Here is a 115,343-nt window from a genome sequence, read left to right on the forward strand (position 1 = left end):
ATAATTCAGCCAGTTTCTTATTCAGGTCTTCGCCACGTAAGCCGGTTTCAATCAGGTTGCCATTACGGTCAACCAAAAATGTAGCCGGGATAGCCGACACGCCATACAAGCGGGCCACACTGTTGCTCTGACCATTCAGATCGCAAACCTGTGGCCATGCCATGCCTTCTTGTTGTACAGCTTTCAGCCATTTGTCGCGGCTGCTATCCAATGATACTGATAGTATCTCCAAACCTTTGTCTTTATACATTTTGTATTGAGTTACCAGGTTAGGTATTTCCTGGCGACAAGGCGAACACCAGCTTGCCCAAAAATCGATCAATACAATTTTACCCTTATAAGCTGATAAGGTTACCGGCTTGCCTGCAACGTTTACCTGGGTAAAGTCTGGCGCGGTACCACCAACCTTTAATCGATAATGTGCATTAATAAACTCCTGGATAGTTTTACCGGCGTCAGTAGCTTGTATTTGAGGACTCATGGCTTTAAATACAGGCTCTGCTTTGGCAACCGAATGTTCATTGGATGCAGCGCCAAACAACGCTATCGGCGCGAAATAAGAGTCGGGATGCGTTTTAGCGAATTCAAAGTTTTTAATTTGATAGTCGGCTACCATTTTGTAATGCTGACGTGCTACCTGGTTGGTGAAAGCGGTATCGCCAACCAATTCTGGCGCGGCTGCAATCTGGGCGTTAGATATTCTATCAATATCCCAGGGCATTGGTCCAACTTCCTTTACATAAGCTGAATACTCGTCATAGGTTTTAGAGCCTGTGATTTTCGCATCGGTTAATGAATCTTTAGAATTGATCTCCATATTTTCATCAGCAAAATTGAAATAAAGCACATCAAGACCGTGCGTTGCCATGTCCTTACCTGCACCTTTATGGTCAAGCGCCATACGACACGAGCTATAAGGGTTCATGTGGCCCGTAAATTTAAAACTACCATTAACTACAATGGCAGAATCGCCGTGGCCTTTATTGTCGGTCATGTAGTCAAAGTAAACCTTGGCGGGTGCGCCAAGGTTACCAATATGACCAGTAATGGTAAAATGCGAAGATTGCGCAGTGGCCACTAATGACGACGCGGTTAATAACAATAAATTTAATATCTTTTTCATTTGTATTTGGTTGATTTTATGTTGTTGATTTATCTGATAACCATGTCGACCGGAGAGCCGGGTATACCATTGATAGTTTTAGTAATGGTGCCGTTTTTACCTACGCTTACGTCTAGGGTATATAAGCTACCATTAGTTCCAGCGGTTAAGGTATTACCATCGGCACTTAGCTTGATCATGGTTACCTTGTTGCCGTTCATATTGGCGTCAAGCGTGCGCAGATCCTGGTTAAGGGGGTTATAACGGTAAATCTTGTCGTTAGATGTGAAATAGAAAATGTCAACTGTTGATTTTTGCCATTTTGTATCATCCGTTACAAATGCCTCGCCTTTAAACTCGCGTTTGCCATAGATGTGAATGGAGCGTTGCGAGTAGTCGTCCATATCGATATAAAAAGACAATTCATAAATTTTGCCATCGGTGCCTTTTATGTAAGCGTAAGATTGCCCCGGTTGGGCCTGCATGAACAGCATGTTGCTTGTGCCAATATGTTTCGCGTCGAAAGCTGAACCGTCGGTTGCAAAATCATTCCCCATATAATTACCACCACCATCAAAAGTGATGAACGATTGTGCCGTTGCATCAAAGCCAAAGAAGTAGCTGGGCGTACGCGTGTAGAATTTAGATAGTGTGTAATCGCCAGATTGGGCGCTTGAAAATTTACCAAAGTCCGGAGCAAACGGCGCCGTTTGCGTTACCGATAAATATAGCTTGCCATTAATCTCGGCGGTAGGGGTACCGTTTGACGCTTCAAAGCTTCCCAAATTGATGGTTGGCGGTGCAATGAAAAACTGATCCTTAAAGTAGTTTTTGCGCAGCATAGTACTGCCGTCAATCACAACCCCAGGGTTAGCCGGGTCCTGGCAAATTACCCAGTAGTTTTCTACCGATCCGGGTTGATACGCCAAAGGTTTGGCAAACAGTTGCGTCGGCGTTACAGGTAGATCTTCTCCGTTTAAAGATTTATACAAATTGGATATAACAGAGTTATCAGGTTTGATAAAAGATAATTTAGTTATCCCGTTATCAACGCTTAATACTGTAGTGCCGGTAGAGAATTGAGTGCCACCCAGGATCTTAAACTGAAAAAAATACTTAATGCCGTTGCGCTTATCCGTAATGGTTAGCTTAGCATCGCGCAGCTGGGGTGCCAGATTATAAACAAATTTGAGCGGGTAACCGGTAAAAGTTTCAGTTCGCGCTTCTTCGGCAACTAAAATATCCCATTGATAACTAAGGTCTGTTAGATAGTTAGCGCCGGCGATGGTTACTTTAGGTGCCAGTGTTAGCGTATCGCCCACCAGGGCGTTGAATGTGGAGTCTGTGAACGCTGTTAATATCGGTTCGCTCGGGGTATGATAGGTATAATTCCCCAGGTCTTTTTTACAAGAAAAAAGAGTACCGGCCAGGAATATCAAAAGAAAATATAGCTTGTTTCTCATTGCCTTGTGTTTAAAAATTAAATCAATATCTGGTTGCCATATTCGTCAATGAAAATGAGTTTATTCACAGACGGGAAATATTTAAGCCAGAACTTTTTATCAGGCGCGCTAGAATTATAAAAATCATAGTCGCCGGTGCTATCGCTGCGTTTTGTCAGCACGTAACCTTTATCAGGATTTTGAGTTATCCAGGTAAAAGGATCTTGCAAAAACTCGTGCACATTCTCGATGTAATATAGGGTCCGCGGGATCTGTAAGTAATAATTAGGATCTACGGAGCCATCCGGAATAACCAGGTCGCGTGTACCCGATGAGATCAGGAACAACTGATGTTTAACGCGACTGTAAGCACCTAATTGACCCCAATAATGCCACCACACAGGTTCTTCTAATCGATTGGAAAAGTTGATCTTTTCGCTGCGTATGGCTAAGGGCAGATTAGTACTAAAATCGCTACCACCACTTACAACCAGAGATAAGCTTACTGACTTATTTTGCAGTGCGGTATCCGTATTTAATAGGATTATCGGTATATGGATAACGCCGGAATCAGCCGGCATATCATAGCTTGCCTTGAGCGGCACGTAATGCAGGTTGGCAACAGCTGTTGAGCTTTTAGGGTCTGCCGCTAATATAAAACTGCGTGCATGACTTACCCGGTCGCCGGATGTGGTGACTTTCACCCAAACCGTATCGCGCAATTGCGATGGATTGTAAGCAAAAGTATAAGTATAAGCTGCAGTGTCTGCTACGCCTAGTCCTATATAAATGTTGTCTTTACCATTTGGCGAACTATAAGTAGTTAAGCCTTCTTTTTTACAGCTGGTTAGCGCAATTGCACTCACCAAAAACAAAATTAAAGTTGATATTTTCATGGCTGCTTTCATTTAATTAGTTCTATAAGTAAGTTCATCCTGCGGTTTCGGGAATACAAAAATCGAGTTAGACGGCGGGATGGTTTGTGTAGAGGATAATACCACCGCATGATTTAACCGTTTGTACATGTAGAATAGCTGGTTTTCGCCATAAAACTCTTTGCGTGCCTCGGTTAATAAAAGTGTTATGAAAGCATCTTTAGAGGGCACAATAGTCAGGGCATTGCCGATGCCACGTTTGGCTCGTATGGTATTGTAATAGTCCAGCGACGCGGTAGGATTAGTTGTGAAACTCGCCTCAGCCGCAATGTAATACAGTTCGCTTAGACGAATGGCAGGCGCAACCAGCGGATGAAGATTAACCTGGGGTGCACCGTTCTCAACGTATTTTTGCAGGACAGCACGGTTAGCACCACCACTTACCGAAGCAGTTGATAAAAACCATTGTTTATAGCGCCAGTCTTCTGCGCCATCACCGCCTATTTCGTAAATGTCGCCTACCTGGTCAACTGTTGCGCTATAGGTGGGGTTAGACACGGTATAAAGATTTTGCAGCATGTTTACTTCGCCTGCATTATCAATATACCAGCAAGCCACTAATTCCGGATAAAAAATACGGTCTCGTTTTTGAACGTCGCTCGCAAAAAAATCATCCTGATTGGTAAAAGGGAACTTTTTGGCGTTGATTACTTCCTGTGCGCTGGTAAGTGCATCGGCATTATCTCCTTTGTATAAATAAACGCGGGCCATTTCGCCACATACCGCATAATAGTTTAGACGATGACGGCGATTCTGACTAAATAAGTCATTCGCAGCCAGCTCAGTACCCGTGCTTGGTAGTGGGGTTAAAGGTGGCGGCGAAGTTGGTGGATAGCCTACTTTATAACTAGCAGACAGGATCGGATCGTTTTTCAACAATACTTTCGCGGCTACTAAATCCGTCAAAGCCAAATCAATGATTTGCTGCACGGTAGAATTTGGTGTGCTTTTGGTACTTACCTGCGTTACATAAGGGATAGCAACCTGGCTGGCACCGGTAACATAGGCCGGTGCAAAATTGCGTAGCAGGTCAAAATGCAGGTAAGCGCGTAATGCCAGGGCCTCGCCCTTAATCAAATCGCGGTTAGCGCCCGAGAATTGTACCTTGGGGTCATCAATTGCAGCCAGCAGGTAATTGCAATTTGCAATGGCCCGGTAACCCGTGTTCCAGGTATCGGTGTTTTTGCTAACTACAGAGGGTAACGTATAATTGAAATTTGCAGTTTGCTGCAAAACCACGTCATTAAACTGATAGTTCTGCGAAAGGATATCGTTCTGAAACGTCAGGTTGCCACCGTAAAGGGAAGTAGATGAGCAAAGTGTGTATATACCGTTGAGCGCCTCTTCAAAGCCTTCTTCGGTAGTGAAAAGCTGGTCTTTGTCCACCTGAGATTGCGGTTTAACATCCAGAAACTTATTGCAGGATGTTAAAGCGATTAAAACGGTTAAGTATATTAATTTCTTCATGTCTGGATTATTTAAAAAGTAGCCTGTAACGAACAAGTTAAACTGCGGGCATACGGGTAATCAATACCGCGCTCTTGCTGTATGGTTGATGTATAAAAGGCATCATTTACCGTAAGTGTGGCGCGCAACATTTGCATGCCGATTTTTTTGGCAAATGACTTTTTAACATCGTAAGAAAGTGTAACTGATGGCAGATCGAGCGTATTTTCTTTCTGTACAAAACGCGATGTAGCATAGGAAGTGCCTAAATCTGCCACGTTCTTAAACAACGCCTGGTCGCCTGGTTTTTGCCAGCGTTCAGTCAAAGCCCGGCTGTCTACGTTAAACCTTGGGTCGGCATTTTCAACGCGATCTATTAAGGTCTGATTAAAGGCCTGTCCACCGAATTTATAATGAAACTGGAAGCTTACTAAAAACTGCTTGTAAGTAATATTACTTCCTATAAAGCCTTCAGCTTTAGGCTCCATATCGCCTATAGGCTGTTCGTCAGCAGCATTCCAGTCGTAAGTCAGCGTTCCGTCGCGTTTAACCAGTAATTCCTTACCGTTTTCCGGATCGATACCTAATGATTTGACGCCCCATATGGTGTATAGCGACTGCCCTTCCTGGTAATGCAGTAAAGGAACTCCCTGCGCGTTATTAGCCGTATTAGACTGATAAGCATTAACAGCATCATTGTAGGCCTTTAGCGAGTTAGAGATCCTAACGATGGTGTTTTTATTATGCGCCAGGTTGCCTATAATGTTGATATTAACATCTTTGGTTTGATAGGCGTTAATGGTTAAATAGAGCTCATATCCTTTGTTGCTCATGTCGCCCAGGTTGGCATCATAAGTTGTAAAACCGGTTGATGGCGCAATGTTGATGTTGTTTACTAAGCCCTTAGTGAGTTTGTAATAATAATGCGGATTGATAACGATACGGTCTTTCAGGAAGCCCAGCTCCATCGAAAAATCGTAGTTGGTTGTTTTTTGCCATTTTAAATCCTCGTTGCCATATGCGTCAACAGTAGCACCAACACCGGTTGAATACCAGTTAGAAGACTGATAGCTATAAGTGGTATTAGCTAATGACGGAGGAAAGTTAACCGAACCTGTTTGGCCAGTGGTAAACGTTAATTTTAACCGAGACAACTCCGGCATTGAATTTTTAATGAAGCTTTCGTAGTGTGCATTCCAGCCTATACCAGTTGCCCAAAACGGAGCGATACGTTGATTAGCACCAAATGAAGAAGAACCATTGGCGCTCAATGTAGCATCAAACAGGTATTTGTTTTTATACGCGTAGTTTGCACTAAAAAAATCTGATAAAGTACGGGTAGTGGCGACATTACCTGAAGGCGAAGAATCCGGTGTATAAGTACGGGCAAAGCCTATGTTGGTAAAGTGATCATTAGAAAACCCACGAGCCTGGAAATACTTATAATCCTCGTTAGAAGTGTAAACCTGCGAGCTTAAAACTGCGTTGATGGAATGATCGCCTATTTGCTTATTGTAGGCCAGTTTAAGGTTTCCATTAAGTGTAAGTACGTTGTCATTAGTATAATCATAGCTGCCGCGATTTTGAATATCGCTGGTTGGGCCATAATAAAAAGTGTTGCTCAATGGCGAAATGAATTTGTCGGCTGTATTCTTTGTATCAATGATGCTGAAAAGTCCGATCAAACGAAGCCCGGGTAAAAGCTTCCAGTCGGCCATTAAATCGTCCTGAAATTCCAGGTAAGATGACCGATCGAAGCTACCCAGCGTCGATTCAAACAGTGGGTTATAAACAGGCTCATTTTGAATCTGATTTGGGCCGCTTTGGTGCGTATCTACCCGCCAGTTAGCAATTTCTCTTAAATAATTTCCGTTAGCATCTCTTATAGGATAATAAGGATTCATGGCTACATAAGTAGAAAAATCGCCATATTCTGAATTGGTTGCCTTGATCTGGCTTATCGTTACCTCGTTTTTGATGAGCAAACTTTTAGTCGGGTTGTAAAAAAAACTCATGCCACCGGTGTAGCGGTCGCGGCCCGAGCCTTTCATTACGCCGGGAGCTGTTTCATAGCGCAAATCAATACCATAACGAAAAGTAGAATCGCCACCTTCTGCATATAAAGAATGCTTCATGCCATAAGCGTTTTGCAGCGGTTGAGATAGCCAATAACTATTAACCCCGCTCACTACGTTACGCAATTTGCTGTAGTATTCCTGATCTAATTGATCTTGTGTTTCTGCGGTGCTGTTAACGGCACTGTATAGTCCGGCCAGCTGTTCATATCTCAACTTATCAGAAGCGTTGAGAACATGGTAACCTGTTAGGTCAGGCGCCTGAACTTTTAGCTCGTAATTGTAAGTTAGCTGTAGTTTGCCCGGTAACGGTGCCTTGGTGGTAATTACTATTACACCATTGGCAGCCTTAGAACCGTATACTGCGGTGGCCGCAGCATCTTTCAGGATATTCACTGAGGAGATTCGGTTCATGTCCAAATCGACCACTTTTTCTAAGGAAACTTCAAATCCATCCAATATAAATACCGGCAGATTATAAGTGCTCGAAAGACTGTTACGATCGATAAATGTGCTGTTATTACTATTATTTACCGACGGTAGGGTTGTCGAGCCACGTACAGTAACTTTTGGTAAAGAGTTTGGGTCAGATCCCAATAAATTGTTATCAGCAATACGGAAAGATGGATCAAAAGTAGCGATACTGGCAATTAAGCTTTGAGGATTAACCCGTCGCAGGTCTTCGCCTTTAATGGTAATGGCCGAGCCTGTATAATTATCTTTTTTGATTACCTGGTAACCGGTGACAACAACATCATTTATGTGGTTGTTTTTGGCAGATAGCGGTACTTCGATAGGTTTGCCGTCTACAACTGTAACTTCCTTGAAGTTATAACCAACATAGCTAAATGTCAAAACATCGCCTTGTTCAACACCAACCTTAAACTCGCCGTTAGCATTGGTTTGCACGTGGATAGGTTTGTTTTTAACACCAATATTTACACCTATCAATGGCTCACGAGTTGCACTGTCTATAACTCTGCCCTCGGCGATGATTGGGACCTTGACGGGAGATATTATTATAGGTGCTACCACAGTTTTGCTTTTTGCGGGGCTAATAACTATGGTTTTGTCTACAATAGTAAAATCAAGATCAAGGTTTTGTAAACATGTACGTACAGCATCTGCCAGTGGTGCATTTTTAATGTCAACATCTTTAACCTGCTTTACATTAATTTTTTCGGTATAAAAGAAAGTATAGCCTGTTTGTTTTTTGATCTCTTTAAACAAGTTTTCAAGTGTGGCCTGGTGCCGGGATATTGTTACGGTTTGCGCAAAAGTTGCGGCGGAGATATTCAAAGCTCCTATCAATAACAAAATGGTAGTCAACTTCATAACTACAAAGAATTTGCGCTTTGCTACCCCAATAAATTGCATAGGGGTGCAAAGAAAATTTAATTTCATATTTTTGAACAGAATTAGGTGACTAAAAAGCAGCACGCTGTGAACGCTCTACTGCTAACCTTTTTACTGCCGGTGGCACGCTAATGCCGCCGGCTTTGTTTTTGAGAAGAGAGATTAGTATATCTTTTTCATATGCTCTTGGGTTTAATCAGTGAATAGCTTATGTTAATTTTTAGTTAGTAGGCGGTGCGTAAGAGACGGTTAAACGTCGTCCTTCAATTTCAAAATGAGCATGGTTTATCTCCATGATGCGGAGTACGTCTGTAAGTTTACTAGAGCGGGCAATTTCCCCGTAAAAACGTTCTTCCGGGAAACTGCCGGCGTAATCAATGTCAACATTGTACCAGCGCGATATTTGTCGCATAATGGTTTTTAAATCATCGCCATCAAAAGCAAACAAACCATTTTTCCAGGCTATTTCTTTATCCAGATCAACTGTTTTTTTGATGATTTGCCCGTTTTGCCCCAAAACAGCCTGTTGGCCCGGAATAATTCTTTCGGCTGCATTGCCTGCTGATACTTCAACTGAGCCTTCAAGCAAAGTTGTTTTTACCGCGGCCTCGTCGGCATAAGCGTTGATGTTAAAGTGGGTGCCCAAAACAGTTACAGTTTGCGAGTTAGATTTAACTTTAAATGGCCGTGTTTTGTCTTTTGATACTTCAAAATATGCTTCGCCGGTTAGCTCAACTACGCGCTCATTGCCCGCGAAAACTACCGGGTAAGAAAGCGAAGAAGCTGCATTAAGGGTTACATGCGTCTCATCCGGCAACACAATTTCGTACTGCCCGCCTCTAGGTGTCGATATAGTATTACTACCTATTGATCCGGACACTGTAGTTGTAGGGTTAACAGTATAAACTAATAACCCTTGTGCATTTTTATGAATGGCGATATTGGCTTGTGTTGCAATTACGCCTTTACTCGCCGTGGTTAAATCAATGCGGGTACCGTTGGCTAATAACAGGGTAGCCCGGTTACCGCCCGGTTGAATGGTGTTTTTAGCTTGTAGCTGAGTTTGTTGTTGATTTGCGTGCCGTGTCCAAAAGAAAACACCGCCGCCAATAAGTAATAATATCGCCGCCGCCGAAAGGCGAACTGCCAACTTGCGGTAACTGAAAATATGTGGTATAGCATGGCTTTCATCAATCTTTGCATCAATGCGACGCTTTAGCCCGGCCTGTAATTCGCGAAATTCTGTTTCGTTCTGATCGCTGATCAGCTCTTCCTGAACCTCAAATAATTTATAAAACGACTCCAATACCTGCATCTCTTCAGCTGTCGCTATTCCTTTACGGTAACGCTTTAATAATTTGGCGAAATAAGGCTTGTCTATTTCCTTCATGTTAAGCTTTTATAAAGGAATGATCCGAAAAAACGAAAAAAGCCCAGTCTGATTTAAATTTTTTTAAGAAAAATGTTAAATAATTATAAAATACACGGGTGTAAGGAGCAGAAAGGTAAAAAAATGGAATTAATTAGCGTCGAAGCAGCAAGAAAAGCAAATTGGCAAGTAATATAGACTCACGAAAGGTGGCCAGCGCGCGGCCCAGATGATTTCTTACGGTTTTGACGGAAAGTTCAAGCTGATCAGCAATCTCCTGGGTACTCAGGCCTTCGTCATAACGCAGACGGAAGATGGTTCTTTGTTGTGCCGGCAGTGTATCTACCAGTTTTGAAAAAGATAAAAGAAACTCGTGGTAAAGTATATTGCTGTCTGCACGCTCATGGAGTGTCTCCAGTTCGTACACTACATCTGAAAGCGATTCATATTTGTTTTCCTTCTCAAAGTGCTTGAAAACGCCGTTGCGCACAGCCACAAACAGATAAGCCGGCAGGTTTTCAATTGCCGATTGTGAGCCTTTTTTCCAAAGCTGTAAAAAAACCTCCTGCGCTATATCCTGTGCGGCATCTACACTGGCCATGCGTTTATATGCCTGATTAACCACCTGCCGCCAATAACGGTTATAAAGCACGTCGAAAGCCTGGCGGCTGCCCTCGGCCAGCTGTGCCAGCAGCACTTTATCTTCCAAACCAGTTATATTTTCTTTAGACATCAATCGTATACCATCGCTCGGGGGCGCTCTCGTTCAATATTCAGATCTCTTCAAATACTTTTCTCTTCTCTTATAACCAGGTTTGGTAACTGACTAAATTAGTAATAAAATTCTGAAAAACTAAATTCGGTAAAGCCAGCGTTCAATGAATGTATACTTTGATTCTGACGACACTTTAACACGGTATTACGTATTAGGAGTAAGTGCGAGTCCGTCGTATATCAATTTTCTTAATTCCGGGTTTGCGGTGGCTTTATCCTGCAGGTATCTGGTAATGATGTTGACCAATGCCGGGTTGGCCATTTCCAGAATCTCCAATGCACAAAGCCAGTCCTGGGGATGTCGGCTTTGTAATTGTTCCCAAACCAAATTTAGTTCGTCTTTTATATCTTTTTTATTTCGATAATTTCTAACCTGCTGATATAGGCTTTGTAATTCCAGAGCACGGTCTGAATAGGTGGGGTGATAGGTTGTGGTTTTGGGTTGATAAGCCAATTCTTCGAAGGCGCTTTTATCCGCAGCGCCACTATAAACCGACACAATGCGTTCGCCAACCGCCATGTCATAAACACCCCATGATGGTTCGAATAAATAATCGCCGTTATCGGCAATCACGGTACAATCTTTAAAAGAGATTAATATATTTTTTTGATCTCGCTGTAATACACAGGTAACCCAGCCTGTTAACAATATGCCGCTTTCGAAATGTAATACCAATAATTTCCCTACAGGAATAGAACGATAAGCCAAAGAGACCTTCTCGTTGATGAGTTTGCCAAAAGGTGAGCTGTATCCTTCGGCGTGATGTTCTTTACCTTGACCTTCCAACTGCCGCCCGTTAAAAGCCAAAGCAACAGGACCGCTCATTTTTAGAAAGCCATCATTAAATGAAGTTAAGGTGCCGCTAACTTCTAAGCCAGAATCATAAACTACCGTACATGTGTTTCCGCTTTCTAAAGCTTTTTGCAAGCCGTAGCCTCCGCCAACCCTAAAAGCCATTTTGTCGGCAAAAGCGTCCAATACCTCAATTAAGTTTTGAAAGGTCGCCGTAACAAATAATTGCTGCTGTGGCTGAGTAATATCATAAGAATAATTTACCGCGTATTGGTTGTACCAAAGTTTTTTTACTGTGGGCTGCATGCAGCTGGCACTCTCGCCAATGGATGATAACAAACCTGCGCCGTAAATCTTCGGATCTTCCAGCGTGCCAATCAGACCATATTCCACCGTCCACCAATGCAACCGGCTCAGTAGGGCCATTTCAGAGGGTTCGCCCATGTTTTGCTGGCAGAAAGCTACTTGTTCCTCGGCAGCCGTTAGTTCGGTTGGGTTCACATCGGGCATTTCTTTTAAAATGGATAACGCTCGTATGGCCTCATACAATTCATAATCCTGCGCCGAGTACATGGCTTTAGCGCCTATCGAACCAAAATAGCTTAAGTACTGATGATAATCAGGATCGGCAATGATAGGTGCATGCCCGGCTGATTCATGGATAATATCAGGCGCAGGGGTATATTCTATATGTTTTAATTGGCGAATATCGGCCGCAATAACTAATACCCGGTAAGCCTGGTATTCCATAAAGGCTGCCGGGGGGATAAAGCCATCCACCGTAACCGCGCCCCAGCCAATTTTTCCGAGCGCATCATTCATTTCCTGTAAACGCGGAATACGTTCTATGGTTAAGCCAGCGGCCTTCAAACCTGGAATATAAGGGTAGTAGGCCACGTCTTTCAAATGGGCATAGTTTTGCCGCATTACATATCGCCATACTGCCTGGTCAACAGGAGTATAGCGGTCATAATGTTGTTCAACAATATATTGCCGCAAATGTGGCGGCAGGGCCGCTACTTGTTTGTTACCAAAATCGTTCATTATAAATTACCACGTAGTTCCTGCTCACGTTCTATTGCTTCAAACAAAGCCTTAAAATTACCCGCGCCAAATGATTTCGCCCCTTTTCGCTGAATGATCTCAAAAAACAGCGTAGGCCGGTCCTCGACAGGTTTAGTGAAGATCTGTAATAAATAACCCTCGTCATCGCGGTCAACCAGGATACCCAGTTTTTCCAGCGGACCCAGATCTTCGTCTATATGCCCAACGCGTGCGGTTAATTCCTGATAATAGGAGGTAGGTACACTTAAAAATTCAACCCCACGGCTTTGCAGATCGGTAACGGTTTTTACAATATCATGAGTTGCTAACGCGAGATGCTGCACACCTTCACCTTCATAAAACTCAAGGTACTCCTCAATCTGGCTTTTCTTTTTGCCTTCGGCAGGTTCATTGATCGGGAATTTCACATAGCCGTTTCCATTGCTCATCACCTTACTCATCAGCGCCGAATATTCGGTCGAAATCATTTTATCATCGAACGTCAGAATATTTTTAAAGCCCATGATATCCTCATAAAAGCTCACCCATTCATTCATTTTATGCCAGCCCACGTTGCCTACGCAATGGTCAATATAAAGCAAGCCTGTGTCAGTAGGTTGGTATGTGGTTTGATGCGCACGGTAGCCCGGCAAGAACAAACCTTTATAATTTTTCCTTTCGATAAAAAGGTGCACGGTTTCGCCATAAAGTTTAATTCCGCTGGTGCGTACTTCGCCAAACTCATCTGTAATAACCTGTGGTTGCTGGTAGGCTTCTGCGCCACGGCTGGTGGTTTGTTCAAAAGCATCAAAAGCATCATCAACCCATAGCGCCAATATTTTAACGCCATCGCCATGTTTTTTGATATGTTCGGCAATTGGATGGTCAGAGTGCAGTGGCGTGGTTAAAACCAGCCTGATCTTGCCCTGCTGCAATACGTACGAGGCGCGATCACGTATTCCGGTTTCTGGTCCCGCATACCCCAGGTCCTGAAAACCGAAAGCGGTTTTATAATAATGAGCCGCCTGCTTGGCATTACCCACGTAAAATTCGACATAGTCCGTGCCGTTTAATGGTAAAAAATCGGCACTTATATTTTGTTTTTCTATTGTTTGTGTTTCCATGGTATTTAGGCTATCCAGCTTTTATAATAGTTTTCATCTTCAATTTTTAATGCATCTTCGGTCAGCATCAGCGGGCGGAAAGGATCTATCATTACCGCCAGTTCATCCGTCGATTCTTTACCGATGGATTTTTCTACCGAACCCGGTGCCGGCCCATGTGGGATACCGCCGGGATGTAAAGTGATCTGGCCCTTCACGACACTTTTACGGCTCATAAAATCGCCATCGACATAATATAATACCTCGTCGCTATCTACATTGCTGTGATTATAAGGAGCCGGAATAGATAGTGGATGGTAGTCGAACTTACGCGGCACAAAAGAGCAAATCACAAAGTTGTGTCCTTCGAAAGTTTGGTGAACCGGTGGCGGTTGATGCAAGCGACCGGTTATTGGCTCGAAATCATGGATGGAAAATGCCCAGGGATAATGAAAACCATCCCAACCCACAAAGTCAAATGGGTGGGTGCCATAAACGTAGGGGTAGATTAAACCCTGCTTTTTAATGAGGATTTGAAAGTCGCCTTTTTCATCGTGCGTCTCCAGATTCTCCGGCCGGCGGATATCACGCTCACAATAAGGCGCGTGTTCCATTAACTGCCCTGAACTATTTAAATAGCGCTTAGGCGGCCTGATAGGACTGAAACTTTCGATAATAAACAAGCGATTGCTCTCATCATTAAATTCCATCTGATAAATGGTACCACGCGGTATCACCAGGTAATCGCCATAGCTAAATTTGAGTTGTCCGTAGCCGGTATGCAAAGTGCCTGAGCCTTCATGCACGAAAATCACTTCGTCTGCCTGGCTGTTCTTGTAAAAATAATCGGTCATTGATCTGCGCGGCGCGGCTAGCGAGATATGCAGATCACTGTTAACCAACACAGGTTTGCGGCTTTTTAGATAATCGTCTTCCGGGGCGATATTAAAGCCAATCAAACTGGTATGTTTCAAATGCTTTTCGCGGGCAATCTTTGGCTCAACAGAATAGGATTCGCCCAGCGCCTTTACCATAGTTGGCGGGTAGGCATGGTAAACCAATGAATATACGCTGGAAAAACCTTCGGTAGAAACTAATTCTTCGGCATATAATGAACCATCAGGCTTACGGAACTGCGTATGCCTTTTGTGCGGGATGCTCCCTAAAGTATGATAGCTTGGCATAATTATATGGGTTTTGATAATTCAAACAAATCTGTTGTGCGGCAATACCAATCGCCGCCTAACCGGGCAACCAGGTCAAAGTTTTGCTGGATAGGTTTACCGGTATCATCTAACAGGTCATCACGGAAATGCATTAGTTGCACCTCGGCAATCACCAGGTTGCCTGCTCCGGGGCCTTTACCTAACGGCATCAATTGATTAACTTTACACTCTAACTGCACGGGCGATTCGGCCACACGCGGCGGTTTAACTATTACTGATAAGAGTTCTGTTAAGCCCGCTTCGTGGAATTCATTCACACCTTTTGGATATTCCGCGCTGGCCTGGTTTACTTTTAATACTATACTATAATCTACAATATTGACTACGCATTCGCGGATTTCATAGAGATTGTCCAATGTGTGCTTGGTGGTATTATCCCTGACACGCCGCGAAGGCGAAAAAACAACCACCGGTGGGTTAGCACTAAATAAATTAAAAAAGCTGAACGGGCTCAAATTAACCTTGCCCGCACGGTCTATCGTCGAGACCAGCGCGATTGGCCGGGGCGCAATGGCATGCTGCAAATAATTATGTACCTGCACAGTATTTAGATCGCTAATGTCAAAGCTTTTCATTTCTTAAGTTTTAAAATTGACCAGTCCGATTTTTCTGCCACTATTGTATTTGTCAATACCCCTAAACCTGTCACTTCCATTTCTACAACATCACCCGGTTGCAACCACTGAACAGGGTATTTAGGATCATGCAATAAACCAGTGCCGTTTAGCTCCAGGAAACAACCGGTACCGACAGTGCCTGAGCCGATTACATCGCCCTGATAAAGATCAACGCCATAGGACGCGCGTTCAATAATTTCTGCGAAGGTCCAATCCATATCAGCCATAGTGCCCCGAGATACATTGATATCATTAACCTTGCAAGTCATCGTCAAATCATAGCTGTTACCTACATGCCCTGCCTTGGGCGAAACCTTGTAAGGTTCCAGCTCATCCGGCGTTACCAGCCAGGGACCAATTGCGGTGGCAAAGTCTTTACCCTTTGCCGGGCCAAGGTTTAGCAGCATTTCTTCCATTTGCAGCGTACGGGCACTCAGATCGTTCATGATCGTGTAACCTTTGATATAGCTATCCGCTTCAGCGGCTTTGATATTACGGCCTTCTTTACCTATAACAACAGCAACCTCCAGCTCAAAGTCAAGCTTTTCAAAATGATCCGGCATGCAATAAATTGGCCCGGGGCCATAGATAGCCTGATGATTGGTGAAATAAAATATTGGGTATTGATCAAATTCGGCAATCATATCAAGGCCGCGATTTCTACGCGCAGCTGCCACGTGCTGACGGAAGGCGTAAGCATCGCGACACGATGCCGGTTTAGGTACAGGTGCCAGCAGAGTGTAGTCGCTGACAGGCGCCCCTGTCGTCAGGTCATAAAGCAAACCGTCCAAAAGCTGCCCTTCATGAGCCTGACCATTATGTTGATAGGTAACCAATTTCATATCCTAAAGTTCAGGCTTTGCAGGACGGAAACCATCAGGATGGTAAATAATACGTTATATGTCCGATGTTTATCAATAAATGTCGATTTTTATCCGAAATATTAACCTTATTTTTGCTTTTACCGAATAAACAACGACATGCTTGACAAACTAGATCAGACCGATATCCGCATTCTGCAAATTTTGCAGGATAACGCCCGCCTAACCAATAAAGAAATTGGCGAAAGGCTATTTAAAAGTGCCAGCACTATCAATGACCGTATCCGCCGGATGCAAGACAAAGGTTATATAAAAAAATACGTAGCGGTATTAGAGCCTAAGATGATTGGGCGCGGATTTACGGCTTTCACGCACGTGCACCTGAAAGATCATAGCAAAGAAATTATTAATCATTTTGAAGAAGAAATTATTAAACTTCCTGAAGTACTGGAGTGCTACCACATGTCTGGCCAGTACGATTTTATTTTAAAGGTAGCTGTGGCCGATCTTGATGCGTATCATCGTTTCCTGATGAATAACCTTTTTGAAAAATTTGCCATCGGCTCTATCGAAAGTACCTTTGTTATGCGCGAAGCCAAAGCTGAAATGCCTGCGCCCATGCCGTCTTGATACGTTTGGTTCGTATGTTTTTCATGGCAATAAATGGATTCAGTAGTCTTCGTTCAATTATGGTTTTGCTATCTGGTGTGCCGGTTCGTTGTTTATAGATGGTTATTTAAGCTGTTCATCAATAGGCAAATAATGATTTTCGGAATACTTGCCTATATAATTACATATTATTTAACGATTGTTTCAAGTCATCGATTAAATATTGAGGATCTTCCAAACCAACATACATTCTAATTAACTGAGCGTTTTTTATGGATTTGGAATAATTTAGCTTCGAAAGCGAGGCTATAGATGGAAGGATCAAGCTCTCATGCCCTCCCCAGGAAACAGCCAAAAGGATATGTTTAAGCTGATCACAAAATTTTTCAATTTTTTCTACAGAACTGTCTTTCAATGAAAAGCTAAAAAGCCCACCGCAGCCTTTCATTTGCTTATGAGCCAAATCGCTTTGATTGAAATTTTTAGAAAACGGCCAAATTACCTTTTCTATTGCACGATGTTCGATTAGCCATTGCGTAATAATTTTGGTGCTCTCGAAGCTACGTTGCAATCTTAAGGGAAGCGTTCGTAATCCTCTTATAAGCAACCAGGCGGACTGGGGGGAAAGAGAAGGCCCAAAATTCATAAATTCATTTTCAAAAATTTGTTTTATCAATACATCGCTTCCTGTTAATACGCCGGCAATCACATCTGAATGGCCGCCAATATATTTGGTGGCCGACTGCGCTACCAGATCAATCCCTAGTTTAACAGGCTGCTGATATATTGGGCTGCAGTAACTATTATCTATTAAGGTAATAATGTTATGTTTTTTGGCTAACGTAGCAATAGCTTCTATATTTTGCAATTCATATACAAAGCTGGTTGGGCTCTCCAATAAAATTAGCCTGGTTTCCTTTCTTATTGCGTTTTCGAAATTTGATAGATCATTGCCAGCAACAAATGTTGTAGTGACGCCAAATTTTGGTAGAAATTTCTTCAAAAAATTATCTGTCCAGTTATATGCGTTTTCAATCGCTACAACATGATCGCCTGATTTAAGTAATGATAACATAGGGATGGTGATGGCAGCAACACCGCTGCTAAATACCAACGCATTTTCTGCTCCATCCAAAGCGGCCAATTTTTTCCTCAATATATTTATTGTCGGGTTTTGCCCTCTTGAATAAACATTGTTTTCAAACTCGTCCGTTAGCGCAGACCGAAGATCGGCTGTGGTTTTAAATGAAAAATTACTCGATTGTATTATAGGCGGGGAGACCGCGTTAAAATAATGATCTCTGTCTTCGCCAAGCTCATTAAGTATATATGAAAGGTCTAGGTCTGTCATAATGGGATAATTGGTTTTTTGGTTTTTTTTGTTGCGAAAAATATAATAAGGCCTATAATAAATGCACAAAGGCAAACAAGTGCGGCCATTGGCTTTTCAATAAAAATAGTAAGGGTAACAAACCAGTAAGCAACAATAAATAAAATTGGTATTGCCGGGTACCACTTAATGGTGTATATCCCGGTGTTATTAAGGTGTTTGGTTTTTTTACGCAAAATAAAAATAGATGCGGCTGCTGTTGACAAACCGATCGTGTCAAAAAACATTACGTAATTTAAAATTTTTTGAAACGAATTGACAAACAATAATATAAATATTACCGTTAAAACAAAAAAGCTCAACCCAAATATCGGCACCTGGGTTTTTTCATTAACAGACTTAAACTTTTGTGGCAATATCCCGTCCTCAGCCATTGCGTAATACACCCGCGGATTAGACATGATATTTACGTTGATAAATGCTATCACCGATACAAACATTAACCATGAAATAATCTTATAACCTACCTCGCCAAAAATTGAACTTGCCAGTGTTGCAGCCGGGGTAGATACAGATCGCATTCCCTCAATTCCCCACGCCCTGAAATAGGCAAAATTAATCAGCAGGTAAAGCGATATTACAATGCCCATACCGGTAAAAATGGCCTTGGGTATATTTCTGTTTGCGTTAATACTATCACCCCCAAAATTGATGGTTTGCTGGTAGCCGCCATAAGTGAAAAACACCGCTATCAGGCTCATTCCAAATGCCTTTAAATTGTTTTTTAATAATGGTGTGGTAATTAATGTTTTTGGCAATGAGGCATGGGGACTGAATATGCTGCAACATAAAACCGTAATTAATGCAATTTTAAAAACGGTAAACACATTTTGTGTTCGTGAACTCATTTTTATGCCAAATAAATTGTTGCCAAATAATATTAGTACTGAACTTATAGATATTAGTTTAATACCGATGGATTGCTGCAAATTAACCGGAAGTAACAAAGGGTTAAGATATTCTGCACCAATAAGTGCTACGGCAGCTACTGATGCAGCGTTGCCGATAACAACTATCCAATTAATCATAAAGGCGAATGCCGGGTGAAAGCAATAAGAAAGCACTTTATAAAAACCGCCGGTAGTTGGATAACGTGCACCAATCTCGGCAAAGGTTAGTGCGCCACACAGACTGATTGCTCCGCCAAAAATCCAGGCGCCAAAATATAAATACGGGTTATTAACGTTAAGCGCTACTTGTGTAGGTGTTTCAAATATACCCATGCCTATAACCAGGCTGACAACGATCATCGATAAATCAAAACGAGTAAGTTTGGGTATAATCGTCATATAATGCTAATAACTCATAGGAGAAACAATTAAATTTATTAATGCAATATAGGTTATGCATTATAAATATTTTAATTTAACTAGTAAAATGATTTATCATGTTATTAAAGGAAATAACCCCATTTCAATTTAAAAACAGTAAATGCACAAATAAGTATTTTTTGTATATTTAGCTGATTATAAACCAATATTCAGCCAACTTATATCCTTGTTAATTGCCCCTGGCAAATTGTATGATTAAAAGAAAAATTTCCATAAAGGATATTGCAAAACTTACCAATACCTCTATTACTACAGTTTCCTTTGTGCTAAATGGTAAGGGACGTATTAGTAAAGAAATATCTGAGAAAATATTAGCGGTAGCTCTTAGCCAGGGGTATGAGCCTAATCGAATGGCTGTTGGCCTGCGCACTGGTGTATCAAAAGTTATCGGATTAATTGTGGAAACAATTGGCGGACCCTTTTTTGGGGCTATGGCGAAAATAATAGAAGAGGTAGCCGAGAAAGCTGGTTATGGTGTGATATACTGCAGTACAAATAATAACGTGCAAAAGGGGCGGGACGCTATTAAAATGCTTAAACAGCAATTGGTTGACGGGTATATAATTACACCTGTTAAAGGTTTAGAAGAGGACATTCAATCGCTCGTTGAAAACGGCAAACCTGTTGTGTTAATAGATGGATATTTTCCGGGCTATGATATTCCGCATGTACTGGTTGACAATTACAATAGTACTTATAAGGCTATTAACTTCCTTATTGGGTTAGGTTACCAGAATATTGGTTTTGTAACAGCCGATTCAGACCTGGCTCAATTGCATGATCGGTTACAGGGATATAAGGATGCCTTAAAGTTTAATGATATAAAAGAAAAGAAAAAACTCGTATACAAATCGCCATTTGATAGTGAGAATACAAAAGCGATAGAGGCGATAAAAAACTTCATTAAAAAAAATGAGGAGATGGACGCGATTTTCTTCTCTACGAATTATCTTGGGATTACCGGTTTGCAAAGTATCAATCAACTTAAGATAGATATCCCTGCTGATTTAGCGATGATAAGCTTTGATGACAACGAAATATTTACGCTTTATCCTCCCGGAATAACTACAGTTAAACAGCCCACGTTTGAAATAGCGAAATCGGCAATAGATGTCTTGCTCGCTCAAATGAGGAACGATAAGTACGATATATCCAAAATAAAGCTGTGTATCCCTGCACAGCTGGTTGAACGGGGTTCGACTACACAAAAAAAGCAGAGCTTAATAACCGCGTGATTTTTTTATAATTACACCATTCTTTTAAGAAACTCAATGTCGTTTGTCGTTATTTTAACGACGTATGGAATTTTCTTTGAGCAAAAAAGCTAATTTTTTGTCTTGAGTCCTCAATTCGTTAAAAAAAATCAATTTTTTACGTTGTTATTTTGGTGATTTAAAGATTTGGCCCATTAAAAAATGACTTTTTCATTTTTAATTTCACAATTTTTTACGATTGAGGTAGAATTATCTTAATTTATCGACGTTAATTGTTCCTGATAATTATAATATTCGTAATTATTTATGCTAAAGTCAATATTTTTAGAAATTTTTTTGATAAAACATTTTACTACCCCTATCTTTGAAACGAGCGATTTATAAATGATCGTGACAAATTGATAAAGCATTTTATCATGAGTTTATCACCGGCAGCTCTGCAGCAGTCATAATTTACAACGGAAGAAAGCACATTCCGAAAAAACATTAGTTCAGCATTCGTAATATTTTGTTCTTGTGATTTATAAAATAAAAATATTTGTTGCTTAATTGATAAAACGTTTTATCAATTAAGTTATTGATAAGCTAATATATACTGCATGGATAGATAAAAAAGGAAAATAAATTACCAAATAATTTCAAACTCAGTAAGGTTGTATTATAGTCAACCTTGCGACTCAACTGATAATGTTCTAATCAATTAGTTATGACAAAAAAATTTTACAAAAAAAAGTGTCTATTCTACCTCAGCGTTATTCCTATTCTACTAATCATATTAACAGGAAAGGTTAATGCTCAAAGCAACACTGGTACAGGTGATGTGGTAACAATTTCAGGTACTGTTAAAGATGATCAAGGTCCGTTGCCTGGCGTATCTGTTTTAATAAAAGGCGATAATGCAGGTGTATCAACTAATCCTGATGGCGCATTCACGATCAAAGCCCCTATAGGTAAATCAATCACTTTTAGTATGATTGGTTATGTAACGCAGATAATTCCGATAACCAAAGCGAATACAGGTTTGGTTATTGTGTTAAAAAATGATAATAAAGTACTTAATGAAGTTACTATCGGCTATCAGCAAGTGAGCAAACGTTCTGTTACTGCTGCTATCACCACACTTGACCCTAAAGTTATTGAAGATGTTCCGGCGCCTACATTTGATGCATTGTTGCAAGGACGGGTTGCTGGTTTAGATGTTCAGAATTTTTCTGGCGAGCCGGGTGTGAGCAGTACTGTTGCCTTAAGGGGTAATACTGCAGTAGCACGTAGCATAAGTAGCGACAATACTACAGCTGCTGGTAAAGCAAGCCTGGCCAGGGCAGTTAGCGGCCCGCTGTATGTGATTGACGGTGTGCCGCAAACTACTGATGATATTGCAGCAGTTAGTTACGGTAGTGGAACCGGCACTGATGTTTTGGCGGGTATCCCTATAAGTGACATAGCAGACATTGCTATATTAAAAGATGCCTCTGCAGCCGCTATATATGGTTCAAGAGGTTCGAGCGGTGTAATTATCATTACAACCAAAAAAGGCGTTGCCGGCAAAACAAAAATCAACTTTTCAACCTATCATGGCGTAACAGAAAAGCCCACGTTAGACAAGGTATTGACCGGTACGGCAGAAACAGATGCCAAGTTAGATTTGATCAGACATTATGGTAATTACAGTAACCTTCAAGATCTGCCTCAAATATTAACCGATTCTTTGAACCCGGCGTTTAATAATGCCAACGATTATAGAAAAGGCATTTACCAAACCGGCTTGATTGATAACTATGATTTTGCGATAAGTGGTGGAAACGATAAGGTTACCTACCGTTATGGGTTAAATTACTACAATGAAGACGGTATAGTAAAGAAATCTGGCCTCAAACGCTATACTTTCAATACCAATATCGGGTTGAATTTGGCCGACAATTTGAAGATCAGCACACAGATCAGATATTACAGGTTAGATCGTCCCCGGTCTGTTAGTGATTTGAGTGGCGGACAAAGCCCATTCACTGGTGGCTATTACGCTTCCAGTCCGTTGCCATCATCCAACCTGTATTTATCACCCGCTATGCAGGACTTTATTTACGGTAACACCAATATAAATACCGATGATAATAGCAGCAACAGTATCTCATTTAGCCCAACCATTGATTGGCAGATATCTAAAAAATGGGCATTTAATACGGTTATATCTTATGAGGCAACCAATAGCCGCCATGATACCTATACACCAGGTATGTTTAGACAAAGTGGTGTAGGATATGCTGCGAGTTTTGCTGACAATCAGTATAACTATTTGATGAGCAATACCCTGCAGTACAATACCAACCTGGGTAAAGATCATCATATCAACTTATTAATGGGTCAAAATATAGAGTATCATCAGTACAGAGCAACAGATGCAGAAGCGGATGGTATACCAAATGACCAGATTAGTGTGGTTCACGTAGTTAATAAAAACCAATCGACGGCTTTTTCTGACTTGCAGGAAAACGGCATAGAAACAGAATTTGTAAGGTTAAATTATGATTATAAAAGCAGGTACTTTTTGTCGGCCGTAGCAAATGAGGACGCTTCTTCTAAATTTGGATCAGGCAACAGAGCGGGGTTTTTTCCATCTGTTTCAGCGGGATGGATCATGAGTGATGAATCATTTTTGAAAGATCAATCATGGCTTTCGATGTTAAAGTTACGCGGAAGCTTTGGTATTACCGGCAGACAGCCTGATGATGGTAATAACTATTTAGCATTTAACAACTATAACGTTGGTGCAGGTTCTTTCCCCGGCAGTAATACACCTTCAACCGGCCAAAATCAATCTTACACTTACAACGGCATCCCTGCAATATCTCCTAACTTTAATGGCGGTATAAGTAACAAAGATCTAACCTGGGAGCATTCAAAAGAAACCAACCTTGGTCTTGACTTGAACGTGTTTGATAACCGCTTTAGCTTTGTGGCCGATGCTTATGTAAAAAATACTGCACAAGGTATTTTCTCTCTTAACGTGCCAATTACCACAGGTTATACAACCATTACTACTAATGCCATAGGTACACAGAGTAAAGGTTTAGAGATGACTTTAATTGCGCATTATTTTAAACCTACACGCGCTTTCCAATGGGAGACAGACTTTAACGTAGCATTCAATAAAACTATCGTTACATCATTACCAAACGGAGGCCGTGACGTTCAAATCAATGGCGGCGCAACAAGTTACATTTTAAGACAAGGGCAGCCAATAAATCAATACTTTTTGTTCCAACAAACCGGAGTTTATAAAACAGATGCTGACGTACCGGTAAATCGTGTGACAGGTTCTGTGTTAAACTTTTACGGTTATCCTTTTAAAGGTGGCGACCCAATATGGAAGGATCAAAATGGCGATGGTGTGTTAGATAACAACGATTACGTTGCATCCGGCAACCCTAACCCTGGCATAGTAGGCGGTATCAATAACAATTTTTCTTATAAAAATTGGAGCTTAACCGTGTTCTGTACCTTCACGCTGGACAGAACAATTTACAACGACTATCTGGTTGGTAAACTGTCTCACCTGATTCCTGAAGATGACGGAAGTTCATATGTATATGATGATATAATGAATAGTGCTTTTCCTGACCTGTCAGGCATTAATTACTGGAAAAATCCAGGTGATAACGCTAAATATCCATCATTAAGTTCGGTTTCTGGTACACGTTATAAATATGCTGCAATTAGTTCGGCCTGGCTGCAAAGCGGTAATTATTTACGGGTTAAAACGGTAACCTTAGGTTATACATTTAAACCTGCATTGGTAAATAAAATAGGTTTGTCAAGGCTCCGCGTTTATGGTATGGTTGATAACCTGCATATATTCCAGGCCAAAGGTGTTCCTGATGCTGAAGCTGTTGATGCGTTTGGAGATTATAATGGTAATGGTTATCCAATACCTAAAAAATTCACACTTGGCTTAGACCTGTCTTTGTAAAACACACATTAATTAAAATTAAAGAAATGACAACATATTTAAAAAAATCCATAATCGGTCTTTCGTTAATAGCAGGGATATGTGGTGCGGTGTCTTGTAAAAAAGTATTAGACTTAGAACCTCACGATTCAACCTTCACCGGTGCATACTTTACCAATGGCGAAGATGCTAACACGGCAATAGCCGGTGCTTATGCTTTACTAAGGTCAACACTGTTAAATAATTATTCATACTTTACCTACGGTGACGCACCTACCGGCGAGTTTGCCATAACAGATGCATTCTATTCGCCCATACCTAGCGGGCAATTTACCGGATTAAACGTTAGCTCGGGATTTTGGAACTGGCAATCCAATTATCAATTTATGCAACAGGTAAATTTGATTATCAATAAAGTACCTCAGATTGATATCAGCAAGTTTACCAACAAGGATGATAAATTACAGATAATAGGCGAAGCTTACTTTTTGAGAGCTTACATGTACTTTTACATGAGCAGGATATGGGGCGACGTTCCACTAAAATTAGCTCCGGATTTGGATCTGAGCACTGCTCAAAATATCCCCAGATCGCCTGCCGCAACTGTACTGGCCCAATCTCTTGCAGATTTACGCATTGCAGAAGCTGATTTAAAATTTGGTTATGCGGATGTAAGCCAGACAGCGGTACGTGCTAATAAGGGTTCTGCATTGGCATTGCAGGCGCATATCAAAGCCTGGATGGGCGACTACGCCGGCTGCGATAGTGCTGCTAACGCCGTTATTACACAGGGCGGTTATTCACTTGTCGACTCGGCCAATTACTCTAAAATATTTATCGGAAAATCAACGGAGGGGATTTTTGAGATCAATATAGATTATTCGCAAAGCGAAGGTTACGAAGCTACACCAGGCTATGGTGGTTATGTTCCAACTTTATCTTACCCATTTCTGGCTAACAAAAGCATATTGGAGTGGCCTTTAAATTCAACTTATTATAATAGGTTGTATGTCGATACAAACGACATAAGAATACGCAAATTCTTCTATCAGCCAACATCAGGTGCCGGGCAAACCATAAAATACAGCAATGTTACTTATGCTGATGGATCAGCGAAAAATGATCCGCGTTTATCGAACAATATCATCATCTTCCGCCTGGCAGATATTATGTTATTGCGTGCAGAAGCACTTAACAAGTTAGGCAGAGATGGTGACGCTTTACCGCTGCTTAACGCTATACGCACCCGGGCTAATACCGCCGCATATCAAGGAACCGGAACAGCACTAGGTACAGCAATTTTAGAAGAACGCTTGCGAGAGTTGTTTTACGAAGGACAATCATATTATGACTTGGTACGCACAAAGCAGCTTACTAACTATAACCAAAATTTCCCGACAACACAATTTTTGAATGGTTCGCCAAAAGGTGGTTGGTTATGGCCGGTTGATCCGGGTATGTTTAAAGACGATTTTACCCTTACACAAACACCTTACTGGCAAGGAAAGCTTTAATCATTTAAAACTAAAAAAATATGAAAACATATAAATTGTTTATACTCTTTGCTCTTGCAATTACAGTGTTTTATTCCTGTAAAAAAGAAGACACTATAGGCGGTAAGTTATTTGATGCTCACGTAAATATGACAACTTACGACTATCTGAAAACCAACCATCTTTTTGATACGCTGGTTATCATGATCGATAAAATGAATTTAAAAGATGAAGTAAATTCAAGCGGAACGTTTTTCGCGATTACTAATTATGACATCCATAATTATGTACTGGCTAAACAAAATCAATTGCAGATACAGAACAATGATGAGAACCTGAAATTTACTTTCGACTCTTTAAATTTCACGACCTTGAAAGATTCTTTAAGGGCTTATATGTTCAAAGGAAAATATACGAGAGATAATTTAAATGCTACCGGAACACTTGCTACAGCAGATGACGGAGAACTAAGGTTAATTCAATTAATACCAACTACGGCCTATACCGGCACTTTATTTCCGACAGAGCCCGAATATATTAATCTGACTAAACTTGTTGCTAACCAGTATTTTACGCTTCCACCGGTATTGGACACAAACACAGTTAAGCAGCTCGATCCTAGTCAGTTTTTGCGTACGGTCTGTCAAACCACGGGTATTTTAACTACTACGGGCGTTTTACATGTGCTGAGTAATGATCACACTTTCACTTATTTCAATAACGTTGATAATTAATTAGAAGCTAATTCTTATAACATGAAAAAACAATATAAAATTTTTATAGCGGCCGCCTTATGTATCGGTGTTATGAGCTGTAAAAAATCTGTACAAGGCTATTTGAGTAGCCAGATAAGATATACGGACAGCCCCATCCAGATTCAAAGTGGGTTTGTGGTGCAAACCAATCCTGTAAACAGCGATGGTTCAAGTGCCCCTGTTACCTATGAATTACTGGACATCAGGAATGCTACAACACACAAACATGCAGATTCTCTGTATATGAATCAGGATCGCTACATCTTTGTTTCTCTGTTTAACGCTAATGTGGATACCACTGTAGCCTTGTTGAACACGCATCGCAAATTAATTAGCGCCCCATGTTTTGATTTTAACAGTCACACCGGTGCGTTTACATTTTATAATACTACAGCTAACGTGCCATTAGGCACTTATGAATTTGATATTAAAGCCACTAATCAAAATGGCTCAAAAATTTATAAGAACATAGGTACCTTCACCATAAGTCAAGGGTTGCCTTATGTACTTCAAACGGGCGGTAGTGCATGGTTCACTGATAATACAACTGACAATGGCGATACCGGTAATCCTGTTGTAGATATTCAGCAGTTATCAACTACAGGTACACAGGCTATTTTAAAACTGGTTGATAAACATGGTGTGGCATTTGATCCGCTTAAAGGTGAGATTATTGCGCGTGGCGATCGGAGTAATTTCGAAACCTATGCTAAATTCCATCCTTTGGTTGCTTCTGATACATCGTTAACCTGTAACTTCGAAGTAACGCCTTTCCCTTTTCAACCTGATCCGACATATGGTTATTTAATATATTACCGTATTCCGAGCCAGTTTGTTAAGTACGATGCTGGTGTTACACCAACTCCTGCCCAAATATATAGCGCAAATCCAAGGTTTGCTTTCCAGCTATTGGCACAAGGCACTTACCTGATAACGGTTCACGTACCGTATGTAACGCGCGTTCCTTGATCCGAATGGGACGATTGTAGCTAAAAACTTGAGAGAAGACGACTTGCAAAAAAAATATTTGCCGGTTTGCCGGATAAACAGTTAAATAGCAGTACCTGCAGCAGTCAGGAGTTTCAATTAAAAAGCCGTAGTTCTGTAAGAACTACGGCTTTTTAATTGATTGTTTTGGTGACTTTTTAGATAACTCATCACTTCTGCTTTCAAGATAATGGTATCATCGTATTGCTGTACTGCTTGCAAGAACAGGCTCACCTTCCCATAAATTAGTGGCTGTGGTATCCATATTGGGGGCCTTTGGGTTTTGGGCGATAGCCAAATCGTAATTGCCAAATTTGCCGTTATTTAAAAAGCCCAATAACCGTAATGTCCCTTTTTGCCCGTTTAGCGTATAACGTTTTTCATACTCGATGGTTTGGGTATTTGCTTTGCCAATTTTGGCATCCCAAACCGATTCATTCGGCATGGTGGTGACCATCGTGAAAGCGAACCGCAAGGTCCATGTAGGCTGACCTAATTGTGATGGAGCTTTGTGTTTCGGTAAGCGGGCTTAAACTGTTTTGGCTACTATAAGGGGCATTAAATCCCGGTTTATATTGGGTAATAATGGTTTGCTGAAGGAAAACTAAAACAGTTTGAGTTTGGTTCAAACTTATGGTTAATTTTTTACTTGAAATGCTGTTAAAGGTGGGTTGTAAAGCAGTTTAGACGCGGTTCAAATCTCATCAACCCATATAAAAATTGAACGAGACTGTCGGATTTTATACAAGCGATTATGTAAGTAATTACTTACGATTTAAAAAAATAAACGGGAATGTGGTTCTAACACATTCCCGTCTGGTGGAGCCGGAGGCTCTATTTTAAAGACTTTTTCCCAGCGAAAAAGTGCGTTTTTAACGTTTAAATGAGGTTTTTTGAACCAGCTCCAAAAGTGATAGCCTCGATGGTAGCCTTTCAGATCAATTCAATTTTACCGGATCTTATAGAACGATTTGTAATGCAATTTACAAATCGTTCTACAGCTTTAAAAGTAAATCCGCAGAAAATTATTCCTATAAATCATTCCGCAGATAATATGGATCAGAACCTTATTTTCAAAGATGAAGACAAGAGTAAATAAGATTTAAGTTCACCGCCAGGTTATAAAAAATATATTAATATAAAAGACTGTGCATCAGACATTGGTAAGAAAAGACTTGGTAACGGATAAACTTAACCAGTTCACCTATTCCAGGAAGCAATATATTCCCCGATGTTTTCTGCAATAACTGTTAAGTCTGTTTTTATGACCGGCACCTGGGGAGCAAATTGAGGAGCATGAATGTTCCGTTGCAAATCCTTGATGTTTGTAATATAGATAGATGCATCATCATCATAAAGCGTTGGGTCCTCCGAGACTATGTAAATATCCTCTGGATTTTCATCAGTCATCGGGTTTGAAATTTTGCAGATTTGTCCTTCCCGTGTAGGTATGATTATTGTTTGATCCATACTCAAATTTAAGCAATTTTAATAAATGGATTTGACGACTATAAGTGACAATTACAAATAATTTAATGGATTTTTTTTTAAAAATATGCTGCTCATTCCTCGGAAAAGCGGTATATTTAAAGGTCACCAACGAAACTCAGCAATGATAACTATAATTAAAAATCTTGAAGATGTAAAGTTATTTACCAGGCAGTTAGTATCGGAGGGGACTAACTTTCACCCGGATGATGACTTTAATAATTATGTCAATTTAGAAACAGGGGAACCAAGCTATACTTTGGAGGAAGCTGAAATCAGAAATCAATTATTGTATCAGTGTTTTAAGGTATGTGAAGATTCAGGAGAGGATATTTACGATTTGGCACAGGAAATATTTTTAATTGAAACAGGCCTGGATAAATTCATCCCGCTGCCGTCTCAGGATTATAACGAAGAATAATCAGGCGTTGCCTTCGATGTCCGGACAATGGCAGATGTTCACTCAAAAGAAACCAGGAGCTATAATATGTCGCGTATCCGCGGCAAAAATACGAAGCCGGAAATCCTGGTCAGAAAATTTCTCTTTTCGAAAGGATTCCGCTACCGGCTGCATGACAAAAAGCTACCCGGCAAGCCGGATATTATCCTCCCTAAATATAAAGCAGTCATATTTATCAATGGCTGCTTCTGGCATGGACACCAGGACTGTAAATATTTTACGGTACCAAAATCCCACACCGAATGGTGGCTGAATAAAATCAGCCGGAATCAGGAAAATGACCTGATAAGCAACAGTCTGTTGTCGGCGAAAAATTACCGGGTGATAACCGTCTGGGAGTGTCAGTTAAAAAAAAATCTGATGGAAGAAACATTACAGAATTTAATTGCTACATTGCATTCAGCCTGAAACCTTATTCTCCTTCCCGGCTATGATTTTTTTTCGTTAATTTTCCAAAAAAACGGAAAGGTCTTTTTATGCTTAAAACGAGCAGAATAAAGGTTTTTTAATGAAAAGGAATATACATGCAGCTCAAAATTGATCGGTTCAGGAATGGAAATGCTTTACGGGTACTTGATTTATTTTCAGGCTGCGGCGGTTTGTCACTGGGTTTTAAAAAGGCAGGCTTCGAAATCATAGGGAATGTCGAGCTTGATCAGGAAGCTGCACGGTCGCACGCACTGAACTTCCACAAAGGCCATAAATTATTTGAACAGTACGCCAAATCACGGAATATTGAGAACACATCGCCCGCTGACCTGTTCCGTGACCTCGAAATAACGGGGCCCATCGATCAGCAGATTGATGTTATTATCGGCGGTCCGCCGTGCCAGGCCTTCACCCGCATAGGCAGGGCCAAACTCAGGGAGATCAATGCTGATGCCGAAGCTTTTCTTAATGATTCCCGCAGCCAGTTGTATAAAAGATACCTGGAATATGTACGCGAGTTGCGGCCGATGGCCATCCTGATGGAGAACGTACCGGATATGCTCAACTATGGCGGAGCCAATATTGCAGAATTTGTCTGCCATGACCTGGAACAATATGGTTATCACTGTAAATATACATTGCTTAATACTGCCTTTTTCGGTCTGCCGCAGATGCGGGAGCGAATGTTCCTGATCGCTGTACACAATACTTTTCAGGGTGAAATTACTTTTCCCGAACCCACCCGGTATATCGAACTGCCTAGGGGGTACAACGGCTCCCGGAACGTAGCCTTGAAACATATTGACCTGAACAATCCGGGGCATTTTGAAAATCTGCAGCTTAATGCGGGCCTGCCTGCGCCGGTAAGTGCACAGGGCGCACTTTCTGACCTGCCGGTGATCACACAGCATCTGACCGGGAAAATGAAAAGGGGAATTAAAAAGCTGAATACCGATAGTGCCTATTCACTGGCTGAACCGGCAAATGAATATCAGCGTTTGATGCGCAACTGGCCCGGCTACACCGCAGGGACAGGTGTTACCGCCAGCGTGACCAGGATATTACCAAGGGACTATCAGATATTCCGGATTATGGAACCGGGGGATCAGTATCCCCAGGCCATTGAAAGGGCTGAAGCACTGCTGGCAGCAAAGCTGCTCGAAATGAATATCACCGCTGAAAGTGACCCTGAAACCTATAAACAGATCAGAAAGAGTATCATACCCCCCTATGATGCCGGAAAGTTTCCAAATAAATGGCGTAAAATGGAAAGTGATCAGCCATCCCGGACACTGATGGCGCATCTGGGAAAGGACTGTTATTCTCATATTCATTATGACAGTGACCAAGCAAGAACGATTACGGTGCGTGAAGCAGCGCGGCTGCAGTCATTTCCTGACGGCTTTGAATTTTCAGGGGCCATGAATGCCGCCTTCCGCCAGATCGGAAATGCAGTACCGCCGCTGATGGCTGAAAAACTTGCCGACAAAATAATAAACCTTATCAGAACCGGAATACCATGTCAGATGCCGAACTACCAGATGATGTAGGCGCAGAAATTGTTGCTCCACAGCCCGCTGCGTTGATCGAAACGTTCCGGGCAATCGGCTACAATCTGCCCAGCGCGATTGCTGATATTGTTGATAACAGTATAGCAGCAGGTGCTGGTAATGTCTGGATCGATTTCAGCTGGGCTGAAGAAAACTCATCGGTTACAATAAGGGATGACGGTCAGGGAATGACAGAAAAACAGCTTATCGAGGCTTTGCGACCTGGTACATCAAATCCCCTTCAAGAGCGCGGACGGAATGATCTGGGGCGTTTCGGACTTGGACTTAAAACCGCCTCATTTTCACAATGCCGCCGTTTAAATGTTATCACCAAATCGCGGCAGGAAGGGATTATTAATTTCCGGGGATGGGATCTTGATTACGTTGAGAAAAATGATGTATGGCGCATTTTCCGATATTGCAATGATGAGGAATTACTTGGAACACTGAACAAACAGACGTCCGGAACGGTTGTTGTCTGGACTATTATAGACCGGATCATATTCAATCAGCATAAACATATTATAACACCAGCAAAATTCTGGGATATTGTAAAGGACGTGGAAGAACATCTGGCGGTTATTTTTCATCGTTTTATCGAAAAAAAGTCATTGGCAATATGGCTTAACAATCGCCAGATAACTGCAATTAATCCGTTCATGCCCGATCATCCGGCTACCCAGATTTTCCCTGATGAAACATTTGAAAATGGTCTGGTGACAATACAGGGATTTGTTTTGCCGCATGCAGGCAAACTGTCTTCGGAAAGATGGTCAGCAAACGGAGGCAGTAAAGGCTGGACAGCACAACAGGGATTTTATGTATATCGTAAAGACCGGATTCTGGTAGCAGGTGACTGGCTTGGTGTATTCAGGAAAGATGAGCACACCCGGCTTGCCAGGATTATGATCGAGATTGATGCAACCCTGGATTTCAGCTGGCAACTTGACATCCGTAAATCCCGGGCCATTCCTCCACGGATGTTTCAGCAGCATCTGAAGCGGTACGGAGCGGAAATCCGTAAACGTGCCACAGAAGTTTTCAGACACAGGGGAAAGCAGCAGAAACAGAAAACTTCCCGCAACGATTTCGAATTTGCCTGGATCGTGTCGGAGGACAATGGCAGGGAAACGTTTACGATTAACCGGCAACATCCCCTGGTAAAAGCGCTTTACGAGCATTCCGGTGAAATAAGGAAAAGTACCGATGATTTGCTTAAACTGCTGGAGATCACGCTTCCGGTTCCGTCACTGATACTGAATGAAACGCTAAAGGGAGAATACTCTTCCGGCAGTATGCCTGCCGTTAAGGAAAGTGAAGTTGTCCGGCTGATGCAGGCGGTTTACCAGAAGCTCCGGGCTAATGGCACGACCCACGACAAAGCATTGGAGGACTTGTACTTTATTGATCCTTTCAGTAATTACCCTCACTTAATTGAACAGATCAGATGATTAAACCTTTACCTATCAGCTTATTGGAAGACGGGCACAGTACAGGGTTATCTGTAAGAACCGGAGGTTTTTACAGCGAAACAGCTTCCGTTTGCCTTAATCTGCACGGTCATCCAGTAAAAGTCAATTTCCCTGTGTCCGGCGCTCTTGCCTTTGATTATGAACTGGAAAGTATTTCTGTCGATCAAATGGCTGTCGACAGCTCAGGTGATGTTGAAGAAGCGACACAGTTCGGAGCAATGGGTCTAGCCATACTGATCATAAATGACCAGACCGGCTGGAAAGTCAAACGATCATGGAAAGGAACAACGTTTGATTTCTGGGTAGGTGAAGAAGATGATACCCTGGTTTTTCAAAAGCGTGCAAGACTTGAAGTCAGCGGTGATTTTAAAGGAACAGATACGGAGATTGCTGCCCGGCTTAAACAAAAGATGGAGCAAACGAAGCCAAGCGATCATTTAAAAATCCCTGCTTATGGTATTGTAGTCGAATTCAGTAACCCCAAATCAATGACCGGCAAAAGATGAAAGAGATTATTCAAAAAGTAAATTCCTGGCATGAGGATGCAATGGATCTTGCCGAAATGGCATTCTTTGCCAAACGGAGAAACGAAATATTCAGTTATCTGAAATACATTCAGCGCGCCTTGAATTACGAAAAGGCTGCTGCAAAACTGTTACGTGAAAATTATACTGCTGAGCCGACGAGATCGGTAATCTATCTGGGGGCAATCCATTTTGCTATCAATTCGGATACCTATGACGAGGCTGCTGAACTGATTGAGGAAGCGTTTGAAGGGAACCCGCCGGAAGAACTTAAAGCGGAGCTGGAAGTACTCCGTAAAGAGCTGATCACCCGCGATGAGATCAAAAAATCGGTGAGTAATCTGACCGTTTCCCATCTGGAGAAAAGAGGAAGTAATGCTGATGAAGAAATGTTTCAGCGCGCCTGGAACGGTGCTTTGGCCTGGGCCGAAGTGATTTACGGAAAAGAAACACTTGATCAGTTACTGAACCGTATTATCCTGCAGGCAACATTGGAAAGCAGAAATCTGATCACTAATCCGAATTATCAGGTATTCGCCAGCCCACAGCCCTTCAAAAAATGGGTAGGCGACAGAAAAGAGCCCTGGACATTCTGGGACGGTTATAAGAATTATCTTTTCAGTGGAGGTATCGCCAGTAATACCATTGCGCAGATTAACCGCGTTACCGACGATATCCTCAACCGCATCGGTGACCCGACCAGAGCAGGACAATGGCAGACGCGGGGCATGGTTGTCGGCGATGTCCAGTCAGGCAAGACAAGCAACTACATAGGACTGATCAATAAAGCGGCCGATGCGGGCTTCCGGATCATTATCGTGATGACAGGCCTTTACGAAAATTTAAGGCAGCAGACACAGATCAGGCTCGACGAAGGCTTTATAGGGGCACACTCTAATATAGAGGAAAACGGAACCGGCAAAATCGGTGTCGGATTGTTTCGCCAGGAAATGCCGGTACACCCCTTGACCAGGACAGGTGAGAACGGTGACATCAGAGCAGCAAACGTTCGGAATAATCCGCTCGACACAAAAGATCATTATGTAATGGCCATCAAAAAGAATCCCGTGGTTCTTAAATATCTGCTTACCTGGTTACACTCAAGGGGCGAGGTGGATGGTGATTATCGCATTATCCGTAATATTCCATTGCTGATTATTGATGATGAGGCAGATTACGCTTCCATCAATGTTGATAAAAGCTATGTTTCAAAAATCAACGCATCGATACGTTCGTTACTTGGCCTGTTTGAACAAAGCGCTTTTATTGGTTATACAGCTACGCCGTTTGCTAATGTCTTCATATCCGATCATAACAAAACCCAAGGTAAGGATGTGGTTATCAATAAAAGAAAATACAGGCTCGGCAAGGATCTGTTTCCCGAGAGTTTTGTAATCCAGATACCACCGCCTGCAAATTACATCGGCTACAATAAGGTTTTTAATGTTAATCCGGCGATGCCGGACGACGAAGGCCTCGATATGATTACTTATATCAAAAAAGAGGATTACCAGCCATATATTCCCGACAAGCATAAGCTGGGCGATAAATTGCCGGAAGACATACCACAGAGCCTGAAAGATGCCGTAGATTATTTTATCATTGTCTGTGCGGTCAGATATGCACGAAATCAGGATAAGAGCCATAGTTCAATGCTGGTGCATGTGTCATGGTATGTGAAATGGATAAACCATATAGCAGAAATTGTTGATTCCTATCTTACCACATCGAAGAATGTGCTGAAATATGATCAGAGCGGCGATTATGAGCTGCATCTTAAATCGGTATGGGAAAACGAGCTGAAGGGCCGTACAGATTTCATCTTATCTAAACTTGAATACGATGATGCCGGTCTGACAGAGCTTGGCTGGGAAGAAATTCAGATTCATCTTGCAGATGCTTCTCAGAGAATTGTGGTAAGAGCTGTTCACGGCAAAAAAGATAAAGAACATGAGGAGCTGACGCAACCGCTCGACTACGATAAACATCCGGAAGGTTTGTTCGTCATAGCTGTCGGCGGAAATAAACTTTCCCGTGGACTTACACTGGAGGGCTTATCCGTCAGTTATTTTTTGCGGGCCACGAGGTTTTACGATACCTTAATGCAGATGGGACGGTGGTTTGGTTACCGGCCAGGGTACGCCGATTTATGTCGTGTTTTTACCACTGAACAATTGGTTGGCTGGTATCATTATATCGGTAACGCCAGTGAGGAACTGAAAGAACAGTTCGATATTATGGATCTTTCAGACCGGACGCCGGATAACTTTGGCCTGAAAGTAAGAACCGCACCCGGCATGCTGATGATTTCATCTGCAGCCAAAATCAGGGGAGCCACGGATTTAAGTCTCAGCCTTTCCGGACAACTGCTGGAAACTTACCGTATCAGTAAAAACAAGGACATTCTTCAGCTTAACCTGAACGCACTGAGCAATTTAATAGCTAAGCTTGGTGCTACCTCCGGTAAGGTAAGGCAGTCGCAGCAATATATCTGGGAGAATGTCAGATACCCGCTGATTGATGAATTTCTTGGCGACTATCAGACCCAGCAGCTGAATATTCAGTCTAACATTGTAAGAGGTTATATTACGAGGCAACAAAAAAGCGGGACGTTGACAAACTGGACGGTGGTTCTGATCAGCAGTTCAGACGCGCTACCGGATGAATATATGGATATAGATGATTTGCCCGTCGGTTATACCAGTCGTCTGGAAGTTGACGAAGACCGGCAGGGTAACAAAATCGATGATGATAAGGTGTATGTCATCAGGAATTCGCATATCATCAGCCCGCCTCACGAATTTCTTGATATGGAACCGACCGATCCCCGTTTTATTGCAGCTAAGGACGAAACGATCCGGACAAGTGAAGCCAAAACCCCGCCTAAAGTACCTTCAGGGAAATTTGTAAGGAAATATCGTGGACATGAAAATGCCCTACTGATTCTGTATTTGTTGAACCCCAAAAAGTTTAAACACGATTCAGCACTCCCCGCCGCCGGATACGCGATCAGCCTGCCTGCAATCACAGGGGATAAAGGATTTCCATACAAAGTCAATAAACAGTTCCTGGCAGACCTTTTTGATTATCCGAAAGAGGCAGAAGAACATTATACACTAAAAACAGAACTGGTGTAAAGAAATGGCACAAACGGATTTTGAATTGCAGAATTATCTCAGTCTGATCGCTCAGGAAGTGAACGATCAGTTGGAAGAAAATGACGGGGCAGGATTCCGGGAAGAGGCATTTACACAACTGGTTGCCGATTATCTTACAGAAGCACAGGAAACAGGTAATTTTCAGATATGTACGAGTATACATCTGAATAAAGCGGGCAAACGTCAGCGTAAAATCAATGGTTATTCGTTATGGGACGATCAGGAAACACTCGACCTGTTTATTACAGACTTCAATGGTGACGGACAAATCCGTATCATCGAAAAAAACAGACTTACAGTTGCATTTAATCTGCTTGGTAATTATCTCAGGTATCTGAATAAAGGTGATTTTTCTCAACTCGAAGATTCTGCCGCAGGAACTGAATTTGTAAGTAACATGCAGGAATTCGCAGGGAATCTTCAAAGAATACGTTTAATTTTTTTGACGGATGGTATAGTCAATCAGCTTACTCCACCCGTGCATTCCGGTCATTCTGCCGAGCCGCTGGTTATTCACGAAGTATGGGATATTCAACGGTTGTATCAGTTATGGGTATCAAGCGGTAAACGGGAACTGACCGAAATTAATATTCCGGATCAGTTTGGTCATAAAATAGAATGTCTGACAGTCGATCAGGTCAATGACCAATACACAGCATACCTGGCAATAATACCGGCTGACCTTCTGGCCGGGCTTTATGATGTTTACGGTACGCGCCTGCTGGAACAGAATGTGCGCGTCTACCTGCAGAATCTCGGCAAAGTGAACCGCGAAATCAGGAAAACCATTCTGAACAATCCGGGCATGTTTATGGCTTACAACAACGGTATTTCGGCCACTGCAACAGAAATCAGTTTCAGCACGGATGAAACGGGAAAAAGGTTTATAACAACCGTAAAGGGATTGCAGATTGTTAACGGCGGACAAACGACGTCTTCCATTTATTATGCCCGGAAAAAAGATCGTGCGGACCTGCGCAGTATACATATTCAGATGAAAATCACCCAGGTTCATAACGAAACCAAAACAGATCAGATTGTAGCTCAGATATCGAAATTTGCAAATAGTCAGAACAAGGTAAGTGAGATCGACCTTACTTCAAACCAGCCCTTCCAGATAGCGCTGGAGGAGCTTTCAAGAACCACATGGACGAGGCCGTTGAAACCCGGCGACAGGCAGACACGTTGGTTTTATGAACGGGTTAAAGGTCAGTATAAAGAGGAATTAAATAAAGAGCATACCAAGCAGCGTATCGCACAATTCAAACTAAAGAATCCTTCCAACCACGTAATCCGGAAAGAAGAACTTGCGAAGTTCCGCAACTGCTGGAAAATGTTGCCTTATTGGGTGGCTCGCGGAAGTCAGAAAAATTACCTGTTTTTTGTTTCGGCAGAAAATGATTCGACACCGGACCGTCAGTATTACAAAAACGTGGTAGCCAATGCTATTCTTTACAGGGAGGCAGAAGATATTTACGGTAAAAAACCAAATTCAATGGGGGATTTAAGATACCTGGCTGTGCCTTACTCAATGGCCTGGTTGAATCATCAGACCGATGGCCGTCTGGATCTGGCGAAAATATGGGAAGATCAGGCAATCTCCCCGGCTTTGAACAAACTTATCGGAAATGTATTACGGAAGGTCAATAATTTTTTACAGCAAAAACCTGATGAATTCGCTTTGATAAGTGAATGGGCAAAGCGGGAAGAGTGCTGGAAAACGCTGTCCTCAATAGGTCCTGAAGAAATGGGTATAGATCTTGGACAAATTGCAGATGATCTGAAAAACGCCGATCTGCCCGGATTGTCAGTAACAGCAGCAACCGGTACGCTCAGCGGCCTTTCCATACATGATTGGGAAAAAATAGCGGCTGAAGGACAGCAAAACCGTCGCTTTGATCTGTTTCAGCTTAACATTATCCGCAATGTGATCCGGCGACTGAAACTTGGACAGCCGTTCACTGAAAGGCTCAATGAGCAGGCAGCCACATTACTGAAAAATTATCAGGACGGAACAGTTGACCTCTGACTCTTTTCCAGAAAAACCTTCCAGCGTATTTCCAGTGCACCAGTTGAGGGCCTGCAACCGGAATTATTAAGGTCAAGGGTTACCCCGTTGAACTTCGAATATTCCGTGTTCATTAACTCGCGGCTGAGTACGACTTTCAGATCGGACGGACATATACCAAGTAAATCAGCATCATACAATGCGTGGAGGTCACGTCTGAGTAACAGTCCGTTTTCGCAATGGTTATCTTCATCACCGCGATAACAGCAGATATGACTCGCCTCCAGTGCAGTGGCAACTGTACAATCCGTCAGCATACATTTTATGCCGTAGTATCCGAACAGATCGCTCCTGAATTTACTTTGATCGGGCCGGTAATATGACCTGCCGGTGCGGAAAGCCCGTTCGTCTTTTTCTGAAGGTTTATAAGGGTCCGTAGTCATATACGGCCTCAGAACAACTCCTGCCGGTGAGCCCAGCTGGCGCAGCAGATCGGGAAATAGTTCCTCCAGGAATGACGGCATCGCACGCTGAATGGAATAATACCGGTTCCGGTTCATATAATACTTATTAAGCAATTGAACACTTGTCTTTTCAGGCAAATTGATAAAGCTGGTACTGTAATCGGCGCGGTATTCGCGAATAGGTGTTATTTCTTCATTCAGCGTTTCAAACTCATGTCCTTTTCTGCATTTGTATTTCGGCGTTTTTGTCTTTCGTGCTGAATGTTCCTTGATCCCGCATACCGGACAGCTGTACCGTTTTTTCTCCAGGCCTTCGGTTACAGCTATATGATCAACAACCGCAAAGCCATGCAGATATTTCTTATCTGCGATAAGTACGTAATCACCCTCTTTCAGTTTGTTATGATTCGGGACAAAATTGTCATAGATGTAATAAGCGTCCGGCTTGTCGTCGTAACCGTCATTTCCGCCGAAACTGCTTTTTTCTCCCTTTGACTTCAGTATCCAGAGATGTTTGGGCATAATTTAAATTGGTGTTTAAAATAAAGTTAAGATAAAATAAATAAATCGCAGAATTATAATAATGACGGCTTGTTGTCTTATTAAACTTTAATATAATTTACATAATCCGACCTCCCATAACATCGGACATTTCCGACCCCTCACCTCCTGATCTTTGCCTTCATAAAAAATACAACAAGATGAGTGCAACAGATAAAAAACAAAAACTCGGCGGCCACACCCAGCTATTCGGAGAGCAATTAGTCACCCTCAAAGACCTCCACGATTTTAAAAACGAGCTGCTTTTAGAAGTCAAAAAATCCCTCAAAGAAAACACCGGGCAGCCTACCAAAAAATGGCTCAAGACCAACGAGGTCTGCAAAATCCTGGGCGTTTCGATCACCACGCTTCTAACACTCCGTATCAATGGCGTTTTACCCTATTCCAAAATAGGCGGCTGCCTGTACTTCGACTACGAGGATATTTTAAAAGTGATGGATGAAAATAAACAGCTTCATGGGAAAACAACTAAAACCCGCAAATTCTACCGGCTTGGGTAAGCAGGTGCCGCCGGATCGCAGCCACGTTCTTATATTTTTTAACCAAGCCGGTTTCGCGGAAACTGACGCGTATCGCTTTTTAAAGCGCTATGAAAACAACGGCTGGACAGGCATAAAAGGCAACCCCATCCGTAACTGGAAAACCAAAGCCAATGAATGGATATGGGAACTGAAGCTGTTAAATCCGCACTTGCGGTTTAAATAGATCACAACGTAACGAAAGAGGATCCGAGGGCACTGAGGAACGTCCACAAGGACGCAAAACGCCGCGACAGCGCGTTTAGCGAGATGTATTTTTGATTACATCAAAAAGAATCTCGCCCTGAAGGGACGATAGGATAAGGGTTTTCCCAAGGCTCCGAAGTCGCCTTTTAATGGACTATAAAAGAAACCAATGGGCAGGAAGCAAGCACCAAATGCGGATGAGAATTTAACTGAGATTATTATGCTTAGGGTTTCCAAAGCCACATTTGACAGGCTGGAAAATATCAGGTCGAACAGCGATTGCCGGACTATTCCGGAAGTTGTAAGAAGAATTATTGATAAAGATAAAATAATCTTTTTTCATAAAGATGCCACCATGGACGCACCCATGGAAATCCTGATCGGCCTACAAAAAGAGCTCCGTGCCATTGGGATTAACATTAACCAAATTACCCGGAATTTTAACAGCATGGCCGGTGAACGGCAGCGCTGGTATCAGATCAAAAGGGCTGCCCAATATTACAACCAGGTGGATACTAAAGTAAGCCTGCTGTTATCACTTATCTCTCAACTGGCAAAAAAATGGTTGCAAAAATAATTACCGGTAAAACGATACGCGGAATCGTCAATTATAACGAAAACAAAGTGAAGCAGGGCCATGCGCAATGCATCGCTGCCGGTAATTATGGTGTTGAAGAAAATGACCTAAGCTTTTATCAAAAGCTTAACCGACTGGAGCATTTACAGGAAAAGAACAGCCGGGTGAAAACCAACGCAGTACATATCTCCCTCAACTTCGACCCGTCCGAAAAATTGACCAAAACACAACTTTCCGAGGTCGGAGCCAGTTACATGGAAAAAATAGGATTTGGTGATCAGCCATACCTTATTTACCAGCACTTAGACGCCGGGCATCCCCATATACATATCGTTACGACCAACGTCCAAACAAACGGTCAGGCGATCAGCCTGCACAATATTGGCCGGGAGCGTTCCGAACCCGCAAGAAAGGAATTGGAGCTGGAATATGGTTTAGTACAAGCCGAGAGCCGTTCACAAAAGCAGCAACAACAAACACTAAAGCCTTTTTCCATAGAAAAACTACAATACGGGCAAACCGAAACCAAACGGGCCATCACTAATATTGTCAATACCATCATAAAACAGTACAATTTTACCTCATTGCCGGAGCTGAACGCTGTGCTCAAACAATACAACGTAATGGCGGATCGTGGTGCCGAAGATACCCGGATGTTTCAAAAGAACGGATTGTTATATAGCGCCACCGACGATCAAGGCAATAAGCTGGGTGTCGCTATTAAGGCCAGCGCCATTTACAATAAACCTACTTTGAAAAACCTGGAACAGCGATTTCAAAAAAACGGGCAAAGTCGCAAGCTATACAGCGAAATGCTCAAAGAACGTATTGACAACGTATTATCTAACCACCCCAGGTTCAGCCGGAACGACCTGGATTATTTACTGAAAAAAGAAAACATCAAATTGCTATACCGTGAGAATAAGGACGGCCTTATCTACGGTATCACTTTTATCGACCAGTTCAGGAAGTCGGTTTTTAACGGCAGTGATTTAGGCAAGAACTATGCTGCCAAAGCCTTGACGGCTCGCATGATGAAAGAAGATCAATACCAGCACGAGGAATTCAAACAAAGGCAGAAACAGGGTGAGGGCCAGCCGGTACAGCAATCAACTAAAACTAATTATAACCGCCCGTTATCTATTGATCGTCACGAACCATTACGGCAAACTAATAACATCTTAAGCGACCTGCTGCAAACCCGCAGGCTGGACGATCATCTACCGGGCCAATTAAAGAAAAAGCGTAAACGCAAAAGGAAACAAGGGCAACAACAAAGAAATTATTGATCTATGCAAACAGGAGAGAACGAACACGGCTTGCGCCGCATCATTGATTTTACAAGGCTGTTAAGCCTGGTGATCATGACCATTCATTTTTATATCACTTGTTATGCCGCTTTTGAGGCCTGGCACTTAACGGTACCCATCGTGATCCGCATCACTGGTAATTTTGCCCGTATGCCCGTATTTCAAAATATGATGGACGCCAAAGCGGCAGCTTTATTTCTATTGGCGGTTTCCCTCATCGGATGCCGGGGGAGAAAAGAAGAAAAGATCAGGTTGAAAACGGCCGTCTCTTATATCTCCATCGGTTTGTTATTATTCTGGGGAAGCCAGCTTTTATTGTTACTGCAAGTAGCTGTTTTAATAAAAGCGATTGTTTATATGGGTATAACGGGATCAGGTTACCTGCTGATTTTAACAGGCGGAACATTAATCTCCCGTTTATTGCGTTTAAAATTCAAACAGGACATTTTTAATAAGAGCAACGAAACATTCCCGCAGGAAGAAAAACTGTTAGAAAACGAATATTCGGTAAACTTGCCGGCACAATACCAGTTAAAAGGCAGGACCCGTAAAAGTTGGATCAATATTATTAATCCATTTAGGGGCTTGACGGTATTGGGCAGCCCTGGTGCCGGTAAATCGTACTTTGTCATCAGGCATATCATTACGCAACATATCCGTAAAGGGTTCAGCATGTTCATTTATGATTTTAAATACCCGGATTTAACAAAGATCGCCTATAATACCTTAATCAATAGTCTAGATGCCTACCCGGTAACACCGCAATTTTATGTCATTAATTTTGATGACCTGTCCCGTTCGCACCGCTGTAACCCTTTGGAGCCCGGCACAATGGAAGATATTTCGGATGCAATGGAGGCGGCACGTACCATCATGATGGGTTTGAACCGCGAATGGATCCGCAAGCAGGGTGATTTTTTTGTGGAATCGCCGATCATGTATGTAACAGCAATAATCTGGTATCTGAAGAAATATAAAGATGGCAAATATTGCACCTTGCCGCATGTCGTAGAACTCATGCAGGTAGAATATGCCAAACTGTTTGCAGTGCTCAAACAGCAACGGGAAATTGATGCGCTCATTAATCCTTTTATATCGGCTTTTGAAAATGATGCCATGGACCAGTTAGAAGGCCAGATCTCAGGTGCGGGTATTGCCATGGCCAAACTTTCCTCGCCACAATTATACTACGTTCTTTCCGGAAATGATTTTACGCTTGACCTGAATAACCCCGAGCAGCCAAAACTGATCAGCCTGGGTAACAATCCTCAAAAACAACAGGTATATGGTGCGGTGCTATCTTTATATATTACCAAAATGATCAAACTGGTCAATAAACCGGGCCGGTTAAAATCCAGTCTGATCTTTGATGAATTTCCGACGATCTATTTCAATGGTATAGATACGCTGATGGCGACAGCACGCTCCAATAAAGTAGCTACCACTTTGGCGGTGCAGGATTACAGCCAGTTAAGGCGGGATTACGGGAAGGAGCAGGCCGATGTGGTGATGAATATATCCGGAAATGTCATCAGCGGGCAGGTATCCGGTGACACGGCTAAAGCCTTATCGGAAAGCTTTGGCAAGATCATGCAGGACAGGCAAAGTACTTCAGTTAACAGCAGCGATACTTCAGTAAGTTATTCCGGTCAGCTGGATGCGGCCATTCCTGTATCGACGATCGCTTCCTTATCATCGGGCGAATTTGTAGGGATTGTAGCTGATGATCCGGAACAAAGGATCAAATTAAAAGCATTTCACGCTGAGATCATCAACGATCATGAGGCAATACGCCAGGAAGAAAGCCACTATAAACAGTTACCCGCATTGCGAACTATAACGCAGGCATTGGTGATGAATAATTATTTAAAGATCAAAATGGATATAGAGGAACTGATCCTGGACGAACTGAATTGATCTGGTCCTGTTGCACTACAAAAGGCTGTAAAGATTGAATGCGCTATAAAAGAATAAATTACTGAAAGGCAAATCATCGGTGACTTTTTGGAGCAGATCTATTTTTTGAGCCTTGATATGCTGATCTCCTATATGTTCCAATAAACTGATGAAAAAGGGGCGGTCAGCTGTTGCCAATACATAAATGGCTTTTGAGAAGGCTTTCTTAATGTCATGGTGCTGCGCCAGGTCATTATAGAACAGCGATGAAAAAACGTAAGCCAGTATATCCATGAGTGGCCATTGAGGCGCAATTATCATGGCTTTTTGATTTTGCATCAGGATAGTTATAAATCCGGTTATTTCATGTGTGGTCTGGATATTGAACAGGTTTCCATTGATCGTATCAGCTGCATTGCAGGAATTCATCAGATAAAGCCGATGCCTGGCCGTATGGAAATTTTTAAGGGTCAGCAGGGAAAAGGCGTCGGATGATAAACGGGCATAGTAGGGGTCTTTATAATTTGATATAGGCGTGCCGTGAGTGATGAAATGTACTGCATCTGCCGGGTTGATCCGCTCCATTCCATCCTGGATGTCTTTATCCTCAGTTACCTCAAGTATGAAAGTATCTTTAAACAGGTTTTTCACAACTGCAGCTTCTTCACTAAATAACGGTAGCTCATCTTTTTCGTTGATCAGGACAACGAATTTTTCAAATGTTCCTGTCGTCAGTTGTAAAGGATACATGACAGGACATTGTGCAATACTGAAATCGCCAGAGGCCGTCCTTTCCATTATTCCGGCATTTAACAAGCACGACGGCGCTAACGGCAAGAACGCATCTAAAAGACCAGGGAAGATGTATATACCATTTTTGTCCCGGATGTTAAGCTCTGACCAGGTGGGTGTCAGAATTTCATCGATGTAGGCCGTAGCATCTAAAAATACCTCTTTAAAACTTGCCCTGCTACCTCCCCGTCTATATTCCTGCAGTGCTTTTGGATAGCTCCTGATATCATACCATTCAATAACGTTCCGGGCCTGCCGTTCACTATTAAGAGAATAAAGGGTAAAACCAGACCTTGTCAAAAATACGAATATAAGGATGTGACCCGTATTTAACTTATTCACCGCCACTTGTTGTAATTCTTCCAGTCCATTAAAGCTGAAGGGGGGCGTGATCTGATACCTTTGGGTCAATTCGTCTGTTAGCAGCGCAAGATCCTGCCAGGGGATCTTACTCGTAGCAAGTTCCTCATCGGAAAAGATGTTTTCGATCTGGCTGGCATACTCAAAAGGGTCATCGTATTTTTCTTTGAAATTACTGATCACCATCCCGCTATGATCATGCAAGCGTTCTATGATATGATTTAACCGTCTCTTGTCAGCATCGGAGACCTCAGATCGGTCATTCATATAACTTACCCAGCTAAGGATAGTCAGCCAGTCACTTTGTGAATTCTTTTTGAGGTAGATAAGTATGGGCAAAAGATCAACAACTTTGACCCGGAGGAATATTCCATCCGTTACTTCCAGTATCCTGCTATAATATTTTGTCCGGATGCCGCGTCGGAAATGTGGCCTGATAGTAAATCTCATCGTTACCTCGATCCGGCCGACTGCACTTTTTACATAGCTCAGCGCAACATTTGCTTCATCATTTTTAGCTAATATAAGCGCATAACAGATCTCATAATCGATCAGCATTTCGCATAAATAGAGATCAAGATCTTTTTCGATCTCCGTGGATATATCACCTGCCAGCATTTGCAATGACCTGAATGTGACTAACGCTTCATCCCATTTTTCCAGGTCTTTCTGACAAATGCCAATATGATAGCCTATTCTTAATTTCTGGTGCTGATCGGTAGTTACAGTTTTCGCAAGTTCCGTAAATATCCCAAGCGCCTTTTCTGTATGACGTAGCCTCATATTCAATGTGGCATAATTAAAACGCTGATGTTCGGGAATGATCTCATCGGCCTCCCTCAATGCTTCAAAAGCCTTATCATATACTTCGAGCGCATATTCATTATCATTCTCTTCAACGCAAACTCCGGCAAGCGCCAGCATCACCTCGATATGGAGGTCAGGCCTGTCCGCGTCAACTACCATCCTTTCCGCATCATCCAGCATCCGGTAGGCGGATTGAAAGGCTCCTTGCCTTGAAAATACGTTCACAGCATGGAAAATGAATTTCAACGTTTCCGGAATTTCATTTATAGCACGGTAATAATCAATGATCGCCTTGTCTATCAATAAAAGACTATCCTCACCTATGACCTCTATATCTACAGTTGTCCATGTATTCTGGCAGATCATATGACCGCTACCATAAGCGACAGGCTCCTGAGCACAAAAATGAAGCGCCCTGTTTAAGTTCTTTATGAGCGTTGCCGGTTCTAACTTGTATAAATTCGACAGAATGACAAAATGCCAAACCAAACCTACACGAGAGGGGTCATCAGAAGTCGCGAACAGGTCCATTATAATTGTACTAAGCTGCGCTGACAGTGCGGCCTCCCTTTCAGGCAGATCTTCTAAATAGCCGATCAACGCTTCGAATCTGTCATCGGGTAAGCCATTTTCCAGCTGCCGCTCTATAAAGGAACGGAAAGCGTCAACTCCATTGCAGATAGAAAATTCAAGCTGTTGTAAAAAATCAATATCTTCCATATGATAACAGATTCAATTTAGTATCATAACCATAAGATCATATATCACGAGCCTTCAGAAAGGGCAATTCCACAGACTTACGATGGAATTTGGTGAAGTCATCGATCGCAATCCCTTTAAGGGCATCCAAGGCCAGTGAGCCTGAAGTATTATCATCCCGTAGCGGGTAAATAATGATACAATCCACAACCGCAGCATCTGCGGACTCAGCCGTTATTCCCAACGCTTTCAGTACGCCCCTGTCGCGGGCGTATCCGCTCAGCTGCCGTATGTCACTACCTTCATATTTTTCATGGTAACGCGGCTTGTATTTAGCATCAATGACTGCCTTACTTCCTTCCAGGCACAATAAAAAATCCGGGTAGCCGTATTTCCCTTTTACCTGGAATTTTATGAATCTTCCGTAGCTTTCTTTCCGGAGTTTTGATAATACATATAGTTCATATAATTTACTCATGTCGATCCAGAAAGGCGGTACCTTTACGGTCTTACCACGGGTCTCAATGGTATTGATGTTATAACCATAGCGCTGAAAGATCATTTTGGCAAGTCTCAGCCCTTCCCGGTATTCTTTAAAGAATGGATTGATCCTGATGTTTTGGATGTCATTGATATGGGCAGAATCGGAGACGGTTTCAAAAGCGGGGGTGATGTAATTCGTTAACGCCTCCATAACGGGACGATGTTCTTTCAGTCTGAATGAATTCAGGTAACGGAGTGCAAAATTCAGCGCTTTTTTCAATATCCTGTTCTCTAATCCATTGATGCCGAATTCATGATACTGGCAAATATGGTGTAAGGGCCTGTTCTTTAGGTTGTTTTGACGTATTTGCCTGGGGATCATTATCTTTCCCTTGATGCGGTTATTCAGGTCCTCTGTGACAGGATAGTAGCTTTTTTTCAACCCTTTTGAAACTATAGCTTTCATTATTTTCAGGAACTGATAGACCAGTAATGGGGTCAGCAGGTCAAGCTGGTGCGGTAATTCGATCTCCGGTTCTCCGGTCTTCATATCGAATACAGATGAAAAATGATCTCCGATATCCTCATTGGACAGGCCATCGAACAACATCCGGTAAAAATCGGTACTTCTTTCTTCGCTGTTCAGTTTAGGTTCGATATAAACTGCCAGCTTCCCTTTTTCCAGCCAGTCTGCGCCGATATAATAAGAACTGTGGATGGTTCTTTTTCCATTCCAGTGTGCTCTCAACTCCAAACAACACTTTTTTTCATCTCCCTTGAAGAACAGGGATGACCAGGAAACGTGTTCGTCAGACTGAATGAAATTGCTCAGATCAAGTCCGTTGGGGTAGCCACAGTGTTCACTGATGGGCCCGTTATTCAGTAAGCGCGTCATAACAGGCTCTTATTTTTTCGTCTGGAAGGTCTGTGAGTATACCATCCTTTACGTATTCATGTAATAACGGTAAGATCTCATAAATGAATTTTAACTTCAATTGCGGAACATTGTCTGCCAAAAAGTAACTATGGCCAGGCATTACGTCCTTCGCGTCGAATTCTGAAGCGATATAAATGCTCGCCGAGGGGTCATCTTCATTTGCAAAAAGGGTCTCGACCTGTTTAAACAATACTTTCGCTTGTGGAAGGGAGATAACATCCACATCCGGCGTGATATCAGCGAAAACAAAACGCCTTCTGATCGCGTAATCAAGATGTCCTACCGACCTGTCGGCTGTATTCATGGTGCCGATGATATACAGGTTGGAGGGGACGGTGATCAGGTTTTCCCCTTCATCCAGATCGTAAATGCTTTTTACAGGCACGTTGCGGTATTCCAGGGCAAATATGAGTTCGCCAAGCACTGCCGGAAGACTTGCCCGGTTGATCTCATCGATCACCAGGATGAACGGCTTCTCTTCTACCTGATGAGACGGGGTGGAGGGTTCTTTTACACCTTCGGTATTCAGGTAAGTCCGGAACAGCTCCAGAATTTTCAACCAGTAGCTGCTGTTCCCTTTAGCGGATAGGGAAAGCGTTGGTAGTTCCCTGATCTCCTGTAAGGTCTTTACATCTTTCAGATACATTTCTTTAAGGTCTGTATAGGGAACGCCGCCGTCTATGTCCCAGGTATCGCCTTTGTACCTGATCGTAGAATTTGTAATACGGGTTATATACGCGAAATCAGTCAGTTTGATCTTACCGGTATCGGTAAGCTGGGTCTCCAGTGACCCCTGAAATTTCCCGATCATCTGCTGCGTCCATTCTTCCCTGGTCGTTAACTCGACCGTCTTTTTACTGTCAAGTAAATTCTGGTTGGCCAATAAAGCAAAATTCGTAAAGGTCTTGTTTTCGGCCTTATATTCTATAGCATTATCTTTTGCTTTGGCAGCAATGCCCCTGATAAAGTCTTCATAGGCATAGGCCGGATGGAATTGAACAAATTCATATTGACCGGTTTCACGTAATTTGAGTATCTCCTTATCTCTCGCCGCCTTTTCTTTGCTCATCGGTCGTTTAAATATCAATTGATGGGCTATTTCCTGGGCGGTATAGGTTTTTCCTGTACCTGGCGCGCCTTGCAGAATGAGCTGCGGTTTGACCGTTAGTAAAAGATCGGTGTATTTTGCTATTTCCTGCATGTTTGCAAAACTTTGATTTTTCGTGGTGTAGATCAGCGAGTAGACCGGGAGTTGTCTTTTCAGGTCATTGATCAGGATATTAAGATCGCTGTCCTGGAGCTCATAGCTATCGTTTACCTGTTGGACCGGCAGCTCTTTTCCAAATAGTGTAAAGGTATTGTCCCTGGGTTTGACAAGTTCCGATCTGTTCCCCCATACGAACCGGTAGTCTGGCAGCATAGCGGTGATCTCGGCTTCTTTAGCGAGGAATGCTTTCATGAAAGGCCGGATATAATCTACAGGGTACATGGCATTTTTGAATGGCACATACTGGGCGCTAAAACCTAACCCATAAAATACCGTATCATTATCAAACGAAATATGATATTGGATCTCTGTGCCTCCGCCCTTATTGATGGCCCACTTATCCTCATCATGTGGATTACCGAAGAGCTGAAGGCCGCTGATACGCAAAGCGCCCTTTAATCTTTTACTGGTATACTGAAATTCTTTGATGAAGTCAATTCCGGCTGCTTTGTCGATAGCTTTGGACAATTCGGTGATATTCCTGAAGATCATTAATGATAATGGATAGGTGGTTTCTCGTCCTGCTAATATGCTGTTTAGTTTCATCATATCCAAAATAATTTGGGGAGAACTTTGTAACGACGGGAGATCATATTAAATCATAAATTTGAGCTTCAACCTTATTCAATTATGACCACGTCCAATTCCGTTTTCAAAAAAATGATCATTGATACCGTTAATCAAAAGAAAGGCGAATCTTTTTTTATAGATGTTTTTTACAATGAAGCCATCCGTCAGATCCGGTTCGATAAGGCAGACCGTGCATCTACTGTCCTGAAACGAAAGGCAACGGGAGAAGAATCGTGGAAAAGGAACCTGAGAAATTGTTTGCAAACACTAAAGACAAATGGTGAACTGGTCAACTCTTCACCAGGTTTCTGGCGGTCACCTACGCCTGATATACACTTTCATCTGGTGCCGGAGGACGCATGGATCAAAATTAAAAATGCTGCTGAAAAAGCATTGATATCAAATACTTTATGGGCATCAGCGATCATAGGGAACGATTACAAAGTATCGGGAGTCGATGCAGACACGATATATGTGGAGCGGCAAAGTACAGGCTCTGTCGCGGCTTTATCCAAAGAGACGGTGATCAGGGGTGTAAATTCATTGAATGCGGCCGGAGGCGTACTTGGAAGAGGCGCCATGATCAAAACTGTAGCCAAAGAGGCAGCTATTGTTTTTCTCCACCCGGATCTGGACTGGCATGAACACGGGAAGTTTATCAGGGTAGCCGGGCAGCGCACGGTATTAAAGGCGCTGGTCTCCGCACTTAAAGAGGCTACTGATGATGATGTTGAAGAAGCCCAGTACTACGCGAGAAGAATGCGCAAAGGACAGGCGCAGCTGCGAAATAATCTGTTACTGGTGTATGATGGAAAGTGTTGTGTCTCCAATACGGGTCCGGAAAATGTACTCCAGGCGGCCCATATTGAATCTCATGCCAGCAAAGGGAATAACAACTCGACCAACGCGCTATTATTGCGTTCAGACTTGCACGACCTCTTCGATGACGGGCTTTTACTGATAGAACCTTCAACCTTAAAGATCGCTATTCATCCTTCATTGAAGGATACAGATTACATATTATATGATGGGGATACCCTTCGCGAAAGGACGGATAGACAGTTACCTGACCGGGAAAAACTTGCTGAACGATGGACAAAATATAAATGGTAGAAGTGGTATGTTATGGCTCGACGCCTATCAATATCAAAGGGACCGACGGAACACCCCGCCCTTGCCTGGCCAGGTCATAAAGCGCGCCTTCGTAATAGCCGGGGCCCGATGACATCAATGCCTGCATGGATTTCATCGGTAATATTTCAATGCCCAATTCGATCGTGTTACCTACAAAGAAAGCGAGGTGTTTTACAAAAAGATCATAGGCTATGAAACTGTATTTGCCAAATTGTACCTCAACAGCGATCCTGTTCTTCACAAAATCGGTCTGGTTGTAGGATCGGATCGGTATCTTACCGGCTTTCTCGATCTCAGCCTTTTGGTCAGCTTCCGGCAAATGCATGGTCTTAGTGATCAGGTCATAGTCATCGGTCACCCAATAATTCGTCCTGCTTTCATACCATCCCAGTTTTGCAAATCCCTCTTTAATGATCTGATTGAGTTCGCCGGGGCTATATAAAAGATTGCCCATTTTCGTCTTTTCCTTACTGACCTTCGTCATGTATTTCGAAAGATCAATGGATCCGATCACCCCTACGATCTCGTCCCACATATCTTTATGATGATATTGGATCCATTCAAAGCCGTTCAGATGGGAATAATATGCCCCTATTTTCATTGATCTGGTTTATGGTCTAAAAATAAGGAATAAATTCATATTAAGCCAGAACCGGATCAAGCACGGGCGGTGCCAGTTCAATCCCTGTATTCTCTACAATGGCATTAAAGCCCGCTCCTAACAGGATACCGATAAATACATCTGCACTATTTTCGATCAGCTTTTTATTATCGACCTTTCCTTCCTTGCTGGTCAGTTCAGCTTCCACAAAGGAAAGGATAGTTTGCACATAGGTATCATTTGACCTTAAATGATCCTTAAACGAGGTTGCGAAGACGCCAATCTGATCGATCAGGTAAATAGGGCCTGTGACACCACGGTCCTTATTGGTCCAGTTCTTTTGAAGGTCATCGGTATTAATGCTCCTTATAAATGTCAGATATCCATTCAGAAGGCCTGATAACTGATCATCTTCAATAAGATTAGTATAGCTGACCGCTTTATGGAACAAATTACTGTCCAGTTTGTGCCCCTTGATATTCTTTGAGTTGCCATAAAAGAAATTAACAGACCAGCTGATCTCCTTGGTCACTTTATTGAACGCATTCTTCAGTTCAAATCTGACCCCACTGCCGAACCGCAGTCCCGGTATAGCCAGCCAAAAAGAACGGCTGGCTGAATAATTTGCACCCTCGTTATCCGGTTGATGGGAAATGGCCTGCTCCGTGCCCAGAACAAGGCGTTCCCTGATCACGTTCTTCGGTAAAACAAGTTCATTAAGCTGCGTTCCCAGCATGCTTTGAGCGATATAAAAGGTAAGTAACGGCGGTACTGCGTTGCCTATCATTTTGATCTTTCCGGCATAAGTCTTACTGAAATACTGGTAATTGATCGGGAATGACTGCAAACATCCTCTTTCCCGGATGGTCAGCCGCCTTAAATTATCCTGCGAGTCGCGGATGATAATACTTTCTCTTGAAACTCTTGTACAGAGCGCTGTAACTGTTCTTGATGGCCGGTCAATGCGGTCCGGGAAACTCATGGCGTTATAAACGGGATGATAGGTTTTGGTATCCCGGTTGATCCGCTCTTCTTCCGCAGACAGATTAGGCTCAAGGATATGATCCGTTACCAGTTCGCGGGGTAGTACAATATCATAAACGGGATCGGTCATCGGGTCTTGTTCCAGTGCATGCAGGACATCCCCCAAATTCAATTTTGGCGTTCTACCCGCGTAGGATTCAAAAAGATCAAATGGAAATCTTCCTGCGATCATCCGTTTCCTGTCCTGGGGCACACCGAAATCAGATGCTTTATAGACCCTGATATCGTCAAATAAATGGGCAAATTGTTCCAATGATCCCCCGGGAGCGATCTCCCCAGCGAGTATGCCGGCAACCCTTGGCACGTTTTCCATGGCCCAGTAACGTGGCTGTAAATATTCAACCACCTCCAGGAATTTCTTGATATCTACTAATCCATCTGCAATATCCCCCTTGCCACCACGGTTTGCCAATGAGAATTGCGTACACGGCGGACTGCCGACCACAAAATCGATCAGTGCCGGATCAGGCAGATCGGCATGGGTCAGTTTCCGTATGTCACGTTCCGCATGGTCTGACCCGAAATTCTTATTGTGTGTCTGATTGGCATCTTTCCACCATTCATAGGAGGACAAAACCGGAACGCCGGCCATTTTAAAGCCCAGGGTCCAACCACCAATTCCACTATACAGATCAATAACTGCCATGCTATACTTCTTTAACCAGCTCCTTGGAGCGTAAATGAATTATTTTTTCTTTTGATGCCTTAAGGATGCTTTCATAGCTTTTCTCATCGATCAGCAAGGAAGCGATCTCATCGCTCAGGTATGCTTTCTTCAGGTCTTCGGCCTTCACGCTAAATAAGCGGGAAAGCACTTCAATGATGTCGTCGATCCTTTTCTTTGGGAACTTGTTCTCGTTCTCGATCCTGCTCAGCACGGCAACATCCATGTCCAGTTCATTGGCCAGCTTTCGCTGAGGCCAGTTCTGTGCTTCTCTTAATTCCCGGATCGTCGAACCTAAGGTTGTCATTGATATCAAATATATTGATAGTTTTTATGTTGACAAAAAAAATCAATATAAAAGTTATCAACAAGGGCTTATTTGTTAACGTTGGATATGACCAGTTCGATCATCGGAACCGTATCTTCTTTGATCTGACATTCCCAAAAGGTCAGTACTTTCCAGCCGGACTGTTCCAGTGCCTGCCTTTTTCGTTCATCCCTTTCTACGTTCTTTCCGAACTTATTCTGCCAGAACAGGCTATTTGATTTTGGGTTGGGTAAATTACAGACCGGGCATCTGTGCCAGTAACAACCGTGAATAAAGATCGCCACTTTTTTTCCTGGAAACGCGATATCCGGCCGTCCCTCGACTTTCCAGTGGAGTCGGTATCCCGTCAACCCGTGCTCTCGCAACGCCTTTCTGAAGATGAGCTCCGGTAATGTGTGCCTGGCTTTGATCGCGCTCATGACCTTCGACGTGATGGCGGACTTTGGTACCGGTGAGCGTTTGTCCCTGCTATATTCCTTCATTCTTTATCAGCCTGTCCTTGCCAATGCCGATCAATATGAAAGGACACGGGTTCCCCACGCCACGATCAAGGCGCAATAACAATTTATTCATATGCGTGGTCGCCTGCCCGTATTTTGAAGAATACATGACCATAGCGATCTTTCTGATGGCTTCGTCTTTTGGCAATTTGATCAATGTCCTTATTGCAGCCTTGGCTGTATCGGAAAAGGAAGAGTATGTGGATAGCTTTTCCATGTCAAACGGATAAAGCTCTTCCAGGAACCGGTGATAGACATGGTATAGCTCGGTTTGCAAACTCGCTCCGCGTGTGATGATGACACCCATGCTCAATTCGCCGATCTGGTGCAGCTTCCTGAAGTTCTCCAGGTCGCGGTCGTAGAACGGGTCCTTATTGTTCCATTCGATCTCCAAGCCGATATTGCCCTGGTCAAAGGATTTATAATGATCCACCTCGTGACTCTCCGAGGTCAATATCTTACCTCTTACCCGGTGCTCACTTTCGATCTTTGCCTTTTTCCAGTCGCTGGCCACTAATAAGCTGCCAAGCGATTGGGTGATCGAGCTTAGCCCCCCTCCGCCTTTAATGATCTGGCTTTCCTGGAAAGTAAAAGTATTGAGTATCTTTTCAAGTTCGGCTTTGGCATCGGTAAAGTGGTCATTGATGATCGAATCCGCGAACCGGGTGAAATAGATCTCGTATCCGGGCGCATTGATGATCGCGTCGTTCGTGTAATAATTAGGCATATGATGGACTGAAAATTCAAAGATATGATATTGAAGCTAATAAAATCATGCCGGTGGGTATGTTAGCAGGCAAGTCTTTATATTTGGGTCTGAAGGCTGACCATTTAGCTAGCCTCCCATCATCCTTATCTATCATAAAAATTATGAATTTCAAGAAACTGTCGCCGGAAGATTTTGAATTTTTAGTTGAAGATATTCTGAAGCTCAAAGGTTTCACGATAACATCCCGTCCGGGAAGAGGTCCCGATCAATCGAGAGATATGATCGCGGAACGATTATATACCAGCGATATGAAGATATCTGTCCGGGAGGTGTGGCTCGTACAGTGTAAACATTTGGCCGGAGGGAAAAAGAACAGATCAGTGCTGGAGAGCGATATCCCTAATTTTGTAACAAAAGCCAGCCAGCATAAAGCTAATCGTTATTTACTGGCTACCACCACAGTGGTCAGTGAAACGGTCAAGGATCTGTTCAATGCGACCAATGATAATGAAAGATCCGGATTGAAATGCGCTTTTTTCAATCAGCACGATCTGAAGGACTTCATCCGGCTTTATCCCGATCTGTATGAAAAATATTTCAATTCCGATGATCAGCCTTTAAAGGAAAAAGCCAGGGCTTTGGCTCGTTTTCTGCAGGTACATCATTTCGAAGTGCATAGGGGCGCTATCCTGTATGACTCGAATATCACCGCTGTTTTTGGTAATGATAAATTCAGTGATAAGCGCACAAAGCAAACTATCAGCGCATTCAGGCAATTGCTGAAAGAGGAGGGTGTACATGAGATCATCCTTGTTCAGACGGATGATAAATTTTCCTGGTGCATGTTCATACAGAGCAGCAATGCTTATTATTATCATGAAAAGATATGGGAACTATACCCGGCTGATGACATTGGGAAAGCGGCTCAAAAGGAGGCTAATTTCACCCGTTTATGGACCCATTGGGATACTCCATTTATAGCCTCCGGCTTGAATCTCTGAACCGCCTGATCATTTGCATGCTTCTTTCCATGCCTTATACAGGTGTTGAAGACCGGTCTTTGTTCCTCCCTGAAAAGATCTTCCCTGGTTTTTTGCCGCGATCAGTTTGGCTACATCTGCCGCGTGACCTGTGTCCCAGCCAAGCTCCCGGATCAGGTAAGCACTGACCAGATCTTCATCAAGCTCCGGTTCATATTTATGCAGGGCGAGCACCATTGTTTTAGCCCTGTTGTTATCATGCGGATTATTTATGCCGGTCGTGCGATTGATAGAATTCGTTAATTGTTCCAATGCCTTTTTTACAATGCAGGACGGCTCAGCAAGTGCGGCTACCGCAGGTTGACCGCCCCTGATATCTGTAGGGTTCCAGGTATTCAGGTATTGCTGGATCCCGCTTTTTTGCCACGGTACCGCGATCACAGCGACAGTTGAATAGAGGTCGTCCAGAGGAAGTATATGCTCATCATCAAGGGCCAGCGTAATAATGACATCCTGCGCGTTATAGCCACCCTTATAAGTTTTAACGGTCTCTATCTTAAATACCGGTCTGCAATTTTTGAAGGTCATTCCCTTGAACAATTGCTTGACAGTGTTCGTGTCAAAGGCCCGCTCCAGCCAATCGACAGTATTTTGAGTACGGGCCAGCAGGATCACACGTTTTATAGAGGCATTTGCATCCGCCAGTTCACAGGCATATTTCATTGCCTCTTTATAGGCATTGTCATCATTATATTCGGTATCTACAAAAAAATGTGCTATCGCCATGATAAGTGTTTATGTTTAGTTCATGCAATTTACCTAATTCATTTTATATTGCCTATGCCATGTTTTAACATAGGCCCATTAGACAAACATCAACCATGCAGGACCACAAAGCTTCCTTAAAAGCAGATATTGACCGGATGACGCAGATCCTCCTGTACACGCAGGAGTCCTTTATTATTGCGGACTACCTGATCAAAACGGAAAAAATAAGTTATCTCAATACGATAAAAAAAAGAAATGTCTTTTTTGAATATGTCAAACACCAAAGCTGGCGGGTCATGGTGATCGAGCTTTGTAAGCTGTATTACTTCAAGTCCGGCTCAAAAGAGAACACGAATAACCGGGAACAGTTCAATTTACGGCACCTGATCAAAAGGTTACAGCCTGGTGGGGTTTATGACTGGGTCGGTGTCCAGCAGGAGATCATCGCGGACTGGTTAGCCGAAATGGACAGGCTTGATCCGTTTATACTCGACCTGCTGCATTTGCGTGATAAGCGACTGGCCCACGATGACCGGCAGGTATATGCTTTTAATAATGTATCCCGGAAATATATCCAGCGAATGATCAATATCGCCCAGTACATATTATCGCTGACAAGTATCAAGGGGCTTGATGAAGGGATGAGCTTCCAACTGGTACGTTCCCCGTCTGATGCTTTGAAAAAGATCATTATACAATTAGCTGATGCTCAATGTTCAAAGGATAAATAAAGATTGATATGCTACACGGATTCATTACACAGGACTCGGATGAAAGGAAGGTGATCGAAAAGATCACGAATTTCAGATACAAACATAACGGCATGCCTGACCTCACGCTTTTCTATAACCTTTTATTCGACCCGGTAGGTTATGAAGGCATGGAGGAGTATCATGGCTTTTACATCGGCACCAATATTCTGCGGAAGGAAATTGGCATTGAAAGAGAAGGGAGGCCCGGTGATTACGATATTATTTTCATTCCGTATCATAAAGATAAACTGTTTTATGAACGGACGGCTGTCTTTGAGGTCAAGATCGCGCGGCCCAGCTTTGAAAATGTCAACAGGAACGCGAATTCATTAGGCGAAAATCAGGTATATGGTTTGATAGCGGATGGATTTCCGTTGGTGGGTCTGCTGCATATCGTTATATCCCGGCCATTGTCATTGAACCAGACCACGCAGATAAAAATGGGCAAAGTCCCGCTTAACATTGACTGGCAGCCGGGTGACCCGCCGCAACCAAAAGTACAGGACCTGTTCGAATCCCAACCGCTGGACTGGCTGCCCTGGCATGGTCTCGATCAGCAAATGACCAGGTTGATCTGTGCAGGTTTCCCCAAATATGTCGGCATCAACGCTTTTGCTATTACGCAAAACCCGGATGGGACGCATAATGTCACTTCCTCACGTGAATACAACGGGTACACTTCTGGTTACTTCAGCCCGAAGAAAAGTATGCAAACGATTGCCAAAATCGAGGAACACTTTTTAAGGTATGGCGCGGAACGTTACCGCCAGGCTGCGATGTGGGATCATTAAGATCTTTTAATTCCTGTTATGTATTTTCTACATCCCCGTTATGATTTAAAAAACCTTTCCTTTTCAAATTTGCCTGGTACAACTTATCATCATGACCCCTGACGAACTGCTTACCCGAAAAGACCTCGACAACTTTAAAAAAGAACTCTTTGAATTACTCCAGCCTTTAACCAAAGCCCAGGGCCTCGTGCAGCAGAAATGGCTCAAAAATAAAGATGTTCGCAAGCTGCTCCAAATATCCGACGGCACGTTGGCTAATCTGCGGATCAACGGCACCCTTACCTTTCATAAGATCGGTGGAACTTATTTATATAGGCAATCCGACATTGACAAAATGCTTAGTGACCCTGAAAAAAAAAGCCCGAAAACGAAATAACGCCTGCCCAAAAACAAACGTTCAGCGTCCGGTTCTACATTAAAGAACCCAAAACAACGAAGAATGAACTGTGGCATATCTATATCCGGGTGACGGTGAACAGCAAACGGGAAGACTGGTCTACACAGCGTCGTTGCTTAAAGCAGGAATGGGATGTCGGCGCAAACCGTATGAGCGGTAATAAGGCCGTAGCACAGGAAACCAATGGCTGGCTGGAAACGCTGAATGCGCGGGCATTTGTATGCCGGCAGGAACTTTATGCCGCTGGCAAGCCTTTTACACCTACCCATATCCGCAAGTTGATGCAGGGTGAGGAACTTAACCCATCCAAAACGCTTTATGACGTATGGGACTATCATTTCAACCAGATCTGCAGCCTGGTTGGAAAAGATTACGCGGTAAGCACGATCAAAAAATACAAAACTGCCCGGAATGCCATGAAAAAGTATCTCAAGCTGCGTTATAAGGCGGACGACATCAAGCTTGATCAGCTCGATTTTCAGTTTATAAGGGAATACGAAGTCTATCTTAAGGCTGACTACAATGTCAAAAATAATACTGCTGTACAAATGGTGAGGAAAGTCCGCACCGTTGTTCGTTTGGCTTATGAACTGGGCTGGATCCAACGTAATCCGTTCCTGGCGCACCGGATGAAACTCGACGAAGTGCACCGGGACTACCTGACCAGCGATGAGATGCGCCAGATGTCTGTCAAGAAATTCCATCCGCCAAGGCTAAATATAGTCCGGGATATGTTCCTGTTCAGTTGTTATACCGGCTTATCTTATGCCGATGCTGTGCAGCTCAGGCAGGGTGACCTGATCACCGGCGAAGATGGCGACCGCTGGATTCAAACTAACCGTATAAAAAATAACAACCGGGTACGAGTTCCTTTATTGGAACCAGCGCAACAGATCATTACACATTACCAGGACCATCCGCGTACTGCGGACGGGAAATTTTTGTTACCACGTATTAGTAATCAAAAAGCAAATGCTTACCTCAAGGAGATCATTCGCAGTCTTGGCTGGCAAAAGAACCTGACCTACCATTGTGCACGTCATACATTCGCCACCACAGTGACGCTGACCAATGGTGTGCCCATAGAAACCGTAGGACAGATGCTGGGGCATAAAAATATCCGTTCCACGCAGCTCTATGCCCGTGTGACTGATACAAAGATCAGCCGGGATATGCAGCCACTTAAAGTCAGGTACCAGGGTCAGGAGCTCCGGCTTTCTTCTGAAGTTGGTTGAAGGTGTTCATAGTTGCCACTCCGGCGAACAGCAATATGATCAATTATGTTTAAAATTAAGAGCCGGACATTAACTCCTGCATTTGCCCATAAACAGTATCATCCGTTTTCTTTCTTCCAAATATGGAAACTGCCATCACTACAGCGATCATTAGCGAGCTGCCGATGGTTAATGGACGGGAACCCTGGTGATTACTCAGTCTGATGGCGATGTCCACCAAAAGGATCGCGCCTAATACTAAAATAACGAGGCTTACCGGCTTCAGCGAAAATAAATTGGGGCGTAATTCAATAGGTTGACCATTATCCGGAACATTACCGTTATAATGCCCGATGCTGATGCACACCTGGTATAGCGCAGCGTCTTCACGGATTGATGAACCCGTAAATACGGGTTCATATAATATAAAGTGTCTTTTTCTCCCATCGTTTAAAAGAAATTTCAGGTTATATCCCGATCCCAATAGTGAACGGGTAAATTCCGCCTGGTAGCTTTCAACTTCCTGCCAGTTGACTACTACCGTCGGAAATCCTTCTTCTTCGATCTTGAACCCTGCAGCGCTAATAAAAACAATTGCCGGATGGATAAAGCGGTTCTTACTTAGGTATACAACCGCCAACGGCCCCAATAAGAACAAAGAAGCAGCGACTACCATAGCGTTATAGTTGCCGTGGCTACCAATAACAATAAGAAAACCTGCTATAATAAAAGCCGGGTAAGTTACTAAGGTGAAGTTTAGGGATTTTTCCCGGTGGAATCTGTTTAATTGAAAATTCATATGGATTCGGCTAAATGATCGCCAAATATAATTTCCGATAACAATAAAAGAAAAATGAAATTGCTTCCTTAACAGCTTATTTACAATAGATTATTTATTTTGGGCAAATTTTTCATTAAATTCGTTCAAGAAAGAAAACCGTGGCGATCCTGGGCACACTTACAGACATCGAATTGCTATCCCTGCTCCGGGAAGACGATAATGCTGCGTTCACAGAGATTTACCACCGTTATTGGAGAAAACTCCTGCACTATGCTTTGCAAAAGACCAGTGAATACATGGATGCTGAAAACCTGGTGCAGGATGTCTTTGTTTCTCTCTGGAACCGTAGGGGACAACTGGAACTCAGTGGTGAATTATCCAATTATTTAGTGGTTTCCGTCAAATACCGGGTGATCAAGCTGCTCGCAAAGCAGCGTTCACAGCGTCTTTACGTGGAAGATAAACTGCAAAATGCCGACCTGCTTGATGATTCCACACAGGAATACCTTTCATTTAATCAGTTAAAAGCGGAACTGGAGGAGATCATCGTTACCTTACCCGAAAAGGCCCAGCTGATCTACCGCATGAACAAAGAACAAGGCATGAGCCATCGCCAGATCAGCGAGGAGTTGGACATGAGCGAAAAGGCCGTCAACGCCAGTCTCGTCCGCACGAAGAAAACCTTAAGAGCCTCTTTAAACTCATTCCTGGGCATGTATCTTTTATAATAGCATCTACGCAAATGTTATAATTCACAGTTTATCATACACGTATATTTCTGTGCGATTCTACGCCTGAGCCGTGATGTATTGCTCGCCCCAATTATAAAGGTCCTCCAATACGGGTAATAAAGTTTGTGCTTTTTCGGTCAGTGAATATTCCACCCGTGGCGGCATTTCCGCGTAGATCTTCCTATTCACCAGTTCATCCTGCTCCAGTTCTTTTAATTGTGCGCTCAGCATCTTAGTGGTGATAAACGGCATTTTCTTCTGCAATAGCCCGAAACGGTGATGCCCCTGATGGATAAAATACAAGAGCGCGATCTTCCAGCGGCCGCCTAATACCCGCATCACATTGTGCATGGGGCAAATAGCAGCTAATTCTGTTTCGTTAGAAAAGTTGGTTGACGACGTTTTTCTCATTACTTTCTTTTTGGATACTATAGTACAAATTAGTATGTACTGGTGATTATGAAATCAAAGATAGAAATTTGTCATCAACAAAAAAGAAAAAATTTATGAAAAAGACCATCGTCGTATTAGGCGCTACCGGCAAAGTTGGCGGTAAGATCGCAGACATCCTTCTAAACGAAGGACACCATGTAAAATTAATTGCCAGGTCGAAAGATCTGGAAAAAAGGTTTAGTCAGACTGAGGCGGAAGTGATTCCCGGTGATATCACCGATACTGATTTGCTGAGTGCTGCATTCAAGGATGCGGACAGTGCATTTATATTGCTGCCCCCTAATTTCGCCGCTCCTAATTACCGGGAATTTCAACGGGAAGTGGGCGATGCGGCTATTGAGGCGATCAAAAGATCAGGACTTAAATATGTGGTCAACCTGAGCAGTGCCGGGGCGCATATGCACGAAGGCAACGGCCTAATTGCCGGCCTCGCCGAGCAGGAAGTAAAGCTTAATCAATTGAAAGACATCAACGTTATGCACCTGCGCCCGGCTTATTTCCTGGATAATGCGCTGCTCAATATCAATCTGATCAAGGATAGGGGCATCAATGGTACCACGGCAGACACGGACCACCAGATACCTATGGTAGCGACCAGCGACGTCGCTGTTGTTGCAGCCAAAGCGTTGGCTGGCCTGGACTTTAACGGCAAAGTGGTACGGCCCGTGCTTGGCGACCGGAACTATTCCTTTACGGAGCTCACCGGCATCATCGGAAAATCGATCGGGAAGCCCGATTTGCAACTGGTGCAGTTACCGGTTGAGCAAGCTAAAGCGGGCATGATCAGCCTGGGCATCTCCGAAAACGTCGCTGAAGATATCGTTAACATGGAAACCTCCCTGAAAAACGGCATCATGAACTACCAGCAGCGAACTACTGAAAATTCATCGCCAACGAGTGCGGAGGCATTTGCAAAGGATGTGTTCGCCCCGGCTTACCACGCTGCTTAAACCAAGAACATTTTTAAAATAAACGATCATGAAAAGCAAAAGATCATTAACCCTACTCAATTCATTTTTTATATCACTACTTACATTAAACACCATTAATGTCATGGCACAATCAGTAAACAACACCCGGCCTGAAAACGATCCGTTAATTTTAAAGGATATACGCACCTTTTTACAAGCTTTAAACTCCGGAGGCGGCAAGCCGCTGGAACAACTCTCACCTGCGGAAGCAAGACAAGTTTTAACAGGCGCGCAAAATTCGGTAACTGTAGACTATTCGGGCATCGAAGAGTCTGAAAAGACCATCACCCAGGATGGCATTACCGTAAATATCCACATCGTGAAACCCGTAGGCGCAAAGAAAGATATCCCTGTATTTATGTTCTTCCACGGTGGAGGATGGGTATTGGGGGATTATCCTACGCACCGCCGCTTTGTCCGCGACCTGGTGGTAGAAAGCGGATTAGCCGCAGTATTTCCGGACTATACGCCTTCACCAGAAGCGCACTATCCTACAGCCGTCAACCAGGCTTATGCGGCCACCAAATGGGTATCCATTCATGGTGAAGAGATCGGCGTGAACGGAAAAAAGCTTGCTGTTGCGGGTAACAGCGTCGGCGGTAACATGGCGGCGGTCGTAGCCTTAATGGCAAAGGACAAAAAAGGGCCCGAGATCAAGTTCCAAATGCTGTTTTGGCCGGTGACCAATGCCGGTTTCAATGACGGTTCCTACCATGCCTATGAAAACGGCAGGTTCCTGACCAGGAATATGATGATTTGGTTTTGGGATAATTATACGACTGACAAAAATGCACGTAACGAAATTTATGCCTCTCCTTTGCGGGCCACCCTTGACCAGTTAAAAGGATTACCCCCTGCACTGGTGCAGACCGCCGAAAACGATGTTTTGCGTGATGAAGGCGAGGCCTATGCCCGTAAACTGGATGAGGCCGGTGTTGCCGTAACGCTAACGCGTTATAACGGCGTCATTCATGATTGGGGCCTGCTTAACCCGCTCGCACACCTCGCTGCAACAAAATCGTCTATGCTACAGGCTGCGGCAGAATTAAGAAACGCATTAAATAAGTAATTTTATAGAATTGGAATTATTCATTATGAAAAAGATTGAACTAAACAGGAACCATCCTGGATTTAATAAAAATGCGGAGCCATTTTTTAGCATCATCATGGAAGGGCTAAAAGGAGAAGTGGACGGGCAGCATTTTTGGGATGCGGTCGCAGAGGATGCTATATTTGAATTCCGGTATAATTTTCCGGGTTTCACCAACAAAATAGAGGGCCGCAAAGCCTATATGGACTGGTTTGCCGGTTACAGTAATGTGCTGGATTCGGCAGACAATTTAAAAGTGTATAAAGCACAGCAGCCGGATAATGCTATCATATTGGAATATGAAGTTCATGGCCTTGTCCCTTCCACCGGAAAATCGTATGACAACCGATTTTGCTCCATTATTACGATTAAAGACCAGAAAATCATTCATTGGCGGGATTACATGGATTCCCTGGCAGTGATGCTTTCTTTGACCAACGACTGATCTTAAACTTAAGGTGCTATCTGAAAGCAGAACTTCAATTGAAGTTCTGCTTTTTTATTAAAAACGGATTAAACACTAAAGATCATTGCCATCAAAAAAGTGTATGATTAGCTATGAATAAAGTGTACGATAAACTGTGAATAATGACAGCAAACGCTCAAATAAATTATTTTTTCTATCCCGCGTGTCATTTGCCATTCCCAAAGGACTTGTTAGTATATAGCCCTAAAAAATGGCCGACAAAGAACAAAGACGCTTACAGGAACTCGCGCATAAAATGCTGCAAGGCAAGATCAGTGCCGAAGAAAAGGCCGAGCTAAATCAATGGCTGGCCAGGTCCGATGACAGCCCCATTGAAGTGCCGGAAATGGCCGGTCAAAACGATGACCAGCTCGAAGCGCTGCTTTTTCAAAAGATACAGGAACGGATCAGGCCGCAAAAAGTCATCCGGCCATTATGGCCCCGTATCGCCGCAGCCGCTTCCATTTTAATATTCCTTTCTGTTGGCGCTTACTATGTATTCCATAAACAAGTACCGCCGCAAATCGCCCTGATTCAAAAGCAGGATATAGCGCCCGGACGGAACCAGGCTACTTTGACCTTGGCCAACGGTCAGAAGATCATTCTTAGAAAAGGCTTAAGTGGGCAGCTGGCCCGGCAGGGCAACACGGTGATCCGGGTTAATGGCGGATCGGCTATTGCCTATGTGCCCGGTCAGGTGGATGCTAAAATTGAATATAACACCCTGACCACGGCAAAAGGAGAGATGTCGCCTTACCCGTTGATTTTGCCGGATGGCAGCAAAATCTGGCTCAACTCACAATCGTCCATCACTTTTCCTACTGCCTTTTCGGGTAAAGAACGTCTAGTGAAAATCACGGGCGAAGCTTATCTGGAAGTGGTGCATAAAGCAGATCAACCCTTTAGGGTTGCGGTTAAAGGGCAAACCATCGAAGATAGAGGCACCCATTTTAACATCAATGCTTACGATGATGAGCCGGTTATCAATACCACCCTGTTAGAGGGCAGCATAAAAATCTCAGTGGGAACAAAAACAGCGGTCTTAAAACCGGGTCAGCAGGCCTCCACGGTTAACGGGAGTAGCTTAATCAATGTAAAAAGTGCGGACGTGGACCAGGCAGTTGCCTGGAAAAATGGTTTTTTTCAATTTAACGATGCGGACATTCAAACTGTTATGCGCCAGCTTTCCCGCTGGTATGATGTGGATGTGCAATATGAGGGCAAGGTTCCGTCATTTGATTTCTCAGGTGAAATGGAACGCAGCCTGAATGCGTCGCAGGTATTGAAATTATTAAGTAAGAAAGTACACTTCAGGATTGAAGGAAAGAAAATTATAGTAACACCTAATTGAGAAGAACGAGTATTAACCCGATCAGAAAACATTAAAAAGAAAGACTATGGATAAAAGCAGACAAAGATAGCAGCATAGGTTACTTAAATAAAAAAACCGGGTAGTGGTTCGAAGCACAGCCCGGCAATAGTTTGAGTAAACCTACCCGGTAATACCGGGAAAACAATTTGGAAAACTGATAGAATTTTTAACTCAAACCATTCAAAGGTAATGAATTTTACTGCTTTTTTAAAAGCGATGCCATGTGCATTGCTTCAACCCCAACAGGTACTGGTCTCCATCGCGGAGATCTTCCGCAGGCATCCGGTACTTATTAAAAGAATAATTATGCGGATCAATCTCATAGCTCTGTTAATAACCATCGGCCTGGTTCAGGCGAGTGCAAAAGGATATGGTCAAAAAATATCCCTGAATGAAAAAGATGCGCCCGTTGAAAAGGTACTTAAATCCATCAAGGAACAAAGCGGCTACGTGTTTTTCTATGACAATAACGATCTAAAACAAAAGACGGTCAGCATCCAGGTGCAGAATGCGGATATTAACGAAGTTTTGGATCAATGTTTTAAGGATCTCCCTTTAACTTATACCATAGAACATAAGACGGTGGTCATTTCACAGAAAGAACCGAACCAACCCACACTGCTCGACAACCTCAAAGCCAAAGCCGCCGAACTCCTGGCCACCCCCTTCACCATCACCGGCACAGTCACTGATACCACCGGTACACCTATGATCGGTGCCACGGTGATCCTGGAGAATACCAAATACAATGTGGTTACGGATGATAACGGTTCCTTTTACTTTAGCAATATCCCGCAGGGAAACTATAAGCTTGTTGTTACCTACGTAGGGTATAAAAAGATTGAACAACCCATCGTATCGGCAGGCAGGCCTGTTGATCTGAAATTAGTATTACATTCCCTTTCAGGCCAATTGGCGGAAGTGGTGGTCAGCAACGGCTACCAGAAGATTCCGCTGGAGCGATCAACCGGCTCTTTTGATTATATCGATAATGCCGCCTTCAACCGCTCAACCGGGCCGGATGTGATTAGTCGTTTAGACGGGATCGCTAATGGTGTATTTTTTAATAAAGGCGGTGATGGAAATAATTTTCCGGCGACCTTAGGAAATATGCAAATCAGGGGGGTAAATACAATATCTGGAGGATATTATAGTAGTTCGACGCCCCTCGTGATTCTGGATAATTTCCCCTATAACGGCGACATCAATAATATCAACCCAAACGATGTGGATAATATTACCATTTTGAAGGATGCCGCAGCTGCTTCAATCTGGGGGGCGAGGGCTGGTAACGGGGTGATTGTTATCACCACGAAAAGAGGGAAGCTGAACAGTCCTATGCAGGTGCATTTCAATGAAAATCTGAGCATTACCGGGAAACCCCGGATCATGGATGATCCGGCCTATCTGCCATCCAGTGATTATATTGATGTAGAGCAATTTCTTTTTAAACAGGGCTTTTATAGCGGGGTGTTTACCGACCCTTCGCAACCTGCCTATTCGCCGGTGGTCAACCTGCTGAACGAGGCGCAAAACGGGACGATTTCCGCAGCATCCGCCAACACCCAAATCAATGCTTTAAGGAATCAGGATATTCGAAATGATTACTTGAAATATTATCTCAGGGATAAAGCAGCCCAGCAATATTCATTGGGCATCAGTGGAGGAACGAATAGCGCGACCTATGCCTTATCGGTTGGTTATGACAAGGCGAGTGGTGGTACGATTGGTGGCAGTTACAATGACCGATTCACCATTTCTTCTAATAATAGCTTCAGGCCCTTAAAAAATCTGGAGATCACCGCTGGGTTAAGTTATGTTATAGCACCGGGCTATTCCAATGCTCCGTCTGCGGGAGGATTGAGTTACACAAGCCTTTATCCTTATACCCAATTGGCAGATGCCAAAGGCAATCCTCTGCCTATAGTCTACGGATACAATACTGCTTTCGTAAACAGCGCGGTGCAAAACGGCTACCTGCCCTGGACATATAATCCGCTTCAGGAAGTGCAACAAAAGTTGGATGTGACGAATACAAAAACATATGATACCAGATTAAATACGGGCATTAATTATACCATCATTCCTGGCTTAACGGCCTCTTTAGGCTACCAGTATGAAAGCCTTTCTTCCACTTCTAATCAGTTATATGATCAGAACAGCTATCATATCCGTAATTTAGTGAATACTTTTACGGATTTCACACGTTCGAATCCACAAAATACGATCTATCCAATACCGATAGGAGATGAATTGGATTATAATAATAATACAACGATTGATCAAAGCGGCCGGTTTGATGTCAACTACAATAAAAACTGGGGTAAAAACGAATTGACTGTCCTTGCCGGATCAGACATCAGCGAAACAACAACCGGTCAGCAAAACGGCGTTTATTATGGTTATAATGGTTTAGGAAACGTCGCTGCCATCGATCCAACGACCTATTATACGCAATATCCATCAGGAAATAGTTCTTTAATAGACTACAATAATCAGCCTTTTAGTGGCACTATAAATAGATTTACTTCCTTTTATGCAAATGCCGGATACACTTATGACAAACGCTATACATTAACAGCAAGTGTACGGAAAGATGAATCTAATCTATTTGGAGCCAATCAAAACCGTAAAGGAGTGCCGTTATACTCTTTCGGTGGAAGCTGGAAAATATCCGATGAAAAATTTTATCATTTCGATGCGATCCCTGTTCTAAGCCTCCGCGCTACCTATGGTTTTAGCGGCAATCTGCCTAATGTGGCAGCTATTACAACCATTTCTTATCAAGGTAATAATGCCTATGGTATTCCTTATGCAACTGTCAACAACCCACCTAATCCAAACTTAAGCTGGGAAAAAGTGGGACAAACTAATTTAGCGATTGATTTTACAAGTGCTAAAGCCATAATTTCGGGTAGCTTCGAATATTGGCATAAAAACGGCACAAATCAAATTCAGTCCGGTATTCCTATTGACCCCACAACAGGTTTCGGGGTACTTACTGAAAACGCGGCAGATTTTAAAGGAAATGGTATGGATATAACGTTGAATAGCCATAATGTACGGGGTAAGTTTACTTGGACTACGGGTTTAAACTTTAATTATGCCATTGATAAAGCCACGAAATATTTTGGAACAAACCTCAACCCAACGGTAGACCAAATGATAGGAATTCATTCTGCTGGGAATTATCAGATTGGACTGCCACTCGAATCCGTTTATGCATACAAATGGGCTGGATTAACGCATAATACAGGTGACCCGCAAGGCTACTTGAACGGGGAGGTGAGCACCGATTGGGCGTCGATAGCGAATGCATCTTACAGCACGAATAAATCAAGCCTGGTCTACCTTGGGTCAGCAGCTCCTTTATATTTTGGCAACCTGCTTAACACTTTTACCTATAAACATGTTACCTTATCAGTCAACATTACCTATGAATTTGATTATTGGTTTCAGAAGCCTACGGTTTCGTATACAACTCTTTATTCATCCTTTAAGGTTGGCAATTTAAAGGATTACCAAAACCGCTGGCAGCAGCCGGGTGATGAAACACATACTACCGTGCCTTCAGCCATTTACCCGGCTAATCCGGATAGGGACATGTTTTACGGATTTGCACAGCCAAACTTTTTGAAAGGGGATAATATCAGGCTCAGAGACCTGCGCCTGAGCTACCAGTTGGACAACATCAAGAAAATCGGTTTGAAGAATGTACAGGTTTATTTGTACAGCAATAATCAATGGATCATCTGGCGGGCTAATAAGGAACACTTAGACCCGGATTACTTATTCCTGCCGCCATCTCAAAGTGTTTCTTTAGGTATAAGTGGTAATTTTTAATCATAAAATTTATAAAAAATGAAAAATATAAAATATTTAAACTTACTGGTTTTTGGGCTGCCCTTATTTTGTTTTACATCCTGTAAAAAATACCTGGATGCCAAGCCCAATATTTCGTTGGAAATCCCAAATACTGTGGCTGATCTGCAAGCCATTTTGAATTATGGTGTTCATGGATCAACTACAGCTCAAATAGGCAGCGATGACTATTATACGCCATATCCCCAGTGGCAAAGTATTAACGGTACTTTCAATCAGGACAACTACTATTGGAATTTACCAAATCTACAGTCCTCAAATGGTGATTGGGAAATTCTTTATTCTGATATATTTAACCAAAACGTCGTACTAGATAACATTTCCACAGTTTCTTTAGGAAATCAATCCGCCGATACGCGAGACCAGGTAAAAGCACAAGCATTATTTAACCGTGCTTTTTTGTTTTTTGAAGTTGAAAAAATATTTGGACAACCTTACAAACCCGCTACCGCCAATACTGACCTGGGAATTTGTTTAAGAACAACATCTTCAGTGACGGCCCCATCCAGCAGGGCAACTGTACAGCAGAGTTATAACCAAATCATCAGCGACCTGCGAACCGGAGTTGCTGTATTGTCGCAATCCGTGCCCGCACAAAATTTGGCCACCAAACAAGCCGCTTATGACCTCCTTGCGAGAGTCTATCTTTCTATGGAGGATTATAAAAATGCCTTAACTGCTGCAAATTCCGCTTTGGCTATTCAAAATAAGCTTTTGGATTTCAATACGCTCAATCCCTCAACTACTTATCCGATGCCAACGCCCAGGACTAATAATGAAATTGTATTTTACACGAATCCGGTTGGCGCTGGTTCACTTACTTCTTCTCATGCGTTGGTGGATACGCTATTGTATGCATCATACTCCGACAATGATTTGAGGAAAACTATCTATTTTAAGCACAGTGCGTTGGGCGGATATACCTTTAACGGGGGATATGAAAAAAATCAGGAGGCTTACACTTTTTCAGGCTTGGCCACGGATGAGCTATATCTGATCAAAGCGGAATGTGAAGCGCGGGCGGGGAATGTAAACAATGCAGCGATGAATGATCTGAATGCCTTATTGGTGACGAGATGGAAAGCGGGGACCTTCGTGCCTTATACCGCTGCAAGTGCGACAGACGCCTTAAATCAAATACTGTTAGAGAGGAGAAAAGAGCTGATCTGGCGAGGAATCCGATGGGATGACTTGCGCAGATTGAACCAAGACCCCAATTACGCGGTAACCTTGAAGCGTAATCTAAATGGGATTGTTTATAGCTTGCCTCCCGATGATCCACATTATGCTTTTCTTTTGCCCCCCGATGTAATTCAATTAGGCGGCGTGCCGCAGAATCCAAGATAAATAGCAGTATTAATTTAATTAAAAAGAGTATGAAATTTTCATTAAAAACATTTTTATGGCTATTGCCACTAACGATAGTACTAACTCAGAAACTGTCAGCACAAGATAATAATTACATATCTGTATTGGCCCGCGAACTGCGGAATACAAAGATCACGGCTTTTCAGAACGTTGAAAACTACCCGGAACATACTATTAAACTGTCTGATTTAGATGGTAAGACAGCGATCCTACTGGATTTCGGAGGAATTAACTGTAGAGGATGCGTTGCAGGATTGCCCGTGTTAGATAGCCTGCAAAAGAAACTAAAGAATAAACTCCTCATCATTTGGGTAACCCAAAATTCAAAAGAACAGATAAGTGAATTCTTAACCAATAATAAGATTGGCAAGAAACTCAGTATCCCCATTATGGCAAATGATACCGATTTATACAACTACTTTTTAGGCAAATCAAGGCAAATACCGCAGGAGGTAATGATAGATTGTTATGGAAATACGATTGGACTAGTAGGCGGACAGGTGGTAAGTGGCCCATTACTTAATTTTCTTGCCAACGTCAGAATGGGAACAGGGCACTACGTTGAACTATGGAAAGACCCTAGATAATTAAATATGCGCAAAATATATTTTTTATTACCACTACTTATGATCATAAGCAGCGGTTTATATGCCCAGATCGAAAACCCGGTAAAATGGAGTTATGCTGCTAAGAAAATGAACCAACAGGAAGCTGTTGTTTTTATAAAAGCGACCATTGATGAGAACTGGCATATCTACTCTATCAATCAAAAACCCGGTGGGCCTTTAAAAACAAGTTTGGTATTTATCCCTTCAACCGGTTATCAGTTGGAGGGTAAATTGAGGGAGCCAACTCCGCATACGGTGCATGATGAAGTGTTTGATATGGAGGTCAGCTACTTTGAGAAATCAGTGGTCTTTCAGCAAAAGGTAAAGCTCAATACGGGCCAGGCAGTCGTCAAGGGAAAAATCAAATACATGGTATGCAATGAGGAGAAGTGTGTCACACCCGATGATGTAGATTTCAGTATTCCCGTGAAGTAAACCAATCCAAAATAAATAAAGCTTTTTTAAAGCGTTTTCGGGCGTTTATTGGCCGCGCATTGCCAAAAAAATAAAAATAAAACCAAAAAATATGAAGAAGATCAGGTTATTATTACTATTGATCGCACCCCTGTCCACTTATGCCCAGGAAGGTGCTTACCAACTGACCATTACAGGAACTAAATTAATTCCACCTGCAAAGGTGTGGCTGATGCTGTCCAAAAGCAAAGCTGATACCGCAAAATTTAATAAGGGTGCGTACGCCATTTCGGGGAAAGATTCGCTCAATAAGGTAGTCAGTCTGAAAATCGATAGGGACGGTTCGGGTAAGCAGGTGAATACCTTTCCAATCTTTCTAGCCGGGGGAGCGATAGTAATTAAATTAGATACGGGCGAATTAACAATAACTGGCAACACGCTAAGCCGCCAATTCCAGGAAGAACTAGTTACCCCGATGAGCCTGGAAGCAAAGAACAGAAACTGGTTGGCCTTTGAATACGATGCAGCGATAGATCATAACTCACCTGATCTAGCGAATTTCAAAAAAAGGTACGATCAGGAAACGGCAGTATATTATGCTATTCCCGAAAACTTTATAAAACATGCGCCTGGTTCACCGCTGGCTATACCCGCGTTAACCATCATGGGGAATGCGCTGACCGGCATGCAAGGAAAAGATAACCCGGGTTTTGCTACGATGGTGGACGACTTAAATAAACTGTTTCATTCGCTCAGTCCTGCAATCCAGAATAGCCCTGAAGGCCTAAAGTATGCACAGCGATTGGCCAAACTAAAGGCTGCGGAAAGCAATTAAGTCAACCCAAAAACTAATAAATTTTGGAAAAGAATTTCATCACCCGTATCTGCATCGTTGCTGCCTTAGGCGGTTTGCTGTTTGGCTATGATACAGCGATCATATCCGGCGCGATCCCGTTTATTCAAAGTGCGTTCAGGCTGAACGCGACAGGCCTGGGCTGGGCGGTCAGTTGTATCCTGGTCGGCTGCGCCATTGGTGCTATGATCTCAGGTAAACTGGCTGATCGTTATGGCAGACGTACTGTACTGCTTTTTTGCGCCGTTTTATTTGCCCTGTCAGGACTGGGGACAGGCATGGCTACACAACTTGTGCAATTTGTCGGCTTTAGGATCATGGGTGGCCTGGGCGTTGGCGCGGCGGCTATGGTCTCACCGATGTATATCGCGGAGATCGTTCCGGCAATACGTCGTGGCCGGATGGTGGCGCTTTACCAGCTGGCGATTGTCAGCGGTATTTTACTGGCTTATGGGGTAAGTTATTTGCTGGCAGAAACAGGTAAAGAGAACTGGCGCTGGCTGTTTGAATTGCAGGCCGTTCCGGCATTGATATTTTTAGTGGGCCTTTGTTTTGTTCCTGAAACCCCACGCTGGCTTGCTGGAAAGAACAGGCCAAGCAAAGCTAAAGCAGTGCTGGTGAAAACCGTGGGCAAGTTTGCAGCGGAAAGGGAACTGAATTTAATTAATAACAGTTTTACAGCTGATCAATCACCATCTTTTAAAGAACTGTTCCGGCGGCCTTATGCCAAAGTGATGCTTTGCGGGATCTTGGTCGCCGTATTTCAGCAGACCTGCGGGATCAACGCGGTATTGTATTACGCCCCGGTTATTTTTAAGGCGACCGGTCTGGGCCATGCCGATGCGCTTTTTCAAACGGTACTGATGGGCGGCATCAATGTACTGGCCACGCTGCTGGCTATCGCCTTTGTTGACAAGCTGGGCCGTAAGGTTTTTTTACTGGCGGGCAGTCTGGTGATGGGCCTTTGCCTATTAATTATCGCCCTTTGTTTTCAATGGCACTACTTCGCGCATGATCTTGTATTGATTGCCATGCTGGCTTATGTTGCCGCTTTTGCGTGTACGCTGGGCGCGGTCACCTGGGTCTATCTTTCCGAGATCTTCCCGAACCGCATACGGGGTATGGCTTTATCTGTAGCCACGCTGGCCTTGTGGCTCGCAGACTTTATCGTCAGCTACACCTTTCCCGTCATGACCGCGCATTTAGGCACGCCGCTCACTTTATCGGCCTATGCGCTTTGCTGCGGCATTGCCCTGATCTATTGCTACCGCCTGCCGGAAACCAAAGGCCGCAGGCTGGAAGAAATGGAAACCTTGTTTACCAACTAACCCATTATAATACTATCCGAATGAACCCTGATAACGCTTATATCCGACAACACCTGACCGCCGCCAACCGCCTTTTTTATGAAGAACAGGGCTACCTGGTCGCCGAAGAACTATTACCGGCTGAAGCGATCACTAGCTTAAAGAAAGAAGCCGCAGCTATTTTTAAAGGCGGGCGCGGGCAGGTCGAAGGACTATTGCCGGTAGCGGAAAATATGCCCGATGCGGAAGTCCTGAAACAATACGTGGCAATACATTTCCCGCACAAGTTATCGCCCCTGATCCGTGATTTCCTGTTCAAAGAAGCTATTGTTGACATCCTTACACAGATCATCAGCTCTAACCTGAAATGTATGCAATCCATGCTCTTTGTAAAAGGGCCGGGTAAAAAAGGTCAGTCCTGGCACCAGGACGAGTTTTATATCCCGACCAGGGACAAATCATTGACCGGTGTCTGGATCGCCATTGATGATGCGACGATAGACAACGGCTGTTTGTGGCTTATTCCCGGCTCACACAGGCCGGGCTATATCCGCCCACGGGTGCCCACCGATAACCCGGAATTTAATGAAAAGGATTCGCTGGATATTTCCGGCTTCCCCAAAGAAGCGATCATACCGGTGGAAGTAAAGAGCGGCTCGGTTATCTTTTTCAACGGCTATACCCTGCACAGTTCGCTGAGCAATAAAACGAGTGATCATTTCCGTACCGCGCTGGTGAACCATTACATGAGCGCCGAATCCATGCTGCCCTGGGACCAGGACGGCAAGCATGAGCCAACGGACGACCTGCGCGATATCGTGCTGATCGCCGGGACCGACCCTTATGCCTGGAAGGGAATAACCAATGTCAATAAACCTTATTTACGCCCTGAATTAAAAGCTAAATGAAGTCACCAGCCATACAATTCTTTTGCCCGCGATGGGGAAGCCAGGACTTAGGCTGGAATATCTTTTTGGCGAAGGTAAGGGCCGCGGGTTACGACGGCGTGGAATGGGCGATTACCGGAGACGCCCCGGAAAGCCAGCTGAACGAGGTCTGGAAGCTGGCACAGCATTATGGCCTGTCGCTCATCGCCCAGCATTATGATACCCGTACGACCGATTATGCACTGCATTATGATACCTACGCGGCCTGGCTGGAAAAGGTAAAGCCCTATCCCTGGCTAAAGATCAATTCACAAACGGGGCTGGATCATTTCAGCTTTGAACAAAATGCCGCATTGATCCGGCTGACCGGAAATGTGGTACACGAAACGCACCGTGGCAAGTTCAGCTTCGCGGCACACATCACCAGGGCTTACCTCGAAGCGATCCCCGAACTGCGACTTACACTGGATGCCTCGCATTGGGTGAATGTAGCCGAAAGTTTCTTAGCAGATCAGGAAGCGGCCATGACCCTGGCCATCAGCCGCACCGAACATATCCATGCGCGGGTGGGCTATACGCAAGGCCCGCAGGTGCCTGATCAGAGGGCGCCTGAATGGCAGTTCGCGGTGGATCATCACCTGGCTTGGTGGGATAAAGTGATCGAAAGAAAGCGGCAGGAAGCTGGTGCAGTCATGACCATCACCACGGAATTCGGGCCTTATCCTTACCTGGTTGAACTGCCGTATTCCAGGCAGCCGGTCAGCGACCAATGGGAAATGAACCTGTATATGATGAACCTTTTAAAACAACGTTATGCGTAAACTGATTTGCAGTTCAATACTCTGCTGCTGCCTGCTTTTTTCGGTAAAAGCGCAGCAAGCCAAACATGTGATCCTGATCTCCATCGATGGTTTTCACCCGGATATGTACCTGGATAAAAGCTGGCCCATGCCCAACTTAAGGGCGCTGATGAAGGCAGGCACTTACGCGGATCACCTGCTCAGCGTGTTTCCGAGTTATACCTACTCGTCGCACGTAGCGATGGTCACCGGCGCGCTGCCTGCCCGTTCGGGTACTTATTTTAACCAGCCAAAGAACAGCAAAGGTGAATGGAACTGGTTTAATAAAGACATTAAAGTACCCACCATCTGGCAGGTATTGAAAAAAGCGGGCATGACCACAGCTTCAGTCGAATGGCCGCCCAGCGTCACCAGCGACATTACCTGGGACCTGCCCGAAATATGGGCCATTGACCAGCCCTATGACCGGATCACCGAGGCCCGGAAATACGCCACACCGGGACTGGTCAGCGAAATTGAGCAGAATGCGACGGGCAAGCTGGACAGCAACACCATGAATGCCGCTTACTTCAGCCTCGATGAAAACGCGGGCCGCGCGGCCGCTTATATCTTTAAAGCGCACCGCCCGGCCTTCCTGGCGGTACATTTAGCCGAAGTGGACGAAACAGGCCATGATTACGGGCGGGATGCCGATTCGGTCAGACTGGCTGCCGCATCAGTGGATAGGGCTATCGGCGATATCCTCGAAACCGTGCAACGAAGTAATATGAAGGATAGTACCGCTATCATTATCGTAGGCGATCATGGCTTCAGCACCATCCATACTGTATTCCGGCCCAATATGCTGATCAAAAATGTCCCGGCGAAATTTACCGCCGCGGGTGGCTCGGCCTTTTTATATGCCAGCCAGCCCGGCACACGAGCCAACCGGGACATCATAAAGGCAGTCACCGACAGTCTAAACCAATTGCCCAAAGACAAACGGCAGCTCTTCCGCATCATTGACCGAAAGGAACTGGATCAGATGGGCGCGGATTCGTCGGCTTTAATGGCACTGACCGGCTTTTCGGGAACCGTTTTCAGCGGGGCGATGGCCAAAGCGAAGATAACCGATCATGGCCCAGGTACGCTCATTCAGCAAAACCCATTGGAGGGTGTGTTTATCCCCGCACACGGCGGCCATCATGGCTTTGATCCCCGCCAGCTGGATATGTACACCGGCTTTATCGCCGCGGGCGCGGGCATCAACAAAGGAAAAGAGATACCGGAACTGACCGTAACGGACATCGCGCCGATCATCGCGCAATTGCTGGGTGTCGAGTTTAAAACACCTGACGGCAAGCTGCCGCAGGGATTGATAAAGAATTGAAACTAAACAAATGATAAAGAGAACTTTTAAATATATCCTTTCGGTTGGAATAACGATAGCGGGATTAGCTAATTCACAGGCGCAAGCGCCTAAACCCGATACCGCCAAAGTCGTCATCAAGCACACACCGCCGCTTTACAAGGATTATTTGCCGGACAAATACCCGGTAGGCCGTAAAGAAGGCCTGCTGAACGTGCTGAAAGTGGAAACCCATTATATGCTGGAGATCAAAAACAGCTTATTGGACAAAGATATTCTTTGCGTTAGCCGCATCATCAGGTCAGCTGCGGGATTGCGGAGCGCTACCTCGTCACTGGGTTATGGCGGCGATGAGATCAACGAGAACGAGATCCGCTTTGAAAGGATATCCGGCAACAAGCTGCTGGTCCGCCAGGTATCTTATGATGAATTGCCTGGGGATTCCACCCAATCCATGTACCGTTCGGTCAGTAACTCCAACCTGCAATCCATCGCCGGTATCTTTGATATCAAGTCGATCTCCAAAGGTAACGACGGCGTGATCATCGACATTACGGATTATCTCAACGGCGACAATGACCTGCTGTTTCTGGACCCCTCGGTAAAGAAGGCGCTCAGCATCGGCGCTTACCAGCCGGATAAGTCCTATATCGAAAACATTGACACTTATCCCAACAACACGGAGATCAAGGTCGTGAAAACCTATGTTAGATCACCGGATAAACCGGGTGACCCCGGCCCGGCAGGCACCATCAGCATAGAACTGAACTGTTCAATGTTGTTGTTGCCTGAAAACCCGATGCGCCCCCGTTATGCGGATGCTCGGGTAGGTTATTTCAGGAACACCTATGAGGACTTTGACAAAGACCCGCAAAGCGCGAAAAAGATACAAACCATTACCCGCTGGCGGTTGGAACCCAAGCCGGAGGATATGGATAAATACCTGCGCGGAGAACTGGTGGAACCCCAAAAGCCGATTGTCTTTTACATTGACCCGGCAACGCCGAAGAAATGGGTGCCTTACCTTATTCAGGCAGTAAATGACTGGCAAAAAGCATTTGAACAGGCCGGTTTCAAAAATGCCATTTTCGCCCGTGAAGCGCCGTCGAAAGCGCAGGACAGCACCTGGAGCCTGGAAGATGCCAGGTATTCGGCCATCGTATGGAAATCATCCGTTATCCCCAATGCCAGCGGCCCGAACGTACATGACCCCAGGACAGGTGAAATACTGGAAAGCCATATCAACTGGTACCACCAGGTGCTGCATTTGCTGCATAACTGGTATATGATCCAATGTGGTGCCACCGACCCCAAGGCCAGGAAAATGGAATTTGATGACGAACTCATGGGCCAGCTGATCCGCTTTGTCTGCTCCCACGAGGTCGGCCATACGCTGGGGCTGGTACACAACTTTGGTTCCAGCTCGACCGTGCCGGTGGATAGCTTACGCAACAAGGCTTGGGTTGAAAAGAATGGCCATACCCCGTCTATCATGGATTACGCCCGCTTTAACTACGTGGCGCAGCCGGAAGACCACATCAGCGAAGCAGGCCTGTTACCAAGGATCGGGGATTATGATAAATGGGCGGTCGAATGGGGCTACCGCGTTTTACCGGGTACCCATACGGCTGACGATGAGCGCACCACCTTAAATCAATGGACGATCCAAAAACTGAAAAACAAAAGACTTTGGTTTGGCAGGGAGGATAATCCCGATGACCCACGCTGCCAGAGCGAGGACATCGGCGACGACGCGATGAAAGCCAGCGGCTATGGCATTAAAAATCTTCGGTATATCCTGGCGCACCTCGGCGAATGGACGAAAACGCCCAATGAAGGCTATGATAACCTGAAGGAAATGTACACCGAAGTCATTACCCAATATGGCCGGTATATGGGTCACGTTACCAAAAATGTGGGCGGTATTATGGAAGATCCCAAAATGGTAGAGCAGCCCGGCCCGGTCTACCTGCTGACCCCGAAGGAAAAGCAGGCCCTCGCGATCGCCTTCCTTGACCAGAAATTATTCACCGCCCCGCAATGGCTGTTCTATGAACCGGTGCTTGGTAAAACGGGGTTTAACCCGGTCGCTATCGCCCGTTTCCTGCAAAATGGCCCTTTAGCTAAATTATTATCCGTTGGTACACTCAAAAAGCTGCTCAGCGCCGAAGCAAGGGAAGGCAACAAAGCCTATACCGCCAGCGAACTGTTAACAGGTTTGGATGGCACGATCTGGAAGGAGCTGCATACCCATACTGCGATCAATTTGTATAAACGCAACCTGCAAAAGGAATATATCAGTGACCTGGAAAAGCTGACGGTCAAACCGGCGCAGGGGGCGGAGCATCCTGAACTGGCATCAGTCGACCCTACTAATTCCGATGTGACCAGTATCGCCAGGACCGAACTGAACAAATTAAAAACAGAGATCGATGCTGCGCTGCCATTTATCAAAGATCCCTTAAGCCGGGATCACTTAAAGGATGTCAGGGAAAGGATCGACGTCGCACTGGACACCAGGAAATTTTCGCAGGTATAATAAACAATAGTTAATTCCTGTTTATGGCAAAAAATGAAGTCATATTAATTATAGGTGCAAAAGGGCAGATCGGCACTGAACTAACCGTTGCGCTAAGAAATAAATACGGAAAGGACGCGGTGATCGCTACCGACCTGCTGGAACCCAATAGCAGCCTGCTGAAAGACGGGCCTTATATGATGTTGAACGTCATGGAGAAACTGGCGATCGAAAATATCGTTACCCGTTATAAAGTGACCACCATCTATCATTTGGCAGCGGTATTATCCGCCAGCGGCGAGAAAAAGCCGTCTCATGCCTGGAGCATCAATATGCTGGGACTGATGAATGTACTGGATGTAGCCAAGATATTCGGGCTGAAGGTATTCTGGCCAAGTTCCATCGCTGTGTTCGGCCCCACCTCACCCAAGATACTTTGCCCGCAGCATACGGTGACAGAACCTACGACAGTTTATGGCATCACCAAGTTCGCCGGAGAGCAGTTATGCAACTATTACCATGAACAATATGGGGTGGATGTACGCAGCCTGCGGTATCCTGGCCTGATCAGCTATACCGCCAAACCCGGCGGTGGCACGACCGATTACGCGGTGGATATTTTTCACCAGGCTCTGGAAAAAGGTAATTATACCTGTTTTCTGAAAGAAGAAACCACGCTGCCCATGATGTACATGGCCGATGCGGTGCGCGCTGCATTAGAGCTGATGGAGGTTCCGGCTGACCGGGTAAAGATCAGGACGGCCTATAACATTTCCGCCATGAGCTTTAGCCCTAAGAATCTGGCCGCTGCTATCAATAAACACCTGCCGGATTTCATCATGCATTACAAGCCGGATGAACGTCAGAAGATTGCGGATAGCTGGCCGAGAAGTATAGAATTCATAACGGCGACCAGTGACTGGGGCTGGCAGCCGCAATATGATCTACACGAAATGGTCGCAGACATGCTGAAGCACATCAGTAAGAATGCTGCCTGTTAAATACGTGTTCGCCATCATCATGATCATTGCGTTAGCGGCGGCTTACAAAATATCAAAAGATGAGGATATTAATGATTAATAAAATGGTCTTCGATGCTCCGTTCTTTATAAGATCAGTAAAGTAGTTAATTACTGTTTTTTAGTTAATTAAATAAATGGCCCCCCTGAGCAAGGGCGTCGTTTAAAAGAAAATTCATTGATATGAATTTAGTTTAGTGAGGGCGCATACCGGGGAATCCCCGGATGCGCTTTTTTCCTCGATTTGATCCCTTTAAAAAACGCCTTGAAAGACCGTATTCCTTTTCAAAAAATGTTGCTGGATGTACCTTTACAGGTATTGCCGGCACATGAATTTTATGGTACTGGTTCTTTTCAGTCCCACCGTCATGATTTTTATATGTTGCTCTGGGTCACCAAAGGCAATGGTGAACACGAGGTTAATTTCCACAGTCAACAGCTTCGGCCCGGCCGGGTGCTATTCATACAGCAAGGCCAGGTACACCGCGTGATCCGCCAGCCACAGCAAGGTTGGATGATCCTGTTCCAGGCCGGATTATTCCGGCAATTTAACAGCCGCTATCCTGCCCACGAACAACATGGCTTGCTGGATTACCTGAATCGGCAGCCTTTTGTTGATCTGGTCAAACCGGTAAGCATGATTTTTCACCAGCTGCTGCCTATACTTAAAGCGGCGGCGGAAACGAACCCGCATGAGGCGGTGATCGCCGATTATTTATCCATCCTGCTTTACCATGCCAACCAGCTGTTCCGTCCCCTGCATCCCTTCCTGGTCCACCCGCAGCAAGCTGAAAAGATCAGGCAGCTGAAAGGGCTCATCGAGCGTAATTTTAGGACGGAGCGCACCGCGCCGTTTTACAGTGAAAAACTCGGCATGGTCACCCGCAAGTTGAATGAGCTGACCCTTAGGCTTACGGGCAAGCTTGTTCTGGAATTGGTGAACGACCGCCTTTTATCGGAAGCCGAATCGCTATTGGCTGGTACCAGCCTTACGGTGAAAGAGATCACCTTTGAACTGGGTTTTATAGACCATTCCCATTTCGGCGCCTACTTTAAGCGAATGAAAGGGATGACTGCCAGCGAATTTCGACGACAACAGCTGGCACATCCGCGTGCCTGATTTTACAAGTTGCTTATGATTTCCTAGCGTATTGTGCGCGAAATTTGAAATTATTAATTAAAAATTAATTATACCCGTTAATTCCCCACACGGGGAAAATTCTTTAACCAATTAAAATGTGACCTATGGATTTTGAGCAAGCAAGTTTTAAAGATTTTGAAGACATCGAAGGGATGGACTTTTATGGCTGGGCTGAACAGTTTGATCAGTACGTGAAGAACTGGGACAGCCGTGGCCACTGGAATTACCGGCAGGAAAGCCTCAGTGGTTGTCTGCCCGAAATCGAACTGGCCGGACATCCGGGCAGGAGTTTTGTAGCGATGGTGTTTAATGACTACCTGGGTTTTACCCAGCATCCCAAAGTAAAGGCAGCGGCTGTAGCTGGTATCGGGCGTTATGGCGCTGGTGCAGCGGCCTCGCCCGCCATCGGCGGGCATTTCAGCTATCACAGGGAGATAGAAGAAAAAATAGCAAAGTTTTTTCAGCGTGACAGTGCCGTACTGTTCACTACCGGCTATACGGCTAACAGCGCGACGATACAGTCGTTGCTGAAAATACAGGACCTGGCGATCGTAGATATGGGTATCCATGCCAGCATGTATGAGGGCTGCGGCCATACGAATATTAAAATGTTCCCGCACAACGACATGAACAGGCTGGAGCGTGTGCTGCAGGAAACGCAGGGGAAATACCGCACGCGTATCGTCATTGTTGATGGGGTCTATTCGCAGCCGGCCGATATGGTCAAACTGGATGAAGTGGTTAAATTAGCCAACCATTACGGCGCTTATACCGCCATGGATGATGCACATGGGGTGGGTGTGATCGGGAAAACCGGGCGCGGCGTAATTGAATGGTATGATCTTTTTAAGGACATCGATATCATTACCGGAACCTTCAGTAAAACTTTCGGCCACCTGGGCGGCTATGTCGTGGCGGAGCCCAAAGTGGTGAACTACCTGAAGTTCCAGGCCCGGCAGCACATTTTTTCGGTCAGCGCGACACCAGCTTCCGCTTGTATCCTGGAAAGTATTGACCTGATCGATAAAGAACCGCAGTGGCGCTCCAAACTTTGGGAAAATATCCACCGCCTGAAAAATGGATTGGACAGCCTCGGACTGGATACGGGGAATACGCAATCAGCGATCATTCCGGTAATGACCGGTAAGCCCGACCTGAATGCAGAGGTCTGTCGCCTGCTCATGGAGGCGGGCATTTATGCCAACCAGATCGGTTACCCGGCGGTGGCCCGTAAGAACGCCCGCATCCGCATGAGCGTAATGGCAACTCATACACCCGAGCAAATGGATAAGGTATTGAATGCTTTTGAATGGGTGGACAACAAATTAAAGATCAGTAAAAAGCATGGTCACCAAAAGGAAAACGCATAAGGAGCGCGACAGCGGTCAGACGGAAAGGGCTTTACTGGATGCTGTTGGCGATCTGTTAGGCACTTCGGGTTTTAGCAGCCTGAAGACGAATAATATCGCGAGGAGGGCAGGCAAAGACAAAAACCTGATCCGCTACCATTTTGGCAGCCTGGAGGATCTGCTGGCTGCCTATATCAGGGAAAAGGATTACTGGCCACCTTTTTTTGAACGCTTTCGGCTGAACGAAAAACCGGAAAGTCAGGAACTGAGGCAACTGTTTACCGGGCTTATGCAGGAGAACTTTCGCTTTTTTGCAGCGAATGGTAAAATGCAGCAGATCATCCGCTGGCAGATCAGCGAAGGCAATGCTTTGTTAAGGGGGATTTCGGATGCCCGCGAGCGGGAAGGGGCGAAATTACTGGCAATGACCGATCCGCTGTTTCAGGACAGTGGTATCAATTTCCGCGCGTTGCTGGCCTTATTGCTGGGCGGTAGCTATTACACCGTGCTGCATGCCGTGACCAACAAAAGCACCGTCAGTGGGATAGATGCTAACCTGCAAACTGATCGGGAAGCCATATTGCAGACCATCAGCCAGGTCATCGGCTGGGCCTGGCAGGCTGCCGGAGAAAAGGATAGAACAAAATGAACCATTTACCTATATTTACGGAGGATTTAAAATGAAACAACAACACAGAGATACGTTCAGTTAACATATAGAAATTAGTCGCATTCACATCTTCTTGGCCAACTGAAAACTGGTAATTTTTAAAAAACAGCCGAGACAAGTGCAATGCCCGCTTAAACGCGGGCGTGCTTGTTCCTGGCTGTTTAGGTATACCAGTACCTCAGTTGGCCGGTTCATTCATTGCCCGCGTTTTTGTTAAAAAACGTTTTGCCCCACGGGCACTCACCAAATACCGATTTTTATGATTTTTAAATATGCTGACAGGTTGTATAACGAACTGAACGGGGAACTTACGGCCGTGAAACTGGATGAAGAACAACGGATAAAAATGCTGGAAGGATGTATCGTACTCTGTATTCGTTACCTGAAACGCCTGAAGGAATTCTTCATGGAACATCCGCCTAAGGATAAAACAGAGGAGATCAGGTTCTTTAAGGAGGTGAAGCCTAAATTCAAATCCTTGCTGATCTTTTACCAGCAGGTGCTGAATATTGAAGCCCGCACGCCGGTAGGCGATACGGAATTAATATCAGATTTCTATTTCGGTGAAATGAAGATCCTGACACATTATTTTGAGCGGCAGGTTCTCTTTTACGAATACAACCGCATGGGATCGGATTACCTGGATGAGAAATATTATGTAAGGGGTGTTTATGATATCAAGCTCGGCCCGGACCATAGCCTGGTGGACGGCGATCCTGCTTTTAATACCAGCCATGACAATACCCTGGCACATATCATGGCCAACGAGATGATCCTGGTCTGGTTACAAAAAAGCATCCTCCATACCAATAATAGGAAAGAATCGGATTTGGAGGCGCTCAAAGAACAGGAGTTAATTACCTGGACTGAAACCTCGACCGCGCTGGCTGAACTGGTTTATGGGCTCAAGGAAACCAAAGCTGTCAACAATGGCAACATTTCCATAGAGCGACTCACAAGATATATGGAGAGAGTTTTTCATACCAAGCTGGATAATGCTTATGACACCTGGAATTACATCTGTACACGTGCCAACAAAACCATTTTCATGGACAAAATGAAGGTAGCCTTATTGGATAGAATAGCGCTCAAACTTCGTTGATAAATATTAATTAAAATTTCATAATTAATTAATTTAGAATGTGTTAAATTAGTTTTCAATTTCTCACATCCTAAATTTCTTATCATGACAAAGGTACTTGTAACACCCTATTTATCGCCCACACTGGTCTTATTGGCCTTTGATTGGGCAGATGGTTTTCAATCGAAGGATTTCCTTGGTTTTGCGATCAAGAGAACACCCGGCTTCAAGCCTAAAGCGGGCGGCAATGCCGCAGGATCGAGCTGGCTACCTAATCGACTGGGCTTTAACGGGCCAAATCCCGATGGTGGCGATATGCCAAGTAATACCAACCCGATCCAACATTTTGAATGGTGGGACGCGAATATCCGGACGGAAGATCGCGGCCAGAATTTCGAATACGATGTTTATCCAGTAACTGGCACTTTTGATAACCTGCAAACAGTCGACGCCGCAATGACGACTATTAAGGTTACGATCCCGGAAACCGAAGAGAAGGGAATTGGGACCTATTTTAATCGCGCAGTAGTCAGTTCCCAGGCCTTTTCCGTCGAATTTGGCAACATCACCACGCACCAGCAATATGTCGATGCGCTTTCCTGGTTATCCAATGGAATGGATCAGGCCTTACTTGATTTCATCAGCAAGGCAAAGGGGATCGGCATGGCCGGGGCTTCCTACCACCTGACCGATAACCAATGGGTTATTCCTGCATTGCAAAATTATAATGCCGATGCGTCGTTCATTTATTTTTATAAAGCCCCTTCGCAGGCTACCGGTAAGGGTGGCGATAATGCCAATGCCAAAACACTCCAAACCTTAAAAGCCAATAATAAGATCAAATTCTATGTCCGTACAAAGACCAACATCATGCACGATAAATTTATCGTTCGCACAAAAGGCGATGGGGATGGGGATGCCGAGGCAGTCTTGACTGGTACGGCAAATTTTACAACAGAAGGGCTGACACAGCAGGCAAATGTGATCCATACCTTTGAGTCGCCGGATTTAGCTGCTCTATATTTGGAACGGCAGATACTGCTAAGGACTGATCCTGATGTCAGCAAGACAGCGGCAGGTGCCGCCTGGTCTAAAGAGATTATAATGGAAGACGCCGCACTGCGTGTGTTCTTTGCGCCGGAACAACCAGCAGCCAAGAAAGGAGATCCGCTGTCGGGGTCACGGCAGTCTATTGATGCTGTGGTTAACGCGGTTAAGAATGCAAAAAGCTCCGTCATGTTTAGCCTTTTTTCGGCAACAGACAAACCCCTGCTTGATGCTTGCCTCGCAGTGGCCGATGGTGGGAAACTTATGCGGGGCTTGGTGAATTCGATCAGCAAGGAAGACCCGGCAGCCAAGGGCGATCAAGCGGAAAATGCCTCCACCGTAGCTGCTACCTGGTTATATGAACGTTCCAAAGATGATAACATGGTTGTCGGGCACGACAGTTTCAGCACCAAAGATACTCCGGCAGGGTTTTTGCCAGAAACCAGCGTGCTGACTGATCCGTCATTGCCTAAGCCAAAAACAAGTGGGAGTGATTTCATTCCACCTGTTTTTGTCCATCAAAAGATCGTTATCATTGACGGCACAACCGATAGCCCGACAATTTATGTAGGTTCAGCGAATCTAAGCGGGAATTCTACCTGGCATAACGATGAAAACCTGCTGGAGATTACCAAATGCCCGCGTTTGGGCAAAGCCTATGTTGCCGAATTCATGCGCTTATACGAACAATACCGGGCGCGTTATGCCTGGAATGCCAGCCATCCGGACGGTAACGCGACGAAACAAACTTTTAGCTTGACCAAAGATACCAGTTGGGCTGCAAAAGACTACAAGGCGGGTACAATGGAATTCCTCGCAAGGAAAGTTTTTACAGGTCAGGATATTTAGCCAATTCTTAAAAAGACAAAAAGCATGTTGATCTCAGCATGCTTTTTTTAAAAAAAGTTTACTCCGACCCCTGATACCCTCGGCTATTCCCGCATTTTTTCCAGCACAATTTTGATGCGGCCCGGCAATGTCGCCGGGCTGTAATCAAAATTTTATGCATTATTATTTAACCTGGGGGCAGTTTGCGCTCCTCTTGACCGCTGCCCTTGCGGTCTACTACCTGATCATTTTCCATAAGGAGATCGCTGCGTTATTTAACACACCGGAACGGCCGCTGCAAAAGGCTTCACCCGAAAATGTCATGGGCTTGGTGCGCGAGGATGAGGCCGAAATGAATTTAGTAAGCAGCGATGAGCTGGAGTTTGCGCCTGACGAAGAATTCATAGCGCCGCCAGCCGATAAAAGCAAAACACTGCTGCTGGGCGGACTGGCGGATTTTATGCAGGAACTCAAAACACTGATCCGCATCACGATTGAGGCGGAGGACACCAAAGAAAATTTCTTGTCCCTGTTCCGCCTGGTCGCCTCCAGGTACTCACAACTATTGGACGGCTCCTTTAACCAGTCCATTATCAGCTATGTATTGGACAGCGACCTGCCCATTAACCTTTCTCAGAACGAATTAAAACAAACCCTGAACGATTTAAATCATGAAGAATAATTTGAAATCTCCATTCATATCTCCTAAAAGATCAATTGCAGCCAAATGGTGGCTGTTAAGTGTAACACTCATTTGCTATGAAATGCTGGCGAACGCCGGTAATGTGCTTGCACAGGACGGCAACGCGGGTATCCAGCAGGCAACTACGATGGTGCAGGGCTATTTCAGTACCGGTTGTACGCTGATGTATGCCATTGGCGCGGTTGTCGGCATCGTGGGTGCCATAAAAGTTTATCAAAAATGGAATGCAGGTGAACCGGATACCGGCAAGGTGGCCGCCTCCTGGTTTGGCAGCTGTATCTTTTTGGTGGTGGTTGCTACGGTGATCAAAAGCTTCTTTGGGTTATGAGCAGCATTTATCAGATCAATAAAGGAATCAATAAAAGTATTGAATTTAAGGGTTTGCGGGCGCAGTACATTGGTTACCTCGCTGCCGGCCTGGTTGCTCTGCTCATTCTTTTCGCCATCCTGTATATCACCGGTGTCAATATGTACCTGTGCCTGTTCCTGATTTTCGGATCAGGCGCGGCGCTGGTAACCGGCGTCTTCCGCATGAGCCATAAATACGGGCAGTATGGATTGATGAAGAGGGGCGCTAAGCGCGGTATTCCCATATATCTCAAATTCCGTTCACGAAAATTATTTACTAACAACCTATATGAACATCGAAAAAATATTCCCGGTTTATAAAGTGGAGCACGGGTGCCTGGTCTCTGCGCAGGGCGATCTGACGGTCGCCTTCCGGGCGACCTTGCCCGATATTTTTACCTTGTCCGGTGCCGATTACGATACCCTGCACCAAAGCTGGGTAAGGGCACTGCGTGTCTTGCCTAAACATAGCATCCTGCATAAGCAGGATGTTTTTACCCGGAACAGTTTCCAGCCCGGGCCCGGTGCGCAAAGTTTCCTTTCTAAGGCGGCAGATAACTATTTTAAAGGCCGTCCTTTCCTTGACCATACCTGTACCATTTACCTCTGCAAAAAGGCGGAGGACCGCAAAGCGGCCAGCAGCGCCTACTCGGGTTTGATGCGCAAAAGTATTGCGCCAAAGCAAACAACGGATAACAGGCTCTTCCTGGAATTCATGGAAAAGGCCGGGCAGTTTGAACGCATCCTTTCAGATAGCGGCCTGATCAAACTGCGGCGTTTGAATGACGATGAATTGGCAGGCACTGCTATAAAGCCGGGTGTACTGGAACAATATTGCTGGCTCTTAAACGAAAATGACCGCCCGCTTATTAAAGATGTACACCTGAAAGAGCGTATACAGATCGGTGACGGCCATTGCCAGTTGTTTACCTTATCGGACGCCGAAGACTTACCTTCACTTTGCGGCAGCAGGATCAGTTATGATAAATACAGTACCGACCAGACCAGGTTCCCCATTGGCTTTGCGGCGCAGCTGAATTTATTACTGGATTGCAACCATTGTTACAACCAATACATTTTTATCGACGATGCGGCTAAGACCATGAAGCTGCTGGAATCAAAAAAACAGCGGCTGCAATCGCTCTCGGCCTATAGCCGGGAAAACGCTATCGCCCGTGATGCCTGCAATGACTTTTTAAACGAAGCGATCAGCCAGGGGCGGCTGCCGGTCAAGGCGCATTTTAACGTGATGGCCTGGACGGATGATATAACCCAATTACAGGATATCAAAAACCAGGTCGGGTCGGCTATGGCGCAGATCGGTGCAGTGGCCAAACAGGAAACGGACGGCGCACCGCAAATATGGTGGGCGGGTATTCCCGGTAACGCGGCAGATTTCCCGATGAATGACACCTTCGATACCTTTTTGGAACAGGCGACCTGTTTCCTGAACCTGGAAAGCAATTATTCCAGCGACGAAACGGGCATCCGCTTTTCCGACCGCCTAAGCGGTAAGCCGGTACTGGTGGACCTGTTCGATGCGCCGCGCGCTAAAGGGATCACCTCGAATATGGGCATGCTGGTATGCGGTACCTCCGGTGGCGGAAAGTCGATGACGGTCAATCACATTTTGCGCACGCTGTATGACCAGGGGGCACATTGCGTAACGGTCGACATCGGCGGCAGTTATTTGGGGCTGTGCGAACTTGTTGGCGGTTATTACTTTACCTATACCGAAGACAACCCGATCAAATTCAATCCTTTCTTTTTACCGGAGGGCGTAGTGCTGGATACCGAAAAGAAGGAGAGTTTAAAGGCGCTCTTAGTAGCCCTTTGGAAACAGGAAAACGAAAACTTTAACCGCAGCGAGTACGTCGCCTTATCCAATGCCTTGCAGGGCTATTACCAGCAAAACACTGGATTCCCTTCCTTTAATTCCTTTTATGAATACCTTGAAAACCATTATGTCGAAGTGCTCAAATCACACAAGGTCAAGGACCGCGACTTTGACATTGACAATTTTCTGTATGTTTTGCGGCCTTATTACAAGGGCGGTGAATTCGATTATTTGTTAAATGCCACCGAAAACCTGGACCTGCTGAACCAGCGCTTCGTGGTCATAGAGCTGGATCAGATCAAGGACCATCCCATTTTATTTCCAGTCGTTACGCTGATTTGTATGGAGCTATTCCTGTCCAAGATGCGCAAGCTGAAAGGTGTCCGCAAGGTATTAACGATAGATGAAGCCTGGAAGGCGATAGCCAAGTCGGGTATGGCCGAATTCCTCAAATACGCCTTCAAGACGATCCGAAAATTTAACGGTATCCCTTGCGTGGTAACGCAGGAACTGGACGACCTGGTGAGCTCACCCATCATCAAAGATGCCATCATCAATAATGCCGATATCAAGATATTGATGGACATGAAGAAGTTCCTGCACAAGTTCGATAAGCTACAGGATACCCTCGGACTATCCGACAAAGGCAAAGCTATCCTGCTTTCGGTCAACAAGGACGACCGTGAGATATTCATTGACATTGGTGGCCAGGTGATGAAGGTCTACCGGAATCAGCTCAGCCCGGAGGAATATTTCGCATTTACCACTGAAGGCAAGGAAAGGGTCAGGGTGCAGGAATATGCGGCCAAATATGGCAACATGGAGAAAGGTATCACCGCCATCGCTAATGAACACAAAAACAAATCCAAATCATGAGAACATTCATTCTAAAAATAATACTGCTGCCTATCAGCCTCCTGGCTGCCTGCGGTGGCAAAAGCCGGGAGGTCAGGGACTTTATACCCGGCACGTATGTTAACCATGCCCAAAGTGCTTATAGCATAGCTGACGATACGCTGGTGATTAAGGCTGATGCGCTTACCGAGAACGGTTACCAGCTTACACGCAGGACCGGCTTTAGCCGGGTACTGAACGGGCAATTGCAAGCGACACAGCATAAGACCAAAGTTTTTACCGCCGTTTGGGATGAGGCGAAGCAAACTCTTCAAATCACGCAAAACGGTCTTATCATTCTGTTCCAGCCCGGCGGGCATCAATTAGAGATCGCAAACAGTAAATACCGCAAGCTATGAGAATTTATAAAATTGTATTACCTGTCAGTATGGTCGTCGTCCTGGCGGCCTTGCCTGATAAAAAAGCTAACGCGCAGTTTGTGATCAGCACCGTACTCAATGAAACGGTCGGCAAGGTGATCCGCGCCATTGACCTGGAGGTGCAAAAGGCGCAAAACAAAACGATCTGGCTTCAAAACGCGCAGAAAACCATCGAAAATCAACTCAACCAAATGAAGCTGTCACAGATCGCCGGCGTTAACCAGCAGCAGCAAACCCTGTTCAGCAACTATTATCAGGAGCTTTTTAAAGTCAAGGATATCATCAACGATTATGAACAGGTCCGAAACATAACACTCGAACAAGAAGCGCTGGTCAAAGAATACCAAAGCGCCTGGTCGTTGACCCAGCAGGATAAGCACTTTAGTGTTTCGGAGCTGCAATACATTTCGACCGTTTACACCGGGATCCTGAAAACCAGCGTCAATAACCTGGATCAGCTGATGACTTTGATAAAATCATTCCAAACGCAAATGAGTGACGGCAAGCGGATGGATCTGATCAACAAAACTTCCAAAAACGTCGACCAGAATTACAATGACCTTAAACAGTTCAACAATGAAAACATTATGCTCAGCCTGCAAAGGGCCAATGACGAAAACGATATTCAGGCTACTAAAAATTTGTACGGTATTAATTAGCATGGTTACGACCGCAAGTGCGCAAAGCTTTAGTTTCAGCGACCTGTTTAACCAAACCAGCAAGCAAAAGAATTATTACTTACAGCAAATCGCGGCCTATGAAGCTTTTGAGTCGGAGTTGAAAATGGGCTATAATGTCATGAAGCACGGCTTGTCCGGCATTGCCGAGATCAATACAGCCGAGTTGAACGCGCACAGCGCCTATTATACTTCGCTCAAAACACCGGGCACTGCTGTCAAAAACAGTACGCAGGTACAGGATATCTTAACCTGGCAAAGCGATATAACCAATAGTTTCAGCCAGCCTTTTAACGGCCTCACCGATGATGAACAAAGCTATATCGGCTTAGTTAAAAGCAATTTGCTGCAAGCCTGTAATGCCGATCTGACCAAACTGCAAGACCTTTTGCAATATGGCACCTGGCAAATGACGGAAGATGAGCGGCTCAAACGGCTGGACAAAATCCATAGCGACATGCAGGATAAATACCAGTTCTCGCAAAGCTTTGCTGGTTCGGTGCACTTACTGGCCGTCCAACGGCAGCAGGGAGCTAATGACACACAAACCTTAAAATCCTTGTATGAAACGAATTAAGATCTTATTGGTGTTACTGTTATTTAGCGCATTGGGTGCCAAAGCCCAAAGCAGCGACATGGTACAGCTTATCCTTGACATCGAAAAGCTGACCCAGCTCAAGGGAATTTTGTCCGACATGAAAACTGGCTACACAATTATTGACGGTGGTTACAATGAAGTTAAAAGCATCGAAAGCGGCAACTTTAACTTGCACAGCACCTTTTTGAATGGTCTGCTCATGGTCAGCCCGGCCGTCGCTAAATATGGCCATGTCGCCGACATTATTTTGGAGCAGGGCTATATCGTTACAGAGTACACGCGCTATTATAAACAGTTCCAAAGCGGCGGCCATTTTAACGCCGATGAGCTGGCTTATATGGCTAACGTTTATACCACGCTCTTACAGCAAAGCCTCCAAAATATCAGCCAGTTAGCCGATATTTTAGCAAGTGGTAAGCTACGTATGAGCGATGATGAAAGGCTCCGCGCTATTGATGGTATTTATTACGATACGAATGATAAGCTCACCTTCCTGCGGCATTTTGACCAGGAAACCGCCGTGCTGGACATGCAGCGGCAACATGCTTTAAACGATCTATCCACTTTACAAAAACTCTATTAAAATTATGGACAGTATTTCAGGACTACAAGCCACCCTTGAACAAGTCTATAACCAGATGTTGCCACTGTGCAGCAGCCTCATCGGCGCAGCGCAGGGTATAGCCGGCTTCGCCGCGCTCTGGTATATCGCCTCAAGGGTCTGGCGGAGCATCGCTGCCGCCGAACCCATTGATTTTTATCCTTTGCTGCGGCCTTTTGCTTTAGGCATTGCTATCATGCTTTTCCCGACGGTGATCGCCGTAATGAACGGCATCCTGCAACCGGTGGTCAGTTCCACCAATAACATGGTACAGGATTCCAAACAGGCCATCCAAACCCTTTTACAGCAGAAGACCGCCGCGGAGCAGCAAACCCAGCAATGGCAAATGTATGTTGGTGCCGATGGCGATGGAAGTCGCGACAAATGGTATGCCTACACGCATCCGGACGATCCAAATGACAGCAATGAAGGCATGATTGGCAGTGTCGGCAACGATATGAAGTTTGCCATGAGCAAAGCAGAGTATAATTTTAAGAACAGCATTAAAGAGTGGATGTCGGAGGTTTTAGAAGTGCTATACGAGGCGGCAGCCTTGTGCATCAATACTATCCGCACGTTCCAACTTATTGTTTTGGCGATACTCGGCCCGCTGGTATTCGGTATTGCCGTTTTTGACGGTTTCCAGCATACCCTAACCGTCTGGATGGCGCGTTATATCAACGTGTTTTTGTGGTTGCCGGTCGCTAATATCTTTGGCTCTGTCATCGGTAAAGTGCAGCAAAACATGCTGCAAATTGATATTTCGCAGATACAAAGTTCAGGCGATACTTTCTTTAACAGCACGGACGTAGCTTACCTCGTGTTTTTGCTCATTGGCATTGTCGGCTATTTCACCGTACCCAGCACCGCGAATTATATCGTACACGCGGGCGGGGGTAATACACTGGTCAATAAGATCAATAGTTTGGTCAGCAGCTCATCAAGAGCCGTCGGTTCTGCCTTCTCAGGTGGTGGTGGTGGTGGCATGCAGGCAGATGCACTCGGCAACCAGCGTGAGAACATGACGCAAAGCTATGCAGTCAACAGCGAATCTGAAGGCTATTTCAAGGATAAGCTGAAAGACGAAAAACCAAACTCAAACCCAAATTCAAGATCATGATCAGCCAACTCAAAAACATTGACAGTGCTTTTAAGCACATTAAACTATTCAGCTACGTGCTGATCGCGGCCTGCGTAGCGATTTCCAGTTTTTCGGTCTATAAAAGCTACCAGTCATCGACGGATTTTAAAAACCACATCTATATCCTGGCAAACGGCAAGGCTTTGGAAGCTTTTGCCGCCGACCGTAAAAGTAATATTCCCGTGGAGGCCCGCGACCATATCAAAGTGTTTCATGAGGATTTTTTTACGCTTGATCCTGATGATAAACAGATACAGGCCAATATCACCAAAGCCCTGTATTTAGCTGATGGCAGCGCCAAAACGCAATACGATAACCTGAAAGAGTCCGGATTTTATGCCAACCTTATTTCCGGTAACATCAGCCAGCAAATCACGGTCGACAGCGTGCAACTGGATATGAACCAGTACCCCATTTATTTCAAATGCTTCGCTACCGAGAAATTGGTCAGGACCTCTTCGACCGTCACCCGCAGCCTGGTCACGCAAGGTTACCTGCGTAACGTTTCCCGTTCCGATAATAACCCGCATGGCTTTTTGATCGAAAGATGGGAAACGCTGGAAAACAACGATTTGAGTACCAAAGCCCAGCAGCCATGAAATTATTGAAGCGAAAAAATCTCCAGGCAGGTTTTGACAGAAGCAATATGTTGTCGGCACATTTAGCGAAACGTATCTCACGCAAACAAATACAGCTGGCAAATTACCTTAACCGCAAAACAGCGTATTGGAGCAACGCGTCGAAAATGATCGCGCTATTCCTTTTCTGCCTATTGTTCGGCGGTGGCTGCCTCTATTTAATTATTAAAGCATTTTATTAAATATTAATCATGAATCAAACCATTCAACAACAGCGCACGAGGAAGCTATTGCTCGTCTTGCCGCTTTTCATTATTCCCGTACTTGTGTTTATCTTCTGGCAATTACAACACTCGAAAGCTAAAGCAAAAGATCAAACTGCCAATCACGGCCTGAATACCCAATTACCCGGCGCGCAATTCGATAAGCATGCCAGGACGCTGGATAAAATGAGCTTTTACCAGCAGGCTATACAAGATTCCAATAGATCCAAATTGTTGTCCGGCAACCCTTTACTTCAAAAATTCGGTTTTAAACGCGATTCAGCAAAAGCCAGTCAAAATCCCCTTATTAACAAAAATGGCAACGATCCCAATGTCCTGCGAATTAACCAAAAACTGGCAGAGATCAACCGGCAGATTTCAGAACCGCAACAACAATCTTTGCCGTCACAGGCTAATCTGCCTGCTGCTACTAACACGAAGTCCTTTGATAAGGAGGTAAGTAAGCTGGAAATGATGATGAAAACTATGAACGGTAATCAGGGCACTGACCCGCAAATGCAGCAGCTATCCACCATGCTCGGCCAAATTCAGCAAATACAAAACCCTGCGATGGCCAAGGCCAAACCCGCGGCACCGATTGCCGATAGTGCTTTCAAAGCGATTCCCGCAATCGTCGACGGTAACCAAAAAATTCTACAGGGCGGTGTCGTCCGGCTGAAACTCACCGATACAGTGCGAATAAAAGGCGGCTTATTGTCGAAAGGTCAGTTGCTGTTCGGCTTCTGTAATATTACCAACCAGCGGCTGTTACTGGACATTAAAAATATCCGGCTGGGCCACGCCATCATCCCTGTTAACCTCACCGTTTTTAGTTTGGATGGTTTACCGGGTATCCCGGCCCCTGAAGCCGAAATCACAGGCGCGGCGGGGCAGGGCGCGGACAATGCCTTGCAGGATATGCAATTACTAAGTATGGATCAAACGGTTGGCACGGAGGCCGCCAGCGCAGGCATTGATGCCGCCAAAGGCTTGCTGAGTAAGAAAGTCAGGCATATCAAGGTAAAGTTAAAGAACGGCTTCCCGATACTGTTACGTAATAATAACCAGCACTAATGCAACAGGACTATTGGTTTGGCGAAGATCGTCTGCACCTGGAAAGCTGGCAGCACCATACCGATGCCTGGTTGATACGGGTACCGCTGCAGCATGCGTTCATCGATCACGTCAACAGTGCGGAACTTGAAAAGCTTATGAAAAAGGTTGACTGGCAGCGCGCCGAATTCCCGGAAACCCGTTACAGCCCCCAGTTGCAGGCCATCATTTCCACTGACCCGCTGATCACCGGCATCTGTAACGAGTTGCAGCAACTCCATGATGCCGAAAACCGGCAGGGAACCCTACTAGCGCGCAGCCTGGAGATAAAGTACTGGAGCCTTGGGCCATACGACCAACTGATCCACCCGCAACATCGCCTCGATGGTCAGCGCCTGGTGCACCACGAGATATTTCAACCCGGCACAACGCCTGCGGAGGCCTACCGGCAATTAGGCGGCATTAGTCAATCACAACACCATGAAATGAACTTAAATAATATTAACATCATGAACACGGAAAATTTAGATTACCTCAAAAAGAATTTGCTGAACCTGGGGTTTGGCGACAAGGTCAACGGCGAAATGGAAAAGCTGATCACAGCCAAAGTGCCGGAATTCAGCCTGACTACCGGGCAGGAATACAATAAAAAGAAAATGGATTATACGCTGCACTTTAAGGCCGGCGAACAAAACGATATGTATTTCTTTAACCGTTACGAAGCTTCACTAAAGAACGAGGCCGACCCGACCAAAGACCGTATGCAAACCCTCTTTATCAATAGAGGCCATGGTGTTACGGCTAAAGAAGCATTTAATCTATTGGAAGGAAGGGCCGTAGAAAAGAAGCTTTACAATAAAGAAAATGAGCCTTATACAGCCTGGCTAAAGCTGGATTTTAAAGAGAAGGATCAATACGGCAATCACCTGCTGCATAAATTTGGTGAAGGGTATGGTTACAACCTCGAAAAAACGCTGGCAAATTACCCCATCAAAGAACTAAACGATAATCAGCAAAAAGAAGAATTGCTTCGTTCTTTACGTAAAGGGAATGCCCAGCAGGTCTCCATTGAAAAAGACGGCCAAAGTCACAAATATTACCTGGTCGCTGAACCGCAGTACAAAACGCTGAATATATATGATTCCAGTATGAAGTCCGTCAAGCGTGAGCAAATGCTGAAACAGGAAAACAGGCCCGACCAAAGCCAGTCCCAAAGCAAAAAGAATAGTCAGAAAAACCAACAGGAGAATAACCCCAAAAAGCAGCAATCGCGAAAACAAAAAGTCCATTAATAAACAAGCCCCGAAAGGGGCTTTTTATGACTCGTCATTATCGTTGTCTCCGATCTGATCGTATTTAAAAATTTCCGGAGCAACCATCTTTAGAACAGGAGGTCGTTTGTTTAATCCCAAATTATGAAAATGTTCGTCTATAAAAGCAGAAAAAGGTACTTGTTTAGATAAGATGTAGTCATTTCCTTCTTTTTGATTCCTGAATTTTAGGTGTGAATCAATTTTAATATGATTGGCAAATTTATTCAAGACCTGATGTAACGGTATGCTTTCTGTTAATCCAACCTGGTGGAAAATCAGTGAATCAATATTAATGATCACCAACGGCTTGATATGAGTAGTATAAAAGCCTTCTTTTTTTAGAATATCAATTTCTGCTTGAAACCAATAGTTGATCAAACTATTCAAACCAGGCACATTATACTGGTGGTCATGTACAACTATGATAGGATAAATGGAAATTTTCCGGTAGTCGTAGGAGGTATCCAGGTCAAAACCTTTGGAGAGTAATTTTTTAATGAAGTTGATCAACTGCATTATCCCAACATGCTTTTCTTTTCCATCAATTACTTCAAAATATAGTTTTTTCTCAAACTCATCCTGGTAGCGTGCAAAATCAAATGATGTTTTAGCATCTGCCGGAATTAGAAAATCTTTGGATTCAAACAGCAGAACATCATTGTACTTCCTGACATAATAATCAGGTCCGCCCTTTATTTTTTTATTTGCTATATGATCCCCGGAAAACTTTATGCATTTTTCTGGATAGATGACTTCGACTACATGGTATAAAATCACCTGTTCAGAGAAATCATTGCCGATCACACTTTTTAGATTCTTTACTTTTTGATCGTCCGGTAATGTATTATTCACACTCCTCAAAAGGAAATACATTCCTTTGTATATTTTTTCCGCCACAAAAAGGTTAAATATGATCCTGTAAACGCCATCACTTATTTTATAAAACGGCCTGGAACGTAAGGTCAAAAAATCATATTCTTCCAGATCTTCTGTTTCTTCGATAATTAATTTATCCAAAAAAACACAAGATTTTTCATACGTCTCATTCTTCGTTACTGTAAAGTCTGTATGTCCTTCATTGCCCACCTGAATCATGGTAAAAGACAATGGAATGAAGCTTTTCAGATATTCCTGCCAATTTTTTACGTCAAAATACTTTAAGAAAGCATTGAACAGCATTGATGTTTTTGCATTCAGTTCTAAAAATTGAAACAAAAGGGTAGCCTTGAAAAGCTGGGTTAACCAAATTTCCTTTATATCATAATAATGGATATCAGACATAGGGTAATTCATGCAGAAAATTTTCATCGGTAACACTAATTCCTTTGGTAAGTTTTGGGTGGAATCGAAAGCTTTGTGCTGCTTAGCTGTGCGTTCAGAATTGACGACGAGATAAGCTTTGAAAAAGTTAACTTCAAATTCAGCTTTGGTTTGTCTTTCCTTTTCTGCAGGCCTTTTAAAAAAATATTCGAAGAGTTTAAGGCTGCTGTAGGCGTTGATCATTCCTACTTTTCCTTGCTTTTCTAATTCTTTGATCTTTAGATCAAGGTGATAAGAAAGTCCTTGGTTCTCCGGCCCGAAGAATAAGTTTAATAATTCTTTATTGTCATTGTATTTTGAGTCATGACTTTTAAATCCTAATAGTGAAACAGCGACGTTTAATATTGACGCTTTACTGCCGCCCTTTAAATATTCTTCAATCCTCAGCGGTTTTTCATTGGGGAATACTGTTTCAAAATCCAGTAATGTACCCATGTTGATCGGGTTTCTGATTATGTTTTTGGAATAAAGCATACAATATTTAAATGTTGTCCAAAAATAATCAATATAACAAACACTATTTGAAGAGACCGGTCGGGTAAACGGTTTCATTCATTTACTACGTAAACTGCGCTCATTCTTTCAACCATTTACCTCTTCGCACAGCAAGAGCCTGTCTGCCCGCTGCCGATCCCGCGAACCTAAACCGGACCGTACGCTGCGCTTAACCCGGCCGGTTTATCCCGCTCATCGGGTAGACAGGCACTTGCTTTATCACCCCACCCGCTTATAAATCAATGTGCCTCAATGACCTTGAAAGGGGAGACCTTGATTTTTTTCAAAAGAAGGAAAAAAAGCCAGCCAAGTTGTGCCCTCATTGCTGCGATTGCTGTAAAAACAGCCAAAAGACTACGGCATAATGGCGCGGGTGTTTGTTTTTTTGGCGCGCCACCTAAAGGACTTATTCCGTTTCCTTTTGGCTTTGCAAGGGCACCTTGTATTGCTTTCTTTTTTTCCTTTTTCTTTTGAAAAAAGCTTTTTAGGGGAAAGGGACGAAAGAGAAGAAGAATTAACAAATTTTTTAACTCTTAAATTTTTAAAGAAATGCAAACAGCAGAAAAAAATGCAAAGGCTGCACAAGGTGCAGGCGCAAAAGGTAAAGAAGTAAAAACTGAAAACCGCCCGAACATTACAGGGAAAGAAGCCAAAAAAGATGAAGCTACCGACAATCAAAAACCTGCCCAAACTTCGGAAGTTGAGGCAGCCCAAACCAACGAAGCAAAGGCAGGTGCAGCCCCTGCAGTGGGTAACCAACCCGCTGACATTGCAAAGCAAGCCGAACAGCCCGAAGTAAAAGCCGAAGCGCCAAAGGCGGAAATTAAGTACATCAAACCGGCTATGAATTTGGAGCAGACTATCAAAACCGTAAATGACCTGCACCGCAGGAGCATTCAGCGTTTAGCCTTAATTGCGCGTATCAAATTACTGGAAGATTTCGAGGTGAAACTGGTTGAGGAAAACGATGAACTGGAAAGCAACCCGTATCAGGGCTGTAAGCTGATTATCAAAGATGATAAAAACAGGGAGTTTACCACAAACACCCCTAATCTTATCCGTATGGTATCACAATTTATTTTTGATGCCTGCCACGAGAAGTTAGCGGAAATTGAAGCCAACATCATATTCCCAAACGCTTAAACAATTCAGCAAATGCCCCGTCCGCCAAACGGCGGGCGGCGGCATTTATAGTTTCACCTCAAAATAACGATAAGATGTACGATTTATTTATAGAGCTGACCAACCAACTGTTTTGGGAGGGCTACGCATCACAATTGGCAAAAGAGAACCCCGCAGGTTTCCAGTTTGAATTTAACGACTTCTTAAAAACTTACGGCTATGCAGGATAAAATATTGCTCCTTATACGGGTGATGGTGGAAACCCGCCATAAACATATCAACGAGGCAATCAGGGAACTGGAAACAAATACTCGTATCACTATCCCGAGCACGAAAAATGTAAAAGTGCTGAAAGCCGAGTTATTGAACACGCACCAAAAAACGTAGTGTTATGAAATGGTTTAACGACTGCCAGACGCTCGAAGAAGTGAAGGCAACCTATAAAAAACTGGCTAAACAGTATCATCCCGACTTAGGGGGTGATACTGTTGCCATGCAAGAAATCAATAAAGAATACGCTTTCGCCTCCGCCAAAGCCATCAAAGACGCTAACCTATCCGAAGAAGAAACTGAGCACGAAATATTATCTTCGGAAGCCTATCGAAATGCGATTGAAAAAATTATCCATTTGGACGGTATCACTATTGAACTGGTGGGTTACTGGATTTGGGTTACTGGTGACACTTATCCCGTAAGGGCGGTTTTGAAGGATGCAGGATTTTTCTTTGCCTCCAAAAAATTAGCCTGGTATTTCCGCACAGCGGAATACAAAGTATCTAAAGGCGGTAAAAAATCCCTCGATGAAATCAGAGATAAATACGGAAGCGAAGTATTAAATGACAATAAACCAAAGAAACGGTTTATAAAAAACTAAGGGGCGCAAGCCCCTTTTTCATTTGCCGTCATTGTGTGAAAACCGCAAAGGCTACTTTTCTTTTCTTCAGTCGCCTCAAAGAAAAGTAGCAAAAGAAAAGGGCTTTTTTATTTATATAGATAATTTAAGCGTTGACAGGCTCACATCTTTCTAAATGCAAAAATAGAATTGATGATATGTACACTCACTTCTGCCGCCCGTTTACTTTTTAAAACGCTGGATACCATAAACAAGCCTGCCGTACTTAAAGCCAGTGGTGGTGAGGTTTGCGCTTCCCATAAGGGAGGCGCTACCTGCGTTCTCAGACCTGTCCATTCCTGGTCGGTAAGGATGTACAAAAAATCGGGCGGGAAACGTTTATGATTTCTCTTTATCGTGCGGCGGAGTGTTGTTACATCTACTTCGTACAATTCGGCTGCATCAAAATCCAACATGACTTGTTGCCCCCTGATCGTGTAGACTTTATTAATGATTATATCGGTTGAAATTGACGTTTGATTATTCATAATTGTGTTTTTAATTGAAGGAGTTTATTCCGTGATGAACTTTTCATAGGAATGGTCATCATTCCTTTTCTCTATTTCCTTATTTACCTCATCGATCAACTGCTGTTCTGTCGGCAGATACAATTTGTATTCACTGGCAACAATGGTTTTATTATTTTCCGGCAATGAAAACTTTACGACGGCATTGTTTTTATCTGCACAAAGTAGAATGCCGATGGTAGGATTTTCAAAGGCTTTCTTTTCTATCCGGTCATAATAGTTCACATACATTTGTAGTTGCCCGATGTCCTGGTGAGTAAGCCGGGTTGTTTTGATTTCAACGATGACAAATGCCTGTAAAAGACGGTTGTAAAGAACGAGATCAATAAAAAAATCGTCTCTTTCAATATGCAGCCGCTTTTGTCTGCCAATAAACGCAAACCCGTTGCCTAACTCTAAAAGGAACTCTTGCAAGTGGGTAATAATAGCCTGCTCCAGGTCCTTTTCATAATAAGATGCTTCCCGTTGCAGCCCTAAAAATTCGAGATACATAGGATCTTTAATTATATCCTTAGCATCAGACGGCGGCTGTTCATTCCTGGCCATTGCCAATATACTTTCCCGGTCATTACTCATTAATAAACGCTCCCATAGGCTACTGTGAATTTGTCGCTCCAACTGGCGCACTGTCCAGATATTTTTTATTGTTTCGGCAATATAAAAATCCCTTTCATCCTGTTTACCAATGCGCAAAATGATTTTGTATTGGCTCCAACTCAATTGCGAATACAGTGTATTCGCAATTGGAAATAGACGATAAAATTGCCGGATAAGCTCCACTTGCCGCTTAGAAAACCCGCTGCCAAATTCCGGTTCTAATTGTTCAGCAATGAGCCTGGTGAGGTAGTTGCCATAATCGGCTCGGTCTTTTTCCTGCTGCTCTTCTTTAAAAATGCGTTGCCCGATATGCCAGTACATTTGTACCCGTTCAGTATCTACAGCACGAATTGCTTTATCCCTTGAATTAAGGATAATCGTTTTAATATCTGTTATAATAGATTGATTAATCATCATGACTTTGTGGTTTATTAACATTATTTAATTGTACTCTCATAACCTGAAGTTCCAGATTGGAGCTTCAGGTCTGTCTAGTTTTTCCCATGGGTTTCATTAGCATGTATGTTAAGCCCAATTGCGTCCGCATTGCGGACATAATTCGTTCCTATTTTATTGGCTATTCAATGGATATAACCGAAACCTGGTTTAACTTCGCAGGCATCTTGACCATTAACTTTTTCTTCAACTCGTTCATGTCGTCACCAATCTTTTGCGCTACAATTTTGGCATATATCTGCGTAGTCTTGATAGATTTATGGCCCAATAGAGCGCTAACCGTTTCTATAGGGACACCGTTAGCCAAAGTGACAGTCGTCGCGAACGTATGGCGGGCGGTATGCGTGGTAAGCGTTTTGTTGATACCACAAATAGTTACAATTTCCTTTAAATAGGCATTGTATTTCTGATTACTCAATACTGGCAACAGCAACCCGTTAGTTTTGCGAACAGGATGGTCATTATATTTCTCGATGATCTCTTTCGCAATAGGTAATAGCGGTACACTTTCCCGGCAAACAGTGCTGGTTACTTTATGACGGTTTTTAACTACCCATTGTTGACCGTCAAAAAAGTCGATGATATGATCGGTAGTTAGCAAACTTGTGTCTTTATAGGCAAACCCGGTAAAACACATAAACAGATAAACATCTTTAATTTCTTCTAAGCGTTTGATCTCAAAATGCTTATTGTAAAGCGTCATAATTTCCTGCTCGGTCAAAATATCCCGTTCAGGATCGATATACCCGCATTTATAAGTTTGTATCGGATTGGTGGGTATCCAGTTCCGCTCGACGCCTGTTTTTATAGCGTGTTTAACATGCTTTAAATACTTCTTCGCCGTATTACCATTAATGTCCTCATCTAACATCAGGTAATCGACAAAATCTTCTGCAAAGGCAAACCTGATTTTGTCCAGCCTTAAATCTTTAGATTTGTATTGATGTTGGATAAAATTGACCGTCTTCGCACGTATGGTTCGCAACTTTTTTAATGAAGCAATCGAGCGGTGGTGCTTTTCTACCTTTTTTTCAAAACGTTCGATCACAAAATCGATGGCGTTAAGCAAAGTTTTAGGTTGCTCGGTTTTACCCTGATAGGCATCCTTCAGCATTTCTACCGTTACTTCCTCGCCCTGCGATTCAAGCCAGCTGTAAAGTTGGCGAAGCTTTACCTTGCATCGCTCAATGTCATTATTCAGCAATCGGGCATCCTGCGAATTGCCCCTCATTCTGCCAGCTTCCTGGTCCCATAAATTTTCCGGCACTTTTTGGCCTGAAGAAATTACAGCTCTTTTAAGATTGATTGTAATACGGATGTCCAGCGATAAACTGCCGTCTTTGGATTTCCTGGCACTTTTTGGCAAAACCAGGATGGAAAGTTTTTCATTGACTTTCATAAAAATTGGGTTTTAAGTGAATGATTTGTTTTCATTCGCTCTCAAAACCCGGTTTCATTGAATCATCGAAAATGGTTGATCACCAATTTCAGCATTAAAACGCCCATTTTAAGGGTCGCTCAATGGACTTTCAAGAGATTAATTGAATCTGATATGGATTTTTTCAATCTCATTTAAAGGCAATATAATCAGCAGTTTAACTCATAAAAAGGCTACCACTTTTTAAAATCTATTGGTAGCCTTCATGATAGCCTTTTATACTTGGAAAAACTGGTCAAATTTGATAGACAATTTTTTTCAAAAACCCTCTAAAAACGCTGGAAACGCGGTTTTATAAAAAAAGACCTTCGCAAGAAGGTCTTTTCAGTGGAGCCGGAGGGATTCGAACCCTCGTCCAAACATGGTATAAGGTACGCTTTCTACATGCTTAGCGTCTGTTTAATTGTCGGGGAGGGGAAGGTCAGCAGCTTACCTGTACCGTCTCCCGTAGGTGCTTTGTTTCGCCGGGTGCCCGCACCTTACACTTGGCTAGTTTCATTTTTCGATGCCCCGATTGCCGATCCAATGAAACGGAGAACCGGCGGGACAAAAGCTATGCTAATTCTAAATTAGGCAGCTAAGGCGTAGTTATTTTCGCCATTTGTGGTTTTGAATGTTCTGATTAAAGCGCTAATTCATCCAACGCGCTGCATGCTTACATACTTATCTCCATCCTGTCAATTCCGGTCGACCCCATTTTTATTGAGCCACCGCTAACCAATGGCGGTATGCGATAGTAGAACAACAAAGATACCAATTTTAACTGCTTTCTGAAAATTTAACAAAATGTTACTATCTGATTATAAACTTGCGGCTCTTGTTGTGTTAAACTGAAATAGGAGCTAAAAAAAGTAGCGATGGGCGCTGTTATTTTGTTTTTATAAGTTCGTAATGCTCGCCTTCATCGTCGAAAACGGCTTTAATTACTTTACCGTTGGTGTCTTTTACGAAATCTACATCGAGGTCCATAATTTTTAGAAAAAAGTGATGATCGTTTTGCGCGTACAAATTTGTTTTACCCAAATTAACCGTTGGCGACTCTATTTTTAACCGACCATTTACCACAGAAAGTATCGCTTTTATTTTACCATTGTATTCGCCCGTATATTGCTGTAGTACACTGGCCGGCAATTTTACGTTTTGGCGATATGGTATATAGTTTTCCCAATACCAGGGTATAGTTACACCGGTCAATTTTTCAACCAGCTCTTTAAACATGCTTTCACCGCCGTTGCTGTTGCACATGATAACAATGGCTATCTTCTTGTCGGGGAAACCAATTACATAATGGCCCCAGCCATCTAAACTGCCCTCCTTAAAAAAGGCTTTCCCATACGGTGTGGTAAATAAACCCCAGCCCAAGCCGTAAGATAACTGCGTAGTCTGATTGTTATTGTTGATTGATGAATCTGCCTCATCAGACTGGTGTTTTGATTTGATAATGATCTGCGGCGAAAATATATCGCGTTTAGATTTTGACGACAAACCCTGGCCCTGCATTACCGCGGCCACAAAACGGGTATAGTCAGTAATCGTCGTTTCCATTGATCCGGCTGCTGCAGCCTTAGTGTATTTTATTTTCGTGAGCGTGTCGCCATTCCAGTCGTGCCCAACGGCATAGTTGTTTTCAAATCTTGGTTGCCATACAAAATCTGTATGCATCATATTAAGCGGCTTAAATACCTTTTCTCGCGCCAGTATTTCAAGCGGCTTGCCGGTAATAGTTTCAACAACTAATTGCAATAGTTGTATTCCCTCGCCCGAATAGTTATAGTGTGTGCCGGGCGTAAACAATATTTTAAGCTGATGATCGGGCCTTAATTCGCGCCAATTAGGGAAACCCGTTGTGTGCGACAGACACATGCGGGCGGTAATTAGCTTCCAACGGTTATCGCCTGTCAGATCTTTATAGTTATCGTATTGCGGCAGCGGTTTAGTCAGGTATTGGTAAAGCGGCTTATCAAGGTTTATTTTACCTTCATCAACCAGTTGCATCACCAAATAGCCAAACAAAGGTTTTGCCAGCGATGCCGCGTATAACGAGGTGACAGGTGTGTTTAATTGCCTGGTCGCGCTGTTTTTGTATCCGTAGCTATTTACAAATGTGGTGACATTGTTATTAATGATACCCAATTGCAAGCCTGTAACATCGGCAGTATCTATCAATTTTTTGACGATGCGATTGATTGCAGTAACCGGCATGGTTTTACCATCGGGCCGTTTGATTTGCTGCGCGATGGTGTGGCTAATGGTTAAAGCAAAGGCTAATAATAGTGGTAAGGCTCTTTTTTTCACAAGTATCGGTGATATTTTAACACTGTCTAATTTAGTAATATATCCCCATTGCAGGCCCCTATAAATATTCCTCTTTTTAGTCCCGCGAATTATTCCTTTCAAAATCAATGTCTTATCAAAACACACAGAAACACGCCCAACGAAACAGTCAAATTAAACGATGTCTATTAAAAGGACGCAAACCCCTAACCAATATCATTATCGCACCTAAATGAAATACATTAACAAACTATGCTGCTATTTGGGTTGGCATGAATGGATAAACAGAAGTAAGTTCCATCGCAACTGCCTCCATTGCAAGGCACATCAAATGCGAACACATTTTAATATGAAACAGTGGTCTTACCATAAATATGATGAGAAGTTAAGTGAATGACAGTGTAGGGCACACTTAATAGAAATAGCCGTTCATCCACAAGGATAAACGGCTATTTTATAGTTAATGATTATGAAACGGTTTCGACTGCTAACTGGGTGGTTTTAACGCGCCCCGGGTAAACTTTTAAAGCTTCCTCCAGGCACCTCATTGCTCTGGCCAGGTCGTCGTTATTTAAAACGTATGCCAGCCGAACCTCATTCAAGCCTGCACCGGGTGTGCTGTAAAAACCTGTTGCAGGGGCCATCATCACCGTTTGGTTTTCATAGCTAAATTCTTCCAGCATCCATTGGCAAAATCTGTCAGAATCGTCAATAGGCAGTTGTGCCATTACATAAAACGCCCCGCCCGGATTAGGGCAGTAAACGCCATCCATGTTATTTAAGGCGGTAACTATGGTATTACGACGAGCGGTATATTGGGCTTTCACGCTTTCAAAATATTCGTCAGGTGTATCTACTGCTGCCTCGCCGGCAATTTGTTCAACCATGCCGGGGCTTAGCCGGGCTTGGGCAAACTTGATAGCCGTGTTCCAGAATTTGCGATTTTTAGTGATGATACAACCCAGGCGGGCGCCGCAGGCACTATAACGCTTGCTCATGGTATCAATAATAATCACGTTTTCATCCAATCCATCCAAGTGCATTGGCGATACAAACTCCTGATTGTTATAGCAAAACTCGCGGTAGGCTTCATCAGCAAATAAATACAGATCATGCTTTAAAACCAGCGCTTTCAAGGTTTCCATTTCTTCGCGAGAGTACAGGTAACCCGTCGGGTTATTAGGGCTGCAAATAAAAATTGCACGTGTTTTATCGGTAATGGTTTTCTCAAACTCACTTATCGGCGGCAGCGCGAAGCCGTTACTAATGTGCGATAATATTGGTTTTACGATAATGTCGCTTTGACTGGCAAAACTGTTATAATTGGCATAGAACGGCTCTGGAACTATCACTTCATCGCCCGCATCTAAACAGGTCATAAAGGTGATCGATATCGCTTCAGACCCGCCTGTAGTTACAATAATATCTTCGGGGGTAATATTGTACCCGGCTTTATTGTAATATTTGGTGAGTTGTTTACGATAAGATAAAGTACCTTCTGAGGGCGTATATGCCCAAACTTTAAAGTCGATATTCTTTACGGCATCTATCATCCCCGAAGGGGTTTCAATGTCGGGTTGTCCAATATTAAGGTGATATACTGTTTTGCCGTCAAGCTTAGCTTGGTCGGCATAGGGTGTTAATTTTCTGATGGGGGAGGCGGGCATCCGCTGACCCTTACGGGATATACTTGGCATTTGGCAAAAATAGAAAAAAGATGAATTTTATGTGGATTAAAATATGGTTTATGTAATAAAATTGTCCTAAAACAAAAAAGACCCGAATATTCGGGTCTTTTTTGTTTTGCTAACTGACCCTTTATTCTGTAGAGATTAAAGGGTTAAGTCTTAAATCACTACCTGGTACTTGGTGCCGCCGCCTTGGCTACAACTTCGCCGATGATAGTTAAGTATTTTTGTGGGGTTTTAGCGTTGCTGGTAACCACAATAGTTTTACTAAATGGTGCTGCTACTGCTGCATTGTAAGTAATAGTGATTTTACCGGTAGCTCCTTTTTTAACCGGAGTTTTGGTATAATCGGCAATAGTACAACCGCAGGTTGGTTTTACCTCGGTAAGGATCAATGGATCAACACCTGTGTTAACGAAAGTAAATACAGTAGTAACCGGGGTACCTTGAGGTACTTTACCAAAATCGTGTTTTTCTTCGTTGAATTTAAACTCTGGTTTGTTAGGGTCAGGAGCCGGAGCTGCTGCAGGAGTAGTTTGTGCCGATGCGTTTAGTGCAAAGCCTATAACCACCGCGAACATTAAAAATATTTTTTTCATAACGAATGTTTGATTGATACAAATATAAAAGGTTTAACCATACTATTATTGTTCATTTTAAAATTAATAGCCTGTTTTTGTGCCTTGTACGGCAATGAACAGTAATTTGTTAGCTTTAAAACAGAATTTTTACAATTGTAATTGCCTCGCCATAGTTGCCGCAACTGCATTGCACCATTAAATAGTTTTTTTATGTTTGCCAATATCGGGGCCAGGCGGTTATAGCTGCACAGTTTCAACAAAACATCTGCCATTAATGTTAATAAAAACTATAGCATAAACGGCTTGTTTTGGTTGATAGGTATACCGATTACCAAATAGATTTTTTTAATTTTACCGTTTAAACAAACGCTTATGCCCGAAACTACAAATCCAGGTACCAGTAAAATAGATCTTGCTGAACTGAGTTTTGATGATTTCAAGAACGTGGTGATTAATGATTACCGCATAGCTTACGAAAGTCGACAGGCAAGCCTGATCGGACGCCGTGAGGTACTGACGGGTAAAGCCAAGTTTGGCATATTTGGCGACGGTAAAGAAGTTGCCCAGTTGGCTATGGCCAAAGCCTTCCGTAAAGGCGACTGGCGCGCGGGCTATTACCGCGACCAAACTTTCATGTTTGCTACAGGCATGAGTAACCTGACTGATTTTTTCGCTCAACTATATGCTAACCCGGATATTGAAGTAGAGCCTGCATCAGGCGGCAGGCAAATGAACTGCCACTTTGCTACCCGTTTTATTAATGAGGATGGGAGCTGGAAAAACCAGGTAGATAGCCTGAATTGCTCGGCAGATATGTCGACTACCGGCGGGCAGATGCCACGTTTGCTGGGTTTGGCTTTTGCTTCAAAGCTTTATCGCCAAAACAAAGAACTGGCGGGATCAAACCAGTTTTCTGTTAACGGCAACGAGGTTGCTTTCGGTACCATTGGTAATGGAGCTACTTCCGAGGGTTTGTTCTTCGAAGTATTTAATGCTGCCGGGGTGTTGCAGGTACCTATGGCTATTTCTGTTTGGGATGATGCTTACGCGATATCTGTCCCTGCTGATCTGCAAACTACTAAAGGAGATATATCTGAGATACTAAAAGGCTTCCAGCGGGAAGATGGTACCAACGGATACGAAATATTTAAAGTTCGCGGCTGGGACTATGTAGCCCTTTGCGAGACTTATGAACGCGCTATAGCTTACTGCCGTACAGAACATGTACCGGTGCTGATCCACGTTGTGGAGATGACACAGCCGCAGGGGCATTCTACTTCCGGTTCGCACGAGCGTTACAAAAGCAAGGACCGTTTAACCTGGGAAGGGGAGTATGATTGCTTACTTAAAATGCGCGAATGGATGATCGAGTCGGCTATTATTACCGAGGATGATCTGAGCTTTTTAGAGGATGAGGCCAAAAAACATGTACGCGAATGCCAGCGCTCAGCCTGGGATAACCTGGCTGCCCGCGTAAAAATAGAGATTGATGAAACTGTAAACCTGATTGACCAACTGGCGCAGGTATCGGCCCATCACAATGAGTTGGATGCGCTAAATGCCGAGTTATTGGCTTGCGTTGACCCGGGTAGAAAAGATACTACCACCGCGGTGCGTAAAGCGTTAAGATTAACCGTTAGGGAGTCATCCGAAGAGAAAAATGCTTTAAGCAATTGGCTGGAGCGCGAGAACGATAAAAATGCTGATCGCTTTAATTCAAAACTGTTCAGCAATTCGCCGCAATCGCCATTAAAAATAAAAGAAACGCCTGCAGAATATGCAGACGAACCGCAGCTGCTTGACGGCCGCGAGATATTAAACGCCTGTTTCGATGCCAACTTTACCCGCGATAAAAAGATCGTAGCTTTTGGCGAGGATGTTGGCGCCATAGGCGATGTGAACCAGGGCTTCGCGGGGTTACAAAGTAAATATGGTCAGTTGCGTATTACCGATACAGGTATTCGCGAGTCGGCTATTATTGGTAAGGGTATGGGCCTGGCTATGCGTGGCCTGAAACCTATTGCCGAGATTCAATATGTAGATTATGTGCTTTACGGTATTACTGTATTGAGCGACGATTTGGCCAGTTTAAGTTACCGTACCGCCGGTGGTCAAAAAGCCCCGCTTATTATACGTACCCGCGGGCATCGCCTGGAAGGTATCTGGCACTCAGGTTCGCCGATGGGGATTATTTTGAATGCTATGCGCGGGTTGCATGTGTGTGTACCCCGCGATATGACACAGGCTGCCGGTATGTACAACACCCTGCTGCGTGGCGACGAGCCTGCTATTGTAGTAGAATGTCTAAACGGATATCGCCTGAAAGAAAAATTGCCTTCAAATGTAGGCGAGTTTACGGTGCCATTAGGCAAAGCCGAGATTTTGCGCGAAGGTGCGGATATGACTGTGGTGTCTTACGGCTCTACTTTACGGGTGGTTTTAGAAGCTGCCGTTGAATTAGAAAAACTGGGTATTCATATCGAAGTGATCGATCCACAAACTTTATATCCTTTTGATATTGATAACATATGTGGCAACTCGTTATATAAAACTAATAAATTGTTGGTGGTTGACGAGGATTTACCGGGTGCAGCTTCAGCCTATATCTTGCGTAACATCATCGAATCGCAAAAAGGATACTATGCTTTAGATTCGCCGCCGCGTACCTTGACCGCTAAAGATCATCGCCCGCCTTACGGTTCGGATGGTGATTACTTTACCAAACCATCGGTTGATGATGTGGTAGAGATAGTTTATGGCATGATGAGCGATAGCAATCCAAGCACCTATCCGCCGATATATTAATCGAACAAAAAAATAAATTTATATAATGAGTGACCTAACCGGTCGCTCATTTTTCTTTTAAACTATTTACCTATGAATATCGAATTTTCTGAAATATCTAACATTATAAAAAATCGCCGCACCACAAAGCCATTCATGATGAATGGCCAAAAAGCCACGAACGAGCAAATTAACCAACTCTTAGAACTGGCCGACTGGGCACCAAACCACGGCTTAACTGAGCCCTGGCGCTTTACGGTATACTCAAACCCCGCAGACTTTTGTCAGGCTCACGCCGAATTGTACAAGCAAAACACACCGCCCAACGAATTTGCACAGGGCGTTTATGACAACCTTTCACATCAGGGTGATCAAGCATCGCATGTAATTGTAGCGGTAATGCAGCGGGGCAATTTGCCTAAGATCCCCGCATTCGAAGAATTGGCGGCTACTGCCTGTGCGGTACAGAATATCTTACTGGGCGCTACTGCGGCGGGCCTGGCGTCTTATTGGGGTACCGGCGGCATGATACTAAAACCCGCGATGCGTACGTTTTTAAACTTACGCGACGAGGATGAGGTAATGGGCGTGGTATACCTGGGCTATGCTGATGAGCAGCCGCAAGGTGTAAGGCAAATTCCGCTGTCCGAAAAGGTTAAGTGGGCGTAAGCACAACTTTTTGTCCACCTGTTTCGTATATTCAGTAGTTATTTAATCTGAGTATAATTGTTTTGTTGGATTTTAAATAATTGTTAATAAAATTTATTTATTAGTAAATATTGTGTATATTTGTATACCAATTGTACCAGCTCACACCTGATTTTTATTAACTATTGAATTTAAAACTCAAAAGAATATGAGAAAACATTTTTGGTGGATAGGTTGCGTTTCGCTGATGTTATTAATCAGCATTGTCGGCTTTACGCCGGTTAACGCGACGAAAAATTCAGACAATTTTAAGACTACACATACGGTTACTGCTAAAGAGCTATTTGCTCAATACGTAAGCACCATATATCAAACTGCCCGTTTACAAGAAACAGGTATGGATATGGGAGTTTTCCAAAAAGCGCTGACCGGTTATTTCAATATCAAATCTGCAAATAACCTGGCTCAAAACAGCTCGGTAATTACGGTGGTTGATTTTAGCAAATCAAGCCGCGAAAAACGCATGTGGATCGTTGACTTGCTGAACAAGCATTTGCTATTAAACACCTGGGTAGCACACGGACAAGGTAGTGGCGACGATATGGCAACCAGTTTTTCTGATAATAACGAGTCGCATCAAAGCAGTTTAGGCTTTTATCTGGCCGATGATATTTATGTAGGTAAACATGGCCGTTCGTTACGTTTAGATGGCTTAGATCAAGGCTTTAATACCAACGCCCGCTCACGTGGTGTAGTGGTGCATGCTGCAGAATATGTAAGCGAGTCTGCTATAGCACAAATGGGTCGTTTAGGGCGTAGCTTTGGCTGCCCTGCGGTATCGCCACAGGTAATAGATCAGGTTATCAATACTATAAAAGGTAAATCGGTATTTTTTATCAATGGTAATAATCCAAGCTATACCTCGAAATATTTAAACGATTCGGTTTTTGCGAATTTTACGATGCCTGCGGATAGCACGTCAATGATCAATTCGCCGACTTTATAAGAATTTCATTGTTTTTCAATAATAAAGAATGCCTGTCTCGTTATGAGGCAGGCATTTTGCTTTTGTTGTCATTGCGAGCGAAGCGTGGCAATCGCGAACATTGCATCCTTGCGATTGCCGCGCTTCGCTCGCAATGACAATTTTAAATAGGTTAATGCAGATTATCAAAACGATTGCCCTATTGAGAAATAAATCGTCGTTGTTTTTGCAGTGGTGGCCTGGATGTACAGATCGTGTTTCTGCAAAATGTTAGTCATGCCGATATCCACATTCATACTTACGGCAAATCCACGATTGAGCTGAAAGCCTAATACAGTAGTTGCTCCATAGTCCAGCGATTTGAAATCGCCACCGTTACCAAATTTATATTGATAGGTAGCCTGAACATCGCTTAAAGCTGTTGCGGTTTCTGTTTTACTATTTGCGCTGATACCCTTAGCAATAAACGGACCTGCACCCAGAAATATATTTGCACCCGCATTGCCAACGGGCAAATGGCCTATGAAATCAACCGGAATTTCGAGATAATGGAGATTGTAAATGCTGGCAACAGCAAAATTATTTGTTCCTGAAACTTTGCCGCCCATGCCCTGGTATATCAGTGCGGGCCTTATAGAAAAGTAGTCGTTATACTGGAAATCCAGATTAAAACCTACAGAGAGCGGGCTGGTCAGGCTGGTATAAGCTTGATAACTTGTTGGCGCTTTAACAGATAGGGATGCATAGTTTGAACCACCGGCCAGCCCATAAGTAATTTTTGGTCCGTCGTAATTGTCTACCAGGTTTTGCGCCAGTGCTAAAAATGCGTTTGCAATAAGAGCAAGCGTAAGAAAAACAGATCTCATTAATCAATTGATAAGATAAAGGCAGCAATATAATATTTTTACCGATGATTAACTTATCGACATTTTAACCGAGAGCCTTCTTTTATGTCAATTGCGAGCGAAGCGCAGCAATCGCAGGGATGCAATATTCGCGATTGCCACGCTTCGCTCGCAATGACAGTTATAGCATTTGGCTTATTTCAACGTCGCCAAAGCATTATACAATACAATATCCAAACCATAAACATCCGGGCGTACCTGTACCGTACCCGTGCTATCTACCCAACCCGTCATATAGGTAATCAATACCGGTACTTTTGGCGATAAGGCTATTGACGTTGGCTCGGGGTTGTCTTGTCCCATGTCTTTAGAGATCAAATCATATTTGGCACCTTCGCCAAATAAGTTTAGCGCTAAACCTTGCGGATCGCCCAGGCGTACGCAGCCATGGCTAACTGCACGCATAGATTGACCAAATGCCGCTTTAGCAGGGGTGTCATGCAGGTAAACGCTGCTTTGGTTGTTGAACAAAAATTTGATCTTGCCTAGAGAATTCTGATCGCCCGGTTTCTGTTTAAACTCATAATCGGTAGCGGAAACCTTATCCCAGTCGATATCATCCGGGTCAATCAGTGAGCCATCTTTATAAACGTTAATGCCTTTATTCTCCAGATAATAACGGTCCTTCCTGGCTTCAACAATAATTTCTTTACTGGCAATGCTTTGGGGGATATTCCAAACCGGGTTTACGTCAACACTATGAATCATACTGCTTAGTTGCGGGGTAGAGTGACGGTTAGGTTTATCTACTTTATCGGTATCCACATAGTTCTCTAGTGTTTTGCCATTATTCATGTCGCGGCCCTGGCCAACACACACTTTCATATTGAGTATAGATTTTCCGTCCTGCATCACATCTAACCTAAAGTCGGGAATGTTTACCATAACGAATTTACTAGCGTTAGGTCTGTTGCGCCATCTTAAACGTTCCAGGTTGGTAATGATAACCCGCTTAGTTTCTTCTGCCGATGCGCCGTCGGCTACCGTACCGGCGGCCAGCGCTTTTTGTAACGC

General features: G+C 43.9%; 101 protein-coding genes and 1 other RNA gene (2 of these 102 cut by a window edge). 63 read left to right on the forward strand and 39 right to left on the reverse strand.

Features of this window, described 5'->3' with window-relative positions:
* The 12 genes from HB679_RS09915 to HB679_RS09970 all read right to left on the reverse strand — a co-directional run.
* On the reverse strand, positions 1–1,123 hold the 5' portion of the coding sequence (locus HB679_RS09915; protein ID WP_214071804.1) for a TlpA disulfide reductase family protein. Its footprint begins 11 nt before the window's first position; only the first 1,123 of its 1,134 coding nucleotides appear in the window; the start codon lies at positions 1,121–1,123; its stop codon lies off the left edge, out of view.
* A 29-nt stretch (positions 1,124–1,152) separates the two neighbouring features.
* The gene (locus HB679_RS09920; protein ID WP_214071805.1) at positions 1,153–2,565 is read right to left on the reverse strand and encodes a PKD-like family lipoprotein; all 1,413 of its coding nucleotides are present in this window, start codon (positions 2,563–2,565) and stop codon (positions 1,153–1,155) included.
* A gap of 17 nt (positions 2,566–2,582) precedes the next feature.
* Positions 2,583–3,440 (reverse strand): DUF4843 domain-containing protein, encoded by an 858-nt coding sequence (locus HB679_RS09925; RefSeq protein ID WP_214071806.1) that lies wholly within the window; start codon positions 3,438–3,440, stop codon positions 2,583–2,585.
* Between the two features lie 12 nt (positions 3,441–3,452).
* The gene (locus HB679_RS09930) at positions 3,453–4,946 is read right to left on the reverse strand and encodes a RagB/SusD family nutrient uptake outer membrane protein (RefSeq protein ID WP_214071807.1); all 1,494 of its coding nucleotides are present in this window, start codon (positions 4,944–4,946) and stop codon (positions 3,453–3,455) included.
* 11 nt (positions 4,947–4,957) lie between these two features.
* Positions 4,958–8,335, reverse strand: coding sequence for a SusC/RagA family TonB-linked outer membrane protein (locus HB679_RS09935; protein WP_214071808.1), 3,378 nt, complete (start codon positions 8,333–8,335; stop codon positions 4,958–4,960).
* A gap of 241 nt (positions 8,336–8,576) precedes the next feature.
* On the reverse strand, positions 8,577–9,746 hold the full coding sequence (locus HB679_RS09940; RefSeq protein ID WP_214071809.1) for a FecR family protein: 1,170 nt from the start codon (positions 9,744–9,746) through the stop codon (positions 8,577–8,579).
* Between the two features lie 133 nt (positions 9,747–9,879).
* Entirely contained in the window at positions 9,880–10,458 is a 579-nt protein-coding gene (locus HB679_RS09945; protein ID WP_214071810.1) for an RNA polymerase sigma-70 factor, read from the reverse strand.
* Between the two features lie 186 nt (positions 10,459–10,644).
* Complete coding sequence (locus HB679_RS09950) at positions 10,645–12,336, reverse strand: aromatic amino acid hydroxylase (protein ID WP_214071811.1); 1,692 nt, start codon at positions 12,334–12,336, stop codon at positions 10,645–10,647.
* Complete coding sequence (gene hppD, locus HB679_RS09955; RefSeq protein ID WP_214071812.1) at positions 12,336–13,460, reverse strand: 4-hydroxyphenylpyruvate dioxygenase; 1,125 nt, start codon at positions 13,458–13,460, stop codon at positions 12,336–12,338. Before hppD ends, HB679_RS09950 begins: the two co-directional genes overlap by 1 nt.
* Before the next feature lie 5 nt (positions 13,461–13,465).
* A complete protein-coding gene (locus HB679_RS09960) occupies positions 13,466–14,623 on the reverse strand; it encodes a homogentisate 1,2-dioxygenase (protein ID WP_214071813.1) in 1,158 nt (385 codons plus the stop codon).
* A 2-nt stretch (positions 14,624–14,625) separates the two neighbouring features.
* Positions 14,626–15,240 (reverse strand): flavin reductase family protein, encoded by a 615-nt coding sequence (locus HB679_RS09965; protein ID WP_214071814.1) that lies wholly within the window; start codon positions 15,238–15,240, stop codon positions 14,626–14,628.
* Complete coding sequence (locus HB679_RS09970) at positions 15,237–16,124, reverse strand: fumarylacetoacetate hydrolase family protein (protein WP_214071815.1); 888 nt, start codon at positions 16,122–16,124, stop codon at positions 15,237–15,239. Before HB679_RS09970 ends, HB679_RS09965 begins: the two co-directional genes overlap by 4 nt.
* Positions 16,125–16,262: 138 nt before the next feature.
* On the opposite strand from HB679_RS09970, the gene HB679_RS09975 reads away from it, so the two are divergent.
* On the forward strand, positions 16,263–16,733 hold the full coding sequence (locus HB679_RS09975) for an Lrp/AsnC family transcriptional regulator (RefSeq protein WP_214071816.1): 471 nt from the start codon (positions 16,263–16,265) through the stop codon (positions 16,731–16,733).
* Between the two features lie 160 nt (positions 16,734–16,893).
* Here HB679_RS09975 and HB679_RS09980 read toward each other — a convergent pair whose 3' ends face one another.
* Positions 16,894–18,063, reverse strand: coding sequence for an aminotransferase class I/II-fold pyridoxal phosphate-dependent enzyme (locus HB679_RS09980; protein ID WP_214071817.1), 1,170 nt, complete (start codon positions 18,061–18,063; stop codon positions 16,894–16,896).
* Complete coding sequence (locus HB679_RS09985) at positions 18,060–19,391, reverse strand: amino acid permease (RefSeq protein ID WP_214071818.1); 1,332 nt, start codon at positions 19,389–19,391, stop codon at positions 18,060–18,062. The genes HB679_RS09980 and HB679_RS09985 overlap by 4 nt, the downstream gene beginning before the upstream one ends.
* 233 nt (positions 19,392–19,624) lie before the next feature.
* Here HB679_RS09985 and HB679_RS09990 point away from each other — a divergent pair, with 233 nt between their 5' ends.
* From HB679_RS09990 to HB679_RS10010, 5 genes are all read left to right on the forward strand, one after another.
* Entirely contained in the window at positions 19,625–20,668 is a 1,044-nt protein-coding gene (locus tag HB679_RS09990) for a LacI family DNA-binding transcriptional regulator (RefSeq protein ID WP_214071819.1), read from the forward strand.
* A gap of 685 nt (positions 20,669–21,353) precedes the next feature.
* Positions 21,354–24,614 (forward strand): SusC/RagA family TonB-linked outer membrane protein, encoded by a 3,261-nt coding sequence (locus HB679_RS09995; protein WP_214071820.1) that lies wholly within the window; start codon positions 21,354–21,356, stop codon positions 24,612–24,614.
* 26 nt (positions 24,615–24,640) lie between these two features.
* The gene (locus HB679_RS10000; RefSeq protein WP_214071821.1) at positions 24,641–26,107 is read left to right on the forward strand and encodes a RagB/SusD family nutrient uptake outer membrane protein; all 1,467 of its coding nucleotides are present in this window, start codon (positions 24,641–24,643) and stop codon (positions 26,105–26,107) included.
* Between the two features lie 20 nt (positions 26,108–26,127).
* Complete coding sequence (locus tag HB679_RS10005; protein WP_214071822.1) at positions 26,128–26,820, forward strand: hypothetical protein; 693 nt, start codon at positions 26,128–26,130, stop codon at positions 26,818–26,820.
* A 72-nt stretch (positions 26,821–26,892) separates the two neighbouring features.
* Positions 26,893–27,810 carry a DUF5007 domain-containing protein gene (locus HB679_RS10010; protein ID WP_255547571.1) on the forward strand — a complete coding sequence of 306 codons (918 nt, stop codon included), beginning with the start codon at positions 26,893–26,895 and terminating at the stop codon, positions 27,808–27,810.
* Positions 27,811–28,024: 214 nt separating this feature from the next.
* Here the strand turns inward: HB679_RS10010 and HB679_RS10015 are convergent, their stop codons facing one another.
* Positions 28,025–28,273 carry a hypothetical protein gene (locus HB679_RS10015; protein ID WP_214071823.1) on the reverse strand — a complete coding sequence of 83 codons (249 nt, stop codon included), beginning with the start codon at positions 28,271–28,273 and terminating at the stop codon, positions 28,025–28,027.
* 755 nt (positions 28,274–29,028) lie between these two features.
* A complete protein-coding gene (locus HB679_RS10020) occupies positions 29,029–29,298 on the reverse strand; it encodes a hypothetical protein (protein ID WP_214071824.1) in 270 nt (89 codons plus the stop codon).
* 142 nt (positions 29,299–29,440) lie between these two features.
* On the opposite strand from HB679_RS10020, the gene HB679_RS10025 reads away from it, so the two are divergent.
* From HB679_RS10025 to HB679_RS10055, 7 genes are all read left to right on the forward strand, one after another.
* Positions 29,441–29,737: a hypothetical protein gene (locus HB679_RS10025; RefSeq protein WP_214071825.1), complete on the forward strand. Its 297-nt coding sequence runs from the start codon at positions 29,441–29,443 to the stop codon at positions 29,735–29,737.
* 27 nt (positions 29,738–29,764) lie between these two features.
* Entirely contained in the window at positions 29,765–30,184 is a 420-nt protein-coding gene (locus HB679_RS10030; protein WP_214071826.1) for a very short patch repair endonuclease, read from the forward strand.
* Positions 30,185–30,300: 116 nt separating this feature from the next.
* A complete protein-coding gene (locus HB679_RS10035; RefSeq protein ID WP_214071827.1) occupies positions 30,301–31,755 on the forward strand; it encodes a DNA cytosine methyltransferase in 1,455 nt (484 codons plus the stop codon).
* Entirely contained in the window at positions 31,725–33,206 is a 1,482-nt protein-coding gene (locus HB679_RS10040) for an ATP-binding protein (protein WP_214071828.1), read from the forward strand. The genes HB679_RS10035 and HB679_RS10040 overlap by 31 nt, the downstream gene beginning before the upstream one ends.
* Positions 33,203–33,733, forward strand: coding sequence for a hypothetical protein (locus tag HB679_RS10045; RefSeq protein ID WP_214071829.1), 531 nt, complete (start codon positions 33,203–33,205; stop codon positions 33,731–33,733). Before HB679_RS10040 ends, HB679_RS10045 begins: the two co-directional genes overlap by 4 nt.
* Positions 33,730–36,888: a Z1 domain-containing protein gene (locus tag HB679_RS10050; RefSeq protein ID WP_214071830.1), complete on the forward strand. Its 3,159-nt coding sequence runs from the start codon at positions 33,730–33,732 to the stop codon at positions 36,886–36,888. Before HB679_RS10045 ends, HB679_RS10050 begins: the two co-directional genes overlap by 4 nt.
* Before the next feature lie 4 nt (positions 36,889–36,892).
* On the forward strand, positions 36,893–38,938 hold the full coding sequence (locus HB679_RS10055; RefSeq protein ID WP_214071831.1) for an AIPR family protein: 2,046 nt from the start codon (positions 36,893–36,895) through the stop codon (positions 38,936–38,938).
* Here the strand turns inward: HB679_RS10055 and HB679_RS10060 are convergent.
* Positions 38,914–39,903: an HNH endonuclease signature motif containing protein gene (locus tag HB679_RS10060; protein WP_214071832.1), complete on the reverse strand. Its 990-nt coding sequence runs from the start codon at positions 39,901–39,903 to the stop codon at positions 38,914–38,916. The genes HB679_RS10055 and HB679_RS10060 overlap by 25 nt on opposite strands.
* 179 nt (positions 39,904–40,082) lie before the next feature.
* Between HB679_RS10060 and HB679_RS10065 the strand changes: the two genes are divergently transcribed.
* The 5 genes from HB679_RS10065 to mobC (HB679_RS10085) all read left to right on the forward strand — a co-directional run bounded on the left by HB679_RS10065 (position 40,083) and on the right by mobC (HB679_RS10085) (position 44,471).
* Positions 40,083–40,442: a helix-turn-helix domain-containing protein gene (locus HB679_RS10065; protein ID WP_214071833.1), complete on the forward strand. Its 360-nt coding sequence runs from the start codon at positions 40,083–40,085 to the stop codon at positions 40,440–40,442.
* Complete coding sequence (locus tag HB679_RS10070) at positions 40,399–40,647, forward strand: hypothetical protein (protein WP_214071834.1); 249 nt, start codon at positions 40,399–40,401, stop codon at positions 40,645–40,647. Before HB679_RS10065 ends, HB679_RS10070 begins: the two co-directional genes overlap by 44 nt.
* A gap of 189 nt (positions 40,648–40,836) precedes the next feature.
* The gene (mobC, locus tag HB679_RS10075; RefSeq protein ID WP_214071835.1) at positions 40,837–41,244 is read left to right on the forward strand and encodes a plasmid mobilization relaxosome protein MobC; all 408 of its coding nucleotides are present in this window, start codon (positions 40,837–40,839) and stop codon (positions 41,242–41,244) included.
* A complete protein-coding gene (locus HB679_RS10080; protein WP_214071836.1) occupies positions 41,229–42,533 on the forward strand; it encodes a relaxase/mobilization nuclease domain-containing protein in 1,305 nt (434 codons plus the stop codon). The genes mobC (HB679_RS10075) and HB679_RS10080 overlap by 16 nt, the downstream gene beginning before the upstream one ends.
* A 3-nt stretch (positions 42,534–42,536) precedes the next feature.
* Positions 42,537–44,471, forward strand: coding sequence for a conjugal transfer protein MobC (mobC, locus tag HB679_RS10085; RefSeq protein WP_214071837.1), 1,935 nt, complete (start codon positions 42,537–42,539; stop codon positions 44,469–44,471).
* Between the two features lie 15 nt (positions 44,472–44,486).
* Here the strand turns inward: mobC (HB679_RS10085) and HB679_RS10090 are convergent, their stop codons facing one another.
* From HB679_RS10090 to HB679_RS10100, 3 genes are all read right to left on the reverse strand, one after another.
* Positions 44,487–47,129, reverse strand: coding sequence for a CHAT domain-containing protein (locus HB679_RS10090; protein WP_214071838.1), 2,643 nt, complete (start codon positions 47,127–47,129; stop codon positions 44,487–44,489).
* A gap of 37 nt (positions 47,130–47,166) precedes the next feature.
* Positions 47,167–48,345: an McrC family protein gene (locus tag HB679_RS10095; RefSeq protein WP_214071839.1), complete on the reverse strand. Its 1,179-nt coding sequence runs from the start codon at positions 48,343–48,345 to the stop codon at positions 47,167–47,169.
* Positions 48,346–48,466: 121 nt separating this feature from the next.
* On the reverse strand, positions 48,467–50,344 hold the full coding sequence (locus HB679_RS10100) for an AAA family ATPase (protein WP_214071840.1): 1,878 nt from the start codon (positions 50,342–50,344) through the stop codon (positions 48,467–48,469).
* Between the two features lie 111 nt (positions 50,345–50,455).
* Between HB679_RS10100 and HB679_RS10105 the strand changes: the two genes are divergently transcribed.
* Positions 50,456–51,478: an HNH endonuclease signature motif containing protein gene (locus HB679_RS10105; RefSeq protein ID WP_214071841.1), complete on the forward strand. Its 1,023-nt coding sequence runs from the start codon at positions 50,456–50,458 to the stop codon at positions 51,476–51,478.
* A 10-nt stretch (positions 51,479–51,488) separates the two neighbouring features.
* On the opposite strand, the gene HB679_RS10110 is transcribed toward HB679_RS10105, so the two are convergent.
* The 5 genes from HB679_RS10110 to HB679_RS10130 form a co-directional block, all read right to left on the reverse strand.
* Positions 51,489–52,100 carry a BglII/BstYI family type II restriction endonuclease gene (locus HB679_RS10110; protein WP_214071842.1) on the reverse strand — a complete coding sequence of 204 codons (612 nt, stop codon included), beginning with the start codon at positions 52,098–52,100 and terminating at the stop codon, positions 51,489–51,491.
* A 40-nt stretch (positions 52,101–52,140) separates the two neighbouring features.
* Positions 52,141–53,790, reverse strand: coding sequence for a DNA (cytosine-5-)-methyltransferase (gene dcm / locus HB679_RS10115; protein ID WP_214071843.1), 1,650 nt, complete (start codon positions 53,788–53,790; stop codon positions 52,141–52,143).
* A gap of 1 nt (position 53,791) precedes the next feature.
* On the reverse strand, positions 53,792–54,115 hold the full coding sequence (locus tag HB679_RS10120) for a helix-turn-helix transcriptional regulator (protein WP_255547582.1): 324 nt from the start codon (positions 54,113–54,115) through the stop codon (positions 53,792–53,794).
* 68 nt (positions 54,116–54,183) lie between these two features.
* Entirely contained in the window at positions 54,184–54,618 is a 435-nt protein-coding gene (locus HB679_RS10125; RefSeq protein ID WP_214071845.1) for a very short patch repair endonuclease, read from the reverse strand.
* Positions 54,605–55,363, reverse strand: a complete 759-nt coding sequence (locus HB679_RS10130; protein WP_214071846.1) for a BglII/BstYI family type II restriction endonuclease — start codon at positions 55,361–55,363, stop codon at positions 54,605–54,607. The genes HB679_RS10125 and HB679_RS10130 overlap by 14 nt, the downstream gene beginning before the upstream one ends.
* A gap of 143 nt (positions 55,364–55,506) precedes the next feature.
* Here HB679_RS10130 and HB679_RS10135 point away from each other — a divergent pair, with 143 nt between their 5' ends.
* Complete coding sequence (locus HB679_RS10135; protein ID WP_214071847.1) at positions 55,507–56,346, forward strand: restriction endonuclease; 840 nt, start codon at positions 55,507–55,509, stop codon at positions 56,344–56,346.
* Positions 56,347–56,355: 9 nt separating this feature from the next.
* On the opposite strand, the gene HB679_RS10140 is transcribed toward HB679_RS10135, so the two are convergent.
* Entirely contained in the window at positions 56,356–57,111 is a 756-nt protein-coding gene (locus tag HB679_RS10140; protein ID WP_214071848.1) for a hypothetical protein, read from the reverse strand.
* 95 nt (positions 57,112–57,206) lie between these two features.
* On the opposite strand from HB679_RS10140, the gene HB679_RS10145 reads away from it, so the two are divergent.
* From HB679_RS10145 to HB679_RS10160, 4 genes are all read left to right on the forward strand, one after another.
* On the forward strand, positions 57,207–57,824 hold the full coding sequence (locus HB679_RS10145) for a hypothetical protein (protein WP_214071849.1): 618 nt from the start codon (positions 57,207–57,209) through the stop codon (positions 57,822–57,824).
* Positions 57,825–57,832: 8 nt separating this feature from the next.
* Positions 57,833–58,636 (forward strand): hypothetical protein, encoded by an 804-nt coding sequence (locus HB679_RS10150; RefSeq protein ID WP_214071850.1) that lies wholly within the window; start codon positions 57,833–57,835, stop codon positions 58,634–58,636.
* 91 nt (positions 58,637–58,727) lie between these two features.
* On the forward strand, positions 58,728–59,012 hold the full coding sequence (locus tag HB679_RS10155; protein WP_214071851.1) for a helix-turn-helix domain-containing protein: 285 nt from the start codon (positions 58,728–58,730) through the stop codon (positions 59,010–59,012).
* A gap of 38 nt (positions 59,013–59,050) precedes the next feature.
* On the forward strand, positions 59,051–60,268 hold the full coding sequence (locus HB679_RS10160) for a site-specific integrase (RefSeq protein ID WP_346345150.1): 1,218 nt from the start codon (positions 59,051–59,053) through the stop codon (positions 60,266–60,268).
* Positions 60,269–60,323: 55 nt separating this feature from the next.
* Here the strand turns inward: HB679_RS10160 and HB679_RS10165 are convergent, their stop codons facing one another.
* Entirely contained in the window at positions 60,324–61,046 is a 723-nt protein-coding gene (locus tag HB679_RS10165; protein WP_214071853.1) for a hypothetical protein, read from the reverse strand.
* Between the two features lie 140 nt (positions 61,047–61,186).
* On the opposite strand from HB679_RS10165, the gene HB679_RS10170 reads away from it, so the two are divergent.
* Positions 61,187–61,756 carry a sigma-70 family RNA polymerase sigma factor gene (locus HB679_RS10170; RefSeq protein WP_214071854.1) on the forward strand — a complete coding sequence of 190 codons (570 nt, stop codon included), beginning with the start codon at positions 61,187–61,189 and terminating at the stop codon, positions 61,754–61,756.
* A gap of 60 nt (positions 61,757–61,816) precedes the next feature.
* Here HB679_RS10170 and HB679_RS10175 read toward each other — a convergent pair whose 3' ends face one another.
* Positions 61,817–62,170, reverse strand: a complete 354-nt coding sequence (locus HB679_RS10175) for a helix-turn-helix domain-containing protein (RefSeq protein ID WP_255547572.1) — start codon at positions 62,168–62,170, stop codon at positions 61,817–61,819.
* Between the two features lie 95 nt (positions 62,171–62,265).
* Here HB679_RS10175 and HB679_RS10180 point away from each other — a divergent pair, with 95 nt between their 5' ends.
* From HB679_RS10180 to HB679_RS10335, 32 genes are all read left to right on the forward strand, one after another.
* Positions 62,266–63,162 (forward strand): NAD(P)H-binding protein, encoded by an 897-nt coding sequence (locus tag HB679_RS10180; protein ID WP_214071855.1) that lies wholly within the window; start codon positions 62,266–62,268, stop codon positions 63,160–63,162.
* Between the two features lie 28 nt (positions 63,163–63,190).
* A complete protein-coding gene (locus tag HB679_RS10185) occupies positions 63,191–64,252 on the forward strand; it encodes an alpha/beta hydrolase (RefSeq protein ID WP_214071856.1) in 1,062 nt (353 codons plus the stop codon).
* A gap of 25 nt (positions 64,253–64,277) precedes the next feature.
* Complete coding sequence (locus HB679_RS10190; protein WP_214071857.1) at positions 64,278–64,718, forward strand: nuclear transport factor 2 family protein; 441 nt, start codon at positions 64,278–64,280, stop codon at positions 64,716–64,718.
* A 232-nt stretch (positions 64,719–64,950) separates the two neighbouring features.
* A complete protein-coding gene (locus tag HB679_RS10195) occupies positions 64,951–66,090 on the forward strand; it encodes a FecR family protein (RefSeq protein ID WP_214071858.1) in 1,140 nt (379 codons plus the stop codon).
* A gap of 210 nt (positions 66,091–66,300) precedes the next feature.
* A complete protein-coding gene (locus HB679_RS10200) occupies positions 66,301–69,954 on the forward strand; it encodes a SusC/RagA family TonB-linked outer membrane protein (RefSeq protein WP_214071859.1) in 3,654 nt (1,217 codons plus the stop codon).
* A gap of 18 nt (positions 69,955–69,972) precedes the next feature.
* Positions 69,973–71,340: a RagB/SusD family nutrient uptake outer membrane protein gene (locus HB679_RS10205; protein ID WP_214071860.1), complete on the forward strand. Its 1,368-nt coding sequence runs from the start codon at positions 69,973–69,975 to the stop codon at positions 71,338–71,340.
* Between the two features lie 62 nt (positions 71,341–71,402).
* Positions 71,403–71,948 carry a redoxin domain-containing protein gene (locus tag HB679_RS10210; protein WP_214071861.1) on the forward strand — a complete coding sequence of 182 codons (546 nt, stop codon included), beginning with the start codon at positions 71,403–71,405 and terminating at the stop codon, positions 71,946–71,948.
* A gap of 39 nt (positions 71,949–71,987) precedes the next feature.
* Positions 71,988–72,404, forward strand: a complete 417-nt coding sequence (locus tag HB679_RS10215; RefSeq protein WP_255547573.1) for a protein-disulfide reductase DsbD domain-containing protein — start codon at positions 71,988–71,990, stop codon at positions 72,402–72,404.
* A 91-nt stretch (positions 72,405–72,495) separates the two neighbouring features.
* Positions 72,496–73,218, forward strand: a complete 723-nt coding sequence (locus HB679_RS10220; protein WP_214071863.1) for a DUF4369 domain-containing protein — start codon at positions 72,496–72,498, stop codon at positions 73,216–73,218.
* A 23-nt stretch (positions 73,219–73,241) separates the two neighbouring features.
* A complete protein-coding gene (locus HB679_RS10225; protein WP_214071864.1) occupies positions 73,242–74,564 on the forward strand; it encodes a sugar porter family MFS transporter in 1,323 nt (440 codons plus the stop codon).
* A 20-nt stretch (positions 74,565–74,584) separates the two neighbouring features.
* Positions 74,585–75,451: a phytanoyl-CoA dioxygenase family protein gene (locus tag HB679_RS10230; RefSeq protein WP_214071865.1), complete on the forward strand. Its 867-nt coding sequence runs from the start codon at positions 74,585–74,587 to the stop codon at positions 75,449–75,451.
* Positions 75,448–76,251: a sugar phosphate isomerase/epimerase gene (locus HB679_RS10235; RefSeq protein WP_214071866.1), complete on the forward strand. Its 804-nt coding sequence runs from the start codon at positions 75,448–75,450 to the stop codon at positions 76,249–76,251. The genes HB679_RS10230 and HB679_RS10235 overlap by 4 nt, the downstream gene beginning before the upstream one ends.
* The gene (locus HB679_RS10240) at positions 76,244–77,599 is read left to right on the forward strand and encodes an ectonucleotide pyrophosphatase/phosphodiesterase (RefSeq protein ID WP_214071867.1); all 1,356 of its coding nucleotides are present in this window, start codon (positions 76,244–76,246) and stop codon (positions 77,597–77,599) included. The genes HB679_RS10235 and HB679_RS10240 overlap by 8 nt, the downstream gene beginning before the upstream one ends.
* Positions 77,600–77,609: 10 nt before the next feature.
* On the forward strand, positions 77,610–80,117 hold the full coding sequence (locus HB679_RS10245) for a zinc-dependent metalloprotease (RefSeq protein WP_214071868.1): 2,508 nt from the start codon (positions 77,610–77,612) through the stop codon (positions 80,115–80,117).
* Positions 80,118–80,140: 23 nt separating this feature from the next.
* Positions 80,141–81,097 (forward strand): NAD-dependent epimerase/dehydratase family protein, encoded by a 957-nt coding sequence (locus HB679_RS10250; protein WP_214071869.1) that lies wholly within the window; start codon positions 80,141–80,143, stop codon positions 81,095–81,097.
* A gap of 283 nt (positions 81,098–81,380) precedes the next feature.
* Complete coding sequence (locus HB679_RS10255) at positions 81,381–82,235, forward strand: helix-turn-helix transcriptional regulator (RefSeq protein ID WP_214071870.1); 855 nt, start codon at positions 81,381–81,383, stop codon at positions 82,233–82,235.
* A gap of 320 nt (positions 82,236–82,555) precedes the next feature.
* On the forward strand, positions 82,556–83,626 hold the full coding sequence (locus HB679_RS10260) for an aminotransferase class I/II-fold pyridoxal phosphate-dependent enzyme (protein ID WP_255547574.1): 1,071 nt from the start codon (positions 82,556–82,558) through the stop codon (positions 83,624–83,626).
* Complete coding sequence (locus HB679_RS10265; protein ID WP_214071872.1) at positions 83,601–84,254, forward strand: TetR/AcrR family transcriptional regulator; 654 nt, start codon at positions 83,601–83,603, stop codon at positions 84,252–84,254. Before HB679_RS10260 ends, HB679_RS10265 begins: the two co-directional genes overlap by 26 nt.
* Before the next feature lie 280 nt (positions 84,255–84,534).
* Positions 84,535–85,377 (forward strand): RteC domain-containing protein, encoded by an 843-nt coding sequence (locus HB679_RS10270; RefSeq protein WP_214071873.1) that lies wholly within the window; start codon positions 84,535–84,537, stop codon positions 85,375–85,377.
* Between the two features lie 84 nt (positions 85,378–85,461).
* Positions 85,462–87,252, forward strand: coding sequence for a phospholipase D-like domain-containing protein (locus tag HB679_RS10275; RefSeq protein ID WP_214071874.1), 1,791 nt, complete (start codon positions 85,462–85,464; stop codon positions 87,250–87,252).
* Between the two features lie 154 nt (positions 87,253–87,406).
* Entirely contained in the window at positions 87,407–87,913 is a 507-nt protein-coding gene (locus HB679_RS10280; protein ID WP_214071875.1) for a hypothetical protein, read from the forward strand.
* Complete coding sequence (locus HB679_RS10285) at positions 87,903–88,262, forward strand: DUF4134 domain-containing protein (protein WP_214071876.1); 360 nt, start codon at positions 87,903–87,905, stop codon at positions 88,260–88,262. The genes HB679_RS10280 and HB679_RS10285 overlap by 11 nt, the downstream gene beginning before the upstream one ends.
* The gene (locus HB679_RS10290) at positions 88,259–88,603 is read left to right on the forward strand and encodes a DUF4133 domain-containing protein (RefSeq protein WP_214071879.1); all 345 of its coding nucleotides are present in this window, start codon (positions 88,259–88,261) and stop codon (positions 88,601–88,603) included. Before HB679_RS10285 ends, HB679_RS10290 begins: the two co-directional genes overlap by 4 nt.
* On the forward strand, positions 88,572–90,995 hold the full coding sequence (locus HB679_RS10295; protein ID WP_214071881.1) for a TraG family conjugative transposon ATPase: 2,424 nt from the start codon (positions 88,572–88,574) through the stop codon (positions 90,993–90,995). The genes HB679_RS10290 and HB679_RS10295 overlap by 32 nt, the downstream gene beginning before the upstream one ends.
* Complete coding sequence (locus tag HB679_RS10300; protein WP_214071882.1) at positions 90,992–91,372, forward strand: hypothetical protein; 381 nt, start codon at positions 90,992–90,994, stop codon at positions 91,370–91,372. Before HB679_RS10295 ends, HB679_RS10300 begins: the two co-directional genes overlap by 4 nt.
* Entirely contained in the window at positions 91,369–92,052 is a 684-nt protein-coding gene (locus HB679_RS10305) for a conjugal transfer protein TraI (protein ID WP_214071883.1), read from the forward strand. The genes HB679_RS10300 and HB679_RS10305 overlap by 4 nt, the downstream gene beginning before the upstream one ends.
* A gap of 1 nt (position 92,053) precedes the next feature.
* On the forward strand, positions 92,054–92,647 hold the full coding sequence (locus HB679_RS10310; RefSeq protein ID WP_214071884.1) for a hypothetical protein: 594 nt from the start codon (positions 92,054–92,056) through the stop codon (positions 92,645–92,647).
* Entirely contained in the window at positions 92,634–93,251 is a 618-nt protein-coding gene (locus HB679_RS10315) for a TerB family tellurite resistance protein (RefSeq protein ID WP_214071885.1), read from the forward strand. Before HB679_RS10310 ends, HB679_RS10315 begins: the two co-directional genes overlap by 14 nt.
* A 4-nt stretch (positions 93,252–93,255) precedes the next feature.
* Positions 93,256–94,389, forward strand: coding sequence for a conjugative transposon protein TraJ (traJ, locus tag HB679_RS10320; protein WP_214071886.1), 1,134 nt, complete (start codon positions 93,256–93,258; stop codon positions 94,387–94,389).
* The gene (gene traK, locus HB679_RS10325) at positions 94,386–95,009 is read left to right on the forward strand and encodes a conjugative transposon protein TraK (RefSeq protein ID WP_214071887.1); all 624 of its coding nucleotides are present in this window, start codon (positions 94,386–94,388) and stop codon (positions 95,007–95,009) included. The genes traJ and traK overlap by 4 nt, the downstream gene beginning before the upstream one ends.
* Positions 95,010–95,239: 230 nt before the next feature.
* Complete coding sequence (traM, locus tag HB679_RS10330) at positions 95,240–96,325, forward strand: conjugative transposon protein TraM (protein ID WP_214071888.1); 1,086 nt, start codon at positions 95,240–95,242, stop codon at positions 96,323–96,325.
* Positions 96,325–97,596, forward strand: coding sequence for a hypothetical protein (locus tag HB679_RS10335; protein ID WP_214071889.1), 1,272 nt, complete (start codon positions 96,325–96,327; stop codon positions 97,594–97,596). The genes traM and HB679_RS10335 overlap by 1 nt, the downstream gene beginning before the upstream one ends.
* A 24-nt stretch (positions 97,597–97,620) precedes the next feature.
* On the opposite strand, the gene HB679_RS10340 is transcribed toward HB679_RS10335, so the two are convergent.
* Both HB679_RS10340 and HB679_RS10345 read right to left on the reverse strand, forming a co-directional pair.
* Entirely contained in the window at positions 97,621–99,372 is a 1,752-nt protein-coding gene (locus HB679_RS10340; protein WP_214071890.1) for a hypothetical protein, read from the reverse strand.
* Positions 99,373–99,671: 299 nt separating this feature from the next.
* Complete coding sequence (locus HB679_RS10345; protein WP_214071891.1) at positions 99,672–99,953, reverse strand: hypothetical protein; 282 nt, start codon at positions 99,951–99,953, stop codon at positions 99,672–99,674.
* Between the two features lie 28 nt (positions 99,954–99,981).
* Here HB679_RS10345 and HB679_RS10350 point away from each other — a divergent pair, with 28 nt between their 5' ends.
* The 3 genes from HB679_RS10350 (at position 99,982) to HB679_RS10355 (ending at position 101,428) form a co-directional block, all read left to right on the forward strand.
* Positions 99,982–100,575 (forward strand): hypothetical protein, encoded by a 594-nt coding sequence (locus HB679_RS10350; RefSeq protein ID WP_214071892.1) that lies wholly within the window; start codon positions 99,982–99,984, stop codon positions 100,573–100,575.
* Between the two features lie 74 nt (positions 100,576–100,649).
* Positions 100,650–100,784, forward strand: coding sequence for a hypothetical protein (locus tag HB679_RS20615; RefSeq protein ID WP_255547575.1), 135 nt, complete (start codon positions 100,650–100,652; stop codon positions 100,782–100,784).
* Between the two features lie 161 nt (positions 100,785–100,945).
* Positions 100,946–101,428, forward strand: coding sequence for a J domain-containing protein (locus tag HB679_RS10355; protein ID WP_214071893.1), 483 nt, complete (start codon positions 100,946–100,948; stop codon positions 101,426–101,428).
* Positions 101,429–101,568: 140 nt separating this feature from the next.
* On the opposite strand, the gene HB679_RS10360 is transcribed toward HB679_RS10355, so the two are convergent.
* From HB679_RS10360 to HB679_RS10390, 7 genes are all read right to left on the reverse strand, one after another.
* Positions 101,569–101,934 carry an ORF6N domain-containing protein gene (locus tag HB679_RS10360; protein WP_214071894.1) on the reverse strand — a complete coding sequence of 122 codons (366 nt, stop codon included), beginning with the start codon at positions 101,932–101,934 and terminating at the stop codon, positions 101,569–101,571.
* Between the two features lie 24 nt (positions 101,935–101,958).
* The gene (locus tag HB679_RS10365) at positions 101,959–102,987 is read right to left on the reverse strand and encodes a PDDEXK nuclease domain-containing protein (RefSeq protein ID WP_214071895.1); all 1,029 of its coding nucleotides are present in this window, start codon (positions 102,985–102,987) and stop codon (positions 101,959–101,961) included.
* A 160-nt stretch (positions 102,988–103,147) separates the two neighbouring features.
* Positions 103,148–104,425, reverse strand: coding sequence for a site-specific integrase (locus tag HB679_RS10370; protein ID WP_214071896.1), 1,278 nt, complete (start codon positions 104,423–104,425; stop codon positions 103,148–103,150).
* A gap of 364 nt (positions 104,426–104,789) precedes the next feature.
* Positions 104,790–105,159, reverse strand: a transfer-messenger RNA (tmRNA) gene (ssrA, locus tag HB679_RS10375).
* A 172-nt stretch (positions 105,160–105,331) separates the two neighbouring features.
* A complete protein-coding gene (locus HB679_RS10380) occupies positions 105,332–106,759 on the reverse strand; it encodes a serine hydrolase domain-containing protein (protein ID WP_346345145.1) in 1,428 nt (475 codons plus the stop codon).
* Between the two features lie 446 nt (positions 106,760–107,205).
* The gene (locus HB679_RS10385; RefSeq protein WP_214071897.1) at positions 107,206–108,435 is read right to left on the reverse strand and encodes a pyridoxal phosphate-dependent aminotransferase; all 1,230 of its coding nucleotides are present in this window, start codon (positions 108,433–108,435) and stop codon (positions 107,206–107,208) included.
* Between the two features lie 158 nt (positions 108,436–108,593).
* Positions 108,594–109,025 (reverse strand): DUF1573 domain-containing protein, encoded by a 432-nt coding sequence (locus HB679_RS10390; protein ID WP_214071898.1) that lies wholly within the window; start codon positions 109,023–109,025, stop codon positions 108,594–108,596.
* Positions 109,026–109,379: 354 nt separating this feature from the next.
* Between HB679_RS10390 and HB679_RS10395 the strand changes: the two genes are divergently transcribed.
* From HB679_RS10395 to HB679_RS10405, 3 genes are all read left to right on the forward strand, one after another.
* Positions 109,380–111,812 carry an alpha-ketoacid dehydrogenase subunit alpha/beta gene (locus tag HB679_RS10395; protein ID WP_214071899.1) on the forward strand — a complete coding sequence of 811 codons (2,433 nt, stop codon included), beginning with the start codon at positions 109,380–109,382 and terminating at the stop codon, positions 111,810–111,812.
* A gap of 72 nt (positions 111,813–111,884) precedes the next feature.
* Entirely contained in the window at positions 111,885–112,460 is a 576-nt protein-coding gene (locus HB679_RS10400) for a nitroreductase (RefSeq protein WP_214071900.1), read from the forward strand.
* Between the two features lie 187 nt (positions 112,461–112,647).
* The gene (locus HB679_RS10405) at positions 112,648–113,445 is read left to right on the forward strand and encodes a murein L,D-transpeptidase catalytic domain family protein (protein ID WP_214071901.1); all 798 of its coding nucleotides are present in this window, start codon (positions 112,648–112,650) and stop codon (positions 113,443–113,445) included.
* A 164-nt stretch (positions 113,446–113,609) separates the two neighbouring features.
* On the opposite strand, the gene HB679_RS10410 is transcribed toward HB679_RS10405, so the two are convergent.
* Both HB679_RS10410 and HB679_RS10415 read right to left on the reverse strand, forming a co-directional pair.
* Positions 113,610–114,290 carry an outer membrane beta-barrel protein gene (locus HB679_RS10410; protein WP_214071902.1) on the reverse strand — a complete coding sequence of 227 codons (681 nt, stop codon included), beginning with the start codon at positions 114,288–114,290 and terminating at the stop codon, positions 113,610–113,612.
* 174 nt (positions 114,291–114,464) lie between these two features.
* Positions 114,465–115,343 carry the 3' portion of a L,D-transpeptidase family protein gene (locus HB679_RS10415; RefSeq protein WP_214071903.1) on the reverse strand. Its footprint extends 642 nt past the window's final position, so 879 of the gene's 1,521 nt are visible here — the last part of the coding sequence; its start codon lies off the right edge, out of view; its stop codon occupies positions 114,465–114,467.

It is taken from the genome of Mucilaginibacter sp. dw_454 (genome assembly GCF_018449775.1).
In the GTDB taxonomy this organism is placed as follows: Bacteria; Bacteroidota; Bacteroidia; order Sphingobacteriales; family Sphingobacteriaceae; genus Mucilaginibacter.

Coding starts and splice junctions, on each gene's coding strand:
- HB679_RS09920 (WP_214071805.1), bottom strand. CDS start 2,565: ATGAGAAACAAGCTATATTTTCTTTTGATATTCCTGGCCGGTACTCTT.
- HB679_RS09925 (WP_214071806.1), bottom strand. CDS start 3,440: ATGAAAATATCAACTTTAATTTTGTTTTTGGTGAGTGCAATTGCGCTA.
- HB679_RS09930 (WP_214071807.1), bottom strand. CDS start 4,946: ATGAAGAAATTAATATACTTAACCGTTTTAATCGCTTTAACATCCTGC.
- HB679_RS09935 (WP_214071808.1), bottom strand. CDS start 8,335: ATGAAGTTGACTACCATTTTGTTATTGATAGGAGCTTTGAATATCTCC.
- HB679_RS09940 (WP_214071809.1), bottom strand. CDS start 9,746: ATGAAGGAAATAGACAAGCCTTATTTCGCCAAATTATTAAAGCGTTAC.
- HB679_RS09945 (WP_214071810.1), bottom strand. CDS start 10,458: ATGTCTAAAGAAAATATAACTGGTTTGGAAGATAAAGTGCTGCTGGCA.
- HB679_RS09950 (WP_214071811.1), bottom strand. CDS start 12,336: ATGAACGATTTTGGTAACAAACAAGTAGCGGCCCTGCCGCCACATTTG.
- hppD (WP_214071812.1), bottom strand. CDS start 13,460: ATGGAAACACAAACAATAGAAAAACAAAATATAAGTGCCGATTTTTTA.
- HB679_RS09960 (WP_214071813.1), bottom strand. CDS start 14,623: ATGCCAAGCTATCATACTTTAGGGAGCATCCCGCACAAAAGGCATACG.
- HB679_RS09965 (WP_214071814.1), bottom strand. CDS start 15,240: ATGAAAAGCTTTGACATTAGCGATCTAAATACTGTGCAGGTACATAAT.
- HB679_RS09970 (WP_214071815.1), bottom strand. CDS start 16,124: ATGAAATTGGTTACCTATCAACATAATGGTCAGGCTCATGAAGGGCAG.
- HB679_RS09975 (WP_214071816.1), top strand. CDS start 16,263: ATGCTTGACAAACTAGATCAGACCGATATCCGCATTCTGCAAATTTTG.
- HB679_RS09980 (WP_214071817.1), bottom strand. CDS start 18,063: ATGACAGACCTAGACCTTTCATATATACTTAATGAGCTTGGCGAAGAC.
- HB679_RS09985 (WP_214071818.1), bottom strand. CDS start 19,391: ATGACGATTATACCCAAACTTACTCGTTTTGATTTATCGATGATCGTT.
- HB679_RS09990 (WP_214071819.1), top strand. CDS start 19,625: ATGATTAAAAGAAAAATTTCCATAAAGGATATTGCAAAACTTACCAAT.
- HB679_RS09995 (WP_214071820.1), top strand. CDS start 21,354: ATGACAAAAAAATTTTACAAAAAAAAGTGTCTATTCTACCTCAGCGTT.
- HB679_RS10000 (WP_214071821.1), top strand. CDS start 24,641: ATGACAACATATTTAAAAAAATCCATAATCGGTCTTTCGTTAATAGCA.
- HB679_RS10005 (WP_214071822.1), top strand. CDS start 26,128: ATGAAAACATATAAATTGTTTATACTCTTTGCTCTTGCAATTACAGTG.
- HB679_RS10010 (WP_255547571.1), top strand. CDS start 26,893: ATGAGCTGTAAAAAATCTGTACAAGGCTATTTGAGTAGCCAGATAAGA.
- HB679_RS10015 (WP_214071823.1), bottom strand. CDS start 28,273: ATGCCGAATGAATCGGTTTGGGATGCCAAAATTGGCAAAGCAAATACC.
- HB679_RS10020 (WP_214071824.1), bottom strand. CDS start 29,298: ATGGATCAAACAATAATCATACCTACACGGGAAGGACAAATCTGCAAA.
- HB679_RS10025 (WP_214071825.1), top strand. CDS start 29,441: ATGATAACTATAATTAAAAATCTTGAAGATGTAAAGTTATTTACCAGG.
- HB679_RS10030 (WP_214071826.1), top strand. CDS start 29,765: ATGGCAGATGTTCACTCAAAAGAAACCAGGAGCTATAATATGTCGCGT.
- HB679_RS10035 (WP_214071827.1), top strand. CDS start 30,301: ATGCAGCTCAAAATTGATCGGTTCAGGAATGGAAATGCTTTACGGGTA.
- HB679_RS10040 (WP_214071828.1), top strand. CDS start 31,725: ATGTCAGATGCCGAACTACCAGATGATGTAGGCGCAGAAATTGTTGCT.
- HB679_RS10045 (WP_214071829.1), top strand. CDS start 33,203: ATGATTAAACCTTTACCTATCAGCTTATTGGAAGACGGGCACAGTACA.
- HB679_RS10050 (WP_214071830.1), top strand. CDS start 33,730: ATGAAAGAGATTATTCAAAAAGTAAATTCCTGGCATGAGGATGCAATG.
- HB679_RS10055 (WP_214071831.1), top strand. CDS start 36,893: ATGGCACAAACGGATTTTGAATTGCAGAATTATCTCAGTCTGATCGCT.
- HB679_RS10060 (WP_214071832.1), bottom strand. CDS start 39,903: ATGCCCAAACATCTCTGGATACTGAAGTCAAAGGGAGAAAAAAGCAGT.
- HB679_RS10065 (WP_214071833.1), top strand. CDS start 40,083: ATGAGTGCAACAGATAAAAAACAAAAACTCGGCGGCCACACCCAGCTA.
- HB679_RS10070 (WP_214071834.1), top strand. CDS start 40,399: ATGGGAAAACAACTAAAACCCGCAAATTCTACCGGCTTGGGTAAGCAG.
- mobC (WP_214071835.1), top strand. CDS start 40,837: ATGGGCAGGAAGCAAGCACCAAATGCGGATGAGAATTTAACTGAGATT.
- HB679_RS10080 (WP_214071836.1), top strand. CDS start 41,229: ATGGTTGCAAAAATAATTACCGGTAAAACGATACGCGGAATCGTCAAT.
- mobC (WP_214071837.1), top strand. CDS start 42,537: ATGCAAACAGGAGAGAACGAACACGGCTTGCGCCGCATCATTGATTTT.
- HB679_RS10090 (WP_214071838.1), bottom strand. CDS start 47,129: ATGGAAGATATTGATTTTTTACAACAGCTTGAATTTTCTATCTGCAAT.
- HB679_RS10100 (WP_214071840.1), bottom strand. CDS start 50,344: ATGATGAAACTAAACAGCATATTAGCAGGACGAGAAACCACCTATCCA.
- HB679_RS10105 (WP_214071841.1), top strand. CDS start 50,456: ATGATCATTGATACCGTTAATCAAAAGAAAGGCGAATCTTTTTTTATA.
- HB679_RS10110 (WP_214071842.1), bottom strand. CDS start 52,100: ATGAAAATAGGGGCATATTATTCCCATCTGAACGGCTTTGAATGGATC.
- dcm (WP_214071843.1), bottom strand. CDS start 53,790: ATGGCAGTTATTGATCTGTATAGTGGAATTGGTGGTTGGACCCTGGGC.
- HB679_RS10120 (WP_255547582.1), bottom strand. CDS start 54,115: ATGACAACCTTAGGTTCGACGATCCGGGAATTAAGAGAAGCACAGAAC.
- HB679_RS10125 (WP_214071845.1), bottom strand. CDS start 54,618: ATGAAGGAATATAGCAGGGACAAACGCTCACCGGTACCAAAGTCCGCC.
- HB679_RS10130 (WP_214071846.1), bottom strand. CDS start 55,363: ATGCCTAATTATTACACGAACGACGCGATCATCAATGCGCCCGGATAC.
- HB679_RS10135 (WP_214071847.1), top strand. CDS start 55,507: ATGAATTTCAAGAAACTGTCGCCGGAAGATTTTGAATTTTTAGTTGAA.
- HB679_RS10140 (WP_214071848.1), bottom strand. CDS start 57,111: ATGGCGATAGCACATTTTTTTGTAGATACCGAATATAATGATGACAAT.
- HB679_RS10145 (WP_214071849.1), top strand. CDS start 57,207: ATGCAGGACCACAAAGCTTCCTTAAAAGCAGATATTGACCGGATGACG.
- HB679_RS10150 (WP_214071850.1), top strand. CDS start 57,833: ATGCTACACGGATTCATTACACAGGACTCGGATGAAAGGAAGGTGATC.
- HB679_RS10155 (WP_214071851.1), top strand. CDS start 58,728: ATGACCCCTGACGAACTGCTTACCCGAAAAGACCTCGACAACTTTAAA.
- HB679_RS10165 (WP_214071853.1), bottom strand. CDS start 61,046: ATGAATTTTCAATTAAACAGATTCCACCGGGAAAAATCCCTAAACTTC.
- HB679_RS10175 (WP_255547572.1), bottom strand. CDS start 62,170: ATGAGAAAAACGTCGTCAACCAACTTTTCTAACGAAACAGAATTAGCT.
- HB679_RS10180 (WP_214071855.1), top strand. CDS start 62,266: ATGAAAAAGACCATCGTCGTATTAGGCGCTACCGGCAAAGTTGGCGGT.
- HB679_RS10185 (WP_214071856.1), top strand. CDS start 63,191: ATGAAAAGCAAAAGATCATTAACCCTACTCAATTCATTTTTTATATCA.
- HB679_RS10190 (WP_214071857.1), top strand. CDS start 64,278: ATGAAAAAGATTGAACTAAACAGGAACCATCCTGGATTTAATAAAAAT.
- HB679_RS10195 (WP_214071858.1), top strand. CDS start 64,951: ATGGCCGACAAAGAACAAAGACGCTTACAGGAACTCGCGCATAAAATG.
- HB679_RS10200 (WP_214071859.1), top strand. CDS start 66,301: ATGAATTTTACTGCTTTTTTAAAAGCGATGCCATGTGCATTGCTTCAA.
- HB679_RS10205 (WP_214071860.1), top strand. CDS start 69,973: ATGAAAAATATAAAATATTTAAACTTACTGGTTTTTGGGCTGCCCTTA.
- HB679_RS10215 (WP_255547573.1), top strand. CDS start 71,988: ATGATCATAAGCAGCGGTTTATATGCCCAGATCGAAAACCCGGTAAAA.
- HB679_RS10220 (WP_214071863.1), top strand. CDS start 72,496: ATGAAGAAGATCAGGTTATTATTACTATTGATCGCACCCCTGTCCACT.
- HB679_RS10230 (WP_214071865.1), top strand. CDS start 74,585: ATGAACCCTGATAACGCTTATATCCGACAACACCTGACCGCCGCCAAC.
- HB679_RS10235 (WP_214071866.1), top strand. CDS start 75,448: ATGAAGTCACCAGCCATACAATTCTTTTGCCCGCGATGGGGAAGCCAG.
- HB679_RS10240 (WP_214071867.1), top strand. CDS start 76,244: ATGCGTAAACTGATTTGCAGTTCAATACTCTGCTGCTGCCTGCTTTTT.
- HB679_RS10245 (WP_214071868.1), top strand. CDS start 77,610: ATGATAAAGAGAACTTTTAAATATATCCTTTCGGTTGGAATAACGATA.
- HB679_RS10250 (WP_214071869.1), top strand. CDS start 80,141: ATGGCAAAAAATGAAGTCATATTAATTATAGGTGCAAAAGGGCAGATC.
- HB679_RS10260 (WP_255547574.1), top strand. CDS start 82,556: ATGGTGTTTAATGACTACCTGGGTTTTACCCAGCATCCCAAAGTAAAG.
- HB679_RS10265 (WP_214071872.1), top strand. CDS start 83,601: ATGGTCACCAAAAGGAAAACGCATAAGGAGCGCGACAGCGGTCAGACG.
- HB679_RS10270 (WP_214071873.1), top strand. CDS start 84,535: ATGATTTTTAAATATGCTGACAGGTTGTATAACGAACTGAACGGGGAA.
- HB679_RS10275 (WP_214071874.1), top strand. CDS start 85,462: ATGACAAAGGTACTTGTAACACCCTATTTATCGCCCACACTGGTCTTA.
- HB679_RS10280 (WP_214071875.1), top strand. CDS start 87,407: ATGCATTATTATTTAACCTGGGGGCAGTTTGCGCTCCTCTTGACCGCT.
- HB679_RS10285 (WP_214071876.1), top strand. CDS start 87,903: ATGAAGAATAATTTGAAATCTCCATTCATATCTCCTAAAAGATCAATT.
- HB679_RS10290 (WP_214071879.1), top strand. CDS start 88,259: ATGAGCAGCATTTATCAGATCAATAAAGGAATCAATAAAAGTATTGAA.
- HB679_RS10295 (WP_214071881.1), top strand. CDS start 88,572: ATGAACATCGAAAAAATATTCCCGGTTTATAAAGTGGAGCACGGGTGC.
- HB679_RS10300 (WP_214071882.1), top strand. CDS start 90,992: ATGAGAACATTCATTCTAAAAATAATACTGCTGCCTATCAGCCTCCTG.
- HB679_RS10305 (WP_214071883.1), top strand. CDS start 91,369: ATGAGAATTTATAAAATTGTATTACCTGTCAGTATGGTCGTCGTCCTG.
- HB679_RS10310 (WP_214071884.1), top strand. CDS start 92,054: ATGGTTACGACCGCAAGTGCGCAAAGCTTTAGTTTCAGCGACCTGTTT.
- HB679_RS10315 (WP_214071885.1), top strand. CDS start 92,634: ATGAAACGAATTAAGATCTTATTGGTGTTACTGTTATTTAGCGCATTG.
- traJ (WP_214071886.1), top strand. CDS start 93,256: ATGGACAGTATTTCAGGACTACAAGCCACCCTTGAACAAGTCTATAAC.
- traK (WP_214071887.1), top strand. CDS start 94,386: ATGATCAGCCAACTCAAAAACATTGACAGTGCTTTTAAGCACATTAAA.
- traM (WP_214071888.1), top strand. CDS start 95,240: ATGAATCAAACCATTCAACAACAGCGCACGAGGAAGCTATTGCTCGTC.
- HB679_RS10335 (WP_214071889.1), top strand. CDS start 96,325: ATGCAACAGGACTATTGGTTTGGCGAAGATCGTCTGCACCTGGAAAGC.
- HB679_RS10340 (WP_214071890.1), bottom strand. CDS start 99,372: ATGGGTACATTACTGGATTTTGAAACAGTATTCCCCAATGAAAAACCG.
- HB679_RS10350 (WP_214071892.1), top strand. CDS start 99,982: ATGCAAACAGCAGAAAAAAATGCAAAGGCTGCACAAGGTGCAGGCGCA.
- HB679_RS20615 (WP_255547575.1), top strand. CDS start 100,650: ATGTACGATTTATTTATAGAGCTGACCAACCAACTGTTTTGGGAGGGC.
- HB679_RS10355 (WP_214071893.1), top strand. CDS start 100,946: ATGAAATGGTTTAACGACTGCCAGACGCTCGAAGAAGTGAAGGCAACC.
- HB679_RS10360 (WP_214071894.1), bottom strand. CDS start 101,934: ATGAATAATCAAACGTCAATTTCAACCGATATAATCATTAATAAAGTC.
- HB679_RS10365 (WP_214071895.1), bottom strand. CDS start 102,987: ATGATGATTAATCAATCTATTATAACAGATATTAAAACGATTATCCTT.
- HB679_RS10370 (WP_214071896.1), bottom strand. CDS start 104,425: ATGAAAGTCAATGAAAAACTTTCCATCCTGGTTTTGCCAAAAAGTGCC.
- HB679_RS10385 (WP_214071897.1), bottom strand. CDS start 108,435: ATGCCAAGTATATCCCGTAAGGGTCAGCGGATGCCCGCCTCCCCCATC.
- HB679_RS10390 (WP_214071898.1), bottom strand. CDS start 109,025: ATGAAAAAAATATTTTTAATGTTCGCGGTGGTTATAGGCTTTGCACTA.
- HB679_RS10395 (WP_214071899.1), top strand. CDS start 109,380: ATGCCCGAAACTACAAATCCAGGTACCAGTAAAATAGATCTTGCTGAA.
- HB679_RS10400 (WP_214071900.1), top strand. CDS start 111,885: ATGAATATCGAATTTTCTGAAATATCTAACATTATAAAAAATCGCCGC.
- HB679_RS10405 (WP_214071901.1), top strand. CDS start 112,648: ATGAGAAAACATTTTTGGTGGATAGGTTGCGTTTCGCTGATGTTATTA.
- HB679_RS10410 (WP_214071902.1), bottom strand. CDS start 114,290: ATGAGATCTGTTTTTCTTACGCTTGCTCTTATTGCAAACGCATTTTTA.